At 39.4% G+C, this 115343-nt stretch carries 125 protein-coding genes, 1 other RNA gene, 1 pseudogene and 1 other annotated feature (2 of these 128 only partly in view); of the genes and pseudogenes, 40 read left to right on the top strand and 87 right to left on the bottom strand.

Features of this window, described 5'->3' with window-relative positions; all coding sequences use genetic code 11:
* The 5 genes in view from I585_RS20525 to istA are tightly spaced (at most 54 nt apart) and all read right to left on the bottom strand, a layout consistent with a single transcriptional unit that may run on beyond the window.
* Nucleotides 1-435, bottom strand: partial view of a hypothetical protein gene (locus I585_RS20525; protein ID WP_244266026.1) — the 5' portion only. It extends 354 nt beyond the left edge of the window; only the first 435 of its 789 coding nucleotides appear in the window; its start codon is at nt 433-435; the stop codon falls past the left edge of the window.
* A 2-nt stretch (nt 436-437) separates the two neighbouring features.
* Complete coding sequence (locus I585_RS20520; RefSeq protein ID WP_010740106.1) at nt 438-1487, bottom strand: hypothetical protein; 1050 nt, start codon at nt 1485-1487, stop codon at nt 438-440.
* Nucleotides 1484-2188, bottom strand: coding sequence for a phage distal tail protein domain-containing protein (locus tag I585_RS20515; RefSeq protein WP_010740107.1), 705 nt, complete (start codon nt 2186-2188; stop codon nt 1484-1486). Before I585_RS20515 ends, I585_RS20520 begins: the two co-directional genes overlap by 4 nt.
* A gap of 54 nt (nt 2189-2242) precedes the next feature.
* Nucleotides 2243-3004 carry an IS21-like element helper ATPase IstB gene (gene istB, locus I585_RS20510; protein WP_003129321.1) on the bottom strand — a complete coding sequence of 254 codons (762 nt, stop codon included), beginning with the start codon at nt 3002-3004 and terminating at the stop codon, nt 2243-2245.
* A gap of 10 nt (nt 3005-3014) precedes the next feature.
* Nucleotides 3015-4241: an IS21 family transposase gene (gene istA / locus I585_RS20505; RefSeq protein ID WP_010741239.1), complete on the bottom strand. Its 1227-nt coding sequence runs from the start codon at nt 4239-4241 to the stop codon at nt 3015-3017.
* A 168-nt stretch (nt 4242-4409) separates the two neighbouring features.
* Here istA and I585_RS20500 point away from each other — a divergent pair.
* Nucleotides 4410-4814: pseudogene (locus I585_RS20500) on the top strand (type I restriction endonuclease); the annotation flags it as partial.
* 2 nt (nt 4815-4816) lie between these two features.
* Here I585_RS20500 and I585_RS20495 read toward each other — a convergent pair.
* Entirely contained in the window at nt 4817-5776 is a 960-nt protein-coding gene (locus tag I585_RS20495) for an IS30 family transposase (RefSeq protein ID WP_002330482.1), read from the bottom strand.
* Between the two features lie 209 nt (nt 5777-5985).
* Between I585_RS20495 and I585_RS20490 the strand changes: the two genes are divergently transcribed.
* The 3 genes from I585_RS20490 (at nt 5986) to I585_RS20480 (ending at nt 7947) form a co-directional block, all read left to right on the top strand.
* The gene (locus I585_RS20490; protein WP_010740111.1) at nt 5986-6597 is read left to right on the top strand and encodes a hypothetical protein; all 612 of its coding nucleotides are present in this window, start codon (nt 5986-5988) and stop codon (nt 6595-6597) included.
* Between the two features lies 1 nt (nt 6598).
* Complete coding sequence (locus I585_RS20485) at nt 6599-7657, top strand: DUF5067 domain-containing protein (protein ID WP_010740112.1); 1059 nt, start codon at nt 6599-6601, stop codon at nt 7655-7657.
* Nucleotides 7658-7746: 89 nt separating this feature from the next.
* Nucleotides 7747-7947 (top strand): hypothetical protein, encoded by a 201-nt coding sequence (locus I585_RS20480; RefSeq protein WP_010740113.1) that lies wholly within the window; start codon nt 7747-7749, stop codon nt 7945-7947.
* A gap of 2 nt (nt 7948-7949) precedes the next feature.
* On the opposite strand, the gene I585_RS20475 is transcribed toward I585_RS20480, so the two are convergent.
* A complete protein-coding gene (locus I585_RS20475; RefSeq protein ID WP_010740114.1) occupies nt 7950-8591 on the bottom strand; it encodes a hypothetical protein in 642 nt (213 codons plus the stop codon).
* Between the two features lie 206 nt (nt 8592-8797).
* Between I585_RS20475 and I585_RS20470 the strand changes: the two genes are divergently transcribed.
* Together I585_RS20470 and I585_RS20465 are read left to right on the top strand one after the other, a co-directional pair.
* Complete coding sequence (locus tag I585_RS20470; protein ID WP_010740115.1) at nt 8798-9076, top strand: hypothetical protein; 279 nt, start codon at nt 8798-8800, stop codon at nt 9074-9076.
* Nucleotides 9076-10293 carry a tyrosine-type recombinase/integrase gene (locus I585_RS20465; protein WP_010740116.1) on the top strand — a complete coding sequence of 406 codons (1218 nt, stop codon included), beginning with the start codon at nt 9076-9078 and terminating at the stop codon, nt 10291-10293. The genes I585_RS20470 and I585_RS20465 overlap by 1 nt, the downstream gene beginning before the upstream one ends.
* 106 nt (nt 10294-10399) lie before the next feature.
* On the opposite strand, the gene I585_RS20460 is transcribed toward I585_RS20465, so the two are convergent.
* Both I585_RS20460 and gdhA read right to left on the bottom strand, forming a co-directional pair.
* Nucleotides 10400-11746, bottom strand: coding sequence for a glucose-6-phosphate isomerase (locus tag I585_RS20460; protein WP_010740117.1), 1347 nt, complete (start codon nt 11744-11746; stop codon nt 10400-10402).
* Nucleotides 11747-11831: 85 nt separating this feature from the next.
* Nucleotides 11832-13175 carry an NADP-specific glutamate dehydrogenase gene (gene gdhA / locus I585_RS20455; RefSeq protein ID WP_010740118.1) on the bottom strand — a complete coding sequence of 448 codons (1344 nt, stop codon included), beginning with the start codon at nt 13173-13175 and terminating at the stop codon, nt 11832-11834.
* Between the two features lie 162 nt (nt 13176-13337).
* Here gdhA and I585_RS20450 point away from each other — a divergent pair, with 162 nt between their 5' ends.
* Nucleotides 13338-14594 (top strand): BaiN/RdsA family NAD(P)/FAD-dependent oxidoreductase, encoded by a 1257-nt coding sequence (locus tag I585_RS20450; protein ID WP_010740119.1) that lies wholly within the window; start codon nt 13338-13340, stop codon nt 14592-14594.
* Here the strand turns inward: I585_RS20450 and ybaK are convergent.
* The gene (gene ybaK, locus I585_RS20445; protein WP_010740120.1) at nt 14591-15076 is read right to left on the bottom strand and encodes a Cys-tRNA(Pro) deacylase; all 486 of its coding nucleotides are present in this window, start codon (nt 15074-15076) and stop codon (nt 14591-14593) included. The two genes, I585_RS20450 and ybaK, sit on opposite strands and share 4 nt — an antisense overlap.
* A gap of 131 nt (nt 15077-15207) precedes the next feature.
* Between ybaK and I585_RS20440 the strand changes: the two genes are divergently transcribed.
* Complete coding sequence (locus I585_RS20440) at nt 15208-16245, top strand: tagatose 1,6-diphosphate aldolase (protein ID WP_010740121.1); 1038 nt, start codon at nt 15208-15210, stop codon at nt 16243-16245.
* Between the two features lie 32 nt (nt 16246-16277).
* On the opposite strand, the gene aroD is transcribed toward I585_RS20440, so the two are convergent.
* Nucleotides 16278-17027 carry a type I 3-dehydroquinate dehydratase gene (gene aroD, locus I585_RS20435; RefSeq protein ID WP_010740122.1) on the bottom strand — a complete coding sequence of 250 codons (750 nt, stop codon included), beginning with the start codon at nt 17025-17027 and terminating at the stop codon, nt 16278-16280.
* A 22-nt stretch (nt 17028-17049) separates the two neighbouring features.
* Nucleotides 17050-18219 (bottom strand): class I SAM-dependent rRNA methyltransferase, encoded by a 1170-nt coding sequence (locus I585_RS20430; protein ID WP_010740123.1) that lies wholly within the window; start codon nt 18217-18219, stop codon nt 17050-17052.
* A 177-nt stretch (nt 18220-18396) separates the two neighbouring features.
* On the opposite strand from I585_RS20430, the gene I585_RS20425 reads away from it, so the two are divergent.
* The 3 genes from I585_RS20425 to I585_RS20415 all read left to right on the top strand — a co-directional run bounded on the left by I585_RS20425 (nt 18397) and on the right by I585_RS20415 (nt 22863).
* Nucleotides 18397-20508 carry an LTA synthase family protein gene (locus tag I585_RS20425; protein WP_010740124.1) on the top strand — a complete coding sequence of 704 codons (2112 nt, stop codon included), beginning with the start codon at nt 18397-18399 and terminating at the stop codon, nt 20506-20508.
* A 124-nt stretch (nt 20509-20632) separates the two neighbouring features.
* Complete coding sequence (locus tag I585_RS20420; RefSeq protein ID WP_010740125.1) at nt 20633-21289, top strand: hypothetical protein; 657 nt, start codon at nt 20633-20635, stop codon at nt 21287-21289.
* A 134-nt stretch (nt 21290-21423) separates the two neighbouring features.
* Nucleotides 21424-22863 (top strand): NCS2 family permease, encoded by a 1440-nt coding sequence (locus I585_RS20415; protein WP_010740126.1) that lies wholly within the window; start codon nt 21424-21426, stop codon nt 22861-22863.
* Nucleotides 22864-22900: 37 nt separating this feature from the next.
* Here I585_RS20415 and I585_RS20410 read toward each other — a convergent pair whose 3' ends face one another.
* Both I585_RS20410 and I585_RS20405 read right to left on the bottom strand, forming a co-directional pair.
* Entirely contained in the window at nt 22901-24379 is a 1479-nt protein-coding gene (locus I585_RS20410; RefSeq protein WP_010740127.1) for a sensor histidine kinase, read from the bottom strand.
* Nucleotides 24376-25098 (bottom strand): response regulator transcription factor, encoded by a 723-nt coding sequence (locus I585_RS20405; protein WP_010740128.1) that lies wholly within the window; start codon nt 25096-25098, stop codon nt 24376-24378. Before I585_RS20405 ends, I585_RS20410 begins: the two co-directional genes overlap by 4 nt.
* A 209-nt stretch (nt 25099-25307) precedes the next feature.
* Here I585_RS20405 and ssrA point away from each other — a divergent pair.
* Nucleotides 25308-25676, top strand: a transfer-messenger RNA (tmRNA) gene (gene ssrA, locus I585_RS23050).
* Nucleotides 25677-25749: 73 nt separating this feature from the next.
* Here the strand turns inward: ssrA and I585_RS20400 are convergent.
* The 5 genes from I585_RS20400 to I585_RS20380 form a co-directional block, all read right to left on the bottom strand.
* Nucleotides 25750-25932 carry a hypothetical protein gene (locus I585_RS20400; RefSeq protein WP_010740129.1) on the bottom strand — a complete coding sequence of 61 codons (183 nt, stop codon included), beginning with the start codon at nt 25930-25932 and terminating at the stop codon, nt 25750-25752.
* A 173-nt stretch (nt 25933-26105) separates the two neighbouring features.
* Entirely contained in the window at nt 26106-26939 is an 834-nt protein-coding gene (locus I585_RS20395; protein ID WP_010740130.1) for an energy-coupling factor transporter transmembrane component T family protein, read from the bottom strand.
* On the bottom strand, nt 26926-28614 hold the full coding sequence (locus I585_RS20390; RefSeq protein WP_010740131.1) for an ABC transporter ATP-binding protein: 1689 nt from the start codon (nt 28612-28614) through the stop codon (nt 26926-26928). The genes I585_RS20395 and I585_RS20390 overlap by 14 nt, the downstream gene beginning before the upstream one ends.
* A 16-nt stretch (nt 28615-28630) precedes the next feature.
* Nucleotides 28631-29182, bottom strand: a complete 552-nt coding sequence (locus tag I585_RS20385; protein WP_010740132.1) for an ECF-type riboflavin transporter substrate-binding protein — start codon at nt 29180-29182, stop codon at nt 28631-28633.
* A 70-nt stretch (nt 29183-29252) separates the two neighbouring features.
* Nucleotides 29253-30092 (bottom strand): SAM hydrolase/SAM-dependent halogenase family protein, encoded by an 840-nt coding sequence (locus tag I585_RS20380; protein ID WP_010740133.1) that lies wholly within the window; start codon nt 30090-30092, stop codon nt 29253-29255.
* A 111-nt stretch (nt 30093-30203) separates the two neighbouring features.
* Nucleotides 30204-30450 (bottom strand) — a binding site (T-box leader).
* Between the two features lie 167 nt (nt 30451-30617).
* Between I585_RS20380 and I585_RS20375 the strand changes: the two genes are divergently transcribed.
* Both I585_RS20375 and I585_RS20370 read left to right on the top strand, forming a co-directional pair.
* Complete coding sequence (locus tag I585_RS20375) at nt 30618-31019, top strand: hypothetical protein (RefSeq protein ID WP_010740134.1); 402 nt, start codon at nt 30618-30620, stop codon at nt 31017-31019.
* Between the two features lie 27 nt (nt 31020-31046).
* Nucleotides 31047-31529 (top strand): hypothetical protein, encoded by a 483-nt coding sequence (locus I585_RS20370; protein WP_010740135.1) that lies wholly within the window; start codon nt 31047-31049, stop codon nt 31527-31529.
* Between the two features lie 71 nt (nt 31530-31600).
* Here I585_RS20370 and I585_RS20365 read toward each other — a convergent pair whose 3' ends face one another.
* From I585_RS20365 to ulaG, 7 genes are all read right to left on the bottom strand, one after another.
* Entirely contained in the window at nt 31601-32314 is a 714-nt protein-coding gene (locus I585_RS20365) for an L-ribulose-5-phosphate 4-epimerase (RefSeq protein ID WP_010740136.1), read from the bottom strand.
* On the bottom strand, nt 32304-33164 hold the full coding sequence (locus I585_RS20360) for an L-ribulose-5-phosphate 3-epimerase (protein ID WP_010740137.1): 861 nt from the start codon (nt 33162-33164) through the stop codon (nt 32304-32306). Before I585_RS20360 ends, I585_RS20365 begins: the two co-directional genes overlap by 11 nt.
* 1 nt (nt 33165) lies before the next feature.
* Complete coding sequence (locus tag I585_RS20355) at nt 33166-33807, bottom strand: 3-keto-L-gulonate-6-phosphate decarboxylase UlaD (RefSeq protein WP_010740138.1); 642 nt, start codon at nt 33805-33807, stop codon at nt 33166-33168.
* Nucleotides 33808-33821: 14 nt separating this feature from the next.
* A complete protein-coding gene (locus I585_RS20350) occupies nt 33822-34121 on the bottom strand; it encodes a PTS sugar transporter subunit IIB (protein ID WP_010740139.1) in 300 nt (99 codons plus the stop codon).
* 84 nt (nt 34122-34205) lie between these two features.
* On the bottom strand, nt 34206-35696 hold the full coding sequence (locus tag I585_RS20345; protein ID WP_010740140.1) for a PTS ascorbate transporter subunit IIC: 1491 nt from the start codon (nt 35694-35696) through the stop codon (nt 34206-34208).
* 12 nt (nt 35697-35708) lie between these two features.
* On the bottom strand, nt 35709-36167 hold the full coding sequence (locus I585_RS20340) for a PTS sugar transporter subunit IIA (protein WP_010740141.1): 459 nt from the start codon (nt 36165-36167) through the stop codon (nt 35709-35711).
* Between the two features lie 17 nt (nt 36168-36184).
* Entirely contained in the window at nt 36185-37252 is a 1068-nt protein-coding gene (gene ulaG / locus I585_RS20335; RefSeq protein ID WP_010740142.1) for an L-ascorbate 6-phosphate lactonase, read from the bottom strand.
* Between the two features lie 222 nt (nt 37253-37474).
* Between ulaG and I585_RS20330 the strand changes: the two genes are divergently transcribed.
* Nucleotides 37475-38239 carry a DeoR/GlpR family DNA-binding transcription regulator gene (locus I585_RS20330; protein WP_010740143.1) on the top strand — a complete coding sequence of 255 codons (765 nt, stop codon included), beginning with the start codon at nt 37475-37477 and terminating at the stop codon, nt 38237-38239.
* A gap of 71 nt (nt 38240-38310) precedes the next feature.
* Here the strand turns inward: I585_RS20330 and I585_RS20325 are convergent, their stop codons facing one another.
* From I585_RS20325 to I585_RS20285, 9 genes are all read right to left on the bottom strand, one after another.
* On the bottom strand, nt 38311-38949 hold the full coding sequence (locus tag I585_RS20325; protein WP_010740144.1) for a bifunctional 2-keto-4-hydroxyglutarate aldolase/2-keto-3-deoxy-6-phosphogluconate aldolase: 639 nt from the start codon (nt 38947-38949) through the stop codon (nt 38311-38313).
* Nucleotides 38950-38959: 10 nt separating this feature from the next.
* Complete coding sequence (gene hxlB / locus I585_RS20320) at nt 38960-39502, bottom strand: 6-phospho-3-hexuloisomerase (RefSeq protein WP_010740145.1); 543 nt, start codon at nt 39500-39502, stop codon at nt 38960-38962.
* Nucleotides 39499-40125 (bottom strand): orotidine 5'-phosphate decarboxylase / HUMPS family protein, encoded by a 627-nt coding sequence (locus I585_RS20315; RefSeq protein ID WP_010740146.1) that lies wholly within the window; start codon nt 40123-40125, stop codon nt 39499-39501. Before I585_RS20315 ends, hxlB begins: the two co-directional genes overlap by 4 nt.
* Nucleotides 40122-41084 carry a sugar kinase gene (locus I585_RS20310; RefSeq protein ID WP_010740147.1) on the bottom strand — a complete coding sequence of 321 codons (963 nt, stop codon included), beginning with the start codon at nt 41082-41084 and terminating at the stop codon, nt 40122-40124. The genes I585_RS20315 and I585_RS20310 overlap by 4 nt, the downstream gene beginning before the upstream one ends.
* Nucleotides 41085-41103: 19 nt before the next feature.
* Entirely contained in the window at nt 41104-42375 is a 1272-nt protein-coding gene (locus tag I585_RS20305; protein ID WP_010740148.1) for a hypothetical protein, read from the bottom strand.
* A gap of 13 nt (nt 42376-42388) precedes the next feature.
* Nucleotides 42389-42634 carry a hypothetical protein gene (locus tag I585_RS20300; RefSeq protein WP_010740149.1) on the bottom strand — a complete coding sequence of 82 codons (246 nt, stop codon included), beginning with the start codon at nt 42632-42634 and terminating at the stop codon, nt 42389-42391.
* Nucleotides 42634-43371 (bottom strand): sugar phosphate isomerase/epimerase family protein, encoded by a 738-nt coding sequence (locus tag I585_RS20295; RefSeq protein WP_010740150.1) that lies wholly within the window; start codon nt 43369-43371, stop codon nt 42634-42636. Before I585_RS20295 ends, I585_RS20300 begins: the two co-directional genes overlap by 1 nt.
* Nucleotides 43372-43555: 184 nt before the next feature.
* Nucleotides 43556-44542, bottom strand: coding sequence for a LacI family DNA-binding transcriptional regulator (locus I585_RS20290; RefSeq protein WP_010740151.1), 987 nt, complete (start codon nt 44540-44542; stop codon nt 43556-43558).
* A gap of 78 nt (nt 44543-44620) precedes the next feature.
* Nucleotides 44621-45142, bottom strand: a complete 522-nt coding sequence (locus tag I585_RS20285; protein WP_010740152.1) for an ATP-binding protein — start codon at nt 45140-45142, stop codon at nt 44621-44623.
* A gap of 131 nt (nt 45143-45273) precedes the next feature.
* On the opposite strand from I585_RS20285, the gene I585_RS20280 reads away from it, so the two are divergent.
* Nucleotides 45274-46062, top strand: coding sequence for a Cof-type HAD-IIB family hydrolase (locus tag I585_RS20280; RefSeq protein ID WP_010740153.1), 789 nt, complete (start codon nt 45274-45276; stop codon nt 46060-46062).
* Nucleotides 46063-46094: 32 nt separating this feature from the next.
* On the opposite strand, the gene I585_RS20275 is transcribed toward I585_RS20280, so the two are convergent.
* Nucleotides 46095-47420: a citrate/2-methylcitrate synthase gene (locus I585_RS20275; protein WP_371198710.1), complete on the bottom strand. Its 1326-nt coding sequence runs from the start codon at nt 47418-47420 to the stop codon at nt 46095-46097.
* Between the two features lie 187 nt (nt 47421-47607).
* Here I585_RS20275 and acnA point away from each other — a divergent pair, with 187 nt between their 5' ends.
* Both acnA and icd read left to right on the top strand, forming a co-directional pair.
* The gene (gene acnA, locus I585_RS20270; RefSeq protein WP_010740155.1) at nt 47608-50259 is read left to right on the top strand and encodes an aconitate hydratase AcnA; all 2652 of its coding nucleotides are present in this window, start codon (nt 47608-47610) and stop codon (nt 50257-50259) included.
* Complete coding sequence (icd, locus tag I585_RS20265; RefSeq protein ID WP_010740156.1) at nt 50259-51491, top strand: NADP-dependent isocitrate dehydrogenase; 1233 nt, start codon at nt 50259-50261, stop codon at nt 51489-51491. The genes acnA and icd overlap by 1 nt, the downstream gene beginning before the upstream one ends.
* 204 nt (nt 51492-51695) lie before the next feature.
* Here icd and I585_RS20260 read toward each other — a convergent pair whose 3' ends face one another.
* Nucleotides 51696-51923, bottom strand: a complete 228-nt coding sequence (locus tag I585_RS20260; RefSeq protein ID WP_010740157.1) for a hypothetical protein — start codon at nt 51921-51923, stop codon at nt 51696-51698.
* A gap of 117 nt (nt 51924-52040) precedes the next feature.
* The gene (locus I585_RS20255) at nt 52041-52517 is read right to left on the bottom strand and encodes a GAF domain-containing protein (RefSeq protein ID WP_010740158.1); all 477 of its coding nucleotides are present in this window, start codon (nt 52515-52517) and stop codon (nt 52041-52043) included.
* A gap of 345 nt (nt 52518-52862) precedes the next feature.
* Here I585_RS20255 and I585_RS20250 point away from each other — a divergent pair, with 345 nt between their 5' ends.
* Both I585_RS20250 and I585_RS20245 read left to right on the top strand, forming a co-directional pair.
* Nucleotides 52863-54272, top strand: a complete 1410-nt coding sequence (locus I585_RS20250) for a peptidoglycan DD-metalloendopeptidase family protein (RefSeq protein ID WP_010740159.1) — start codon at nt 52863-52865, stop codon at nt 54270-54272.
* 94 nt (nt 54273-54366) lie between these two features.
* Nucleotides 54367-55077 (top strand): DNA alkylation repair protein, encoded by a 711-nt coding sequence (locus I585_RS20245; protein WP_010740160.1) that lies wholly within the window; start codon nt 54367-54369, stop codon nt 55075-55077.
* 44 nt (nt 55078-55121) lie between these two features.
* Here I585_RS20245 and budA read toward each other — a convergent pair whose 3' ends face one another.
* From budA to I585_RS20225, 4 genes are all read right to left on the bottom strand, one after another.
* Nucleotides 55122-55835, bottom strand: a complete 714-nt coding sequence (gene budA, locus I585_RS20240; protein WP_010740161.1) for an acetolactate decarboxylase — start codon at nt 55833-55835, stop codon at nt 55122-55124.
* Between the two features lie 83 nt (nt 55836-55918).
* On the bottom strand, nt 55919-57571 hold the full coding sequence (gene alsS / locus I585_RS20235) for an acetolactate synthase AlsS (RefSeq protein WP_010740162.1): 1653 nt from the start codon (nt 57569-57571) through the stop codon (nt 55919-55921).
* A 141-nt stretch (nt 57572-57712) separates the two neighbouring features.
* Nucleotides 57713-58177, bottom strand: a complete 465-nt coding sequence (gene tsaA / locus I585_RS20230; protein ID WP_010740163.1) for a tRNA (N6-threonylcarbamoyladenosine(37)-N6)-methyltransferase TrmO — start codon at nt 58175-58177, stop codon at nt 57713-57715.
* Nucleotides 58178-58237: 60 nt separating this feature from the next.
* Nucleotides 58238-59062, bottom strand: coding sequence for a MerR family transcriptional regulator (locus I585_RS20225; protein WP_244266031.1), 825 nt, complete (start codon nt 59060-59062; stop codon nt 58238-58240).
* 178 nt (nt 59063-59240) lie between these two features.
* Here I585_RS20225 and I585_RS20220 point away from each other — a divergent pair, with 178 nt between their 5' ends.
* The 4 genes from I585_RS20220 (at nt 59241) to I585_RS20205 (ending at nt 62154) form a co-directional block, all read left to right on the top strand.
* Nucleotides 59241-60104, top strand: coding sequence for an SPL family radical SAM protein (locus I585_RS20220; protein WP_010740165.1), 864 nt, complete (start codon nt 59241-59243; stop codon nt 60102-60104).
* A gap of 79 nt (nt 60105-60183) precedes the next feature.
* Nucleotides 60184-60456 carry a hypothetical protein gene (locus tag I585_RS20215; protein ID WP_010740166.1) on the top strand — a complete coding sequence of 91 codons (273 nt, stop codon included), beginning with the start codon at nt 60184-60186 and terminating at the stop codon, nt 60454-60456.
* A 23-nt stretch (nt 60457-60479) separates the two neighbouring features.
* Entirely contained in the window at nt 60480-61406 is a 927-nt protein-coding gene (locus I585_RS20210; protein WP_010740167.1) for a LacI family DNA-binding transcriptional regulator, read from the top strand.
* A 301-nt stretch (nt 61407-61707) separates the two neighbouring features.
* Complete coding sequence (locus I585_RS20205) at nt 61708-62154, top strand: hypothetical protein (protein ID WP_010740168.1); 447 nt, start codon at nt 61708-61710, stop codon at nt 62152-62154.
* Nucleotides 62155-62225: 71 nt separating this feature from the next.
* On the opposite strand, the gene abc-f is transcribed toward I585_RS20205, so the two are convergent.
* The 6 genes from abc-f to I585_RS20175 all read right to left on the bottom strand — a co-directional run bounded on the left by abc-f (nt 62226) and on the right by I585_RS20175 (nt 68134).
* The gene (abc-f, locus tag I585_RS20200) at nt 62226-63722 is read right to left on the bottom strand and encodes a ribosomal protection-like ABC-F family protein (protein WP_010740169.1); all 1497 of its coding nucleotides are present in this window, start codon (nt 63720-63722) and stop codon (nt 62226-62228) included.
* A 394-nt stretch (nt 63723-64116) separates the two neighbouring features.
* Nucleotides 64117-65007: an AraC family transcriptional regulator gene (locus tag I585_RS20195; RefSeq protein ID WP_010740170.1), complete on the bottom strand. Its 891-nt coding sequence runs from the start codon at nt 65005-65007 to the stop codon at nt 64117-64119.
* A gap of 62 nt (nt 65008-65069) precedes the next feature.
* Entirely contained in the window at nt 65070-65570 is a 501-nt protein-coding gene (locus tag I585_RS20190) for a GyrI-like domain-containing protein (protein ID WP_010740171.1), read from the bottom strand.
* 131 nt (nt 65571-65701) lie between these two features.
* Nucleotides 65702-66178 (bottom strand): MarR family winged helix-turn-helix transcriptional regulator, encoded by a 477-nt coding sequence (locus I585_RS20185; protein ID WP_010740172.1) that lies wholly within the window; start codon nt 66176-66178, stop codon nt 65702-65704.
* Between the two features lie 74 nt (nt 66179-66252).
* Nucleotides 66253-66960, bottom strand: a complete 708-nt coding sequence (locus I585_RS20180; RefSeq protein WP_157776596.1) for a CPBP family intramembrane glutamic endopeptidase — start codon at nt 66958-66960, stop codon at nt 66253-66255.
* A gap of 106 nt (nt 66961-67066) precedes the next feature.
* On the bottom strand, nt 67067-68134 hold the full coding sequence (locus I585_RS20175; protein ID WP_111945264.1) for an alpha/beta fold hydrolase: 1068 nt from the start codon (nt 68132-68134) through the stop codon (nt 67067-67069).
* A gap of 190 nt (nt 68135-68324) precedes the next feature.
* On the opposite strand from I585_RS20175, the gene I585_RS20170 reads away from it, so the two are divergent.
* Nucleotides 68325-69299: a serine hydrolase domain-containing protein gene (locus I585_RS20170; RefSeq protein ID WP_010740175.1), complete on the top strand. Its 975-nt coding sequence runs from the start codon at nt 68325-68327 to the stop codon at nt 69297-69299.
* Nucleotides 69300-69340: 41 nt separating this feature from the next.
* Here I585_RS20170 and I585_RS20165 read toward each other — a convergent pair whose 3' ends face one another.
* The 11 genes from I585_RS20165 to I585_RS20115 all read right to left on the bottom strand — a co-directional run bounded on the left by I585_RS20165 (nt 69341) and on the right by I585_RS20115 (nt 79058).
* Nucleotides 69341-69880 carry a DUF1697 domain-containing protein gene (locus I585_RS20165; protein WP_010740176.1) on the bottom strand — a complete coding sequence of 180 codons (540 nt, stop codon included), beginning with the start codon at nt 69878-69880 and terminating at the stop codon, nt 69341-69343.
* Nucleotides 69881-69893: 13 nt separating this feature from the next.
* Complete coding sequence (locus tag I585_RS20160; protein ID WP_010740177.1) at nt 69894-70640, bottom strand: GNAT family N-acetyltransferase; 747 nt, start codon at nt 70638-70640, stop codon at nt 69894-69896.
* Nucleotides 70641-70770: 130 nt separating this feature from the next.
* On the bottom strand, nt 70771-71961 hold the full coding sequence (locus I585_RS20155) for an aminotransferase-like domain-containing protein (RefSeq protein WP_010740178.1): 1191 nt from the start codon (nt 71959-71961) through the stop codon (nt 70771-70773).
* Between the two features lie 131 nt (nt 71962-72092).
* Nucleotides 72093-72395 (bottom strand): DUF6506 family protein, encoded by a 303-nt coding sequence (locus I585_RS20150; RefSeq protein ID WP_010740180.1) that lies wholly within the window; start codon nt 72393-72395, stop codon nt 72093-72095.
* A 49-nt stretch (nt 72396-72444) separates the two neighbouring features.
* Nucleotides 72445-73353, bottom strand: coding sequence for a sensor histidine kinase (locus tag I585_RS20145; RefSeq protein WP_010740181.1), 909 nt, complete (start codon nt 73351-73353; stop codon nt 72445-72447).
* Nucleotides 73350-73526: a winged helix-turn-helix domain-containing protein gene (locus I585_RS20140; RefSeq protein ID WP_244266030.1), complete on the bottom strand. Its 177-nt coding sequence runs from the start codon at nt 73524-73526 to the stop codon at nt 73350-73352. Before I585_RS20140 ends, I585_RS20145 begins: the two co-directional genes overlap by 4 nt.
* A 70-nt stretch (nt 73527-73596) precedes the next feature.
* Nucleotides 73597-74589, bottom strand: a complete 993-nt coding sequence (locus I585_RS20135) for an IS30 family transposase (protein ID WP_010740092.1) — start codon at nt 74587-74589, stop codon at nt 73597-73599.
* 39 nt (nt 74590-74628) lie between these two features.
* Nucleotides 74629-75129 (bottom strand): response regulator transcription factor, encoded by a 501-nt coding sequence (locus I585_RS20130; protein WP_010740183.1) that lies wholly within the window; start codon nt 75127-75129, stop codon nt 74629-74631.
* Between the two features lie 82 nt (nt 75130-75211).
* A complete protein-coding gene (locus I585_RS20125) occupies nt 75212-75967 on the bottom strand; it encodes an ABC transporter ATP-binding protein (RefSeq protein WP_010740184.1) in 756 nt (251 codons plus the stop codon).
* 15 nt (nt 75968-75982) lie between these two features.
* Nucleotides 75983-78304 carry an ABC transporter permease gene (locus I585_RS20120; RefSeq protein WP_010740185.1) on the bottom strand — a complete coding sequence of 774 codons (2322 nt, stop codon included), beginning with the start codon at nt 78302-78304 and terminating at the stop codon, nt 75983-75985.
* Nucleotides 78305-78500: 196 nt separating this feature from the next.
* The gene (locus I585_RS20115; protein WP_010740186.1) at nt 78501-79058 is read right to left on the bottom strand and encodes a TetR/AcrR family transcriptional regulator; all 558 of its coding nucleotides are present in this window, start codon (nt 79056-79058) and stop codon (nt 78501-78503) included.
* A gap of 147 nt (nt 79059-79205) precedes the next feature.
* Here I585_RS20115 and I585_RS20110 point away from each other — a divergent pair, with 147 nt between their 5' ends.
* From I585_RS20110 to I585_RS20095, 4 genes are all read left to right on the top strand, one after another.
* Complete coding sequence (locus tag I585_RS20110; protein ID WP_010740187.1) at nt 79206-79949, top strand: ABC transporter ATP-binding protein; 744 nt, start codon at nt 79206-79208, stop codon at nt 79947-79949.
* Complete coding sequence (locus tag I585_RS20105) at nt 79936-81027, top strand: ABC transporter permease (protein WP_010740188.1); 1092 nt, start codon at nt 79936-79938, stop codon at nt 81025-81027. The genes I585_RS20110 and I585_RS20105 overlap by 14 nt, the downstream gene beginning before the upstream one ends.
* 124 nt (nt 81028-81151) lie before the next feature.
* Entirely contained in the window at nt 81152-81793 is a 642-nt protein-coding gene (locus I585_RS20100; RefSeq protein ID WP_010740189.1) for a DUF2178 domain-containing protein, read from the top strand.
* A gap of 3 nt (nt 81794-81796) precedes the next feature.
* A complete protein-coding gene (locus tag I585_RS20095) occupies nt 81797-82000 on the top strand; it encodes a helix-turn-helix transcriptional regulator (protein ID WP_010740190.1) in 204 nt (67 codons plus the stop codon).
* A 48-nt stretch (nt 82001-82048) separates the two neighbouring features.
* Here the strand turns inward: I585_RS20095 and I585_RS20090 are convergent, their stop codons facing one another.
* The 7 genes from I585_RS20090 to I585_RS20060 all read right to left on the bottom strand — a co-directional run bounded on the left by I585_RS20090 (nt 82049) and on the right by I585_RS20060 (nt 88960).
* Nucleotides 82049-82906 (bottom strand): GRP family sugar transporter, encoded by an 858-nt coding sequence (locus tag I585_RS20090; protein ID WP_010740191.1) that lies wholly within the window; start codon nt 82904-82906, stop codon nt 82049-82051.
* Nucleotides 82907-82979: 73 nt separating this feature from the next.
* Nucleotides 82980-83438 carry a PTS sugar transporter subunit IIA gene (locus tag I585_RS20085; protein WP_010740192.1) on the bottom strand — a complete coding sequence of 153 codons (459 nt, stop codon included), beginning with the start codon at nt 83436-83438 and terminating at the stop codon, nt 82980-82982.
* Between the two features lie 13 nt (nt 83439-83451).
* Complete coding sequence (locus tag I585_RS20080; protein WP_010740193.1) at nt 83452-84780, bottom strand: family 4 glycosyl hydrolase; 1329 nt, start codon at nt 84778-84780, stop codon at nt 83452-83454.
* A 14-nt stretch (nt 84781-84794) separates the two neighbouring features.
* A complete protein-coding gene (locus tag I585_RS20075) occupies nt 84795-86210 on the bottom strand; it encodes a PTS transporter subunit EIIC (RefSeq protein ID WP_010740194.1) in 1416 nt (471 codons plus the stop codon).
* A gap of 18 nt (nt 86211-86228) precedes the next feature.
* The gene (locus I585_RS20070; protein ID WP_010740195.1) at nt 86229-86993 is read right to left on the bottom strand and encodes a carbohydrate deacetylase; all 765 of its coding nucleotides are present in this window, start codon (nt 86991-86993) and stop codon (nt 86229-86231) included.
* Nucleotides 86994-87097: 104 nt separating this feature from the next.
* Complete coding sequence (locus I585_RS20065) at nt 87098-87919, bottom strand: PRD domain-containing protein (RefSeq protein ID WP_010740196.1); 822 nt, start codon at nt 87917-87919, stop codon at nt 87098-87100.
* 441 nt (nt 87920-88360) lie between these two features.
* Nucleotides 88361-88960, bottom strand: coding sequence for a PepSY domain-containing protein (locus I585_RS20060; protein ID WP_010740197.1), 600 nt, complete (start codon nt 88958-88960; stop codon nt 88361-88363).
* 247 nt (nt 88961-89207) lie between these two features.
* Here I585_RS20060 and I585_RS20055 point away from each other — a divergent pair, with 247 nt between their 5' ends.
* The 4 genes from I585_RS20055 (at nt 89208) to I585_RS23785 (ending at nt 92235) form a co-directional block, all read left to right on the top strand.
* A complete protein-coding gene (locus I585_RS20055) occupies nt 89208-90119 on the top strand; it encodes an ABC transporter ATP-binding protein (RefSeq protein WP_010740198.1) in 912 nt (303 codons plus the stop codon).
* A 1-nt stretch (nt 90120) separates the two neighbouring features.
* The gene (locus I585_RS20050) at nt 90121-90888 is read left to right on the top strand and encodes an ABC transporter permease (RefSeq protein WP_010740199.1); all 768 of its coding nucleotides are present in this window, start codon (nt 90121-90123) and stop codon (nt 90886-90888) included.
* A 9-nt stretch (nt 90889-90897) separates the two neighbouring features.
* Complete coding sequence (locus I585_RS20045) at nt 90898-91644, top strand: ABC transporter permease (protein ID WP_010740200.1); 747 nt, start codon at nt 90898-90900, stop codon at nt 91642-91644.
* A gap of 78 nt (nt 91645-91722) precedes the next feature.
* Entirely contained in the window at nt 91723-92235 is a 513-nt protein-coding gene (locus tag I585_RS23785; protein ID WP_010740201.1) for a helix-turn-helix domain-containing protein, read from the top strand.
* A gap of 129 nt (nt 92236-92364) precedes the next feature.
* Here the strand turns inward: I585_RS23785 and I585_RS20030 are convergent, their stop codons facing one another.
* Complete coding sequence (locus I585_RS20030; RefSeq protein ID WP_010740202.1) at nt 92365-92838, bottom strand: GNAT family N-acetyltransferase; 474 nt, start codon at nt 92836-92838, stop codon at nt 92365-92367.
* A gap of 22 nt (nt 92839-92860) precedes the next feature.
* Nucleotides 92861-93592, bottom strand: a complete 732-nt coding sequence (locus tag I585_RS20025; RefSeq protein WP_010740203.1) for a TraX family protein — start codon at nt 93590-93592, stop codon at nt 92861-92863.
* A gap of 175 nt (nt 93593-93767) precedes the next feature.
* On the opposite strand from I585_RS20025, the gene I585_RS20020 reads away from it, so the two are divergent.
* A complete protein-coding gene (locus I585_RS20020) occupies nt 93768-95243 on the top strand; it encodes an AcpB/EbpR/MafR family transcriptional regulator (RefSeq protein WP_010740204.1) in 1476 nt (491 codons plus the stop codon).
* Between the two features lie 45 nt (nt 95244-95288).
* On the opposite strand, the gene I585_RS20015 is transcribed toward I585_RS20020, so the two are convergent.
* Both I585_RS20015 and I585_RS20010 read right to left on the bottom strand, forming a co-directional pair.
* Entirely contained in the window at nt 95289-96350 is a 1062-nt protein-coding gene (locus I585_RS20015) for a BtrH N-terminal domain-containing protein (protein ID WP_010740205.1), read from the bottom strand.
* Nucleotides 96351-96416: 66 nt separating this feature from the next.
* Complete coding sequence (locus I585_RS20010; RefSeq protein ID WP_010740206.1) at nt 96417-97235, bottom strand: MerR family transcriptional regulator; 819 nt, start codon at nt 97233-97235, stop codon at nt 96417-96419.
* Nucleotides 97236-97396: 161 nt separating this feature from the next.
* On the opposite strand from I585_RS20010, the gene I585_RS20005 reads away from it, so the two are divergent.
* Nucleotides 97397-97774, top strand: a complete 378-nt coding sequence (locus I585_RS20005) for a hypothetical protein (protein ID WP_010740207.1) — start codon at nt 97397-97399, stop codon at nt 97772-97774.
* A gap of 24 nt (nt 97775-97798) precedes the next feature.
* Complete coding sequence (locus I585_RS20000; RefSeq protein WP_010740208.1) at nt 97799-98407, top strand: PadR family transcriptional regulator; 609 nt, start codon at nt 97799-97801, stop codon at nt 98405-98407.
* Between the two features lie 145 nt (nt 98408-98552).
* Here the strand turns inward: I585_RS20000 and I585_RS19995 are convergent, their stop codons facing one another.
* Complete coding sequence (locus tag I585_RS19995; RefSeq protein WP_010740209.1) at nt 98553-99242, bottom strand: GntR family transcriptional regulator; 690 nt, start codon at nt 99240-99242, stop codon at nt 98553-98555.
* Nucleotides 99243-99463: 221 nt separating this feature from the next.
* Between I585_RS19995 and I585_RS19990 the strand changes: the two genes are divergently transcribed.
* Nucleotides 99464-100687, top strand: a complete 1224-nt coding sequence (locus I585_RS19990; protein WP_010740210.1) for a cysteine desulfurase-like protein — start codon at nt 99464-99466, stop codon at nt 100685-100687.
* Between the two features lie 15 nt (nt 100688-100702).
* Nucleotides 100703-101443 carry a cyclase family protein gene (locus I585_RS19985; protein ID WP_010740211.1) on the top strand — a complete coding sequence of 247 codons (741 nt, stop codon included), beginning with the start codon at nt 100703-100705 and terminating at the stop codon, nt 101441-101443.
* A gap of 40 nt (nt 101444-101483) precedes the next feature.
* Here I585_RS19985 and I585_RS19980 read toward each other — a convergent pair whose 3' ends face one another.
* Together I585_RS19980 and I585_RS19975 are read right to left on the bottom strand one after the other, a co-directional pair.
* A complete protein-coding gene (locus tag I585_RS19980) occupies nt 101484-101948 on the bottom strand; it encodes a VOC family protein (RefSeq protein ID WP_010740212.1) in 465 nt (154 codons plus the stop codon).
* Nucleotides 101949-102048: 100 nt separating this feature from the next.
* Entirely contained in the window at nt 102049-102639 is a 591-nt protein-coding gene (locus I585_RS19975; RefSeq protein WP_010740213.1) for a DJ-1/PfpI family protein, read from the bottom strand.
* A 141-nt stretch (nt 102640-102780) separates the two neighbouring features.
* Here I585_RS19975 and I585_RS19970 point away from each other — a divergent pair, with 141 nt between their 5' ends.
* Nucleotides 102781-103197 (top strand): Lrp/AsnC family transcriptional regulator, encoded by a 417-nt coding sequence (locus tag I585_RS19970; protein WP_010740214.1) that lies wholly within the window; start codon nt 102781-102783, stop codon nt 103195-103197.
* A 46-nt stretch (nt 103198-103243) separates the two neighbouring features.
* Here the strand turns inward: I585_RS19970 and rsgA are convergent, their stop codons facing one another.
* From rsgA to I585_RS19945, 5 genes are all read right to left on the bottom strand, one after another.
* The gene (rsgA, locus tag I585_RS19965) at nt 103244-104584 is read right to left on the bottom strand and encodes a ribosome small subunit-dependent GTPase A (protein ID WP_010740215.1); all 1341 of its coding nucleotides are present in this window, start codon (nt 104582-104584) and stop codon (nt 103244-103246) included.
* A 701-nt stretch (nt 104585-105285) separates the two neighbouring features.
* Nucleotides 105286-105618, bottom strand: a complete 333-nt coding sequence (locus tag I585_RS19960) for a carboxymuconolactone decarboxylase family protein (protein ID WP_010740217.1) — start codon at nt 105616-105618, stop codon at nt 105286-105288.
* A 123-nt stretch (nt 105619-105741) separates the two neighbouring features.
* Nucleotides 105742-106122, bottom strand: coding sequence for a VOC family protein (locus I585_RS19955; protein WP_010740218.1), 381 nt, complete (start codon nt 106120-106122; stop codon nt 105742-105744).
* A 37-nt stretch (nt 106123-106159) separates the two neighbouring features.
* On the bottom strand, nt 106160-107107 hold the full coding sequence (locus tag I585_RS19950; RefSeq protein ID WP_010740219.1) for a LacI family DNA-binding transcriptional regulator: 948 nt from the start codon (nt 107105-107107) through the stop codon (nt 106160-106162).
* A 126-nt stretch (nt 107108-107233) separates the two neighbouring features.
* Complete coding sequence (locus tag I585_RS19945) at nt 107234-107602, bottom strand: DUF1694 domain-containing protein (RefSeq protein ID WP_010740220.1); 369 nt, start codon at nt 107600-107602, stop codon at nt 107234-107236.
* 96 nt (nt 107603-107698) lie between these two features.
* Between I585_RS19945 and I585_RS22775 the strand changes: the two genes are divergently transcribed.
* A complete protein-coding gene (locus tag I585_RS22775; RefSeq protein WP_010740221.1) occupies nt 107699-108502 on the top strand; it encodes a MerR family transcriptional regulator in 804 nt (267 codons plus the stop codon).
* Between the two features lie 31 nt (nt 108503-108533).
* Here the strand turns inward: I585_RS22775 and I585_RS19935 are convergent, their stop codons facing one another.
* The 9 genes from I585_RS19935 to I585_RS19895 all read right to left on the bottom strand — a co-directional run.
* Entirely contained in the window at nt 108534-109202 is a 669-nt protein-coding gene (locus I585_RS19935) for an MmcQ/YjbR family DNA-binding protein (RefSeq protein WP_010740222.1), read from the bottom strand.
* 127 nt (nt 109203-109329) lie between these two features.
* Entirely contained in the window at nt 109330-109938 is a 609-nt protein-coding gene (locus tag I585_RS19930; RefSeq protein ID WP_010740223.1) for a P-loop nucleotide/nucleoside kinase family protein, read from the bottom strand.
* A gap of 14 nt (nt 109939-109952) precedes the next feature.
* Nucleotides 109953-110684, bottom strand: coding sequence for a GntR family transcriptional regulator (locus I585_RS19925; RefSeq protein WP_010740224.1), 732 nt, complete (start codon nt 110682-110684; stop codon nt 109953-109955).
* A 22-nt stretch (nt 110685-110706) separates the two neighbouring features.
* Nucleotides 110707-111468 (bottom strand): SDR family NAD(P)-dependent oxidoreductase, encoded by a 762-nt coding sequence (locus tag I585_RS19920; protein ID WP_081631767.1) that lies wholly within the window; start codon nt 111466-111468, stop codon nt 110707-110709.
* A gap of 19 nt (nt 111469-111487) precedes the next feature.
* Complete coding sequence (locus I585_RS19915; protein ID WP_010740226.1) at nt 111488-111961, bottom strand: PTS sugar transporter subunit IIB; 474 nt, start codon at nt 111959-111961, stop codon at nt 111488-111490.
* Entirely contained in the window at nt 111933-112373 is a 441-nt protein-coding gene (locus tag I585_RS19910; RefSeq protein ID WP_010740227.1) for a PTS sugar transporter subunit IIA, read from the bottom strand. The genes I585_RS19915 and I585_RS19910 overlap by 29 nt, the downstream gene beginning before the upstream one ends.
* A 19-nt stretch (nt 112374-112392) precedes the next feature.
* Nucleotides 112393-114057, bottom strand: coding sequence for a PTS system mannose/fructose/sorbose family transporter subunit IID (locus I585_RS19905; protein ID WP_010740228.1), 1665 nt, complete (start codon nt 114055-114057; stop codon nt 112393-112395).
* 12 nt (nt 114058-114069) lie between these two features.
* Complete coding sequence (locus tag I585_RS19900) at nt 114070-115074, bottom strand: zinc-dependent alcohol dehydrogenase family protein (protein ID WP_010740229.1); 1005 nt, start codon at nt 115072-115074, stop codon at nt 114070-114072.
* Between the two features lie 11 nt (nt 115075-115085).
* On the bottom strand, nt 115086-115343 hold the 3' end of the coding sequence (locus I585_RS19895; protein ID WP_010740230.1) for a class II fructose-bisphosphate aldolase. The gene runs 591 nt beyond the window's last position; the window shows 258 of its 849 coding nt (coding positions 592-849); its start codon lies off the right edge, out of view — the gene reads right to left on this strand; its stop codon occupies nt 115086-115088.

Below are 115343 nucleotides of genomic sequence, written 5' to 3'. Positions count from 1 at the left end.
CGAACTAAAGCTGCAGAGTGAAAATGTGTAGACCTTATCACCCTGATTAAGATCACCATTTACCAGTGAGGATACCCACTCGAGGTTTACCTGATTGTTTGTCCAAGTATATAAATCTGTTGCTGGATCATTTTCAAGGTCCGGAACCACTTCTTGAGTCAAATCAATTCGTAAAACGATGTATCCACTCGAATTTGCGGGAACTGTTATTGTCTGAGTTTCCTTTAAATAAATAAATCGCCCTTGCACTAACGCGCAACCTGCGGCGACTGTAATCTTCAAACCACTTTTCGATAGTCTTAATTCTTGTTCATATCCTTTAATAACATAATTTCTTCGCTGAGCTAGTGAATGATACAGTTTTGCATCATTCGCAGCACTAACTTTCACATTGTCAAATTGAAATCCATCAACATTATCTGCCAAATCTATCACTCCTAATCTTCATCAAAATAATCACTCACCCTACTTCGAATATTCCCGAAGGTAAGTTTGATTGATTTACTACTGCTGCTTATTTTCCAAGCACTTAATACAGATTTATAAAGCTTGTTATTTACTGTCACATCGAAGAGCAATCCAGTTTGCAGATCTCCTATATCGAAATTCTTTGTATCCAGAATAATACTGACATTGATTTCATGACTATAAGCGTTTCCTTTTAGTTCTGAGTTTGCTACTTCTTCATAAGTTGGCTTGTCCTCTTGCTCGGTATCGTAAATTGATACGATACTAACCGTAGGCTTTACGATGCCAACATTCGTCTTGTCAGTTGTCAACTCATTTTGCTCATCTAAGTAATAGGTTGAAAGAATTCTTGGATTCTCTATGTCAGTCATCTTTTTGTCTACGATCAGTAACATATTTTCATTCCCGTTACCCGGTTTTTTGATGAAAACATTCCAATCATAAAACTCACTTGAATTATCCTTAATTTGTTTCGTTGTATCGATCCGTTTGATACTTGAAAAGATTTTACCCTCTCGAATATCTTCGAAGGTCCATTTAATGTTGTATTTTTTAAATGCGTTTCGTAGGTAGCTATTCAGTTTTCTCGATGTAACTTCAGTTGCCTGATAACTATGATTCGTATTGGTTACTGTATTCACAGATAAAATCTCAGAAAGGTTCTTTGTCGGATCACTCAAGAGATACTTTTCTATCAGTCGCTTGAAATGCTCCTCAAAACTCGGACCAGTAGTTTTACAAGTCGGGAAACTACTATCTCCAAGTGCTTGTGCTAAATCTCTACATCTTATTTTGATATCTTCTTGTGAATCAATTACACCGAAATATAGGACTCTTCCGCTCTCGATATCTTTTGCTAAGAGAAAATCGCCTTTCTCAATTTGTACATACTTATTCAAATCAAATTCACTTACCCAATTTGAAGAAATCTCATCAATTCCAAAATCAAAGTCCTCGCTAATATATTCTTCTTCGTACTTCGATAAGTCGAACCTATATAGATGTATGGACAGAATCAAAAAACATCACACTCCTCATAAACTTCTACAGAAACCTCAGCATTTGCAGTATGAAAAACGATAGATGAGTTTCCAATAGGCATGTGGACAAAATTTGTTTTTGTGTGATCCTGCTGTTGGTAAACAGAAGAAATATTCCCTTGAGAATCGTAAAGTAGTGCTGTTCGATCCTGAAAGAGACTCGATACTACTAGTGTTTGTCCTTCTTCTAAATTCAAAAAGAACCCATCGCTAGCGACGAGTTCTCCATCTTTAAATACTTCCCAATACGGATTTTTACATTCACCGGAAACCGTTACTTTTACAGGCGAACTACGATCTTTATTGCTGAAAAGATAAACTGAATCATTCGAAACATTAAAAGTTCCTGTCTTTTCATTTGCATTTTGAGTATACACGTAAGGAAAAGTGAATCCGTATATTTTCCCTCTCGTATATATTTTTTGATTACTTTGTTGAATTTCTGCTTTCTTTACTTCATACCAGGGGGTTAAATATTCAAGCGCTAAAGACTCTTTAAGCAACCTGCCAAATGAGCGTTCCGACTTAGTTAATTGTTTCAGTGCAACATTTCTGTATTTTTCTCCTGCGTCACTTGCATACTTTAATACAATAGGCGGATGCGAAAGGAATTTAACAAACTCAAGATAAATTTGATATGTTTGTTGGTGATCACGAAGACCGTAAATGATATCTGTCAAGGGCCATAATAAAATGTTGGTTTTGGGCCATTGAAATTGTAGGTAGTTTTCTCTTTATCGTTTCGTTTCTTTTCCTTTCGTTTCACTATAACTTTTCATTCGATAGGAAGGTCCTGTAATTTGAATAATTTTAGAATGATGGACCAATCGGTCCAATAAAGCATTAGTCAATTTCTTATTACCAAAAATTTCGGACCATTGAGACAGAGGAATATTCGTTGTAATAATCGTTGATTTTCTTTCGTATCGCATATTAATTAGTTGAAACAGTAAGTTAGATCCTTCTTTTGAGAAGGGGAGATACCCGACTTCATCAATAATTAATACAGAATAGCTCGCATATTTTTTGAGCATGGTATCACTTGTCCCACGTTTATGTGCCCGGATAAGTCGATTAACCAGTTCTGTACTAGTGATAAATAAACAGCTCTGCCCTCTATCAATACACTCTAAACCAATTGAAACGGCTAAATGAGTTTTTCCAACACCGCTATTTCCAATGAATAAAAGGTTGTCATACGTGTCTAAAAAGCGTAATGTCACTAAATCTTGAATTTCACTTTTTTTGATTTTGGGTTGAAAATCAAAGTTAAAATCATGAAGGCGTTTATGATAGGGAAACATTGCCCGTTTTAAAATTTTTCTTTGGGTCTCCTTTCTACGATAGCTAATTTCTTGATGTGTTAATTCAAATAAAGAATCAACTAGAGATTGTTCATTTTTAGCTACTTCATCTAAATGGGCAGGTAAAATTTCTTTGATACAGGTAAGATTTAAATCTGATAATTGATTTAATAACTGATGGTAATTTGACATATGAGCCTCCTTATAATTCATCGTAAGCATCTAAATTTTCTTCTACAAAGCGCTCCAACTCTTCGTCTTCTAAGTATTTGAAGACATCAGATCGAAGAATCTCAAGAGAGTCATCACGTTGATAATTTAAGGTTTTTTTGCTTAATGGGTGCGAGCGAATACATTGATGGCCATACCAAATGAATAGACTGTCCTTACGGACATCTAAAGTTACCTCTTTACCAATATATTTCACGGGAACAGAATACTTTGAGTTTTGATATTGGACCATGGATTCAATGGAAACTTTTCTAATTACGTGTTGGGTTCTAGAAACATATCTGACTAATTCTAAACGATTGAAAGGACGCAACACCGATTGTTCATCTATAAGAAGCTTAGAGGGATGATTATTCACTGCTTGAGAACGTTCATTATTTAAGTCATTCATAAACTCATAGACGATTCGTTTTAGCTCCTGCTCATTTTCAAACTCGTAGTTAAAGACCATTAAGCGGTTAACAGTACGAGCTAAAGCTTCAACTTTGCCTTTGGTTTGTGGACGAAAAGGGCGACAAGCAATCGGATTGAATCCAGCATCTTTAGCAAATTGACGAAATTTTTCGTTAAAAACGGTTTGACCAAATTGGCTTTTACTTCTATCAACAACTGTTTTCATATTGTCAAACCAAATTTCTTGAGGAACACCATTCCCGCAGTACTCAAACGCATTGACCAAACAATTGAAGACATTCGCTTGGGTTCGATCAAAGGTTACCTCTAAGTATTTCATGCGAGAATAGCCTAGAATATATAGAAAAAGATTGAAGTAAAAGACTTCACCATGTTTACTCACCATCTTAATATTTTCTTTCCAATCGACTTGAGCAGAAAGACCTGGCGTCGTTTCAATTCGAATGGTTGCCTTTTTTACACGCTTTTCTCGATAGTTCCGACAATATCGTTTGACGGTGGTATAGCCACCTTGATATCCTTTTTTCTTAATAAAATAATAAATTGAAGAAGCGGAACAGCTTAACTCCATTTTATCTTTAATAATTTCTTCAAAACCGCTTAATAAAAGAGGAGCAGAAGATTGTCTCTTTTTGATCTGTTCTACTTCCCCTTTAGTTCCAGCTTCATAGTAACGCTTGACTGTTCGGTAATCACAATTATATTGCTTGGCCATGGCTGCATAGTTAGGTTGAATATCGTTCATAATGTGTCGTAAGACTCCTTCTAAGACATCTTTTCGCATGAGTCACTCTCCTTGAATGGTTTCATGAAAAAGAATATCAGATTTTAAATCTAACCTACATTTTCGATGGCCCTTTTCCTACATTTTATCGTGGCCCTTTACAAAAAGAAGAACCGTGCGTTAATAAGCTTTTAATAGAGTTTCAGAAATTCTATGAATTATTCAGGTATTAAGTTCCTTCTTGGTGAAATTTATGATGGGATGAAAACAAAACAGATCATTGATAAATTTAAACCAATTATAAAAAAAGGACTCAATCAGTTTATCTCTGAAAAGGTAAATGATAAATTAAGCGCGGCATTAAAATCATCAGTATCAGTAGATGAATTAGACACTAAATCAGAATCAAATACTACAGAAATTGACGAACCTGAAGTTATTACAACACCTGAAGAACTAGAGTCATATACTATTGTCAAGGTGGTTTTAAAAGATGTAATTCCTCTTGATCGTTTATTCTATCGTGATAATCGCAGTTACTTCAATATTTTATTAGATGATAATATTCGCAAGTGGATTCTGAGAGTACGATTCAATACTAATGGTATGAAGATTGAATTAAATGATCTTAATTGTCAAATTAAGTTAGACAAATCATCAATACTTACGTAACTCAAAAATACTTCCAAAGGTGTTCGATAATCCAGTGATTTTCTAGGAATATTATTTCGTTTAGATGTGACAGATTGAATAAAAGATTCATCTACTGAATTGAAATCCATAGATTTCAATAAACCATCTCTACGTAACAATCCGTTAGAATTCTCGTTTAGGCCTCTTTGAGACGGCGTTCCTGGATCAGCGAAATAAATGGCAATATCATTGGCATTACTGATTTGTTTCCAATTTGAAAATTCCTTTCCACAATCAAAAGTGATGGATTTGAATAGATTTTTCGGTACAGATTCAAACCAATGATTTAATTTTTTTTCAATATCAATCGCTTGTCTACCACACGGTTTCAATGTGATGATAACTTTTGATAATCGTTCAACTAAGGTAATTACAGCACTTTTATGTTTCAGACCTACGATAGTGTCACCTTCAAGGTGACCAAACTCATTTGAGAATTGGCTATAATCTTTTTCACGTTCATGAATAGAGCGGCGGAAAGCTTGTTTTCCACGCCTTTCTTGATGTCCATTCGGTTTACGCTTGCCTTTCATCGGTAAGTCAGAAGGATTAAATAGCCCCTTTTTGAACATACGATAAATGGTACGAGCAGAACAACGAATAGGAAACGCTGCACGACCAACAATCACATCGGGTGTCCATCCTTGAACAACCTTTCTTTGAATATATTCTGATTGTTCCTCGGGTAAAACAAGCGGGCGTCTACCACAGTTTGATTTGTTTTTCTTATACTGTTGATAGTATTCTAAGGCTGATTTTCCTTGCTTGAAGAATAGGTATACTTTATGGATCGTTTGTCTTGAACGATTCAAGCAATGCGCAGTTTTCGCAACAGATTGATTTATTTTGAAATAAGACTCTATCATTACAAGTTCATCCGTTGTAAGATGGGTATAGGTCATTTGTACTCACTCCTTATAATTCTTTGGTCAGAACTATTTTGAGTGTAGCACAAATGGCTTTTTTAGTTGTCTAGCTTAATTTTACAATCGGCGTGATGAAAAACACTCCGTGTTTGAACTATCTCAACCGATGGATATTTATAATTACGCCAAAGAAATAATCACAATTGTAAATAGATTTAATCAGAAGTAGAAAAGAGTGGTTTTTTATGGTTGATTGGAAAGATTTAGGAAAAAGAACCTTCGATGCAACGAAAGATATCACTGAAAAGACAGTTGATTCATTTCAAGAATGGAAAGATGATGCCGATCGAGTAGCTAAGGCAGAAGGAAAAAAAGCATTAAAAAGAGCCAAGAGAGATATTGAAAGAGCCGAGAAAGTGCAGAAAAAGGAAATTAAAAGAGGTAGAAGCAAACCGGAACATGATTATTCTTCTACTGAGAAAACATTTGAACCTTTCTCTTCTAAAGGCGTAGTTGAAGAATCGACTTATAAAAAGATTAAAAGAGTAAAGATTTCGAAAATCACTCAAGAAGAACCTAATAGAATTTCTATAAAACAAGGTAGAAAAAAAATTGACTTTTTATTGGAAAAAATTGAATTCTCCGACAAAAAAAATTCAACTGGTGGCGCATTACTCGGTGCTGCAATTGCTGGAACTGCTGGAGCTTTGATTGGCGGATCAATGAAATCAAGTCGAGTCTACGCCAACTTGTACGTTCGTACACTAGATAAAAAAAGCGTTCTTCATGTCATAAGATTTACTGCAGATCAAAAAGAAGCTGCTCAACTATTAAGACTTCAGGTAACGGAGGATTAAAATGAAAAAACTAACGATCGCATTCTTTCTCTGCTCTACCCTGCTCTTCTCAGCATGTTCGAGTGATAAGAAAGCGGATACGACTGATTCGACTAGAACTAAACTTACAACAACTAGTAGCAATGAGAAGAAAAAAGAAGTTACTTTCAATGATGGAGTCTTGGAAACTAAAGATTACAAATTAAAAGTTGTTACTTCTGAAGTTATTCAGAGTCCATCAGTTCCTAGCCCGGGACTTTATGTAACTTTTGAACTGACTAATAAATCTAAGAAGAATATTTTCCCTTACCAAATTCTTCATGATATTTCATTTAAACAAAAAACAGATACTTCACTTGTTAATATGACCGCTGAATATCATAGTTCTGACGCATTCGGTGAGGATATCGAAACGGTCAATAAAATCAACAAGCGTAGTAATGATCAAAATAATGAATTGCTACCTGGTAAGAGTATCGAAGTATTCGAAGGCTATTCATTAGAGGATAATATTCACGAAGTTCAAATGTTGCCTGATTTTGATAACCGTAAACAAAGTGAGTTTAAACCCTATATTATCAAGCTAATCGGAAATACAGATTCCGATGCCGAAGGTTCATCATCCTCACCTACAAATCAGAGCGCATCACAAGAAGAAACGTATGAACAGTTGAAGCAACGAACACTAAAATCAACACCAACTGATCGCGTGAACTGGTCCAACAAAGAATGGGAAGCATTCGGAATGGCTTTAAGCGAGAACGGTTTAGCTATGGATGATAATGGCTATATCATCACTCAAGCCCAGAAAGATCAAATTGAGGCGGAGAGACAAAAATCGGAGCAAGTAACTGAATCCCAAGGTGGTCACGGAGCACCAAAGGTTGTCACATCAGAAGCACAAGCCGTTCAAATAGCTCAGAGTCAGTTCGGTGATAATAATGGAGCATGGACGTGGGGTTGCATGTATGAGGACGAACGTGGCTATTTTGTGAAAGCTACTGATCCCAACGATGGAACCATGACACACACTGCAAAGAGTGTCTTTGTGCACTATGATGGTTCTGTTACAGAAAATTAGTTCTACCCTCCCCACCTGGCGCCGCCGGTTCGATTCCGGCTTGGGGAATAAAAATAACCGTGCGAGCACGGTAGGAAAGGATTTTTTATATGTCAAAAGATAAGAAAAACACTCAACCAAATCATCCAAAAAGAGATGAGGTAATAATTCACAAACGATATGATGGTGATCGAATATCTGAATCTCGAAAAGAAAAACGTCTTTACGAGGATCACGGTACACCCAAAAGAAACACAATTAAATATGAAACGAAAGATAGTTCAAATGATGATTTCTTCAAGAAAAAGTAAATTTACTCCTCTACAAAAACATAGAATTTTAGTGATTTCTCTAAATCAATATAGGTTATAAATGTACCTTTTTTTAATTGTTCGGCTTCCTTGTACTTTTCTATTATTTCAGACTCCGACCAATCTTTTGGATTCTCAATATTTGATGTTAATTTTAGTGCAAAATAGTCAAACTGATTATCATCTGGTACCGAATCAGCTTTTCCGGATACAACGCAGTCTCCTGCGAAAGTAAATACAGAAATTCTGACAGTACCCTCTTGATGGAAGACATCTTTATAAATTGGTAATGGATCAAGTTCCCCAATACCCCTTTTTTTTCGTATGAAGTTCAAGTATTTATTCAACCATATCTGGATGAACGGTAAAACGAATGGTGTTATGATAATAGAAACAAGAAAAAATATAATGAATACTACTAAGACATTTCCGAATATGCTTTTGTTTTGGTACTTATTCAAAATCATCAATCCGAAGAAACAATTAAGAAGTGCTAGTGTACTGAGAATAATCTTGTTTTCTTCAATTCTGTTTTTATTTGGATGTATGATATTTAATTTATACAGACAATAATAAGCTAGATAACCAGGAATTGCAGTTCCGATAATCTTAATTATGATATCCATTAAGTCTTTAGCTTCCATATTTTATACCTCTGATTGGATTATTTTTAACTCATCCAATTATACCATAGAATTAGCCTTCGGGCTTTTCTTTTAACACTTAAAACGAACGTACATTCGTATTTCACGCTGTTTTATTCGATTTTCCGAGGAAACGTGTGAAAATAATCTATTTTTTGCAGGTGTTTTCGAATTGAATACAAAATATTTCGAAAGGAAATGATTTTATGCCACCATATGAATTGATAGAAAGACTAAAAAAAGAGGTGCCAGAAGGAAAGATATACCCTATCCTTACAAAGTTTAGTTACAGTGAGGAAGAATACCAAAAAGAATTGAAAAATCAACTAGATTTAAAAAAAGATATTGAGGCTGGAAATGTGATTTCACGCCCTGTTTATACCTGGCAAGAGAAAGAACTAAAAATGGATAAGTTTTATGAAAAAGGATGGTATAAACCAAAGTTCTATACTCTTCCAAAATCAATGTTCAGGAGTGAAGATTGATGGCTTCAATAAAATCATATAACTTGAAAAACGGTGCACTACGCTACGAGGTTTTTGTTTCAAACGGTGTTGACCCAGGCACCAAGCGTCAAAATAAAATTCATAAAAAAGGTTTCAAATCTTGGGATGAAGCAGATACTTTCGCTAAGATTACCGAGGGAGAAATCGCTAAAGGAAACTATAAAAAAGATGATGTAAAGCATTTGACCATTGAGCACTTTCTAAAGACGTGGATCACTGATTACAAATTAAGTGTAAAAGAAGGTACTAGAATTGTTCATCGTGACAATATTCGGATGTATATAAACCCTTATATTGGGAAGCATCGTTTAACTACTTACTCTCGTGCGGATCATCAGAAGTTCATTAATATGCTATTCACACTTAACGGAAAAGGTAGAAGTAAGAAAGGATTATCTTTTAATACAGTTAAATTAGTAAACGCCACCCTTTCGAATGCTTATAAAAAAGCGATACAACTCGGGTACGTGAGTGAAAACCCAACTGATTTCGTCGAATTTCCTTTACCGCCGAAAAAAGAGAAGATTCCTCCACACTACACCGCGAGAGAAGTGGATTTATTTTACGAAGCTGCTAAAAAAGAAAAAGAACCATTTTGGTATCCGTTCTTCTTGTTAATCTTTGATTGTGGATTAAGAAAAGCGGAAGTGATGGCATTAAGATGGTCAGATTTTAATTTCGAAAAGAATTTTGTTGATGTACAGCGAGAACGACTCTATCGTGCAGAAGTTAAAGAAAACAAAGATGCGATCATAATTGATGACACAAAGACTCCAGCTGGCGAACGTGATCAACCAATCACACAAAGAACAAAATTTGCTCTACTCGAATTCTATAAATATTTTTATGATCTTATAGGAGTTACACCCTTACAGAAAAATAATTCTGATTATGTGTTTATCTATACCTCTAGCAGCTCAAAAGGTAAAATAGTTCGAAATCGTTCAGTGAACGGCGCTTCTGTTCGAATAGCGCGTAAAGCGGGCTTAACTCCCATTAAGGTACACGATGGCCGTCACACTTATGCGATCCGCATGAGACAGGCCGGAGTTGATCTGGACGATATAAAAGACCTTCTTGGTCATAAAGACATCTCTACAACTCAAATTTATGCTTCTGTGACTCCTGAAGTGAAGGAACGATCAGTGAAAAAATTTGAGGAATATTTAGAAGAGCAAAAGAAAAAGCACTCGTAATTGAGTGCTTTTTCAAGTTCACTATCACCTTTTCTATCACCAAAAAAGGAATGATGCAAACATGTTTCTATCACCAGTTAGTTTTCAACTAGCCAGAAACATTGATTTATAGGCGATCATTCAATTCTTTTGCTAAATCTTCAAACCCTGGTTTTCCAAGTAGGGCAAACATGTTTTTCTTGTAAGCTTCTACACCTGGTTGGTTGAATGGGTTCACACCCAATAGATAACCAGAAACACCTACTGCGATTTCGAAGAAGTACATTGCATAACCTAGTGTATAAGCATCCATTGTTGGGATGTTCAATACGAAGTTAGGAACGCCGCCATCTGTATGGGCTAATAATGTTCCTTGGTAAGCTTTAGAGTTAACAAAGTCAACATCTTTACCTTCTAAATAGCCTAAGCCATCTAAGTCAGATTCTTGTGAAGGGATCGCCACCGATTTACGAGGTTTTTCCACTTTCACGATTGTTTCAAAGATATTGCGGCGGCCTTCTTGGATGTATTGTCCAAATGAATGCAAGTCAGTTGAGAAGTTTGCGCTTGATGGGTAAATACCTTTCAAGTCTTTTCCTTCTGATTCGCCGTATAATTGTTTCCACCATTCGTTGAAGTATTGCATACCAGGTTCATAGTTGACTAAGATTTCAGTCACTTTGCCTTTACGGTATAAAATATTACGAAGTGCTGCATATTGATAGGCTTCATTTTCATCTAAGTTCTCGCTTGAGTAAGCTTCACGAGCATCAGCCGCACCTTGCATTAACGCATCAATGTCTGCGCCGCTAGCTGCGATCGGTAATAAACCAACTGCTGTAAGCACTGAGAAACGTCCGCCGACATCATCAGGAATAACAAAAGTTTCCCAACCTGCTGCATCAGCTTCAACTTTAACTGCTCCACGAGCCTTATCAGTTGTTGCGTAGATACGTTTGTTTGCTTCTGCTTCACCATATTTTTTAATTAATAGTTCTTTGAAGACACGGAATGCGATTGCTGGTTCAGTCGTTGTTCCTGATTTAGAAATTACGTTTACTGAGAAATCACGGTCGCCGATCACTTCGATCAAATCAGCAATGTATGTTGAGCTGATTGAGTTTCCTGCAAAGAATACTTGTGGTGCTTTACGATCTTCTTTATCCAATACATTGAAGAAACTTTGATGTAAGAATTCGATTGCTGCACGGGCTCCAAGGTATGAACCGCCGATTCCGATAACTACTAATACTTCAGAATCAGATTTAATTTTTTCAGCTGCTTTTTTGATGCGCGCAAATTCGTCTTTGTCATAGTTTACTGGAAGATCAACCCAGCCTAGGAAGTCGCTTCCTGCGCCAGTACCTTCGCGTAATTCTTTGTGAGCTAGAGCTACTTCAGATTTGATGTAGTCCATTTCATGCTCGCTCACAAATGGTGCTACTTTCGAATAATCGAAATGAATGTGTGCCATTGTTTTTCCTCCTTGAAAGTCACTTCATACAATCTATACTTTACGTTTCTTTTAATTTTTTTTCAAGCTTAAACCTTTTAAAAAATTAAACTACTCCTTGAGCCAACATTGCTGCTGCAACTTTTGCAAAACCAGCGATATTTGCGCCAGCCGCATAATTATCTTTTTCAGCATATTTTTCAGCTGTATCACGGCACGTTTCATAGATATTTTTCATGATATCATCGAGTTTTTCATCGACTTCTTCTTTTGTCCATGCTAGACGTTGCGAGTTTTGCGCCATTTCTAACGCTGATACTGCTACGCCGCCTGCATTAGCCGCTTTACCAGGTCCGTACAACACACCTTTTTCATGATAGATCTTGACTGCTGCTATCGTACTTGGCATATTTGCCCCTTCAGCGACAATCTTCACACCATTTTTAACAAGAATCTCAGCTTTTTTGTCGTCGATCTCATTTTGCGTCGCACAAGGTAAAGCAATGTCAGCCGCTTGTTCAAGCTCCCAAACAGATCCTTCGTGGTACTCTGCTGTTGAGCGTTCCTTCGCATATTCTGTTAAACGGGCACGACGAACCTCTTTGATATCCTTCAAAAGTTCAACATCGATGCCATCTTTATCATAAATGTAGCCATTTGAATCAGAACAAGTAATCGCAGTCGCACCAAGCGCTTGGGCCTTTTCAATCGCGTAAATAGCAACATTTCCGCTGCCTGAAACAAGTACTTTTTTACCTTCAAAAGAATCTTTGCGATCTTCTAAAAGATGCTTAACAAAATAAACTGCGCCGTATCCAGTCGCTTCTGTCCGGCCAAGACTTCCGTTGAAGCCTAATGGTTTACCTGTCAATACGCCCATGTCATACTCACGCAAGCGTTTATATTGGCCAAATAAATAGCCGATTTCACGACCGCCAACACCGATGTCTCCTGCTGGTACATCTAAGTTCGGGCCGATATGTTTTGATAGTTCGGTCATAAAGCTTTGGCAGTAGCGCATAACTTCAGAATCAGATTTTCCTTTCGGATCAAAATCTGAACCGCCTTTACCGCCGCCGATAGGAAGACCGGTCAAACTGTTTTTGAAGATTTGTTCAAAGCCTAGAAATTTTAAAATACTTAGATTTACAGTTGGGTGGAAACGTAAGCCGCCCTTATATGGTCCAATTGCTGAATTAAATTGAACGCGATACCCGCGGTTGACTTGCCAGTTGCCTGCATCGTCTTGCCAAGGTACGCGAAACTGAATCATGCGTTCTGGTTCTAGGATCATTCCTAAAATATTTTTTTCAACATATTCTGGATGTTCCTCTAGAAAAGGAATCACCGTTGGTAAAAACTCATCTACCGCTTGTAAAAATTCTTCTTGATTCGGGTCTTTGTTCACCAGTTTTTCTTGGATCTGCTCTACGTATTGTTTTACTTCCATCAAATTCCTCCTCACAGTTAATACTCATAGTTTACATCATTTTCTAATAGAAGTGAAAAAAAATTCATGCTACACTGCAAGTTGAGTGCCAATTGTTCGTATTTCACGTATGATTATACAAGCTGTAAAAGTAAAAATTTAGATAAATGAGGGTTAATTGATATGAGTAAAAAATTTGATGTGATTGTTGTTGGAGGAGGACCCGCCGGTATGATGGCGGCCATAACGGCAGCGATGAATGGCACTAAAGTTGCCTTATTTGAGAAAAATAAACGCCCAGGAAAAAAATTATTGATGACTGGCGGCGGCCGCTGCAATGTGACCAATAATCGACCTGTCGATGACTTGATTTTCCACATTCCTGGCAACGGACGCTTTTTATATAGTACATTTTCGCAATTTGATAATCAAGATGTCATGAGTTTCTTTAGTGAACGCGGTGTCGCTCTTAAGGAAGAGGATCACGGCCGGATTTTTCCTGTTTCGGATAAATCGGCTACGATCGTAAATACATTGAAAGATGAATTAGAGCAATTGAACGTGTCGCTTCATTTCAAAGAACCCATCGAAAAAATCATTAGCGATGGCGAACGTATCCAAGGTGTTCGCACAGCAGAAGGCGACTATTCAGCCAAAAGTGTTATCTTGACCACCGGCGGTATCACTTACCCATCGACTGGATCACAAGGTGACGGCTACCGTTTCGCAAAAAGTGTCGGACATCATGTTACACCTCTATATCCAACCGAATCACCGATCTTCTTAACCGATGATTTTGTCGCAGAAAAAACATTGCAAGGACTCTCCCTGCAAGACGTGACACTATCCGTTATCGATGAGAAAAACAAGACCATCGCCAGTCATGAGATGGACCTGCTCTTTACGCACTTCGGAATTTCCGGTCCGGCTGCCTTGCGGTGCTCAAGCTTTGTGAATCAGCTATTGCGAACACAACAGACTGTAACGCTAAAGCTGGATTGCTTTCCTGATAAAACCGTTAATGACCTAATGGAGGAAGTAGCAGAACTTGCAAAAACATCTACAAAACAGTTGAAAAACGCGTTGGCCGGTTTCTTACCAGAACGCTTATTGCTCTTTTTCTTAGAGAAAGTCGGTATTAGCGAACAAACTTATGGTCAGACATCAAAAGAACAGCTGGAAGAATTTGTTTCCTATTGTAAGAATTGGTCGTTAACAGCTAACAAGACCTTTGGCTTGGAAAAATCATTCGTTACCGGCGGTGGCGTTGAACTCAAAGAGGTCAATCCAAAAGATTTAGCCAGCAAAAAAATCCCCGGCTTGTATTTTGCCGGGGAGGTTCTTGATGTTAATGGGTACACTGGCGGTTATAATATCACTACCGCGTTTTGTACAGGCTATGTGGCTGGTACACATGCTGCTTACAATGCCTTCGCTTAATGTGTCAGCTCAACAAATTGTCCTCGCGTCAGTTCCACAATGGCGTTGGGGGCAATTTCCATTTGCAGCCCTCTTCTGCCTGCTGATATCGCGATTTGATCAAAATTTTCCGCTGAAGCATCCACAAAGGTCGGAAATAATTTTTTCATGCCGATCGGTGAACAGCCGCCGCGAATATAACCTGTCGTTGCTTCTAAATCTCTTAAATGCAGCATCTCAACCTTTTTATTGCCGCTGGCTTTTGCGATCTTCTTCAAATCCAACTCATGATCACTTGGGATTACCGCCACGACTGGACCTGTTTTATTCCCTACTGCAACCAACGTTTTAAAAATTCGTGCCGGTGCTATTCCAACTTGTTCAGAAACATGTCCCGCTCCTAAGTCATCCTCATTCCACGAATACTCATGCTCTGTATAAGCGATTTTCTTTTGTTCGACTAAACGAATCGCATTGGTCTTTTGAATTTTCTTCTTAGCCAAGTCAATCCCCCACTTCATTCATTTTCTAAAGTCTAGCAAAAAAATCGGAAGGAAACAAACCGGTCGTTTTGTTTGGTCTTTTTCCTTAAATGTCCTACACTTGAACTTGTAGTAGAAAGGATGTTTTCATCATGAAAAGAATTTCCAGAGGAAAGTTTGAAAAGATGCAACAATTGTCAAATGATCATGGCGTCATTGCAGCCTTAGCAATCGATCAACGGGGCTCTATGAAAAAGATGATGCAAGCCGCTGTCGGCGAGGATAAATTCTCAATGGATCAAGTCTATGAATTCAAAGAACTTGTCTCACAAGAATTGACTAAGCGAGTCAGTGCGATTCTGCTAGATGAACAATACGGCTTCAAAGGAATGAAAGCCAAAGATCCCAATTGCGGATTGATCATGTCTTATGAAAAAACTGGCTATGATGCCAACACACCTGGTCGTTTACCAGAATTGCTGCCAGAAGAATCATTGGATCGCTTATTGGCTAAGGGCGCAGATGCAGCCAAGGTCTTGGTTTATTATGATCCCGATGAAGCGCAAGAAATTTTGGATGTCAAACATGCCTTCCTAGAACGTTTAGGAACAGAAGCGTTGGCTGCTGATATTCCTGTATTCGTTGAACCAATCGTTTATGACAATAAAATCACTGACGATCACTCCCCTGAGTTTGCAAAAATCAAACCACAAAAAGTGATCGACACAATCAAAGAATTTACCAAGGATAAATACCACATCGATGTACTGAAGGTTGAAGTTCCCGTATTATTCAACTATGTTGAAGGGTTCAATAAGGGCGACGATCCTGTAGTTTATACGCAAGAAGAAGCCGCAGCTTATTTCAAAGAAGCGGGTGAAGCTGCTACTCGTCCGTTTATTTATCTAAGTGCTGGTGTTCCTGCTGATACTTTCCGTGAAGAATTAAAATTTGCTGGTGAACACGGTGCAAATTATTGCGGAATTTTAGGTGGTCGTGCAACTTGGCGTGACGGTGTTCAAGTGTACGCCGATGGGGGCAAAGACGCGTTAATCAAATGGTTAGACACGCAAGGCCGTGAAAACGTTGAAGAATTAAATGACATTTTAGCGAAATATGCGAAACCATGGTACGAAATTTACGGTGGTTTAGATAACATTGAGGTTTTTGATATCGATGTAATGGCTTAAAAAAAGGATTCCCGAAAAGTCGGGAATCCTTTTTATCTTAATACATCAATCATCAAAGCTAATTTTTCTGCATCAATCTGGGCCTCAGGATAGGACTGGCCTTCTAGGCAACCATAAGCCATACAAGAACCATCCAACGAGCCGCTGACCTGTGAGAACTTCCCGATTCTTCCTAAGGAAACGGAAACAACTGGTAACGAAACAAACGTTTGCGCCTTCATCACGATGCCCATCTGACGCAAGACATCCGCTTCATTTTGCGGCTGCACGACGATTTTCGCAATATCTGCTCCCCAATGCTCCATCAAGTTCAATCGAAAGAGAATCACAGCATCCTCCGGCGTTTCTTCAAAATTGTAATAGCTCAAAATCACTCGTACATCTAAAGCCTGCATCCATTTGATGAAGGTCGTTGATAGTTGGTCAATGATCGTGACTTCTACATCAGCTACATCAATTGCTCGTGATGAGACGGCGAATTCATTGATATGCCGGTATTGGTTTAGCGAAATCTCGATCTGTCCACCTGCCTCCGAGGTCCTCAGGCTGAAAATTAATGGAATATTTCGAATCTCATCCCGCAAGGCTAATAGAGTCGAATTTAACTTGTCATCATCTAAGACATCTTCATAATAATCCGCACGCCACTCGATCACTTCAGCAATTTTTTTGGCTTCATTTGCCTGCTCAATGATCTCATCGAAAGTCTTTCCAACAATCGGCACGCAGATTTTAGGTTTTCCTGCATCAAATCGTACCTCTCTTACCTGAACATCCATCATACGCATCCCATCCCATTTTCTTCTATTTTTTTATCGTATAAAACAAAACTTTCAAATAATTACTTTCTTCAAAATTACTGGCTGGAAAATCTGCTGGCAAACGGTAACTTTCGGCTAATTGAAAGCTCACCTCTTTTTTCTTCAAAGCTTCTTCAATCGACTGTTTGAATTTTTTGATTGGTAGATTCGCCGCGTTGGTTGAAGCGATAATCATTCCTTCATCAGAAAGAATCTCTACACTGTCTTCAATCAATCGCCCGTAATCCTTCGCCACTGAAAAAGTTTTTTTCTTATTTCGGGCAAAGCTTGGCGGGTCCAAAATGATCAAGTCATACGTTAGATTCTTCCTCGCAGCGTAACGAAAATAATCAAATGTATCCATTACGATAATTCTTTGCTGCTCTAATGACAAACCATTTACTTCAAATTGTTCTTGCGTTTTAGGCAGACTGCGCTGAGCCAAATCCACGCTAGTAGTTTCTAAAGCACCGCCATAAGCCGCAGCAACTGAAAAGGCACCGGTATAACTAAACATATTCAATACTTTTTGTCCGGCCGCAAGCCCCTCTGTTAAGCGTCCGCGAACTTCCTTTTGATCTAAAAAAACACCTGTCATATAACCTTCATCTAAGTATACGGCATATGAAACGCCATTTTCCAGTATAATTAACGGCTCTTGCGGTTTTTCTCCGGCTAGCCAGCGGCTTTCTTTCAGCTCGCTTTTAAAACGGATTTTTTCAACGACACCTTTAGCCGTTGGGAAAACGTTCAACAAACTATCCACGATCAGCTTTTGAAAGTGATAAATTGTCTGATTATACCAAGAGATAACCAAATAATCGGCATAATAATCAACCGTCACGCCGCCGAATCCATCGCCTTCTCCATTGAATAAACGAAAGGCGGTCGTCGTTTCATCTGCAAAAAAAGCTTGGCGCTGTTCAATCGCCTGCTGGAATTTCTCCATTATAAAGGCTTGATCGATCGGACGCTGTGTTTGATCCAACACCCAGCCGAATCCTTTATTTTGTTTTCCTAAATAACCTGCAGCAATATAATTATTTTTATTATCAACAAAGGTAACCCATTCTAGTGGGATTTTTTTAATTGGTTGTCGCAGATCTTCTTCCTGAATCAACGGATTCCCTTGTCGAATTCGTTTGATTCCATAATTAGTTAATTCTATTTTCACTCTTATCCCTACTTTCTTCTATAGTATATCAAAAAAAATTAGTATTTTTCGCTTATAAAGTTTTCTTTAAACCTGAATGCTCCAGTTTTGATAAGAATTGACTGGGGTGATGTAAGCGAGTAAAATGTTAACAAGTGAACATTCCGCATTTTTTCTGCGGCAGAAAGGAAGTTACTATTGAAAAAACTAAAAGCTCCTGCATTTTTAAATAAACGTCTCGGCTTTTATGCGTTACTTACATTCTTATTATGGGCGAAAAGTATCTTTGCATACTTATTTGAATTTAACTTAGGGATCGAAAGTTTGACACAGTATTTCATCCTATTTATTAATCCAATCGCATCGACGATGTTTCTATTGTCGATTGCTTTATATGTGCGGCGGTCGAAAGCCTCTTATCTTACGATGATGATCATTTATGCACTGGCAAGTTTCCTACTCTTTGCCAATGTCGTCTACTATCGTGAATTTACTGACTTTATTACCGTCAATACTTTCCTAGGTGCCGGCAAAGTAGCCAGCGGTTTAGGAGAAAGCGCGGTTCGTCTCTTCCGTCCATACGATGTTTTATATTTGATTGATATCGTGATCCTGCCTCTTCTTTTATGGCGCAAACGCATTAAAGAAGAAGAACGTCCGGTACGCGCTCGGATGGCTTTCGCCATGACTGCTCTTTCGGTCATGATTTTCTCAGGAAATCTTTTCTTAGCAGAAGCCGATCGTCCAGAATTATTGACGCGTACTTTTTCACGCGACTATTTGATCAAATACCTTGGTGTGAATGCTTTTACTGTTTATGACGGTATTCAAACATACAAAACGAACCAAGTCCGTGCGGAAGCAAGTCCGAATGATTTAAAAGAAGTCGAATCTTATGTAAAAGAACATTATGCTGCACCAAACAGTGACTACTACGGTATCGCTAAAGGGCGCAACGTCATCACGATCCATTTAGAAAGTCTGCAGCAATTTGTGATTGACTACAAACTGAAGGATGAGAATGGACAAGAACATGAAGTCACACCGTTCTTGAACAGCATTTTCCATAGCAACAGTACCTTCAGTTTCGATAATTTCTTCCACCAAGTAAAGGCCGGGAAAACTTCCGATGCTGAAACCTTGATGGAAAACTCATTGTTTGGTTTGAATCAAGGATCATTGTTCTCGCAATTAGGCGGGAAGAATACATTCCAAGCAGCTCCAGACATTTTGAAACAAACAGCCGGTTACACAAGTGCGTCTTTCCACGGAAACTCCGGCAGCTTCTGGAACCGTACTGAAACTTACAAAAATCTTGGATACGATTATTTCTTCGATTCCTCTTACTATGATGTGAACGATGAAAACTCATTCCAATATGGCTTGCACGACAAACCGTTCTTCCAGCAATCTGTGAAATATTTGGAACGTCTGCAACAGCCTTTCTATTCGAAATTTATCGCGGTATCTAACCACTATCCATATAGTGAGTTCAAGAACGACGAAGCTGGCTTCCCAATGGCCAACACAAGTGATGAAACTATCAACGGCTATTTCGCGACAGCGAACTATCTAGATAAAGCAGTGGAAGAATTCTTTAACTACCTGAAGGCTTCAGGTTTGTACGACAATTCGATCATCGTTATGTACGGTGACCACTACGGAATCTCGAACTCAAGAAACTCTGACTTAGCACCATTACTTGGCAAATCAAAAGAAACATGGTCAAACTTTGATAATGCTCAAATGCAGCGTGTACCGTATATGGTTCATGTTCCAGGTCAAGACAAAGGCGGAATCAACCACACTTATGGTGGCGAAGTTGACGCATTGCCTACCCTGCTGCATCTTTTAGGTACTGACACAAGCAAATATATTCAATTAGGCCAAGATCTATTATCTAAAGACAATGATCAAATCGTTGCCTTCCGTGATGGTGATTATGTAACGCCAGAATATACCTATTACAGTGGCAGCTTATATAGCAACAGCAATGGCATGCCGATCACTGAACCAAGTGAAACCTTGCAACATCAAGCCGAAACTTGGAAAGAAGCTGTTTCTAAGCAGTTAAGCACCTCGGATAATATCAATAACGGGGATCTGCTTCGTTTCTACTCAGCAAGCGGGTTGAAACCAATCGATGCGTCACAATTCGATTACAAAAATGGGCTTAATAAGATGGAGAAAATCGAGAATAAATTGGGCGATAAATCTACCAGCCTATTCGATCAAAACGGCAAAAAATCTACACAAGAGTTATATAAAACAGAGACCTACAAGCAATATCAAGAACAAGGTCAACAATAAATTTACATCTAACACCTGTCACGAAATTGTGATGGGTGTTTTTTTGTTTGCTCTTATTTCTTCCGATAGAATTCATACTTCTTTCAAATTAGGATTTTATACTTATTATAAGAGGTGGGAATCTATGGAACTTATTTCAACAACACTTTCATCAATCAAACGACATCGAATACAATTCTCGATTTCTTGGGTGATCTGCTTGGTTGCTCTATTTATCTTAACGAGTTTAGGTATGCTAAAACTCGTTTTGCATCAATTAGATTCCTCCAACCAAATTCAATTATTTACCAATAAAGAAGTCACACAGCTGCAGCAATATTTTTCTGATCGACTGTTTATAAGTGCTATTGGTCTTTTCGCTTTGCTGCTCCTATTCTTTGGGGTCAAAATCCATTGGCAGAAAAAAAGTGCTTCTTCTGTGAAACAGTTGATCTACTCAACAGGATTAGAATTGTTTTTAGTTTTATTGTTTGCTTCAACTTGCCTGATTTTATTATTTACACTGTTCGAGCCGATATATGAATCCATCTTACAATCCTTTTATCATCAAGGGTTGAATCAATTTAAAGAATTGCCGAATTTTGTTTTAAGCAATGGTACGAGCGGCATTGCCTACTCGATTCGTTCTTCGTTGTCCTTTGAGCTATCCTCGACAACCTTGCTTGATTTATTTTTTTGCTCTTTACTCAAAGCTGTTTCATATGTAATTTTATGCTTATGTTTGTCAATTCTCTGTTTTCGTTTACTTAATTTCATATCCAGAAGAAAGAATGCTCGTTAAACACGAACATTCTTCTTTTTATTTGTTCTTTCGTTAAACTTATTCTTGAAAGTCGATTGATCCTTCATTATACTTAGAAAGTATTCGGTTTTTACCGATATAATGAACTTATTTCTAAGGAGCGTTTATTTATAATGGAGAAATTCTTTAAATTGAAGGAACAAGGTACCAACATTTCCACTGAAGTAATGGCAGGAATTACAACATTCTTTGCAATGAGCTATATTTTATTCGTTAATCCAACTATTTTGTCAGCTTCAGGGATGCCCTTTCAAGCGGTTTTCTTAGCAACGATCATCGCCTCTGTCATCGGGACACTAGTCATGGGATTATTCGCCAACGTTCCTTATGCGCAAGCACCTGGGATGGGATTGAATGCCTTCTTCACTTATACTGTTGTATTTGGTTTAGGTTATTCTTGGCAGCAAGCTTTAGCAATGGTCTTCATTTGCGGAATTATCAATATCTTGATTACTGTTACAAAAATTCGTAAATTGATCATTCACGCAATTCCAGAAAGTATGCAGCATGCAATCGGCGGCGGGATCGGAATCTTCGTTGCCTATGTTGGGATCAAGAATGCTGGATTACTATCTTTCAGCGCGGATTCATCTGCGATCACCAGCAGTGTTGTCGAAGGCGGCAAAGCAACCAATGTCTCCATCAACAGCGGAATTGTTCCGGCATTAGCTAATTTCAATAATGCCCCAATCCTGTTAGCCATCATTGGTTTAGTTATTACAACTATTTTAGTTGTTAAGAATGTTCGCGGTGCGATCTTGATCGGTATCGTCGTTACCACATTATTAGGTATTCCTATGGGTGTCGTCCAACTTGGCGCAATTGATTGGCATGCTAATTCATTAGGCAGCTCGATTCAAGAACTTGGTACAACATTCGGCGCTGCTTTCGGTTCTGAAGGAATGGGCTCGCTATTCTCTGACTCTTCAAAATTACCGCAGGTCTTAATGACTATCTTGGCTTTCAGCTTATCTGATACCTTCGATACGATCGGAACCTTCATTGGTACTGGCCGCAGAACAGGCATCTTCTCTAAAGAAGATGAAAATGCTCTAGATAATGATTCTCGTGGATTTAAAACAAAAATGGACAAGGCATTATTCGCAGATGCGATCGCTACTTCGATCGGTGCGATTTTTGGAACTTCTAATACTACGACATATGTGGAATCAGCTGCCGGCATCGGGGCTGGCGGTCGAACTGGATTGACTTCTGTTGTCGTAGCGATTTTATTCGCATTAAGCAGTCTATTCTCACCACTAATCGCTGTTGTCCCTGCACAAGCTACTGCACCTGCATTGATCTTAGTCGGTGTTATGATGTTAGCCTCTTTTGCGGATATCAACTGGTTAGATTTAGAAGAAGCAGTCCCTGCATTCTTTGCTAGTGTCTTTATGGGACTATGCTACAGTATCTCTTACGGGATTGCAGCTGGCTTCATCTTCTATACAATTGTTAAAGTTATCAAAGGAAAAACCAAAGACGTTTCACCAATTCTTTGGATCGTTGATATTCTATTCATTTTGAACTTTATCATCTTAGCTATTCTGTAATTTATTCAAAACAAAGAAGCGTAAAACCGTCATGGTTTTACGCTTCTTTATTTTCTTCTGGCTCGATTACTTCAGGTTTGTCGGGAAACCTGACAGTAAAAGTTGTTCCCTTTTCTAATTCACTCGCGACTTCGATCGTCCCGTGATGCAAACGCACCAATTCTTCTACGATCGACAGCCCTAAACCTGACTCGCCATATTTTGTATTCTTTCGTGATGGATCAGCTTTGTAATAGCGATCCCAAATATTCTTTACTTGATCCTCTGACATACCAATCCCCGTATCAGAGATCGTGATCTCTGTAGCCTGTTCAAGCTTATTGATGGCAACAGTAATCGTTCCATCTTTAGTAAATTGGATCGCATTTTGAATCAAGTTCACCATGACTTGAACAAAACGATCATAATCGGCATATACATTGATCGGTTCATTTGTCTGCAGGACTAACTGATCCCCCGAAGCTTCTGCTTTTGCCTCTAATTGTGATAACAATGTTGAAACAGTCTCAGTTGCATTGAATTCTTGTAAAACGATACTAATCTGATTGGTTCGAATTTTTTCATAATCCAAATTCTCATTAACTAAACGGATCAAACGCGATGTCTCATTTTGCATGAGCTTAATCGCCTTTTCCTTTTGACTTTCCGGAATCGCATTGTATTGTAATCCTTCTAACAATCCATTGATCGTCGTTAGTGGCGTACGCATCTCATGGGAGGCATCTGCCATAAACTGTTTTCGTCGTTCTTCTTGTCGTTCGATTTCCTCATGAGACTCTTTTAGCGAAACGGTCATTCGATTGAAATCATCCGCCAGATCATCAAACTCATCGCGATTACGATTTGGTACGACAACGTCAAAATTCCCTGTCGCAACTTCCTTAGTAGCCGAACGCATTCGATTGATTCGCTTCACCTGCTGCGTAGCAAAGAAATAGCTGACGATGATCGCGATGATCGAAGCGATGATAAAGGCCTTAAATAAATCGGTCACGATCGAATTGACACTGGTTTCTACATTCATCGCTGGTTGACTGACCAGTAAGACACCAAAGAAAACACCATCCGTGAAAAAAGGAACCATCGCGTAAGAAGTCGTTTGATTCTGCCCCATCACATTTTTTGAACTAGTCTCTTTTTGCTGCTGCCCCGCCTTCAGCGACTTCCATTGGGCATCACTGACCAAATGTTGATTTACTTTCCCTGAATGCTCTGGATATTGCACGCTTCTATCTTTATCAATGAAAACAAACGAGACATCCTGCTGATTCAAGCTCGACTCAGTCACTCCGATAGCAAACTGAAAAATTTCATTGCTCGACATGCCTTCAAACCGAATATCTCTGCTCAAAGAGATATTATTCTTCTCCATTGACTGCGCATAGCCGAGCAGCTCTTTGTAGTTATTATCCTCAAGTGTCTTGCGTGTAAATTGCGTAAAAGACAATCCCAGCGTCAGTAAAATCAGCAAAATCAAGCCGCCAAACGCCAATAATTGTTGATACAGGTATTTCATCGACCGACCTCGGTGTCGTCAAACTTGTAGCCTACGCCCCAAACAGTTTGGATAACTTGTGCACCGACTTTCTCGATTTTTTGACGCAGCTTTTTAATGTGGGCATCTACTGTTCGTTCATCACCGAAATATTGATAGTCCCAAACTAATTCTAATAGTTGTTCACGCGTAAATACTTGGCGCGGTTTTTTCGCCATAGTGTACAATAAATCAAACTCTTTTGGCGTTAAGCCTTCAATCGGCTTGCTATCCAAATAAGCTTCTCGTGTCTTCAAATTCATCTTGAAATGCTCAGTTTGAATATCAAAGTTTTCGCTGCTGGTTTCCGCTTCTTTTTGCGGTTCAGAAACTAACTCGCTGCGACGATGCAACGCCTTGATCCGTGCAATCAAGGTTAGCGGTGAAAATGGTTTTGTTACATAGTCGTCTGCACCCATTTCCAACCCGATCACTTGATCACTTTCAGAATCTCTTGCTGTCAGCATAATGATCGGTACAGTTCTTGAAACCTTTCGAATCTCACGACCAACTTCCATCCCATCCATGCTAGGCAGATTCAAATCAAGCGTGATCATATCCCATTTATCGGGCTCCGCTTTAAAGGCATCTAAGCCTTCTTTTCCATCGTATTTAAATTCCGCCTCCCAGCCTTCATTCAAAAAAAACATCTGCATCATTTCAGAAACGGATTCGTTGTCTTCAATCATTAAAATATTCATACTTTAACCCCCTGGTATCATCTGATTCTCATTCTAAGTATACTCTATTTCATTTTTTTCAACCATTACCTTACCCGTATCTTCACTAACAATTTGTTTTTTCTTCAATTTTTCTTACTCAGAGTGACAAATTCTTCATTATTCATTTACTTCTTTGCTTTTTTTATAACGTAATGTTATACTTTTTTCTGCAGCAAATTATTTATCAAGGGGCTGTTACGGATTCGACAGGCATGGTTCGAGCCTGAATTGCGCTTCGTAGGTTACGTCTACGTAAAAACGTTACAGTTAATATAACTGCTAAAAACAACAATAACACTTACGCTTTAGCTGCCTAAAAACAGTTAGCGTAGATCCTCTTGGTATCGCCCATGTGCTCAAGTAAGGGTCTCAAAATTAGTGGGATACGTTTTAACTTTCCGTCTGTAAGTTAAAAAAGAGATTATCAGACTAGCAAAATCAGAGGCCTGTCGTTCGGCAGCTGATCACGCGAAACCTTAAATTGAGTCGACTATGAGCGTAGATTTTTGGGTAATCGGAGTGTTTGGACAGGGGTTCGATTCCCCTCAGCTCCATTACAGCAACACAAACAAAAAGCCAAAACGTTGTTCTCACAGCGTTTTGGCTTTTTGTTTTAAGTTATACTTTCTATTAATCCAAGGCTTCCTGCTCTTGATCAACAAAGACAAATTTTAAACTATCAGGGTAGACGTAAACGATCAGGCGCTCTTTGCGGATGTCGGTTGTTGGGTAGACTTGTTCCGTAGTGACATTATCAGAATATAATTCCTTTAGTACAATTTCCAAGCCAGCGTTAATAAACGGATTCAGCATTCAACTCGCTCCCTTTCAGTAGCCCTCCCCTCCATTATACGGATTAATTCCAATAGATAGATTCTTTTTTCAAAATTCGTTCATTTTATTAACAAAACGGACTATCATTTTTTATAAATACTAAATTGAAAAAGAAGCCTTCTGCACAAAACAGAAAGCTTCCTTTTTAATGTCTATCGGAAAGGATTATAGAAACGGCCGCCATTGACGACTAATAAGCAAATTCCTGCTGAACACAAAATAATTACCACTAATAAAGCAATGTAGTCATTTCGTTTTAATGGTTTAGCAAGCAGCCAGGTTCGACTCTTTTTCTTACCAAAACGCCGCAGCTCCATTGCTGAAGAGATCGTCTCGATCCGTTCTAAGCTGGAAAAAATCAAGGGGATCGCAATCGTTAGATTTCCTCGCACGCGCTTCATTAATGAGGCCTTCTTAGACAGTTCGGTTCCCCGAGCTTGCTGTGCTTTGGAAATCGTCCGAAAATCTTCTTGAATGTCTGGAATGTAGCGCAGCGCCAACGAGAAGGCATAAGCGATCTTATAAGACCCGCCAACTCGATGGATGCTTGATGCCAGCTCACTTGGATTTGTAGTCAAAATGAAAATCAATCCAGGTGGGATCGTTACAAAATATTTGATCAGCAAGTTGAATTCATAAAAAAGCTGTTCCTGTGTAATCGTATATCGGCCAATTCCTTCAAAGATCACGTGACGTGTACCATAGATCGTAACACCATATTCAGGTGCAAATAAATAGACGGTCAATAGATTCAAAATTGAGAAGAATGCAATAAACTTCACCACAAACGAAATCTCGTGATAACTGATTTGCGCTGTGCGGAAAAGAATAATTGAAAAGACCGCCAATCCTAGCAAGAAACGCGTATCATAAGAAATCATTCCCACAACCGAAATTAATAAAAAGCATAGCAGCTTGGTAAATCCGCTAAGTTGGTGAATCACGGTTTTTTTCGGCAGATAACCGATTAAATTAGAGCCCTCCATAAGGTGCCTCCTCATGTTGGATAAATGCCGACACAAAGCCAGTAGCATCCGTTAAATGATTATTTTTAGCCAATCGATACAGACTCGTTTCACGCAGACTCGCTGACGCAACTAAATCAGCTGTAGACAAGACCGTTGCCGGTGCTTCATCCGCAATGATTTTTCCTTCTTTTAAAACTAGCGTCCGGCGTGTATGTTCTAGCATCAAATGCATATCATGGGTGATCATTAAGATCGTAATCCCGCGCTGATTCAGCTTACGCAAAAACAGCATCATTTCATTGTAATGATAATAGTCTTGTCCAGCAGTCGGCTCATCCAGAATCAGCAGCTCTGGTTCAAGTACCAATATTGCCGCAATCGCTACTCGCCGTTTTTGTCCATGACTCAACGCCGAAATCGGCCAATTACGAAATTCATAAAGACCACAGACCTTCAGGGTTTCAAATACTTTCTCTTGGATCACTGCGGGATCAACACCCCGGTTTTCCAAACCTAAAGCAACCTCTTCAAAAATCATATTCTTAGACAGCATTTGATTGCTGTTTTGTAAAACGTAACCGATTTTATCTGCTCGTTCTTTAATACTTTCATTCGCAATCGATTGGTTTTTCCAAAGCAGATCCCCCGTTTGTAATGGATAGAATCCCGTGATCAGATTAGACAATGTTGATTTGCCGGCACCATTATGCCCAACCAAGCTGACCATCTCGCCTTCATAAAGAGTAAGATCAATATCCTTAATGACCAGTTCATTTCCAAAACCAAATGAAAGATTACTCAACGTTAATAGCGGCTGCTCCTTTTCAGGAATCGGCTTGAACGCTCCTCGCGACTTCGCTAAAGCAGCGGAAATTTCCGGCGAAACCAATTGATCCACCTGTGTCAAATCGGAAAAATCTAACAGTGAGATCCCTGCCCGTTTTAAAGCGCTGATGTAAAGAGGTTCGCGAATCCCATACTCAGCCAGCAAGTCACTTTGCAGTAACTTGGTAGGTGTCATATCAGCAATGATCGCTCCTTCATTCATCAAGATGACGCGATCAATGGGAGCGGCCAGCACCTCCTCCAAGCGATGTTCAATGATAATTGTTGTAAATTTTTGCAACTGATACAATTGGTCGATCATTTGGATTGCCTCATAACCTGTCTGGGGATCAAGATTGGCCAATGGTTCATCGAACAGTAAGATCGGTGTTTCATCAATCAAAACGCCAGCCATCGTCACCCGTTGCTTTTGTCCGCCAGAAAGATCCTGCGGACGTTTTTCTAATTGTGCCGATAAATTCGTCTTTTCCGACCAGTAATTTACTGCTGCTCGCATCTCCGCCTGTTCTACCATCTCATTTTCCAATGAAAAGGCGATGTCTTCTGCCACTGTCAAGCCGACGAATTGACTATCTGTGTCCTGCAGCACCGTACCAACATCTAGTGAAAGATCATAAATCGAAGATTCACTAAAAACCTTACCGTTGATGGTCAGATCCCCGGTAAAGCTTCCTTGCTCGTTTTGCGGAATGATCCCATTCAGGCACTTTCCTAGTGTTGATTTACCTGAACCGCTGGGACCCATGATCAAAATCTTCTCTCCCTGATTGATGGACAGATTAATATTCTTCAATGTGGGTTCGGCTTGGCTATCATATTGAAATGTAAAATCATGAAACTCGATCATTTTATATCCTCACGTTCTAAGCTTCTTTATTCAAACTGCCTTTTTTCGTTTTTGTTTGCGCATAAGCTTTTAGCAAAATAAATCCAATGACTCCCGTTACAATTGAATTCGTAATTCCAGCAACAACACCTTGAGTAAAGACTTTGCTAGGGGCCTCTGCATAGATCAGAATATCCCCGATCGGTGCGATGATCACCCATGTCACTAAATTAGCGATCGTTTCTCCCACTAAGAAGGTCACTGTTTCCTTTTTACCAAAGATACCTTGCTCGATTGGGATACGTTTTGCTAATAATCCGAAGAAAACACCTAAAATTCCAGAAGCAATGATCCATGACCACCAAGCGCCATAAGTCGTTAAATCTCCAAGCGCATGACCGATGAAACCAGCGAGACCTGCAACAATCGGTCCATAGACAACGCCTAACAGCGCTAGAAATGGATAGGCTGTCGCAATATCAGTATTCGGAATTCCTGTGGGGATAGTGACAAATCGTTTTAGAATGAAAAAGACCGCTGCACCGATCCCAATTGCTACAATGTGTTTTACCGTAAATTTTTTACTCATACTTACTACTCCTTTTTCATTTTTTGATGTACTTGTACCATTCAATAAACCTTCAATAAGTGCTCTAACTCTAAATTTTCGTCAGTTCAATCGTCCAATCATTGCCAGTTCCGATTTTATAGACGGACGAGAATGAATCTAAATTGATACCCAAACCAACATTTAGCAATGAATTGATATAAAGAACTGCCTCTTTCGGCAGTACTTGAGCAAATGAACGTCCGAAGACAACTTCGTCTTGATATCGAACCACACCTTGATAGTATATTTTTACTAGCAGGCTTTGTCCATATTCAATCTGCCAATTTTTGAAAAAGTCCACCGGAATGTTCGTCCACAATGATCCAAAACGGATATCTGTGATATCAATGGTCCCGGTAATCTTATTTTCATGTTGACTTGGGGCAATTAATGGGAATGTGACTAATTCACTCGTTGGAATAACTGAACCTAATTCAGCGAAGGCAACTTTCCCACTGGCTAAACGCGCACCATTATAAACATACACATCTCGTCCATGAAATGTGTGGCTCTCTGATGATCCTGGCAAACGTTGGGTTTCTTCATCAATTTGACGGACTTCTTTGATGCCTACATATTGTGCCAAGTACGTTAATGTGCCATTGTCTGGTGTAATTACATATTGACCATCTTTTAATTCTGCCACCACACTGCGGCGTGTCGAACCGACCCCAGGATCAACGACCGAAACAAAAACTGTGCCTGCCGGCCAATAAGTAACCGCCTGTAATAATCGATAACTTGCGTCGTGGATGTTATAAGGTTCAATTTCATGGGTTAAATTATTGATATTTAATGTTGGTTCGACTTGGTAAGCCACCCCATACATTGCGTTAACTGCTCCATCTTGTAAACCAAAATCCGTTTGAACTACTAAAAATCCTGCCATAAATCTTCCACCTTCCAATTGTTCTTTGAGCTAGTCCTGTAAGCTGCATTGTGCATTAGAGTCGTCACTCTTACTCATGAGCAAACAAAAAATGCCCTTAGCAAAAAAATTGCTAAGGGCATTGGACATGCGTTACCACCTTTAAATGTAAAATCCTCACAGATTTCACCTCAATCAGTACCCAAAAAAACTTTTTTTGGAGACCGTGCCTTGTTAACGGGGGCATCCGTATTTCCTTAAACCTTCGGGAAATCCGCTCAAAAGCCATTTTCAAGTAATTGATTCGCATTCCCTCACACCAAACAGGAACTCTCTTTAGCAAAAATGATTACTTTACTTTCTTTTTCATCGCGTTTTATTGATTGCTAATAAAATAGCAAAGAAAGTTTCACTTGTCAATGAAAAACAGAAAAACAGTCACTCCATTAAACATAAAAAACTGTACACTGATCAAAATGAATTTGCTAATCTTTCCAAATTTTTCATTCTTCTGATAAACTATCTTTCAAGAAACGAGGGATAAAAATGAACAACGAAATAAGCTTATTTTTTCATCATATTGGTAAACCCGTACCTCTAGAACAAATCAAAGATCATCCGGATACCAAATACAGCCCGCTTTTTGATATGTATTCTTTAGATATGAAAAATGATCTGTCATTGCCTATTGAGCTCCACGCTTTTGGTCCTGCGTCTACTCTTGATCCATTGATCCAAAAGGAGTCTCATGTGGCGTTCAAAGTCAATAATATCGACAAAGCATTGATTGATAAAAAGATTTTGATGCCTTTGTATCAACCCTTTGCTGATTATCGCTGTGCCATGATTTTAGTCAACGAACAGCCTATCGAACTGATTGAAACGACTCTCTCAGAAAGCGAGATTTGGGGTGATGGCATTTACAAAGACAGTATACTTTATAACTAATTATTTTAATACTCAGGAGATGTCTTAATGGATACTTTAATGTTGGTTTTGGCTTGTTTGGGAAATTGGCTGCTTTTTTCGTTTCCGCTTTTTCAAGGTTGTTTGGAAATGAAGGAGCAAGCAAATACAATTGAGATTCTGATCGAGGAAAACGCGGAGTATAAGAAAATCTCCCCCTGGTACTGGTTGCTGCCATTCCGAAAACTCTCTCTAGAAAAAAAGCGGGCTTTGACAATTATGCGCAATGCCAGTTTAAATCAACATCAAATGAAACAGATGCTGCTCTTTTTTGATCGGGCAACTGCTTGGCTTTTTGTCTCACTAGCCGGACTGCTAGGTGGTATTGCTGCTACGAATACACTCCTTGAAAAGCTTTTTCCTCACGAACCCATCTGGGTATTATGTATAGTAATCATGATTATCATAGGAATAAGTGCCTTCAATGTCTTCTATCGTTTAAGTAAAAAAAGAGAACAACGTCTAATCACTAAAATATTCATGGGCAAATAAAGCGGCTGAATTAACTGATCGCTTTATTTACCCATGTTATGAATGTTCTTCACTAATAAAGAATTCCGATTTTATCCTTGCCCATAGTACGCCTGTGCTCCATGTTTACGATAGTAATGCTTATCCAACAAATATTGTGGAATCTCACAAATGTTTGGATTGATCTGCTCATTTTCCTTCGCCATCAGACAGATTTCATCTAAGATCAAACTATTTTCTACTGCCTTCATAGGCGTATCTCCCCAAGTAAAGGGACCGTGACCATAAACTAAGACACCTGGAACTTCGTTGGCGTTTAAATTTTTTTCTCGAAATGTCTCAACAATTACATGCCCCGTGTTCACTTCATAAGCCTCTTTAACTTCTTTCTCAGTCAGCTGACGTGTACATGGAATTTTACCGTAGAATGCATCGGCATGGGTTGTTCCGTAAGCCGGCAAATCACGACCTGCCTGCGCCCACATCACTGAGTTGGTTGAATGCGTGTGAACAATGGCAGAAACATGATCAAAAGCTTGGTAAAGCACCACGTGTGTTGGCAAATCTGAGGAAGGATTCAGACTATCTTCAGCGAGGACCTGTCCTGCTAAATCCGTCACCACCATTTGATCCGCTTGCATTTTATCGTATTTTATACCGCTTGGCTTGATTACGATTACACCCAGCTCACGATTGATCTCACTGACATTGCCCCACGTCAATTTAACTAAACCGTATTGAGGCAGCTCCAAATTCGCTTCAAAAACTCGCTGTTTCATTGCTGCAATTATTTCTTCACGCGACATCATAACCCGCCTCCTTCAATTTTGGATAAAGATATTTTTTGGCCTGCTGGATTTCAAATTGAAAATCTTGACTCTGTTCACTCCACATTTCAATCAAAAAGGTGCCGTCGTAATCCAGTCGTTTTAAATTCTTCAACAATCCCAGGAAATCAACACACCCAGCACCAAAAGGAACATCGCGAAACTGACCAGAAAATTCTTCTGTTACTGGATAGGTATCCTTTAAATGGATCGAAGTGATACAATCGATTCCTTTTTCTAATTCTCGGGCGGGATCATTCTCTGGCCAGGCGGAAAGATTGCCTAAATCTGGATAAACTTGGAGATAAGGCGAATGAATCTGTTCTTTAATCTCCAAAAATTTTGAAATCGAGTTCATAAACGGATCATCCATGATCTCAACAGATAAGATCACCCCATATTTCGATGCCTCTTTTACACTCTCCTTCATCCCTTCAATGAAGTCTTCCCTAGAACTCATTGACTTTTTTTCATAATAGACATCGTAGCCTGCTACCTGAATCACTTTGATACTCAGTTTATGAGCTAATTGAATGGCTTTCTTCATGATTTCTTTCGCTATTTTTTGTTTTTGGGGATCGGAAGAACCAAAGGGAAAACGCCGATGCCCACTGAGACAGATAGAATTAATTCGTACACCTGTCTCAAACATCTCACTTCTTAATTGAAAAATTTTTTCTTCAGACCAATCCAAACGGGCCAACCGTTCATCGGTCTCATCGATCGACATTTCAATAAAATCAAAGCCCATCTCTTTGACTAAAGAAAAACGTTCTTTCCATGTAATATTTTTGGGTAATGCTTTTTCATAAATTCCGACTTGCGCCATGTTATTGCCCCCAAATACGAATAATCTCATTCTTGAAGTCTTGCGCAGCTTCAACTGGGTCCGCAGCAGCTGTAATTCCTCGACCAGTAATAAACGTGTATACATCAATACCTTCAAACAATTTCAAGGTGTCCACACTCAAGCCGCCGGTAACTGAAACATTGAAGCCCATTTCAATCAGCTTTTTAACTTTTAATAAGTCCTTCTCGCCCCATGTTTCACCAGCAATCAACGCATCGCGGCTTTGGTGATAAATCGCCTGTTTGATTCCTATTTCACGCCAAGCTGCAGCCTGTTCAAATGTCCAATCTCCATATAACTCTACTTGCAATTCTTCCACTTCTTTTTTAGCTGCTTCCATCGTGGGGATCGTCGCACAGCAGATGACCGTCATATAGTCTGCACCAGCCTCAGCAACATTTTTTGCCACTGTTCCACCAGCATCGGCACATTTTGTATCCGCCACTAATGTTTTTTCTGGAAACATCCCGCGAATACAGCGAATCGCCTTTTGACCTTCCTGCAAACACAGAATCGTCCCTACTTCAATAATATCCACCACAGCACCAACCTTAAAAACATCAGCTAACGCATGCTCTAAGTCATTATGGTCTAATGCAATTTGTAAGTTCGGTCTACTCATTTTGAATTCCTCTTTTACTTAGTTTTTTGATATAATGCTGATTCCGCGAATTTTTCGCCGATTTCCTTGGCCGACATTACGTTTTTGATCCCAATTACAGTCACGCCTTTTTTCTCTGCCTGCGTAAACATATTTAGAAAATTGACCGGCGTAAAAACAACATCATATTGAGTAGCCGAACTTTTCCCTTCTGAAATCGCACAATGGTGAATTTTGGTAATTGGCACGCTTAATTCCTTCATCGCTTTTTCTACACTTCTCATCATCATTAAGCTTGTTCCTGATCCATTCGCACAAGATACTAAAATTCTCATTATTATTTCCTCCTGCTTTTTATATTTTTCGATAAATTTTTGATTCTATTTAAAAACATTCACAGTCCATAAAGAAGTAATTACTTAATTTTGTTCCTGATATTTTTCTGCGTACTGTTCATAATCATCAACGATCATGAAGTAGCCATCTGGATTTTTACGGTATTGTAGCTGTGGAATGACCAATAGTCCGATAACCACAACAGCAATTCCCACATAACCTAGGACCTTCATAATGACTGCAAATATTGGCCACGCTGTCGCCCAGTCGAACATACCGATGTAGCCGCCATATTTGGACATTCCAATCCAAGTCGCGAATAATGCTGATCCGCCGACCTGAATGATCCCCGAAAGAAACGGAAATAGACAGGCGGCTTTGAACCCGCCGCGGTTATTCGCAAAGACAGCAATTACCGCATTGTCAAAGAATAATGGAATGAATCCAGCAATTACGATCGTTGTGGATTTTAACAAAATCAACAGGCCGATCATCAAGAACTGTCCTAAAGCACCAAACAGGAAACCGATCGTTACAGCATTTGGCGAACCAAATCCAAACGTAGCAGCAACGTCAATTCCAGGTACTGCGCCAGGCAAGATCGTGTTTGAAATTCCTTGGAATGACTGGGTCAATTCGTCTACGAAAGTCCGAACGCCTAGTTGTAAAATTGCTAAGTAGACAGCAAAGTTTAACGATGTCGTCATAATGTAGAATAGGAAACTTTGGCCTTCCTGCATAAATTCCGCTTGGATCAAGTAATCCTTACCTAGCACCAATAGAATGATTCCGAAGAAGAACAACATCAATAAAGAAGTAGCAACCATATTTTCATTAAAAATCGACAAGAAGCCTGGCAGTTCAATATCTTCTAGCTTTTTATCCATTTTTTCTGACTTGTGTTTCTTCTCATCGCGTTTTCGCATCCATTCGGCTAATTTCGCGAAAATGAAAATCCCAAACATTTGCTGATGCGCTACTGCAAAACCAGCACCTTCTGTTAATTCCTGCGTAATTCCCACCGTTAAGTTCGAAGCAACTGCCCAATAACAGCCTAAAATTAAACCCATGAAAATTAGTACCTGAATTCGACCTAAATCAGGGAAACAGAACAATAGAATCCAAAAAGCCGTCGCAGATTGTTGAATCTGTACATTCCCTGTTGTGAACACTGAACGTAATTTCGTGTATTTTTGGAAACGAACCAATAAAATATTCATCACAAAAGCGATCAATAGTAAGATCATGACATCGCCAAACGTCCGCCCAAAGGTTTCCATCAATCCAGCATCCACCGCATTTTGTCCAAAGTACGGATCAGTAACCATTGCGTTCAAGTTGAACCGTTCTTTCAATCCCACTAAAATAGGGCGAAAATTATTTACTAATCCACCTGAACCCACAGTTAAAATAAAGTAGCCGACAGTTGCCTTTAAAAATCCAGCGACACACTCATAAAGCGGCCGTTTCAATAGGATGTACCCTAGCAATACGATAAACCCGATTAGATAAGCCGGCTGTGTCAAAATATTCGTTGCAAAATATGTCCAAATACTTAACAAAAAATCACCCATTACTTTTTCCTCCTATAAGTCGTACTTTTGCATCACAGCTTGATAATCCTCGATCGACTTCGTAGCGACCAGATCTTCTACCAATCCATCCGTCATCAGTAATTCAGACAAATTTTGAATATTTTCCATATGTGCCTCTGCATCTTTAGCCGCTAAGGTGAAAAACAAAACAGCGGATTTTTCTTCCTCTTCACTTTCAAATTGAATCGGTTGTTTCATTTTAGTAAATGAGATAGCCGTTCCAAAAACCCCTTTGCTGTCTTCTGAAGAATGGGGCATTGCCACTTGAGGGACAATTACGATATAGGGACCATGTTCCTCCACACAGCGAATAATTTCTGCTGCGTAAGTCTCATCAACAAGATTCTTATTAATCAACAATTGGCAGCTTTCAAAAATCGCCTCCCGCCAATCGGTAATTTCTTTTGAAGAATAGTTGATTAACTCATTATCAAAAAAATAGTTAAGCATGTTGCTGCTCCTTTCTTCTATAAGAATGATGGAAATGGGGTATCGTTCTCTACTGAAAATGCATCCTCAAAACCGCGATAGAAATTAAACTCAAGATCATCTTTGTTTGTCGGATAAGTAAACTTCCCGCCAACTTGCCAAATATAAGGTTTAAACTCATACTTCAAGCGATCCTTTTTGAATTTCCAAATTTCAGTGATTTCCTTTGGATCTGCCATAAAGTTCGCCCAGATATCATAATGGACCGGGATCACTACCTTCGCGTTCAGCGACTCTGCCATCCGCAACATATCAACAGAAGTAACCTTATCTGTGATTCCTCGCGGGTTTTCCCCATAGGCTCCTAGACAAACATCAATTTTGTGCTCATTGCCATGTTTAGCAAACATATTGGAATAATGTGAATCGCCAGCATGATAAAGGCTACCGCCAGTTGTTTCAAATAAATAGTTCACCGCGATTTGATCCATGTCTTGTGGTAATTTATCTTTTAATGTTACTTCTGGATCCTCACAAGTTACTAAAGCTGTTCGGTCGAAGGCTTCTAAAGCAACCACGTTGATGTCCTTAATTTTGACTTCATCACCCGGTTTCACGACAATCGTCTTTTCTTCAGGAATCCCCCATTTAAGCCATGTATTGACCACTTCTTTTGGTCCCACAAATTTTGCCTCTGGACAATTTTGGTGAACCGCCGCCGCCGTGTTGATATCTAAGTGATCTGAATGAATATGTGTCACCACTAAAGCATCAACATTTTTTACTTCGAAAGGATCGATCACAAATGGCTGCGTTCTTAAATTAGGCTGCATTTTTTGTACCCCGCTCATACGCATCATTTGATGGCCTTTTTTCATCATGCCGTTTCCATGAGTCCGTTTGCCAGTTCCGCACCATAAATCGCATAAAATATTGGTTCCTTCATGACTTTTCAGCCAAATGCCTGTACAGCCTAACCACCACATCGCGAAGGTTCCTTCCTTAACAGCTTCAGATTCAATCTCTTCATTCAAATACGTCCCCCATTCAGGGAATGTATCTAATACCCAGCTTTCCTTCGTTACTTCATTGACGCTTTTACTCATTATGATTGCTCCTCACATATATTTGATATGACTTACAATTAAATCTTAAAGCGTATTCAAGATTATGAAAACCCTTTTATATGACTTTCTATTGTTTATATGATTTTCTATCCAATTTTAATGATTTTCTTAGTATAATGTAAGCGGTTAAGGAATTTTAAACGAACATCTAGTTATGTAAAATCATTTAATTGAACAGATTGTCATTTAGGAGGTATAGCAATGAAGAACTCGCTCATTAATATTGATAAACGTCAAAAGGATATTTTAGACTTACTGCAACAAGAGGAACAAATGACGACACTCGAGTTGGCAGAATCATTAGGGGTATCCATTAGTACGGTACGAAGAGATTTAAATTTGTTAGAGGAAAAAAATGATATCATTCGAAATTACGGTTATTGTTCCTACAATTATGATAACAAGACTGACTTCGACCAATCGGGACCTGAAAGAATTAAACAAGCGATCGCCAGAGAAGCCAGTAAATACGTCAGTGATTATGACACAGTATTCATTAACTCAAGTTCAACCGCATTAAAAACACTGGATTTTATCAATTCCAATCACCTGACGATCGTCACAAACAATGTAAAGGTCAACTACTCCCCTCACAAGGATAACTGCAACTATATTTTGACTGGAGGAGAGATGCGTTTTCCGAAAGAAGCACTCGTTGGAGATATTGCATTGAATACGATCTCCTCTATGAATGCAGATGTTTGTGTGATCGGCTGCAGCGGAGTTAGTGTTGAAAATGGCGTTACGACTAAAATTTTGAATGAGTCGACAATTAACGAGATGATGATCAATAAAACGCTCAAGTGTAAAATTCTAGTTGCTGATCACCGAAAAATTGGCTTGACTTCGAAATTTAAAATAGCAGATATCTCTGTTTTCGATTACCTGATTACCGATCAATTTTGCTCAGACAAGGTTCTTAACGAAATCAAAAATGCCGGGGTGAAAGTCATCCAAATTGATTAAAAAAAGTGAGAACTTGATTCCAACATAGAATCGGGTTCTCACTTCTTTACTTTCAGCTTGATTGTCTCTGATTAATTATTCTGCCATACTTTTACATATTCTCTTGCTGTTTGTGTAACCAAATCAAAATCTTCGTGTGCTACACCCTTGAATAAATTTCCGCCTACACCTGCGGCAATGGCGCCTGCCTGTTTCCATTCTGTCAAATTATCTAAGTTGATCCCGCCAGTTGGCATAATATTGACTTGCGGCAATGGCGCTTTCGCAGCTTTGATCATTTGCGGTGTAAAATTATTGGCAGGGAACAATTTAACGATATCAGCGCCGCTTTTCATTGCCTGCTGCATTTCTGTAATTGTCATACATCCTGGTATATAAGGAACCTGATATAAATTACAAAGTTCTGCCGTCTTTTGATCGAAACAGGGACTGACAATGAACTCCGACCCAGCTATTATTGCCAAACGGGCTGTGACTGAATCCAATACTGTCCCAGCACCGATGATCACACTCACATCCTGCTTATATTCTTTTCTTAAATCAGCAATCACTTGGTCTGCATTTGGTACAGAAAAGGTCACTTCAATGCCTTTGATCCCGCCGGCAATCACAGCCTTTGATGCCTCATACGCATGTTTACTAGATTTTTCTCTAACAACGGCAACTATTCCAGCATTTTCTAACCGAATTAATGTATCGATTTTCTTCATCCTTTTTCACCTACTCCACATTTACGTGCTCATGAAGAGCATCTTCATTTGATGTTTGATCTCGTTGCGCAAGTTTCAAAGTTAGTGCATCTAAGGTAATATGCACGGTTTGATCAAATAAGCTTGATAACAGTTGTACGGATTTTATTCCTGCTCCAGTTTTAGTTGCACCCGGCACAACAATTACTTGGTCCGCCAATTTAGCCAACGGTGATTGTTTATCACTAGTCAATGCGATAATATCCAGACCAAGTTTTTTTGCCGCCTCAGTGTCAGCAACAATCCCTTTCGTCGTTCCCGAACCGGAAATCGCGACCCATGTATCACCCTTTTGGATTGAAGGAGTGATTGTTTCCCCCATAACATAATCAGTGTAACCAATGTGCATCAAACGCATCGCAAATCCCTTCGCTTGAAACCCGCTGCGGCCCGCACCAATCACAAAGATTCGTTTATCTTTTTGGAACAGAGGCAGAGCTTGATCTAGTTCCTGCTCATCTACCAGTCCCATTACTTGATTAATTTCTTGCATAATCGTTTCGATTGTTTTCATTTGTGTACAGCCCCCATAAATTCATTTACTGCTTGTAAAGGATTTTCTGCTTTCGCAATTTTTGATCCTACGATGACCACTTCAATAATTCCTTGTTCTGCCAAAAGCTGCGCCTGTCTCAGATCGATCCCGCCCGCAATCGCTAAACGTTTAATTTCGGGATGTTTTTGACGAAAAGATTCCACACTTGCAGCTGCATCGAAATGATCTTTGCGATCTACAGAATGATGCAACGCATAGATTGCATCTGGGAATAGCTTGATCTGCTCAATTTTTTCATCCGAGACTTCCAGAAGATCAATCATCATTGTTTTGTTTTCTTTTTGTGCGACATCATAGCAGGCTTGCAAGGTATCTACCGAAGCTGCGCCCATTGCGGTGACGATATCTCCCCCGTAACGAAAAGCTTGGCTAAACTCATAGGCACCTTCGTCGATCGTTTTGCTGTCAACTAGTAGGCTAGTCTGCGGTAAGACCTCTCTCAATTTTTCAATTGCTAAGTTACCATAGTCCTTAACCAAGGACGTACCCATTTCTAAAATATCGGTTTTTCCATCCAATTGTTTGGCTAGAGCAATCGCATCCTCTAACGAAACCCGATCAATTGCTGTCTGTAATTTCATGCTTCCACTTCCTGTTTTTGTAAAAATTCTTCTAGTTCTTGCGGAGTTGGATACCCATCGTTATCACCAGGTGATTGAACTGCTAGCGCGCCGATCGCATTTGCTCGAATTACTGCTTCTTTTAACGATTTTTCTTCTATTAAAGCAGTGATTAATCCAACTGCAAAGCCATCGCCAGCACCAACAGTGTCCACGACTTCTGCTACTTTAAAGCCCGGCACAGTGAAACTAGAACCGTCTTTTTGTTTTACATACGCACCTTCTGTTCCTAACTTAACAATAACTGTTTGGGTCGCCTCACCATTAGTCAAATAAAAATCCGCAATCCCTTCAGGTTCACGACTGCCCATTAAAATTTCACCTTCGTTGATTCCCGGCAATACGATCTCAGCATGAGAAGCTAGATCGTTAATTGTCTCTACCATTTCCTCTTGACTCGCCCAAAGCTGCGGGCGCAAGTTTGGATCGAACGTCGTACGGATATGATTTTTCTCTAATAAGCTAATCAAGTAACGGAAAGCGGCCTGAGCTGTTGGGGAAATAGCTGGGAAGATCCCTGACAAATGAACCATTTTCACTTCTGAAAAATCAATTTCATCTAGAATAGACTGATCAAAATGTGTCGCAGCTGAACCCTTGCGGAAGTAGAAAATACTTGGATCGCCTTGACTAACCCGATCCTTCAATTGAAAAGCGGTCCAAAAATCCGCCGTTTCCGAAATGTAATCTGTTCCTATTTTATTTTCATGTAAGCGATCGATAATAAATTCACCAAAAGGATCTTTCCCAACTTGAGTAATATACTCACTGGAGTGCCCTAAACGTGAGACACCAACAGCCACATTAACCTCAGCACCTGCCAAAAATTTTTGAAAATGTAAAGCATCTTTTAAAGACTTATCCACTTCTTCTGATCCAAACAACGCAATTGGTTCACCAATAGTTAAAAATTCACTCATGTTCATTTCCTCTTTTCTTTTAAAGTAATATATAGGCAACGATTAGATTCAAAACAGTAGCGGCCCACGCCCATGGCAGACCAGTTATTAGGAACGTTTTTGTATCCAGTCCCGCATATTGCACAGACCACAAATTCCACGACTGCGTGATACAAGCGGATACACCCATCATGGATGGCACAACGAGCAAACCGTATAGGAAATACTGATCAAACATTCCAGTTCCGACTAAGATCGCCGCGGTCGCAGCGCCTGCGCCATACAGCATCAATGGACCACGGAAGTATGACAATGGTGCGATGATGGCAACGATGATAATTAGAACCAGTTTGCTGCTTGGGATGATTTCTTGGAAGACACTAGTAAAGCCCGACATCGCATGAACGGCTGCTGATTGGAACATCGTCAAGACGAACAACATGATCAGTAAGCCAGCGATATCGCTAATCGCATGTTTAGCGGTTTCATTCATCATAGTGACAAACTTGCTGTACCGCTTCATATTTCCAGTTGCCGCAAAAGCGATAATAGTTGATAGTAAGAGCGCTGGGACAGCATCCCATTTGGCAAAAATACTCAAGGCCACGGGCATGACTGGCAAGATATACGTCCAAACTGGAACTTCTACTACCTCTTCTTTTGTGTCGCTCTCGACAATTTCTGGTTTTCCATTACGAATTTTCTTCGCATTAAATAGAATGAAGAGAATCAGAATCACCATCTGTACGCCCATGGCGACAAAACCAAAGCGTTGGTAATGAGGTCCCCACTCCACTTTTGGAAAGAACACTTGAAATTGAACGAACAATACATTATTGACGTACATTGCCGCTCCTATCGCGATTGTAAAAATGGATACGGCGATATTTTTTGGTACGCCGATCGAAAACATGATTGGAAACAGAATGACACCTACAGCGATGGCAGAACCAACACCATATGAACTCGTGAAAATTAAAGCGATTACAAGAGCGATTAAAATCGTCGCTAGAACCGGACTCTTCTTTCCGACCTTTTCTGTTCGTCGGCTGATACTTCCGGCAATTCCCGTATCAACCAAGACTCGGCCGAACCAAGACCCGAAAATAATATATGCGGCGGTCTTTCCATAATTCAATACGGGTTCAGTAAATATCTCTTTTACTGCTGTGTTGAATGGAACCATTCCGATGATCGTCCACAAGATTGCCATTACGAAGAATCCGACTGTTAAGTTTCCGCCCTTCATGGCATACAGAACAAAGATGATAAAGGTTACGGCCAAGAGTATTCCTGTTATTGCGCTACCCATGTTTGTTCGCCTCCTAGTATTTGTTTAACTCGCTTAAAATACGTTGATATTTTGAAATTGGTTTCGCATGATCTTCAACAAAGAAATCATTTTCCAAGTGATTGAACTTTTGGATCAAATAATAGCCAGTTAGATATGCTGCTAATGCTTCTTTTGCGGCACTCTCCATATTTTCTTTATCGATTTCGGGACGATGAATCGTTTCCATAAAATGATAAGCAAATTTTTCTGGATCGATTTTTGTTTGTTGTTCAGTCATTAGATTTCAGCCTCCAATAATTTTTTAGCTTCTAGAATTTCAGTATTTGCTGTTGTCGGATATTCAATTGCCACTGGCACGTCTTGCGGAAGAAGCTGCAAAACTTTGCGCCAGTTAATTTCGCCATGATCGAGTCCGGCTGCTACTGGTTTTTTATCTTCATACCGAACGTCTTTCACGTGAATATAATGAACATAATCTTTTAATAATTCAGCCGCCTCTAGTTCGTCTTCGCCAACAAAACGCCAATTACCAAGGTCGTAAACATAACCAATATTCACACCGGCCTTTTTAATCGCCTTCATATAAGAATCAATCGCTTTGATCGTCCCAGATGTTTGAGTCTGGTCGTTTTCGATGGAAATCTCTACTTCCTTATCAAGAAGCGCTTTCAATTCTTCTTCGTGAAGATCGCCATTAAAATCGCCTGTATTCCATTTGATATGTTTAACACCCATTTGTTGTGCTTCTGTTAAATACTGTCCCAACTTAGGATTGATCTTTCCATCGACATAAACTTCATCTGGAACACTGTAAAACAACTTCATCTGTAAGCGTTCTGCCTCGGATTTAATAACAGGTATCTCTTCATCAATATTTTGGAAATACTCTCTTCTTATTTCTACTTGAGTAAAACCTAAATCGGCTATTTCTTGTAATAGCTCTCCTTGCAATTCTCCATTTGCTACTCTATCCGCATATACTAAAAAGTTAAGCACTAGTCTTCCATTCTTCATAAAATCGCGTCCTTTCAATTGGTTAACCGGTTTCTATACACATATGGTAAACCGGTTTCTATAATTTGTCAACGCTTTCATTATTAAAAAACATCTTATTGTCTGTCAAAATAAAAAGCCTCGCTTGGAAATCGGTTTCCAAACGGGCTTAATCACTATAAAATATTTTAAAAAAATAACTACATTAAACAGATTTACGCCATTGAACAGTCGATGGTACAATATTTTCTTGAATCGGGTTTGCTTCTGAAGTCATCAGCTTCAATAATTGTTCAGCCGCAACTTTTCCAATTTTTTTTGAGGGCTGCTCAATACTAGTAATCCCCGGTCCGACTAATTCAGTCAAATTCCAATCATCAAAACCTGTCACTCCAATTTCATTAGGTATCTCAATTTTCTCATGAATCAACCACGTCAAAACATCCATTAACATTCGACCATTTGACGCGAATAGTAACGTTCGTTTGTGTTCGGCACGAATTTCCTCCAAAATATCATTAAGCTGATTGTCTTGATCAATTTCTACCAATCGACAATCTTTTCTCGCTTCTCTCACGACCTTCTCTGCCGTTGTATATCTTAATCCACGAGTACTGACATCTTTGATCGGTTCACTGACGACTACTACTTGTTCATACCCTTTTTCAAGCGCCTTCTCTAGAACCGTTTTTGTTGAAGCGACATTGTTCGTCAATACGGAAGACCAGCGTTCAGGTTCTGTTTGACGATCGACCAACAAAAGCGGAATATTGCGTTCTGAAATAAACTCATAGTTTTCTGATTGTCGTGATGAAGGCTGCAAAATAATACCCTCGACACTTTGATCTAGTAGTTTTTCCAGTAGATCTTTTTCTTGCATAATCGAGTTAGCGGCATCCATGATGATCATTTGATAACCACTTTGTTCTAACACCTGTCCAATCCCTTTTAGCAGCAATGAAGAATACATGTTGGAAATATCCGCAACCACCACGCCAATCAAGTAACTGTGCTTTGATTTCAAAGCTTGTGCCTGTTTACTGGGACGATAATTCAATCGCTCGATTACTTCTGCAATCTTGGCTTTCGTTTCTTTAGACATGTTGCCATAATTATTGTTTAAAAATCGTGAGATTGTTGTTTTTGAAACGCCCGCTTCTTCAGCAACCTCTTTGATTGTAATTTTTTTCATATTTTCTTCTCCAACTATCTTTTTTATTATTGTAGCGAACTTTATGACGTTTTGAAAGTAACTCAGCAGCACGATCTTTTAGCCCAAGACTCTACTCAATTCAACTTCATATTTATCCTTAATCAAAAGATAATGGCAATGATATTTTTTACACATCTCAAAATTTTTAACGTTCTCATCAATCATCGATCCTTCTGAGAGATCTGAGTCGTCAATTCTTTGTTCTATGGCATTCGCAAATTTCTTAATCTCTTGAAAATTTTCCCGAATATATTCCTTGGTCATAATCAGACAGCAATAGTGAATATGCTCCAAATATTTTTGACTAAAAGATAACTGCCAATCGAAGGGCACGTAGACGCCCTCAATAATCAAATTTTGCTGGTTCTCAATCGCTGTTTTAATAATCTCTTTTACAATCCCCCACAAATATGGCGTCAACATATCATCATCTGAAGGTGTTAAGCTCGTTTGACCGCTCCTGATCAGCCCCATTTTTAAATGATCAATCGACAAATAAGGGTATTGATATTTTTCTAGCAGTCTTTGAGCCAACACCGTTTTTCCCGTGTGAGATGCTCCAGTAAGTATTATGATCATTCTTTTCATCCTTTCAGTTGAATCTACTACTTATTGTCTCATATCACAGACATATAATTACAAAATAGTGGTGATGTTTCGGACATTTTCTTTTATAATTGGTGTAATCGAATTCACTTAGGGGTGTTAAAATGGAAAATTACCGCGTGGCTTTTTTTGATATTGATGGCACTTTGGCTGATAATCAACTACCGCACCATTTATCATTTGCTGAACGGGTGCCTGATTCAGCAAAACGAGCTTTACGAAAACTAAAAGAAAATAATATCGAGCCTGTTATTGCATCGGGGCGCCATTATCAAACCTTAACAGGATTAGCAGAAATTTTGGGTGTAAACAGTATTATTTCATCTAATGGTAACTGCGTACACTATCATGGACAGATGATTCATCAGAATATTATTCCGCCTACTATGCTGAAAAAACTAGTTGACCATTTGCATGAACAAAAGATTGAATTTTTAATTGAAACATCGCAAACAATCTATTGTTTCGAGAGTAATAAATATCATGGAGATCATCCCGCGGATAAAACCTTTTTGAAGACAGGTGAGCCATTACCTAAAAATGTTCTTCAACTGATTGTCCCTTGGAATGAAGCAACTGATTTCAAATTAGGAACGGATTCTCCCTTAATCGCGGAAAAAGTGGCCCCTGTTGCAGCGAATATCCATTTGAAAACAGGAACAAAGGCAGAGGGAATTCATAGAATTTGTGATGAAATGGCCATCACCGCTGAACAGGCGTTAGCTTTTGGTGATGAAGAAAATGATTTTACAATGTTTGATGCAGTGGGGTTTCCAGTAGCGATGGGCAATGCCTCGCCTGCTTTAAAAGAAAAAGCCGCTTATGTAACGGCGTCTGTCTCTGATGACGGGATCTGGAAAGCCTGTATTGAGCTAGGCTTAATCTCTGAATAGAAAAAATCCGTCAGAAAATCTGACGGATTTTTTTAACGTTCATTAATATCTTGATATTCACGATCTTCGGAAACTTCCATATAAGCCGGTCGAATAATTTTTTGTACATTAATCAGCTCTTCGATGCGGTGGGCTGACCAACCAACAATTCGAGCAATCGCAAACATCGGCGTATAAAGTTCTTGCGGCAAATCCAGCATATTATAAACGAATCCACTAAAGAAATCGATGTTTGCACTGACTCCTTTGTAAACCTTGCGTCTTTCTGAAATAATCTCTGGTGCTAACCGTTCAACTTTACGATATAAATTGAACTCCGCCGAAGCTTCAGAACCTTTTTCAGCTGCCAATTTCTCCACATAACGTTTAAATATTTCAGCTCGCGGATCAGATTCAGCATAAACCGCATGTCCCATTCCATAAATCAATCCCTGTTTATCAAATGCTTCCTTGTTTAATATTTGCTCTAGATAATTTCTTATCTCGTTCTCATCTTCACAATCGTTGACGGTCGCCTTCAAGTCTTCCATCATTTGCGTCACTTTGATATTAGCGCCTCCATGCTTGGGACCCTTTAAAGAACCCAACGCCGCTGCGATTGTCGAATAAGTATCTGTACCACTGGAAGTAACCACTCGGGTTGTAAAGGTCGAATTGTTACCTCCGCCATGTTCCATATGTAAAACTAGTGCCATATCAAGTGTTTGTGCTTCTTGGAAGGTGTATTTTTTGTCTGGGCGTAGCATCGTCAAAATTGCTTCCGCAGTACTTAAGTTTTCATCCGGGCGATGAATGTACATGCTATCCCCTTTAGTATAGTGATTATACGCGTGATACGAATAAACAGCGATCATAGGGAACGTCGCAATTAGTGATAAACTTTGATCTAAAACATTCTCAATACTGATGTCATCTGTTTTTCTATCATAACATCCTAATGTCAGGACACTTCGAGACATCATATTCATGATATTATGTGATGGCGCCTTCATAATAACATCACGTACAAAGTTAGTTGGAAGTGTTCGTCTTTTGCCTATTAAAGCCCTGAATTCTGCCAATTCTTCTGTACTGGGTAACGAGCCAAATAATAACAAGTAGCTAACCTCTTCGAACCCTAAACGTTCCTCTGATACAAATCCATTCACTAACTCATTAATATCGATTCCGCGATATCGTAATTCTCCATATTTAGAGACGATTTTATCGCCATCCATGATTTGCGGATGAATCGTAGAAATATTGGTTAAACCAGCCAAAACACCTTTGCCGTCAAGGTCGCGCAACCCTTTTTTAACATTGTGTTTCCTATATAAAGAAGCCTCTAAAAAGTCCTCTTTTCGGCATACCTCAGCCATTTGGTTCAAATCTAACATCATTGTGTCCTCCTAACTTCAATTAATTTACAATCGGGTTAAGAAACATTATAACACCATTGGCGTAAAATGAAATACTTTTAATAATTTCATTTACTTTCTTTTTTTTTATTCGTATAATATAGCCATCTGATTTTTAAACGATAACGTATTTAGGAGGGATTTTGTATTGGACTGGAAAAAAGAGCTTTTCGTCAATGACGAACATTATACATACTTTGATCTTTCATCAATTGTCAATACGTACCAGAAAAAAATCGCTGAGTATCCATACAGCATCCGAGTATTATTAGAAAGTTTAGCTCGTCATCAGGAGATTACTGATTTAGAGAATTTAATTGCATTTGATGCGAAACAACCATCAGGGGTTGTTCCCTTTCGTCCGTCACGAGTAGTCTTACAAGATTTTACAGGCGTTCCAGCAGTGGTAGATCTTGCCGCAATGCGCGATGCTGTTGTAAATCTGGGCGGCGACCCAAGAGTCATCAACCCTGAAATTCCCGTTACATTAGTCGTGGACCATTCTGTCCAAGTCGATTGTGCTGGTACTGAGGAAAGTCTTGCCTATAATACAGAAAAAGAATTTGAACGCAATCATGAACGCTATCAATTTCTAAAATGGGCGCAACAAGCCTTTGACAACTTTGAGGTCGTTCCTCCCGAAACAGGGATTATTCACCAAGTCAATCTTGAATATTTATCAGATGTCATTTTAAAGAACGATGACAATTTGCTTTTCCCTGATTCTTTAGAAGGAACTGATTCCCATACAACCATGATCAATGGATTAGGCGTTCTTGGTTGGGGCGTTGGCGGAATTGAAGCAGAGGCGGCAATTTTAGGTGAGGCTTCCTATTTCCCAACACCAGAAGTTATCGGTGTAGAACTGACCGGGACACTAAGTTTAGGTGCAACAGCTACAGACCTAGCACTCTATTTAACTGAACTTTTACGTAATGAAAAAGTTGTTGGGAAATTCGTTGAATATTTTGGGGCTGGGTATAAAAGTCTGAGCCTCTCCGATCGGGCAACAATTGCCAATATGGCTCCTGAATACGGAGCGACTTGCGGATTCTGTCCAATTGATGAAGAAACATTAAGTTATCTTCGCTTGACCGGTCGCTCTGAAAAACAGGTTAAATTGGTCGAAGTCTATGCAAAACAAAATAATCTCTTTTATGATGGTTCAGAGACGCCGGCGTATACACGAGTAATCAAATTGGATTTATCAACTGTTCATTCATCAGTTGCTGGTCCTAAACGACCGCAAGACCGGATTCTATTAGCTGATGTCTCAGAAAATTTCCAGACATCCCTGACTAATCCAAGTGGACCAAAGGGATTTGGTTTATCCGCCGATGAGATTGATCGTATAGAAACCATTAGTGGAACAGACAATTCGATTGAAACTGGGGATTTAGCTCTGGCTGCGATCACCAGCTGTACAAATACTAGTAATCCTTCTGTAATGGTTGCGGCAGGCTTATTGGCGAAAAAAGCTGTGAATTTAGGGTTAAAGGTTCCTTCGACTATTAAAACATCCCTAGCGCCCGGATCAAAAATCGTCACGCAATATTTGGAAAAGGGAAATTTATTAGAACCTTTAGCTGCGTTAGGTTTTGATATCGTTGGTTATGGATGTACAACCTGTATTGGTAATTCTGGCCCTTTAGCTGCGGAGATCGAAACAACCTTAAAAGAAAGCGAACTAGTTGTTTCTGCTGTACTATCGGGAAATCGAAACTTTGAAGGGCGTATCCACCCATTAATCAAAGCGAATTATTTAGCTTCACCGCCACTAGTAATTGCTTATGCTCTTGCCGGCTCGATCAAAAAAGATCTGACAAAAGAAGCACTCGCGACGATTGATGGAAAAGAAATCTATTTACAAGATTTATGGCCTTCACAAGAAGAAGTAAACGCCTATATCAATGATTTCTTGAATCCAGAGGACTTCCGAGAAGCCTACAGTAACGTTTATCAATCGAATGAACGCTGGAACAAAATCGAAACCTCTGAAGGTGACTGCTATGACTGGGATGATGCGTCGACCTATATCGCTAACCCGCCTTTCTTCAAAGACCTTGGAAAAACTGCTAATGATTCCAATGGCCTAACAAACTTGCAAGTTCTTGCCAAATTTGGGGATTCAGTTACTACCGATCATATTTCTCCAGCTGGTAATATTGGGCTTCAATCCCCAGCAGGTAAATATTTGAAAGATCATGGTTTAACTTATAAGGATTTTAATTCATTCGGCTCTAGACGTGGTAATCATGAAGTTATGATGCGCGGAACATTTGGAAATATTCGAATTCAGAATCAATTGACCCCAGAAATAACCGGTGGCTATACAAAGTTGTCCACTACTGGTGAAGAATTACCAATTTACGATGCGGCAATGTACTATCAAAAGGAACAAATTGGTACCGTGATTCTTGCAGGGAAAGATTATGGGATGGGCTCTTCCCGTGATTGGGCTGCCAAAGGTACGAATCTTCTAGGTGTTAAAGCCGTATTGGCGGAAAGCTATGAACGGATTCATCGCAGCAATTTAGTTATGATGGGCGTTATTCCTTTTGAATACCTGCCTGGCGAAACAGCACAATCCCTTGGCTTAACTGGTAAGGAAAGCTATAGCTTTGACTTCCCTGCTGAACCATCAATTAACCAAATCATTGACGTAACGGCTATCGGTGAAGATGAGCTTCATTTCAAAGTGAAATTACGCTTTGATTCTGAAGCAGATATCGCATATTGGAAGAACCAAGGAATTTTACCGCTAGTTATTAATAAAAAAATGCAAAAGGAGCAAGCCTAATGACAAACACGCTAAATCCTGTTATTCCTTGTATTGAGGGCGACGGCATTGGTCCTGAGATATGGCAAGCAACACAAAAAGTTGTTGATGCCGCAGTCTCTTCTGCTTATCAAGAAAATCGTAAAATTGAATGGCTGGAAATTCTTGCTGGCGAAAAGGCCTTCAATCAGACGGGAACTTGGCTTCCAGATGAAACGCTAGAAGCTATTAAAGAACACAAAATAGCAATCAAAGGTCCTTTAACGACTCCAATTGGAGAAGGGTTTCGTTCATTGAACGTTACTTTACGTCAAGAATTGGATTTATATGCTTGTGTTCGTCCTGTTCGCTACTTTCAAGGTGTTCCCTCACCGCTAAAGGAACCGGAAAAAACCGACATGACGATCTTTCGCGAAAATACGGAGGATGTTTATGCTGGTATTGAATTTGCTAAAGACTCAAAAGAAGTGAAACAGCTTTTGGATTTTTTAACCGCCCAATTATCCGTCACAAAAGTTCGTTTTCCGGAAACAAGCGCGTTGGGAATCAAACCGATTTCGCAGGAAGGAAGCGAACGTTTGATTGCAGCTGCTATGGATTATGCGATCGATCAAGGTAAAAAACGTGTAACCATAATTCATAAAGGAAATATCATGAAATTCACTGAAGGCGGCTTTAAGAATTGGGGCTATGATTCTATTGAAAAGAATTATCCTCAAGCTTTCACTATGAATCAATATAAGAATATTGCGGCCGAATCGGGTGCTGAGAAAGCCGTGGACGCTTTAGAAGAAGCTAAAAAAGCCAATAAAATCATTGTTGACGATGTCATCGCTGATAATTTCTTACAGCAGATCCTGCTATACCCGGAAAAGTATCAAGTTGTCGCTACAACAAATCTTAACGGTGATTACATTTCTGACGCTTTAGCTGCACAAGTCGGCGGCATTGGTATCTCGCCTGGTGCGAATATCAATTATAAAACTGGGCATGCGATTTTTGAAGCAACTCACGGAACGGCTCCGGATATTGCTGGTAACGGTTGGGCGAACCCTTGCTCATTACTTCTTTCCGCCACCATGATGCTAGATCATCTCGAATGGTATGAGGCCAGCAAAAAGATAACAAAAGCGATCGAGTCAGCTCTTCAAAACAAGCAAATGACTCATGACTTTGCTCAAATGTTGGGTATCGCGGAATTATCTACTGCTGATTTTGCCGATTGCTTAATCGATACAATTAAAAAGGCTTAGTAAAACAACAAAGCTCCGATGAAAGATCTATTCTTCATCGGAGCTTTATTAATGATCAAATCAGTCGACTCTTTTTCTTGATAAATTATAAGAAAAATGATTGTGTTATTTAATAAATACTCGTCATTTTTATCCATAATCTCGTACAAAAAAATCACTCAGAAACCTTAAAAAAGTTTCTGAGTGATTTTTTTAATCGGCCTGTTAACTAAAGAAACACTCTTTAGAAACAATCCCTGCGATTTCACTATATTTAATTAGTACTTGACCATTTACTTGGTCAATCTTATCTGCATCCAATCCGTAAAAGCGCTCAACATTCACGATGCAGCCATTACTTTCTTTACGGATGATCTCTCCAATGATCGGCCGAGCAAAATCAGTTTTACGGCATTCATAGCTCTCTCCTATAATAATCGCTTCTTTATTCATTCAACCACCTCATTAATGTTTTATACTACACTTATATAGTAGCATTAAGCGGAGTAAAAAACCACATTAAGAGTGTTATTTGTTAATTAACCATCTTTTTAAGCAATAATCATAAATTTAGTTTATATTTTCCAGCAATAACGCTACATATTGCTCTAAGTAAAATTGATCCATTTGATCATACATACCAATTTCTGAACTATCTAGGTCTAACACACCCACTAATTGGTCTCCCTTCTTCATTGGTACAACAATTTCTGAACGCGCTGCAGAATCACAAGCAATATAATTTTTATGTTCCAAAACATTTTCTACGATTATGGTTTGATTTTTTTCGGCTGACTCACCGCATACCCCTTTTCCCATCGCAATATGAACACACGAGACATTTCCTTGAAACGGTCCTAAAATCAGTTCATCGTTCTTGAACAAATAGTATCCCGCGAAGACTGTCTCCTGTAATGTTTGATTCAGCAAAGCCGATGAATTTGCCAAATTTGCGATTAGATCTGTTTCTCCCTCGAGCAATGCTTTTTGCTGTAAAAGTAATAATTTATACGCTTCCTCTTTTGCTTCTTGATTTTTCCAACTCATAAAAATTCCTCCTACTTTGACTTTCCCTTATCGAAAATAAATTACTTAAGTATACCATTTGTTTTAATTCTAATTATCTAAACATGAATGATAACTTTTGGTTTATTTTACCCTAACCCTAGGAATAACTCCATTGATTAAAATATTGCTATTTCACTACAAAACCAACTCTTAGATTCAATAAAACGCTTGCTTGTCAAGTGAATTACCACTTATTTTTACCAGTTAAATATTTCATTATCATTACAATCAATACGGTTAGATAAAAATTCAAATACTTTAAACTTTTTATTCATATCTTCTTATATAATTGAATCCGAAAGATGAAAAAAGTGAGGGAATCCATTGATTAAGTTGAAAAGATATACGGCACTAACTTTATGTGCCTTGACATTAACCACTACCCCATTAAGTGCATTGGCAGATGAATACGATCAAAAAATTGCCGATCAAGATAAAAAGATCTCTGACTTGCAGCAAACGGAGCAATCTGCAGAAGATCAAAAAGCAGCAGTTGAGCAACAAGTTGCCGCTGTTGAAAAAGAAGTAAATGATGTCTTGAAAGAAAAAACCAATGAAGAAAAGAAACTGAGCGACTTGACCGCTAAAATTGGTATCCTTCAAGAAAAAATTCAAAAACGCGACGAACAAATCAGAAATCAGGCACGTGATGTACAAACGAAGCACGATTCTGCTTCTGTTGTTGATGCTGTAATCAATTCTAAATCTGTTGGTGAAGCCGTGAAGAAAACAATGGCCGTATCAACGATTTTAACAGCTAACAAAAATATCATGGAGCAACAAACAAAAGACAAGACTGAACTTGAAAAGCTTGAAAAAGAAGCGGAACAACGCTTGCAAGTAATCAATGAAAAGACTGCCGAATTAAAAGCAAAACAAGACCAATTAGTACAAACCAAATTGGATCAGCAAGTAAAACTCAATGAGATCCAAGCAAGTATCGCGACTGAAAAAGATCAAAAAGAAAAATACGAGACCCAAAAAGAAGAAGCTGAAAAGAAACGCCAAGCAGCGTTGAAGGCTTTAGAAGAGCAACGTAAAAAAGAAGAAGAAGCTCGTGAAAAAGCACAAGCTGAAGCTGAAAAACAAGCCAAAAAAGCAGCTGAAGAAGCTCAAAAAGCTGCCGAAGAAGCTGAGAAACAAGCAGCGGCTGCTGAAACTGCTAAACAAAAACAAGAAGCTGAAATTGCTCAGCTGGAAGCACAGCAACAAGAACAACAGGCGAAGCAACAGCAAGAGCAAGCTCAAACTGTTACGGATACTGGTGCTGCACAAGTCACAACTAATCCAACAGCTCCTGTAACAAATGAGTCAAAACCTGCTGCAAACAGCAGTGGCTGGTCTTCACCTTTATCGATCGGCTTAGTAGTCACTAGCCCATTTGGTCCTCGTCAAGATCCGACTGGAGCATCTGGCACACAACACGACGGTATCGATTTCGCGGGCTCTGCTGGTACTCCAATCATGGCTTCTAAAGGCGGAACAGTTGTTGAAGCAGGATTCCACGGGTCAGCAGGTAATCATGTTATTATTCAACACTCTGACGGTTATTATTCATACTACATGCACATGGTATCTGCACCAAGTGTTAGTGTTGGTTCAGAAGTCGGTGCAGGTCAAGTTTTAGGCGGTATGGGAACAACTGGTAACTCAACTGGTGTTCATTTGCACTTTGGTGTATCTACTGCTTTATGGTCAGGTTTTGTTAACCCTGCCCCACTATTAGGTGTTTAAACAAACGATTTAAAAAAAGTGTAGAACAATAATCAGAATATATCTGATCATTGTTCTACACTTTTTTATTTTATTAATAGAAAGGAAGCAGCTAATGACTATTGAAGAAATTGTAACTCTTTTGAAAAAATTCTCTTCTGAAAAATTTAAGAAGAATATCATTAAGTTAGGAATTCCTGCTGAACACACGATTGGCGTCCCGACTTCTGATTTGCGAAAGCTGGCCAAAAAAATCCCTAAAGAAAAAGATTTTCTAATCGAGCTGTGGCAAACAGACTATCATGAATGCAAGATATTAACTGTTTTAGCACTCAATCCTAAAGACTGTACAACTGAAGATATCAACTTTTTTATGGATGGAATCATTTCCTGGGATCTCTGCGATCTTTTCTGTAAAAATATTTTGATCAAGCAAGCAGATTTCGACCGCTTTATTCAGGGGTGGATCGATTCAAAAGACTTATTTTATAAGCGTGCAGCATTTTCCTTAATCGCCAGTACATCAACACATGCTTCCCTATCCATTACAGAAATCAAAAACTATCTGGACTTGATCGCGATACATTCAGATGATGATCGTTTATTAGTAAAGAAAGCCGCTTCCTGGTCTCTGAGAGAGTTAGGTAAAACGAATGATGAAGCAAAAGATTTAGCGATTAGGACTGCAGAAGAAATGCAAAAGCAGGATTCAAAAGCAAAACAATGGATCGCTAAAGATGCCCTAAAGGAACTGATACTTTTAGTGCAGGCGCCTGGACGTTCACGTCTGATCTCTTCAAAATCAAAAATGGGAAAAGAAGTTTAAAAAGCTACCACACCTAGGAAATTTTCTTAGATGTGGTAGCTTTTCTATTCGGCTTCTTCAATATCTTTTGTGATATCGTCTAGCTTTATTTCATTTTTTAAATAATCCGCATTTTCTGTTGGAAAATGTTGGCGAAACTCGGCTAGTTCCATTAAATCAATCTTTCCATCCGTTAACTCAAAATCTAGGACATGTCCGCCGAATTTACGATCGTCACTAATAAAATGCAAGTGGAATCCTGCTGCCGCTGCGCCTTGGAATAAGTTAGGCGTAAAGAATCCCACGATCGTACCTGCAATATCATCTGCTTCAAACTCAGGTTGATGCCGCGCAATTTCAACGAAGCGTGGATAAGGTTTTTCTTGCTTAGGCGCAACACGCACATGCATGTGTTTGAATGTGCCCTCTATTTTAACAGCCGCAAATAAATTGTGGCTGACTTTTTCTAAAATCGCCGCTTTCACTGTATCATCAGAACTATTAGCTAAAGAGAACTGTTCGTCTGATTCAAAGTTAGTTACTGCCGCATAGGGTGTCAACTCATCACCAGTTAATTGATTGATCTTTCCCGTTTCATCTGCATGATAAATCACACCATCTAAGAAAATGATCTCTCCGTTTGAGCCTTCTAAGGTGCCTAAACCAAAATCACCATAATTTGATAAGGTCCCGATTTTTTCAGTACCATCCATTAAATCCTGCATCAATCCGCCAAGTGTTCCGTGTTGGTAGATATAACTTTTTGTCTTCACTGTCATAAGTAGTCCCTCCTGCTTCAGATTACTGTATCCATCCCTCTCAATGGAAGAATATATGTTCATTCTGCTAATAAGCAGTCCTCTTAATAAAATTGGTCCGGCAAAATCGTTTTGCCTAGTTCTTTGTTATCAGAGTAATCGATCGGAATATCGATGATCACAGGACCATCGGTAGCTAATCCTTCTTGGATTGCTGCTTCTAATTCTGTTTGTGATGTCGCACGTAGTCCTTTTGCTCCGAACGCTTCTGCATATTTTACAAAATCAACCGGCCCAAAATGGACGCCTGATGAACGATCGTATTTCATTTCTTCTTGGAACTCCACCATATTATAGCTGCCGTCATTCCAAATCAGATGAATGATTTTTTGCTTCAAACGGACCGCTGTTTCAAGCTCTTGAGCAGAAAATAGGAATCCGCCATCTCCCGAAACAGAAAATATTTGTGTGTTTGGACGTACCAAAGCTGATGAGATTGCCCATGGTAATGCGACGCCCAATGTTTGCATTCCGTTGCTGAATAATAAATGACGAGGTTCATAACTGCGGAAATGACGAGCCATCCAAATATAGTGACTTCCGACGTCCACCGTTACGGTCATTTCATCTGTTACATTTTTTTGTAAAGTATCGATCACTTCTAATGGATGCACGCGACCTTCAACCGTTTCACTCTTCAACTTACCGTTCGTTAATTTTTCTTGCAAAGTTGAAAGATAATGATCGGCATCAGCAGATACTTGATACGTATCGATTGAGTCACTCAATTTTTCGATCGTTTTCGCAATGCTGCCAATCAATTCTGCTTCTGGTTGCATGTATTGGTCAATTTCCATTGGTACTTCATCTATGACCACAATACGCGCATCTTTTTCTGCATTCCAGTTTCGTGCTTCATATTCAATTGGGTCGTAACCGACTGCTAATACCAAATCACTGCGTTTCAACAGCATGTCACCAGGCTGATTACGGAACAGCCCGACACGGCCGAAGAAATGATCTTCTAAGTCGCGGGAAATAATTCCAGCACCTTGGAAGGTTTCGACCACTGGCAATCCAGTTTTTTCAACTAATTTTCGGATTGCGGCGGTTTCTTTTTTACCAGATGCGCGCATTCCAACTAATAGTGTCGGTAATTTTGCTTCATGGATTCGTTTCACTAAATCCGAAATATCTTCCTCTGATGCTGTTCCTAAAATCGGTGCAGACAAAGGCTTGATAGCTTCTCCTTTGACCTCACCATCCGTTACATCTTGAGGAATCGACAAGAAGCTGGCACCTTTTTTTGCAGTCTTAGCGATGCGATATGCGTTCGCTATATTTTCTGATAATGTTTCTGAATCTTGAATTTCTGAACTATATTTTGTAATAGGTGCAAACAGTGCTGCGTTATCCATGCTTTGATGGGTTAATTTTGAAAGATCCGAACGTTTCACCTGTCCAGCCAGTGCTAAAACAGGATCACCTTCCGCTGTAGCAGTAACTAAACCTGTTGCTAAATTACTTGCTCCAGGACCGCTAGTCGCGATGACAACACCTGGTTCTCCGGTCAGACGTCCAATCGCCTGTGCCATAAATGCTGCATTTTGTTCATGACGGGCTAAGATTAATTGTGGTCCATGATCTTCCAATGTATCAAAGACTCCATCGATTTTGGCACCGGGAATCCCAAAGATGAATGGGACGTTATGATTTTCTAAACTAGTAACAATAATTTCTGAACCTTTCTTGCTCACTGTATTACATCTCCTTAAAATCTGTATCATTTACATTTGATAATATAGCACCAATGCATTTATTTATCAACAATGAAACACCACGATTAATTGTTTTATCAAAATTCAAAAAAAGAAGCCTCATTTCTGAGACTTCCCTTTTTACTCTGGAAAATTGAATTCTGCTCCCCAATCGAAACTACCTGAACTCTCAAAACTTTGCGGCCAATGCGCGCACCAATCTGGCCCCTTAAAGGTTTCTAATACATCTGAACTTGCTGTATACGGTTTAATATCCAGAATCGGACTATCATCTTCGGCATCAAGATATTCCAGATAGACTTTATTTCCTTGTATCTTAATAATTTTTGCGGCTGATAAAGCAATGGGATTGGGTCTGACAGGACCTCTTGTTGCAAATGTCCCTAATTCTTCTGGACCGTTCGTGTATGGCTTGCTGACTGTAGTTCCTCTAAGCTCAGGAATGTCCAGATGATGAAACCAATACAAGACATAAAGATGACTAAAATCTTCTAAACCAATTAATCCGTCCTGATATTCGGGAAGAACTTCTAAATAAGTCCCTTCCTTTGATTGCTTCACTTTACCGATTTCTTTAATTTCCATCATAATTCCCCCAATTTTTTTATTGAGTCGCGACCTCTAATTAGAAGATAAATCCTCACGCTACGTGAGAGTCAAGGGGATTAATGGAATTTGAAGTTCAGTCAGATATTCTTCTGGGTTGTCCGTATGCTCCGGCCCCACATGACAAAATTGTCGGGTGGCTTTTACCATTTCAAATTCAGGGTGTTCATCCAACCATTTGGCAAATGACTGATAAGCCTCCGGAAGCTGATGATAATTCCCTTCCACATACATAATTGCTGCCTGTTCAAGTTCAGGCAGCCGCCTCCTCTGCAAAGGCTCTTCAACTTCTTTATCTGAAATAATTGCGACCTCTACATCTACGCCCTCTTCCAAATATTCTTTATCATGAAAAATCGTTAAATTTTGATCAGCTTCTGGCGGAAATGCAATCTGCTGATTTTCCAATACTTCCATGAAGTCTTCCCAAAGCAGCCCTTCATGATAGAAGCTTTTTATTTTTTTGCGCAAGCTGATCACTGAAAATGCTGGGATTTTTTTGATCGTCACTTGATATTTGTCCTGATGCTGCATTCGCTGGATCATTTGATGAATTTGCTGCTGACGATATTTATCCCGCTGGATTTCTTTTTCAATTTCGCGATCTTTTTTCAATAATGCCGCAGTAAAAATTTTCGGATCTTCTTGAACTAAGCTCTTTATTTCTTTTAACGAAAACTTCAACTCCCGCAACAGAACTATCTGGGCCAAAACCTCTAATTGTTTCACTGAGTAGTACCGATAGCCAGATTCCTCATCAACCAATTGAGGATGAAGCAAGTCGATCTCATCATAATGGCGCAACGTACGAATTGACACCTGTCCAAGTTGGGAAAACTCACCAATTTTCAGCAATAAAAACACCTCCACTGCCTATTATACCGATACTTTTGATTGTTATCAGCAAAAATTTATGAGATAATAAACACGAACATTTGTTCTTTACTTTGGTAGTTTTTTCCCTTTGTAAAAAAATTAAGAGAGAACTGTACTTACTACTTACGCTAAAAAATCTATTTTAGTACGAATAAGGAGATGGGCCATGCATTATAAAGAATATAAGACGATTTTGTCAGCAAAAAATGGATTGAATCTTTTCCGCGGTTGCACACACGGCTGCATTTATTGTGATAGCCGCAGTGATTGCTATCAGATCAATCATACCTTCGAAGATATCGAGGTAAAGGCAAATGCCTTGGAGATTTTCGAGCAGGAACTGCAAAGACGGCGAAGACCTTGTATGATCGGCACGGGGGCGATGACCGATCCTTATATTCAGGCGGAACCGCGGTTAAAAATCACCCAAGGTGCGTTAGAGCTGATCGAAAAATATGAATTTGGAGTGGCGATTCAGACAAAATCCGCGCGAATCTTACGTGATTTGGAACTACTGAAGTCGATCAATCAAAAAACCAAAGCCGTTGTTGAAATGACATTGACAACTTACGATGAAGACTTATGCAAAATCTTAGAACCCTACGTCTCTACTACTAAGGAACGTTTTGACACATTAATGAAATTTAAAGATGCCGGGGTGCCAACTGTGGTTTGGTTATCTCCTATCTTGCCATTCATCAATGACAGCGAAGAAAACTTACGAGGTATTTTAGATTATTGTATCCAAGCTGGTGTTAAGGGAATTCTTTGTTTCGGCTTTGGCGTGACAATGCGGGCCGGTAATCGTGAACATTACTATCAGCAGCTCGATAAACATTTTCCTGGCCTGAAGAAAAAATACCAGTATAGCTTTGGCGATAATTATGTCTGCAACAGTCCCCGTAACGATGAATTAATGTCAATTTTTGTCGAGACCTGTCAAAAACATGGTATCCTTTGGAGGACGGAAGAAGTATTTCGCTATATGCATGAGTTTGAAGATAAACGTGAACAACTCTCCCTGTTTTAAAAAATAAAATAAAACGCTTGCTATGAAACTCGTTTCATAAACTATACTTCCCTTGTAGAGAAAAAAGGAGGAATATTTTATGAATACTTATGTGAAAGTTCAGCAAGCCGATACACAAGAACATTTTCAAGTTTCCCTGCATTTTTCTGATGATCAATTGAGACTCGTGAGAAGCCGTGGGTTTAGACGCCCGATTATCCAAAAGCTTCAACTGTCTGAAATAAAAAATCTATTCATTAATGATCTATTGGGTTGCCCCGTCGTCAGCTTCTTTTATCAAGATCGTCGTTATACTTTTTATCAGTTTGGTCCCGCCGTCATTGAATATTTAAAAGAGCATTTAGTCGCTTAAGAATTTTAGAAGAGGTGTTTCTCATGGCAAATATCCGCGACATCGCAAAAATCACTGGTTACTCCGTTTCAACAATTTCTCGCGTCATCAACAATCATCCATACGTCGATGATGAAAAGCGCGCGAAGGTTTTGGAGGTAATGGCTGAGTTAAACTATGTTCCCAATCGTTCTGCTCAAAATTTGAGCTATGGTAAGACGAAAAATATCGGAGTAATCATTCCGTTTGTTAACCATGCTTATTATGATCAAATGTTAAGCGGAATCATGAACGCTGCTTTTGAGCATGGTTATCGAATCAGTCTCTTGCCGACGAATTATGATCAGAAATTGGAAAAAAGTTACTTAGCGGAATTTGCGACTCGCTCATTTGATGGATTGATCGTTACGACCAAATCAAATCCTGTGGAGACCTTTCTTGATTATCAAAAATACGGACCCATAGTTTTTGGCGAGGAAATTCCAGACGCGGATGTTAGCTGTGTCTATATTAATTTGAAGCAATCTTTAAGAGAAGCCTCTGCCTATTTAAAGAAAAAGGGTGTTAAAAACCTGGGAATGACTCTAGGCAGAAGTAAGAATATTAGCCACAACTCAAAAGTCACGCTTAAGATCGTGAGAGAGTTTTTTCCCGATTTTGATGAAGAGAACATTATTTGGGATTGTTTTACTTATTCTAATGATGGACTACCCGCTGCGAACTTTTTCAAAAAAAGACATGTTGATGGAATACTTACGATTGGTGATGAGATCGCAGCGGCTATTTTGCAGCTGTATACCGACATTGATCGTCCACTGGTCATTGGACGAGAGAATTTATTGATCAGCCAAGTGATGCAGTTTCCTACAATTGATCATCACCTAGCGGAGTGTGGAAGGCGTGCCTTTGAAGTTCTTATTGAAAATAGAAAAACGAAGATTTGTATTCCGCATAATTTTATTATTAGATAATCCCACAACCAGCTGAGCTAATTTTTCAGCTGGTTTTTGTATGAACATTTTTAACCCAAATTTTTGGATTTTCGTAAACTTTTTGTATGGAAAGGAAACTGTACATCGGATTAATAAGCGCTTATACTTAGAGTATGGAAAGTTAGCTTTCCTCACGTACGATACGACCATTCGAAATATATCAAACAAAATACTACCTTTCAAAAAAATCAATCGATTTTTCGGATACTCCGGCCTACAAATTTACTCACTCTCTCTCCACTCGCATCGAGCATATTCTCATTTATGAGGAGGAAAAAACATGAAAAAATCAACACTTTATACAGGCCTATTTTATGTTTTGATTGGTGTTATCAGTTTATTGATTGCGATAACTACAGAGTTTCGGCTCGAGGGATTACTATGGGGCATCGCTGGAGCAGGAATCTGTCCGGGCTTTGTGATGATTCGGAACTATTTCTATTGGACAAAACCTGAGCATAAAAATGATTATGATAACCGTTTAAAGAATGAGGAAATCAATTTAAAGGATGAACGAAAGATTATGTTGCGTGATAAAAGCGGACGAATGGCCTATATAGCTATGTTGGGCTTACAGTGTGGATTAGTGCTCTGCTTTTCAATTTTAAGTATCCTTGGTTATTTCAATCCTTTCTCTAAATATGCATGTGTCGGTTTAGGTCTATTAGTTATCATTCAATATATTTTAGGAGTAGTTGTCTATCGCCGTTTAAGTAAAAATTTGTGAATAGTAGAATTGTATGACCAATCACCGAATAATAAAACCGCCTGTTGAAGTGAATCTCCAACAGGCGATTTTTATAGACGAACAATTTTATCACTGACCTTTTTAACAAAATAATCATCATGTTCAATCAAAATCATCGTGGGCTTAAATTGAAGCAAAAGCTCCAAAATTTGTTTTTGATTGAACACATCTAGATAATTCAAGGGTTCATCCCAAATGTAAAGATTTGCCCTTTGTGACAATGATTTTGCTAGTTCAACTTTTTTTCGCTGCCCCATACTCATGTCTTGGATTCGATTGGCAAACACACGCCGTTCCATTCCCAATTTTCTCAAATTATTCAAGAAGTGCGAATACTCTAATCCCTCTTTTTCAGCAAAGTCTTCTAAGGTTCCTTGGTTATTCTCATAATTCTGACGAACACGGCTGATTTTAAGCCCGCTAGCTCGTTGAATACTCCCTTCTACCTTACCTGAGAATTCACCCAATAAAGCTTGCAGCAAAGATGTTTTTCCACTGCCGTTTTTACCAATGATCGTCAAACACTCACCACGCAATAACTCAAAATTCTTGTCTTTAAATAAACATTTATCTGAGTAAAAGAGTCCCAGCTCTTCAACTTGCAAGATTCGGCGATGATAGCTTTCTTCATAGTTGATCCTTAATGCATCCGCAGACTCAATATTTTTTAACAATTTTTCCTTTTCGCTGATTTGCCCCTCCACGCGTTGAACAATTGCTTTAGAGCGTTTCATCATACGAGCTGCATCTGCACCAATCGCCCCTGGACTAACTCTGCGATATTCGGTATCAATGAATCCTTTCGATTTATTTGTCTTATCTTTTTCTCGTGAAGCGGACCACTCCGCTTTTTCTTGAGCTGTTTTTTGCAGTCGCTGAATCTCTTTTTTTAGTTTACTGTTCTGAGCTTGTTCGAAAGCATCCCGTTGTGCCTTCTGTTCTTCATAGGTTGAAAAATTTCCTTGATAAAGGATCAATTGATTTTTTTCAATCGCTAAGATATGATCGACTGTTTGATCCAAAAACGTTCGATCATGACTGACCACTATATATCCTTGCTTTTTTTTCTTGAGGTATTCAGCCACTTGCTGCCGACCTTTCATATCTAAGTGATTGGTCGGCTCATCAATCAGTGGAAAGGAATGCTCATCAAGAAATAATAGTGCTAAAAGAACTTTGGTTTGTTCCCCGCCCGATAACGTATGAAAAGGTCGCCAGAGTATATCCAGATCACAATTCAACAAGGTTAATTCCCGTTCCATTTTCCAAATTTCCAGCTCTTCTGTTTCAGATAATGCATAATAGGTTAATTCGCTTGGATCATAAATTTTTTGGGGAAAATAGCTCATCTCTAGCTGGTGATTGATTTGACCTTGATAGGGCAGTTCGCCTCGCAATAACTTCAATAATGTTGTTTTACCGCGACCATTCCTCCCAACTAAACCAAGCTTCCAATCACTAGCGATATTTAATTGAGCGTTGTCGAAAAGCAATGTTCCTAATTGATCGTAGCCAAAAGTTAAATGTTCGATTTTTATATTTGTCATAATAAACACCTCGCTTTGACTTCAAATGAAGCCAAAAAAGACCCAGTTATCTCCGAAAAACTGGGTCACAGAGCTATTTTTAGACAATAAGACTGTACATAAAATAAGCCTTTTTGCATAAAAAGAATCCCAATGATCATCCACCAATTTTTCGAAAATCTGCACACTGCTCCCTTAGTCTCCAGAGGCACAGTCTTAATGCAGCTTTCCTACTTCACTGATAGATAATACATACGGGATCCCTCACTTTCTTTCTTCTAGTTTTACGATATCATGAAAACGCTCTATCGTCAAAAGTCGTTAAATTTATTTTGTTACTATTCAAAGCATCCTTGCATATTGTCTTTCAGACAAAAAAGCAGGAATGTTTGGTCATTCCTGCTTACTCTATCCCTTATTTCTCGATCGGCAACCAAATCTCCAAACAGGCTTTGCCCTCCAGCGACACATAGGTTTCCAATTCTGGTCCGTCGACTTTTTGATAATCTGTTTGCGGCAGCCAGGTGTTGAAGATTTGCTGCTGTAATTGATAATATGCGTTAGACACGTTTTCTGTCTTGCGATAATCGTAGGGTTCACTAACAAAAACAGCGTAGGTTTGTTTCGGAATCTTTACTGTTAAATAATCTGTTGAGACGTTTGGATTTAAAACAAATCCGGTAAAGTAATTAAGCTGTTCAGAGTCAGGTATTACTGGATTCGCAATAGCAAAATAAGGTTCGCGCTTTAATCCAAAAAAGTTTTTCTTGGTAGCGTCACTTTCGGCAAATGCTCGTAATTGTTGATCTACAAAAAAACTTTCCCAATGTTTTCCCGTATTTTTGAACAGATCGTCCTCCAATTGAAACGCAGCCATCTTTCCTACAACTGTGAAACTTGGCAATTGTTTAATGTGATAGTTCAATGTCTTTCCGCCGTTAATTTGTATATCTAACCGAATCGGCGGGAAAAAATTAATCGCAGCATGAATCTCTTTTGCTTGACTAGGAGCAATTCCGTGAAATTTCGAAAATGCTCTGTTAAAGGCCGAGCGATTCGCGTATCCGCACAAGGCAGATACTTCATCAATTGAATTTCCCTTTCGCAATAGTTCAACAGCCTCTGAAAGACGACGATTGCGGACATAATTTGAAAAAGAAAACCCCGTTAAATAAGTGAAAAAGCGATGAAACGTATACTCTGAAAGTAAAGCCTGCTTTGCTAATTGTTCTAATGATATATCTTCAAATAAGTGGGTTTCAATATGAGCCAAAATGGCCGAGAAACGCTCTAAATCTTTTGACATTCCACTCCTCCTATAGACTTTCTTTATTAAGAATAGCATATTGGAGAGGAGTTACGCTGCCTTTATCCTCTTTTTCTTACGGGTATCCAAATCTCGATATCATCACCTTGTCCATAGACCTCTAAATCCGGTCCGCCTGAAATCATGTCACCTGTTGCGTACCCATCATTCAACAATTCGTACTCTTCTGACTCCGGTGCCCACTTGGTTACGATAGCGAATTGAGTCTTACCCGATGTTTCTCTCGTACACGGAAAAACCGCCCAAGTATTCGCTGGAACCTCTACTTCAATTAAACCTTCCGGCGTATCATTTGTCGTTGCCACAGCAATATAATAGTCAAATTTTTTCGCATCTGCTTTGTCAGTATTATAAAAACTGGCACCAATCAAACCAAATGGTTCATGATTGATCATTGGCAGCAGATCATTTTGTTTATTTGAAGATAAGATCTCATTCCAAAATGCGGGGCAATCTTTCATCCCCTGACGATTTTCATTCGTGGATTCCTTTTTGAACCCTACCAATTTAAAATTTTCTAATTCAACAATTCGATGTTCCATAATTTATTCCTCCTTATTTTTACTAACTATAGCAAACTCGCTTCAATATCCTTTTACCCTTTTCAAAGCAAAAAAAGAGAAGAAAAAAACACAACTATCAGAACTGCCGATAATTGTGTTTGTTAATAAATTTATAGTTCTCTTCCTGCTGCTTCAAACCCATCCTGCTGTTCTCCATCAAACTGATAAAGTTTCTTCAGTAATCCCCATAGCTGCTCCAGCTCATCAATCGAAAAAGCTTGAAAAGAGGTTTGTAAGAACTCCCAGCCTTGCTCATTCGCTTCTTCGAAAACTTTTTTTCCACTTTCAGTAATGACAATGTTTACTGATCGTGCATCCGTTTTACTTTTTTCTGATTTTAAATAGCCCTTTTTCTTCAAGTTGTTGATTATTTGAGCGGTGCTTTGTTTTGTTGCACCCAATTTCAAAGCAATCGCATTTAACGTAACTTCGCCTTCTGGAATATGAACGATCGCAATCAATGCCATCACCTGTCTTGACGTTAGTTCCTTCATCGTCTCATCGCCTATAGCCTGAAGCTTATTCGTTACCGAAAATAAAGTGGCATAAGTTTGAGAAATCAAGAACAATCGATTTTTGTTGTCCACACTCTCACTCCTCGCATTCTATGTTATGAATGGTTTAATCATACCACATTGAGTTTACGTTGCAGAAAATTCAATCATCCTTTCGGGGCGGTCATAGTTTTTTCTCCAGCATTCTTTTTCAAAACGTAATTGGTTGCCATAAAAAATGTACAACAAATGATCAACAATATCGTCGAATTCACCAAATTGTTATAGCTTGGTGGATAGACATTTGTAAATGAATTGAAGCCCGCATGCAGCAATATACATAAAGCAATGCTTCCATATTTATTCCAAAGAAAACTCAACAGGAAGGCGAAGCTAAAAACCATCACCATATATCCACCAAAACGAATAGTATCTTGTCCAGAACCTTTTACCAGCCACAAGGGCAAATGCCAAAAAGTCCAAATAAACGCTACGAGACAAGTAGCAATAAAACTAGAGAATTTTCTCTGTAACTGAGGGAGCAAATAGCCTCGCCAACCGGCTTCTTCCAACCCGCCACCGAAAAAGATCATTACCGGTAATTGGAACAACGCTGTATAAATCGGCGCCTGCTGTTGCGTCGCTCCAACTAAAACAGGGAAAAAACACACGCCCCAAGCCAAACCAATCATACTCACATAAGCAAAAATCGGCTGCTTCAAATTGAAAATATTCTTAATATATCTACGGAAATCCACGTTGTTCAAACTCCGCTTGTTAACGACACAAGCGCCTATCAAAGGACCCGCCGCTCCGAGACTATAGAGAGGTAAAGCAACTGGTGAGAACAATTGGATACTCGTGAATTGCGTCAAAATGCCACTACCAACCAGCAGATCCATGAAACTGAAAAGGTAATTGTCAAATAACTAACTATTCCGTTCCTTCTATCCATATTATTTTATCTCCTTCGAAATGAATCTATTGGTTTTCTACTTGATCCTTGATCTCCTTGACCGCATTGTAAAAGGCTTCATTCTCTTCATAGTTGGGGCTATGTGCAGAATTTTCAAAAGTATAAAAATTCTTATTTGGCGCTTTTACTTTATTGAAGTATTCTTTGGCTAACTGATAGGAAACTTGATAATCATATTTCCCATGCAGTCCGTAAACTGGGATCTTCAGTTCTGGTACTGACTCTAGCAAATTATCATTTGAAAAATCTTCGTTATCTAATTGCTCATTAGATAACGGCATGCCTTTGAACGCGTTAATTTTCTCACTGAACGTATACCCTTTGAAAAATAGCAATTGTTTGATCATTGTCGCTAAGGACGGCCCTTCATGTCGAATCCCGACACCATATTTTTCCAAAAGTAAATTATATGCTGGTGCTTCAGGATCAAACGTTGCTAGTTTTTTTAATGATTTCTGATCATCAATTTTTTTAGCGTGATTCCGTAGATAGTCATAAGCCAGCTTTTGTCCGCGTTTTTGATGAACAGGTTGACCAATTCCCAAATAAGCTTTGTATAGTTCGGGACTATTTTGAACTGTCTTAATCCCCAAATAGGCTCCCCATGAATGCCCCATTAAATAAATCTTGTCTTGATTAAATCGCTGCCGCAAATAATTCGTTACCTCGATCGTATCCTCGACTAATTGACTCTTAGTCATAGTTTTGGGGCTTAATTCTTTCGTATTAGACATCCCCGTTCCCCGCTGATCCCAATAACAAACGACAAATTCTTTTTCCAATCGATCCTGCGTTTCCCATGCTTCCGACATCGCAAACTCAGGACTGCCTGGCCCACCATGTAAAAAAAGCAGCACCGGTTTAGTTCGATCCTCACCGCGAATAAACATTCCTTGTTCCATCCCACCAATCTCAACAAATTTCTTTTCACTAATACTTCCTTTTATCGTATTCCCTTGTTGATTTTTCAGACTCGTTAATTTCCCAGGGCTATTGAAGAACACCAATAAAAAGACCGCCGCCACTACTAAAACCAGCAAACCCAAAACAGCCAATACAATTTTTTTCACCATCATCTTTACTCCTTATTTTAATTAGTCATTATAATTACTATTTTAGAATAGCATTACTTTCAGTGGAATAAATCAGACTTAAGTCGGAACAATGCTACTCTCTAAAAAAAGTTTTAAAATTACACTTGATTATGATTTTTAATGCATTTACTCTAAGTATAGAAGGCGCCTTCGGAAATGGAGGAAAACGATGAATGACGAAAAATTTGCGACAATTCAACAAAAAATCGAACTAGATTACGAGAATATCACAGGAGTCATTGTGCAAAAAAAGGATCAGCTGCTCTACGAAAAATATTTTAATGAGTGTAACGAAACGAGTAAAATTCATGTCTATTCCATAGCTAAAAGCATTCTTTCACTACTATTTGGAATCGCACAGAAACAAGGAATGATTAATGAGCTAGATCGGCCGATCCTAGATTATTTCCCTGAATATCGACCGAAAGATTCGAATATCGGGACGATTACTCTGGAGAATTTACTGACAATGACGACCCCTTACAAGTACAAAAATGGGCCGCTCACTTATATCAAATACTTTATGAGTAAAGATTGGACCAAGTTCACTTTAAAACAACTTGGCGGCAAACATCCTATCGGTCAGTTCAATTACACCCCTTTGATCGGACCGGATCTCTTATCTGCGATCCTTGCCCGTTCAACTAAAAAAAGTGTCTTGGAATTTGCTCGTGAAGAATTGTTTGAACCACTTGGCATCAACGTCGAAAAAGCGATCCAATTGAAATCTGCCAAGGAACAAATGGCATTTAATCAATCGACCACCTCGAATGGTTGGGTAGAGGATAATACGGGGCTGAATGCAGGCGGATGGGGGCTGACTCTTTCGACCCGCGATCTGACAAGACTTGGTCAACTGATCCTTAATCAAGGAAACTGGAAGAATCAACAAATTATTCCAGAAAGCTGGCTGCAAAGTATGCAGAGTAAACACAGTCATTGGGCGCAAGAACAGCTCGATTATGGCTATTTGTGGTGGGTTGTTGATCCTTCAAAACCTATTATTGCCGCAATGGGCGATGGTGGAAATATTCTTTATATCGATCACGAAAAGGAACTTGTAGTTGCGATTACCGCCCTCTTTAAAGAAAATGTCTATGATCGAATCGACTTTATTCAGCAAGAGATTTTGCCGTTACTATAAACAAAAAAATCGAGCAGTTTATCGGCTGCTTGATTTTTCTTTTATTGGCTCATTTGTAATAGCTTCTTTACCGTGTTTGAATTACGAATCGTTACTTGATTATTGACGGACGAGCTGGCAATTTTCGCCCAGCGAGCTTTATTGAAGGTTTTTCGTGGTGCCGACCAAAAAATTACCTCGTCATGAGAGGCGATTTGCTCATATTCCGGTTTTATTTCCCCAACCGCGGCAAACACTTCTGCTGTAGTCATTGGAGGGATCATAAAAATTGCATAGTGAATTGTTTCTTTTTCATGACCCCACCACTCTGGCGCATGCGTCAACGTTTCAGCCAATTCATCGACAGCGACGATCGTCACAGGAATAGTCAAATCAAATCCATCGATTATCAAGGCTTCGCATAGTTTGATCAATTCAATTTTCTCCAAGTTATCACTAGAAAAAATGACATTCCCGCTATTGATATACGTGGAAACCTCTGAAAAACCTTTTTTCTCAAAGGCCTCTTTTAGCAACGGCATCGCAATTTTATTTCTGCCGCTGATGTTGATTCCTCTCAGAAATGCGATATATTTCCTCAAACCTCTTACCTCACTAACCCGCCAATAATTTTTTCAAAACATTTTTATTAAGCATATGCACCGTCAGAAATTTTCCTTGATGATAAACGGCCCAATTATTAAAGATTCCTGGAAGATTCTTGGCCTTTTCCAGACTATCCACCGGAATCAACGTCAACGGAATGTTTTCTTCCTCGCAATATTCCTGTACCTCTTTTAATCCATTAGGAATAAACGGACACTGCTGTCCATAGAAAATCGTCAACTCTTGATTATCAATCGTCTGCTTCCGCGCGTTCTCAGAAAAAGCAGGAACTGTTCCATCAAAAGATAACGCCATAAGTTCAAAACCACCTGCGATTTCATCAACTACCTCAAAGCCGTTTTTTTCAACGAATTTCTTATCGGTCAAGAATGGTGTTTTCTTTTTTGAACTGATAACACAAACGCCGGACTTATTTTGCCGCTTTGCATCCTCGATACAATAATTCAGTAAATTTTTCCCGTGACCTTGACCTTTATGACTGCCAGAGACCCACATACAATAAATATACAAATAATTCTCACCAACAACAGGCACCCAAGCATTTTCCAATGGCGCATATTCAATAAAAACTTTCCCATTTGCATCCAACTTGCGAAAAACATGTCCTTCTGGCAAGCGCTCACTGATCCATGCTCTTTTCGTATCTACACCGATCTGATGCTTTTTGCCTGAAATCGCGCAGCATAGATGTTCAGTTACCACATTTTCGGCTGTTACATTCACATATTCGACCATCAAACTCCTCCTTTTATCTATTACTTCAAGTATAGCATTCGAACATCTGCAAACTCTTTCATTTTTTTAATTTATCTCAAATAGAAACAGAGGACTTAAAAAAGTCCTCTGCTAAAAATGGTTAACTAAGCTATTTCTGCATGGCTAACTCCTCTGCAATCAAGCCACCTAAAATTTTCATCCCGGCTTCAATTCGTGCTTCATCCATACACGAAAAATTCAATCGCAGTGTATTGAGTTTGGGATTCTCCGCGTAAAAGGATTCCCCGCTGACGAAAGCAACCTTTCGATCCAAGCTCTTCTCCAATAATTCTGTCGTGTTAATCTCCTCGGGCAATTCTAACCAAATAAATAAACCACCCTCGGGATAGGTGTATTGTGTATTTTTAGGAAAATACGTTTCAATTGCTGAAATTGCCGCATCCCGTCGGAGTCGATAGGTTTTGACTAATTTGGCAATATGATCATCTATACTGTTGGCTTGAAGAAATTGAAAGATCTGCATTTGAGCAAATGTGTTGGATTGAAGGTCAGTGCTTTGTTTAATCAAAACCAGCTTTTCAATCACTGCTGCATCGGCAGAAATCCAACCAATTCGAAGACCTGGACATAAAACCTTCGAAAAACTGCCGGTTCTGATCACATTTTCGGCCTTGGGAAAGCTAAACATTGGCGGAGTAAGCTCGCCGGAATATCTCGGCTCCTCATAAGGAGCATCTTCAATGATCGCTACATCATAACGGTTGGCTATTTCCAAAACTTGCTGCTTTCGCTCTAACGACCAAGTTTTCCCTGATGGATTCTGAAAAGTTGGAATCACATAGATTAATTTCACATCAGCTGTGGTTGCTAAAAGATTTTCCAAGTCACTAACAATCATTCCTTCTTGATCCGTTTGAACTTCTAAAATTTTTCCTTCAAATGTTTTGAAGACATTTAACGCGGATAAATAGGTGGGGCTTTCACACAAAATGACATCTGATTTATTGATAAGCAGTTTTCCGACTAAATCCAAGGCTTGTTGAGAACCGTGAGTAATCAAAATGTTTTCGGCTGTTAATTGCGTTCCGATTCGATTATTTTCTCGTTGGGCAATCCATTCTCTAAGGGGAAACACTCCTTCGGTCGTCGAATATTGTAATGCTTGTTCTCCCTGATTCTTCAAAACAGCCGTGCTGGCAGCGGCCATCTCTTCGATTGGAAAAAGTTCGGCTGCTGGCAATCCGCCGGCAAAAGAAATAATTTCTGGGCGATTTGTGACTTTCAATAATTCACGAATCTCTGAAGCAGTTAAGTTTTCCATTCGATCGGCATACCTCATATTTAATCTTCCTTTAAGTTTTTTCTCATTTTATCGTAATTTTCAAAAGTTGTATAGTCTCGCGAAAAATACTGCAAAAAAGACAGAAGCTCCATAAACCGCCTCTGCCTTTCATACTTCTTCAAGAAAACTTATAAGTACATACTGTCTCCAGATTGATTTCCTAACCCTGGATGCTTATCGAACCGTACAACGCCAACAACGGCCTTATCGCCAACCGCTTCAACGATTTTAGCCGTACCGACATGACCAAAACCACCGCAAAGTTCAATTGCTTGCACACCGTCCTCAACTAACTCTCGTGAAACTGCGACTGCTTCAGCATAATCTACCACTCCTACCGTGGTCAACTCAACCGCCGGTGTAGTTACTACTGAACGATCCTTTTTAACATCCGCACCTTCTGCTACAAAAATGAATGCTGCTTTTAACATATGAAGCCTCCTTTTATTTTTAACCAGTAATTGCCAGGTTAATATTTTTTTACATTGAAATCACAAATTTCTTTGTATACTTTTCATCGTCAAGCAATTCAATTATAAAATCATGTTTATCGATGATCGTCTTAACGATCGCCAGACCTAAACCGCTGCCTAGAAAATTTCGTTCTGTTTCGTTCTCGCTAACAAAAGGTTCAAAAAGCTGTTCGCGATCCTTCTGAGGAATCATCGTACCATTATCAGCAAAAATAATTTTCACAGTCGAGTCTTCCTCTACAATCGAAATCGCTAATTCAGTTTTTGTCGGATTGTGTTTGCAGGCATTAATCAGCAGATTATTGAACACGCGCCGAAACTCGGTTTTGTCTAATGTACGAATAAGCGGTTCATCTGGTAAATCCAAAAGCAGTTCCAGCTGCTGATCCTCAATCAAATCATAATTATCTGCTACAGCTTCCTTCAGTAAATAGTTAACGGCACAGGCCTGCTTATTGAGGCTAAATTCCGCTGAGTTTAGTTTGGTATATTGAAACATCAAGTCCAATAGATCATTGGCCGATACTGATTTTCGATAAATGATCCCTGAAACCTCTTTGATTTCAGTTGGCTCAACGACTTCTTCATTCAATGCCTTGGAAAATCCTGTAATACTTGTTAGCGGAGTTTTCAAATCATGGGCGATATTAGCAAATAACGTACTCTGCTCTTTGGCAAGACGTTGGCTTTCATTGCCGATTTTTTTATTCAAACTGCGATAAAATAAGAAAGAAAATCCCACCACTGCAAGAATTTGAAAGACTCCACTGAGAATCTGAAGCGGTATCTGATAGTTAATACCTAAAACTAATTCTTCCAATTGATTGAAAAACTCCTCAATCAAGCCGCCAACAATAGAAAGGCCTAGAAAATACAGGATGAATGATCGTAAAATTGCGTTTCTAAGTTGTTTCATGATGAGGCCTCCAAACGATACCCCAATCCTCTGATGGTCTTGATTCGTTCAGCCCCTATTTTTTCCCGCAGCTTGCTCATCATGACACGGACATTGTTGTCACCAATTAAAGGATCTTGCCAGCCGTATTCATAAATCTGTTCCTTAGTAAACACTCGTCCAGGCTGCTCCATCATTAATTTAAGAACACGAAACTCAACTGCCGTTAATTCAATCGCTTGTTCTTTTACATAAGAGGAATTATCAAATTAAGTGCAACACTTTATCATAAAAGACTTCATATGGTGTTTTCCAGCCTAAACATTTTCTAGGTCTAAGATTCATTTTGTCAACGAATTGCTCTATAAACTCGTCTGTATAGTCTCCTATATCTTTTCTCTTAGGCAAGTACTCACGAATCAATCCATTTGTATTCTCGTTTGTTCCTCTTTGCCATGGCGAGTAAGGATCAGAAAAATAGAACTCAACCGAATGTTTTTTAGTAATGTCTGAATGTAATGCAAATTCAGAACCTCTATCGGAAGTAATGCTTTTCAAGTTCATTGGATTTAACGAGACTAGTAAACTGTCCAAAGACGAGTAAATAGCTGCTGCTGATTTATTCATAGTTCTTCCCGCCAATAAAAAACGCGATTTGCGATCTACTAAAGTCACTAGGCAATTCTTTCCCTTTTTTCCATGCACAGTGTCTATTTCCCAATGTCCTAATTCAGAGCGCAATTCAGCTTCAGATGGACGTTCATGTATTGCATGAGAAATAGGAAGATGCCCACGAGTTTCTTCAAAATCTTTGGTTTTTCGTTGCTTTCCCTGATGACGCAATTTGCGAATAGCACCTTTACTATCACGGGAAAGAGTGCTATTAAACAGTCCGTGATAAATAGCTCGGTAAATGGTATTGTAGCTCACCTGAACGTTGATATCTTCGTGTTTTAGACGATGCACTATTTGTTCCGGAGACCATTGACGTATCAGAAATAAAGGTTCGATGATTTTTCTTAGAGACGGATTAGCTAACAATCTTTTCCTACCGCAGCGACTACGATTCTTCTTATAACTATTTTGAGAGAAGTGAGGAGAATAGTATCTTCTCTCAGTATGCCGTCGTAACTCTCTTGAAATAGTGGACGGACTTCGTTTCAACAGTATTGCAGTGCGGCGGACTGAAAAGCCCATACCGTTATAAAGGTAGATTAGTTCTCTTTCCTTAATTGATAAATGTCTGTATGTTCCCATGATCGCTCCTCCTTCGTCTCTGAAAAATCCTTGTTTTAATTATATTAGAAAGACTAGGGAAACACATCGTGTTGCACTTGTATTGTAAAATAAAGAAGCGATACAAGCGTTCGTATCTAGTGCCAGATTTCCGACGTTCAATCGTGCAATTTGAGCTTCCTTGGAAACACCTAAAGCATGATATCTTCGCAATAAAGCATTCACTCGTGCGATCGCTTCGTGAGGATCAAAGGGTTTCGTCAAATAATCATCCGCTCCAATCTCCAAACCAAAAATTCGATCTGAGGCTTCGACTCGTGCGGAAATTACTAGGATAGGCAAATTGCTGTTTTTTCTCACTGTCCGAATTAATTCAAAACCATCGATTTCCGGCATCATGATATCGACTATCAACAGATCGATCTTTTTTTCCGTCATGATCGCTAGTGCTTCACGTCCGTTGGCAGCTTCGTAATGGTTGATCTGCTCATTTCTTAAATACATCTTCAACAGTTTGATGATTTCCTTTTCATCGTCTACATGTAAAATATTGTACGTCATCAGCCATCCTGCCCCTTTATAAAATCGTCATTTCCTACTAATAATTTTACCATAGTTGACTAACAGCAGATGTGTCCCTTTTCTAAGTTTCAACGGCTAAGACTTTTTCATTGATCTTTTCGATTCGACTTTCTAAATTCTGACCTGAATACTTTCCTAAAAAAAGATTTTCTTCAATTTGTCCATCTTCCATGAAGAAGACTTGTTCACTTTGAGCCGCAACCTTTGCATCATGGGTAACGATAACAATCGTTGTCCCTTCTTCATTTATCTTCAATAAAATGTCCATGATTTCTTGAGCGGCCTTGGAATTCAAAGCGCCTGTAGGTTCATCGCCAAAAATAATACTCGGTTGGCTCATCAACGCTCTGCAAATCCCCGCCCGCTGCAACTGTCCGCCGGAGACTTGGGTAATCTTGCGATCTTTCAATTCTTTAATTCCGACACTTTCCATCAAGTTTTCAGCATGCTTGGTTAATTTATCCGTCATCTTTTTATCACTCAAGCTCGGCAAAATGATATTGTCGATCAGCGAAAGATTTTTTAACAAGGTCGGTTGCTGGAAAACAAAGCCCATTTGTTCACGGCGAATATCTGCCAATTGTTTTTCTGTCATTTGAACCAGCGGCTGTTGATTAAACACGACCGTTCCCGAATCGATTCTGTCCATTCCGCTGATCGCATAAAGCAACGTCGATTTGCCTGAACCAGAGGGACCCATGATCGAGACAAATTGTCCTTTCTGTACTTGAATGCTGACTTGATTTAACACTGATACCTTTTCTGTTCCTTCACCAAAGCTTTTGACAATATCTGTTCCATTAATTAGTGTATTCATTCTCTTTCCCATCCTTTAGTCTTTAAGATTTTCGGCGATTTCGATTTTTCCTGCCTGTGCGGTAACCGCTTTGGTCGCTAAAACAGTAACGACCAGCATCAAGAGTGGACAGCCTAGATAGATCAATAAGCTTCCAGTCAGCTGAACATTAACTCCGCCCAATGCGGAAGCAACTAGACCAGACATTGCTTTTCCGACTGTCATGGATAACAATGTGCCGATCGTTAATCCAAGAACCAAGACAGTTAAACTGCGCGATAAATATTGCTGATTAATTCTTTGATTGGTAAAACCGATTGCTTTTAATGCAGCGATCTCTTTTTTATGCTTTGCTAATAGTAATTTCATGAATAAAGATGTGATTAATGCTGTAATCACTAACGCGACGACTAGAGCACCAACTGAAATCAACCGCAGAGATTGAATTGTTGATCCAAACGTTTGATCACGATATTCCCGCGCATTATTCATTTTTGCGAAAGGCAAATCCTTCTTATATTGCGTCATTTTTTGCGTTACTTTGGCTGAATCTTTCAATCTAATATAAATATCGGTCCAAATATTCGTTGCTTTTTCGTCTTTGAATGTCGCCTTGGCCGTTTTCCCACCATTAAAAAGATTGGCATAAATACCGCAGACAGTGAAAGTTTCTTCTTGACCATCACGGATCAAAATCATTGAATCCCCAACCTTTTTACGATATTCCTCCGCATTTATTGTTGATAAAGCAAGCTCATTCGCTTTTTTGGGGGCGTTGCCTTTCAAATAGTCCACCGGAAATTTTTGATGATTGCCTAATTCGACTGACAAAACATTATCAGTCGTCCCTGCATCCTTAACATCGAAATTCTTGGTAACAATCTTACTAAAGTCTGCAACATCTGGATCTTGTTCTAAATAATTTTCAATTTTCTGCTCAAACTTCGCGTTATTAGTCGATTGGTATAAGCTGGTTCCGATGTCCACCTTACGGCTGAACCCCATATTCTCAACAAAGGCATCCGAGGAAGTCGTATGATAGACGAGCGCTGGAACAATCATGATGAAGGTCGATATGATGAAAACCAGCAGCATTGTCAAATAAATCTTTTTACGATTAAAAATATCAATGATCCCCAAGCATGTATCGACTGAGAAAAAAGTTAATTTTCGCAGATTGAAGCGGGTCTTCGTATTGACCTTTTCATTTGAACCACTAAAACGAATGGCTTCAACTGCCGAAACCTTTTTGAAGCGATTGAGCAAACTGTAGACATAAACGATTATCAACAGCATGACTGCCGCGACTCCGATGATTGCCAGTACCCAACTCAATCCTTCATTATTACTTTCACCCATGAAAAGCTTGATGTTTTTCAATAGTAAATAACTCATCGGCAAAGAGATCAAATAACCTAGTAAGCTACCAACAACCGAAATCGCTGCATATTTTGCTAAATAAATCTTCTTAATATCTCTTATCTGCAACCCAATCGCCTTCATCACACCGATTTCCCGGTAATCCTCTTCAATTTTCGCTAGTAGCGTAAAACGGATACACATAAAAGTCATCAACACAACCAGCAAGCTGATCAGTAGCAGGATTCCGATCATGATACCATCAGACATCGCATTTCCTAATTTGAATAACCGATGCGAACCACTTGGCCCGTTGACCTCCAAGCCTGCCTTTTTATAAGCTGATTCAAATTGATTGAGTTTACTAGGATCTTTTAATCGGAATTCAATAATATATTCCAAGCGGCCTTTTGAAAAAAGTTCATCATAATCTTTTTGGTGCAGTAAAAGCCGCTTTGAACCGGCCATTTGTGAGTTCATTGTGCCATCTCGCAGAAAGCCAGTCACAGTAAATGTCTTCCCAGCAATTTTCGCTTTATCGCCAATCTTGGCGAACCCTTGCTTTTTGAATGCGACCGGCACATAAAGCTCGCCTGGTTGCGGCTGAATCGGTTGATTGTCCATGTCTACAAAGTAATCAAGGTTTTTATTCTGAACAGCAAGCCCGTTATCCTCTACACTGTCCGCAAAACTATGCTCACCGATTTCAATATCTGAACCACTCAGATTTAGAAACTCAGAGGCTTCATAAGCCGCCACATTTCCATTATCCTTCACAAATTTAGCTAACCTGCTCTCATTCAGCTCTCCCGTGTGCATTTGCATGTAGTGTGGAGATTGCGTTTTTTCCATCAAGGTATCAATTGATCCGGCTAAATTCACACTCAAAATCATTGCCAGTGCTACCAGCATCGCAGCCACCGTGATGAAGATTGTTGTCGTTGCCGTAATCAGCTTGCTGTCCCGCACATCATTTCTTATAATTTTTCGATACATCATTTGTCACTCCTACCCTCATTAATAAGTTCTATCTCTACTATAGAGAAGGAGTCTTTCTGGAACGTACACGAAATATTAACCTAGCATTAAAATAGTGAGTAAGATGAAAAACGGACCTTATTTCTTTAAAAACCTGACTATCAATTCATAAAAAAAGACTTCAAAGAGAATCTTGAACCATCTCCTTGAAGTTTTTCTATTTTCTAAAATCAAATGTAATTAACCGATCCATGATCTGCACTAGTTCTTCTATCGACTCTTTTTGCCCACGATTGATCCAGTCTTGCAGTACGCCGAACAGTGCGTTGCTCAGAAATATTAACGCATAATGTTCTTCGATATCATTTTCCAGCTCCAAATCCATTTGAGGGAAAATATTCGTACGCGCATTTTCTCGCATCATCCGCTTAATGTAGTTTTGAACTTCTATCGAGCCATTCTCTGAAATCAAAGCGGCGATGAGCTTGCCGTCATTTCGCAAATACGTCAGCATATTAAAAAATAGCTTCTTTTTACTATTCTCATTATCCGCCTGAACAAATTGATTGGCCTGATCGCGAAACTCTTTCAGATTCACTTCAATCAAGTCATATTTATCTACATAATGCAGATAAAAGCCGCTTCGGCTGATCTCCGCCTCTTCACAAATTGTCGTCACAGTAATCTGTTCAAATTTTTTAGTTTGAAGCAGACGTGTCATCGCTGACAGAATACTTTTTCGTGTTCGATAATAACGCAGATCATTCTCTTTCATTGCCAGTCCCTCCAAAAATAGTGAGCATTATTTTTCATTCTGTCCATTACAAGTTTTCTTTACTTGCATCACAGAGTCGTCGTTTTATAATCCATATAGTACAAAATGATAGACACGATGTCTAATAAATAGTAGGAGGGAATTATTTTGAAGACAGAAATAAATACCGTAGCGGAAATTTCTCACGCCTATAAAGCTTTTGAGAAGCGCGAGGTTTTGAAGGATGTCACTCTTCAAATCGAAGCCGGAAAAATCCTTGGCCTAATCGGACCGAGCGGTGCTGGAAAATCCACTACCATAAAATGCTTACTGGGCATGGAAACGCTGGATCAAGGAGATACCAGTATTTTCCAAACAAAAATGCCTAATCGGAAAATCCTAAACAGAATTGGCTACATGGGACAAAGCGATGCTCTATATGATGACTTAACCGCAAAGGAAAATTTATTATTCTTTGGGCAATTGATGGGGATGTCTAAAAATGAATTGAATCAGGCAATCACTAAAAATATGGATCTAGTTAATTTATCTGAATTTTTAAACCAACGAGTAGCTACTTTTTCTGGCGGTATGAAACGCAGACTTTCCTTAGCTACCACGCTATTATCCAATCCCGATCTAATTGTTTTAGATGAACCGACAGTAGGCATTGATCCCAGCTTGCGAGTCGCCATCTGGGCGCAGCTGCGTTCTTTAGCCAACCAAGATAAAGCCATCGTTGTCACTACCCACGTAATGGATGAAGCAGAAAAATGCGACTATGTCGGCTTGATCATTGATGGAGAACTTTTTGCATTTGGCAGCCCAGCGGATCTAAAACAGAAATTTGAAGCAGACTCAATTGAGGAAGTTTTCTTAAAAGCGGAGGGTGACACAAATGAGGCGTTTTAATGCAATTTTGACCAGAGTCTTGAAAGAACTGATTCGCGATAAAAGAACCTTAGCCTTAATGCTGATCGCACCGATAATCGTTTTATCATTAATGAATGTCGTCTTCGATTCGAACTCAGAAACCCATGTAAAAATTGGGGTCGATGACACTGTTCCCACCTCTTTAGTGAACAGTTTTCCTTCTGATAAAGTTAAAACAAAAAAATATTCCGATGATGCGACCATTCATGAGACGATGAAAAAACACAATCTAGATGCCTTTATCACAATCGATGGGTCTACCATTAAAGTAGCTTACGAAAATGAGGACCCCAGTAATACCGCGCAAATCAAAGGGATGATTCAAACTATTTTAACGGCTAGTAAAATGAAGGAAATTAGTAAAGATTTGCAAGAACTAGCTGTTAAAACACATACACCAATCAACGTCCAGAACTTTAAAATTGAAGACTCCTATGTATATGGCAGTGCAGACAGTACTTTCTTTGACAAAATATTTCCAATACTAATTGGCTTTTTCGTCTTCTTCTTTGTTTTCTTGATTTCAGGAATTGCTTTATTAAGGGAACGGACTAGCGGGACTTTGGAACGTTTATTGGCGACACCAGTAAAACGCAGCGAGATCGTCTTTGGCTATCTAGTAGGATATGGGCTTTTTGCGATTATTCAAACCTTTGTGATCGTCTTCTTCTCGATTTATGTACTGAATCTCCAAATCGAGGGAAATCTGATTTGGGTACTCGCGACAAATATCCTTATTGCCTTGACCGCACTTTCTATGGGGATCTTCGTTTCCACCTTCGCCAGTTCAGAGTTTCAAATGGTTCAATTTATTCCGTTAATCGTTATTCCGCAAGTTTTCTTTTCTGGACTGATTCCGCTGGATACGATGGCTGACTGGGTACGATACCTGTCTTATATCTTCCCTCTGAGCTATGCCGGAAATGCTTTAACAGCTGTCATGATCAAAGGACAAGGCTGGGAAAACATCTGGCCAAATTTGGCAATTTTAGTATTATTCATCGCCGGGTTCACCTTGCTAAATATTACCGGTCTGAAAAAATATCGGAAGGTGTAATAGCGGTCAATAACTCGTCCAATCAAAAAAGTGATTTATTTATCTCTTTTACTATTGCTTTTCTTTTTAATTGTGATATATTTATCTCATCAAGAGACAAATATGTATCATTGGAGGAGTTAAAATGAAAAAGGGAAAAATAAAAAATTTGGTTGTTTCGGGGATTATTTGTGTCATTGTTTTAGTGTTGGCCACCGTTCATTCGGTCTTATACAACGATAGCCGTCTAGTAAAACCAACTGTGGTTTCCGAATATGTATTCAGTGTGAAGGATTTGCCGATGTGGATTGCCATGATTCTTGTATTTATCTATGTGCTGTATTTAGTAGTCACGTTTTTCAAGGTCATTTTGAAAAATGAAACACTTGAAAAGAATCGTACTAGAAAGATTCACCCAATGTTAGGGATTTTAGGATTTGCTGGATTTCTAGGTTTTCTTGGTTTTTGGACGTACAGTGAATTCGGGATCATTTATCCCTTCTTTGCTTTTGTCTTCTTCGGCTTTTTTGGTTTCTTTTTTGAAGGCAAATTATCCGATACATTAAAAGATGAATTGTATGAAGAAAATGAAAAGAGAGCGGAACTGAAGGCTTATAAAATCGGTTTTCTATTATTGTTTCTATCTATTTGGCTGATTGCCCGCGGGATGTTGTCTTGGAATCTTGAATGGTGTGCTATCTTTATGTTAAGCTCAATGTCGCTGATCTATGGAGTCGTATTATTTCTCAGTAAATATTTTTTATATCGATTTGAAACAGAGGCCTAACAAATGAATGTAAAATTCGAATGTCACTTAAAAAAATATCGTACGCTGAAGGGCTTGACCCAAGAACAACTAGCCGAGTTAGTCGGCGTACGGCGGGAAACGATCATGCGCTTAGAAAAGGCGCAATACAACCCGTCACTAAAACTAGCACTGGATATTTCAAAAGTTGTCGATACACCAGTCACCGAGTTGTTTATTTTCGAATAAAACAGTGTCCAGTAAAAGATTCATTTCTTTTGCTGGACACTGTTTTTACTATTTAACTGAACCAATCAAAAAGATTCCCAATGTAATTAGTGCGGCACCTAAACTGATCACTTTTAGTTCTTTTCTTGTTTTTCGAACTTTTAAAATGAACAATCCGGCGTAAATTGAGATTAAGACTGCTAATTGTGAAAAAGTAAAGCTTTTGGCTACACCGATGATCGGCATCGTGAAGAATAGACTTATATTAGCGATACTCCACGCAATGCCCGTTCCAAAGTTTTTACGAATTTGATTTCCATCGATCGCATTTCTTTTCGTAATCGAAAACAAGATCGAAGATAGCCACATTCCGATTGCTTGCGGAAACAACACCTCTGCCCCGCTGGTTTTAAACGCTTGTGGTAAGGTGACGTAAAAGGTTAAGGCCATTGAGGATATCAGTAGACAGAAAACTGCTCTGCTTTTTATAGCAGATGATTGTTGCTGCATCCCTTCCTTTTCTAAATAAGCTGTCAAAATGATCCCTACAACAATAAAAAAAATTCCCATTATTCCTATGATAGCAATCGACCAACTCGACCATTCGCCAAAAAATAATGCGGCAATAAAAGTCGTTCCAATTAATTGGGTTCCATTAGAAATCGGCATAGCCTCAGATACTGGCAAAAATTGAAAAGAGTGGAACTGCAAGTATTGTCCAAACGACCAAAAACAGCCTGAAAGAAAGGCGGCAGCAAAACCATGCCAATTATAAGAAGGCTGAACAATAAATGTAAAGAACATTCCCATCAAAAAGGCAATCGTCGTAGTTCCTAAAAGCTGATTGATTGGTTTTGCATTTGTTAATTTTGCAATAATCGGCATAAATCCCCAGCCTATTGCAGGTAATAAATATAAAAAGGTCATTCTTTTCTCCTAAATATTCTAATAATTTGTTCAAGAAAAGACTGAGGAAAAATACTCAGTCTTTTCTTTTAAGCTAAAATTTGAATAGTTCATCTTGAACAGTGACCTCTTGGTTTTTCATTAACAGTTGGCCTTTAATTTTCTCAGGAAAAACTACGATAATCGTATCTTCCTTTTTTGAACTGGTTAATTGCGAAAGATCCATGACGGCAAGCAAAGTCCCTGCCTTTACTTTTTGACCTTGTACTACCTGTATTGAAAAAGGGTCCCCCTTAAGCTCTACCGTGTCTAATCCCATATGAACTAATATTTTTTCTCCGGTTCTAGTTTCAATTGTAATAGCATGCAGTGTAGGAAAAATGCTCTCAACAATTCCCTCAATTGGAGCATAGACCTTGCCATCATGTTGACCAATCGCATAGCCCTCGCCCATCATTTTTGAGGAGAAAACCTCGTCTTTCACTGCCTCTAAAGGTAGAACGTGACCATTCGCAACAGATTTCAAAACTTTCTTTGTTTTAAAAAAGAGCATCTTCTCATCACCTCTAAACTAATTCTGGCCAGTATTCTTTGTTGGCCTCGATCATTTCATCTAAAACCTTTTTCGCAACGCGCGCATTTGGCACGGTTTGATTCAGTGTAAATGCCTGCAAAGCTTTTTGATAAGAGCCTTCAAAATAGGCATCGACTAGTAATTTTTCAGCCGCCACTTGGGCCTCCATCAATCCTTTGTGGAAATCACTGATCGGTTCTCTCAAAGAAATAGGTTCAACCCCAGTTGCTCCCACATAGGCCGGTACTTCGACGACCGCGTCTGATTGTAAATTAGGAATAGCACCTTGATTCGGCACGATCAGCATAAAGCGGCGGCGTTCATCATTTAGTAAAGACGTGGCCATATCGACGATGTATTGACCATGTTCGCCAAAATTGAAGTTTAAAATATCTTTTGTCGCTCCACCACGAATCTTCTCTGCCATTTCTCTCGTATTTTTTTCTCTGCCTTCCATCACCATGTTGGCACGCGTATAGTTTTTATCGGAATGCTCCACTACCATATCCGAGTACAAATAATACTCCAAATAATTGTTCGGAATATTTTGCGGGAAGTTTTTCGTGATTACAGACATCATACTGAATGCTTCCTGCCAAGTTTTATCTCCGGCATTAAAATCAGCGACTTGCATTTCTTGAGTCGTCAGCTTTTCAATAATTTCAGGCATCACATCTCGTTTCAATTCTTTATCATAGATTGACGTGTACCAGCCGAAATGATTCAGACCATAATACGTCGGAATCCAATTTTTCCGATCATAACCATAATTGATCGCAATCGTCTCTTCAATTGAAATTGTCATATCACAGGCATTGATCATTTTTGCCTTAGGATATTGTCTGCGCACGGCCTCCGAAACGATTGATTCAGGATTCGTATAGTTGAGAATCCAAGCATCCGGTGCATATTTTTGAACATATCCAACGATCTCCAGCAACCCGCTCATTGACCTCATCCCATATGCGAAGCCGCCCAGACCGCAAGTTTCTTGCCCGACTAAGCCGTGACTCAATGGAATTTTTTCATCCTTTTCACGCATCTTCATTCCACCAACTCGGATTTGCGAAAAGATGAAATCACAACCTGTAAAAGCTGTTCCCGGATCTTCAGTTGAAGAGATCACGACGTCCTTAAAGCCTTCCTTTTCCAGCATATATTGAATAATCAAATACATATCGGCATTTCTTTGGGCATCAATATCATACAAGCGAATCTCCGATATTGGTAAACGATCTGCGTTGTTTAGAACTGCTTGAATAATTCCTGGTGTGTAGGTACTTCCTCCGCCGGCAATTGTGATAATTTGTTTTTTCATCATAGTCTGCGTCCTTCCTATTGCTCCAATAATTTATTAAATTCTGCCATTACGTAGGTCACTTCTAACCCGATAATGACTTGGTAATTTTTTTCAGTCGGTTTGATTACACCGCTGACTCCTAATTGTTTGATTCGTTGTTCATCAACGACTGCTGGATTTTCAACTTCAACCCTCAGACGTGTATTGCAGCTGAATGCATCGGTAACATTTTCTTTGCCACCAAAAGCCTGCAGCATTTTTTTCGCCATGTATTCATAGTTTTTGCTAGCTAAATCTAACTCTTGCTCTTCCTCAACCGCCTCAGTTCCGAATTCTGTCGCCACTTCTCTTCCTAAAGTTTGAATATTGCGTTTCTTAATCAAGTAGTAAAAAGTAAAGTAGTATAGTGCGAAGAAGACAAGGCCGATCGGGATGATCAAAATGGCATTCGTCGCTATTCTAAAATTGATCAAATAATCGACGATGCAGGCCCCGAAAGTAAAGCCTATCCGAATGTTTAGCAAATAGCAGACAATTCCGGCTAACCCAGCAAATGCGGCATGTATCACGTATAGCATCGGCGAAAGGAACATAAAACTAAATTCCACAGGTTCAGTAATATTTGAAATGAATGATGTTGCCGCCCCACTGCCCATGATCCCTTTGACCATAGCTTTATTTTCTTTGAAAGTAGCTCGATAAATTGCTAGACAGATTGCTGGTACGCCGAACATCATGACCACGAAGAACCCAGATAAGAATAGTCCTGCTTGAGGATCACCGTTGATAAAACGAGTCATTTCACCCCGGAATACTTCTCCACTCGGTGCGGTATAGCTGCCCAAGTCGTAGTAAACATACGTATTCAACACATGGTGAAGACCAAATGGAATCAGCAGACGATTAAGGAACATGAAAATCCCGACGCCCAAAGCACCCATATTGACTAACAATCTGGCAAAACTATCAATCCCCGCTTGAGCAAACGGCCATAAGAAACCAAACACCACTGACGTAATCGTTTGTAAAATCATGACCATCGTCAATGGAAATTTCTCACCGGCAAAGTAAGAAAAGACCATTGGCAATTTCTGTTCTTTGAAGCGATTGTAGGTCCAAGCCGCAATCAGCCCAGAAATGATTCCGCCGAAGATTCCCATATTGACAGCCGGATTCATAATCTCCAACCCTTTTTTCAACGTAGCGATCGCCAGAAATCCTGTAAGTGCTGGGATTCCCTTATCTTTCGTTTTAGCAAAACCAATCGTTACCCCAATCGCGAACAGGATATCCAGATTACCAAAGACCGCATTTCCAGCGGCGCCAATTACTGGAATGTTTAACATATCATCGGCTGAGAGACGCATGATCAACCCTGCCAACGGCATCGCGGCTACTGGAAGCAGCATGGCTCTACCTAACTTTTGAATATTTGCTTTGAAATTTGACATTTTTTACTCCTCCTTAGGCTATATATCTTTGTACGTGACCAACTCAATCAACCGATCTTCTTTAACTTGCTGCGCAAATTCCGAATGAATCAAAAATTCAACCTGATTGATTCTCGGATAAACAAAACTCGACCCTTGCAGTAAGGCCTGATCAAGGTACGCCGTATGACACATAATTTCAATCGATTTTTCTTCCCGTAAAAGCTGCAATAAACGCTCTAAATATTGATCAATGGAACAATTGATTTGCCGCTTCTCGATAACAGTTTCCCCAACATCATCGAAGTACGGTTCAAAATAATCTACATGTCGAACTTCTGCTTTTTTCTCAAAATTTCCACGAACCGGCAAATCATATTTTTTGGCCAATGCAATGACCACTTCCTGATTCATTCCAAATGTATGTGTATGATGATGACTGTCTAAGTGCGTTGGAATAATTCCCGCTCGATACACCTTCTGAATCTGCGTATTCCATTCTTGATAAAGCTGATCTCCATCAACCTCAAAAGGTTGCGTATAAAATGATAAGTGCTTAAAGTTGTCACCATCCATCAGACTAGCTACATTTTTCAGCAGCGGCTTGCCGCACGTTAACGTCAAATGAACGCCAACACCTAGATTTGGCAGCTCTCTTTTTAGTTTCACCGCGTGATCAAATCCTGGCATATTCGCCATTAACGTTGTTGAGGTTAAGATTCCTCGTTGGTAGGCATCCGCAATCCCGTAATTCACACCGTGACTGTAGCCGAAATCATCTGAATTGAAAATTACTTTTCCCATTTTTTTCTTCCTTTCTTTTTATACTAAAAATAGACGCAACCTAATGAGCACAGATTAATTTCTGTGGTTCAAAAGGTTGCGCCTACCTAATAGTTACGCCCTACTTATTGAATTCTTGCCAAGTGAATAGCCAAATAAATAACCTCATTTTCTTGAACAGCCAGATCAAACGTTTCTTCAATCATTTTTTTGATGGCGATTGCTGTTTGATAGGGTTTGCTATCCTTAAATGTGCTAGTGAAAAACCCGATATTCTCGGTAGGAGACTCTTCTTGATAAATCAAACGTTTTACTAAAAACTTGATATGGATCATCATCCGATGATAGGTTAGTGAGTCCTTATCGAACCGATAACCATAATTTTTTTCCAAGTCCTGTAAAATTACTTTAGTCATTTCCAAGATCTTCAAACTGTTCAAACTGTTCCGCTCACCCAACTCTGCATTGATAATATGCATCGTGATGAAGCCGACCTCATTGGCGCCTAATTCTGTATCGTAGCGTTGATTGATCAAGGAGACGACTTCATTGGCTGTGGTATATTCATCAGGATATAATAGCTTCATTTCTGGTAACATAATCGCTGTGACTTGGCTGTCTTCCTTTTTTCGTTGAATCGCGAAGTAGATATGATCCGTCAGCGCAATATAAATATTCGAATCTAAAGGTGAAGCAATTCTTTTCGAAATAAATTGAATGATCTCTTCCGAAAACTCAAGAAATTCGATCGGAATTTGAGCTGCCATCTCACTAAACATCTTAGTTTTTTCCTTGGAATCCAAGGTGAAAAATTTATCTGCAAGAGTCGGGTCAAACATCTGATTGACGACAGCAGAAAAACCGATTCCTTTGCCCATCGCAATTTTTTCTATTCCTTCATCATCAATTAATACCACATTATGATTGATCTTTTTAACAACCTTCATAGTTGCACCGATCCTCTCTCTATAAATGCTCCCGAATTTTTAATTTAAGCAACAAAAAAACGACCCAAGGAAAGTGTCTTTCCTAGGTCGTGCCTAATTTAATAGTTACACCCCATCTGTTTACACGCTCAATATAGCAAATAAAAAAAGCGCTGTCAACGATTTTTCGAAGTCTCTTTTTTTATTTCTTTATTTTCCCAATAACAATTCCTAAGCTTCGAAAAAGCTGCTCATTTCTGAAATCACTAGATCGAAGAATTAATATTGAACTCTTTTTATAACAGATGACCATTGTAAATCTAAATTTTTATACTATTCAATACTAAAAAAAAGAATCCCGCTTATCATAAAACATCAACAAAATAACGAAGCTCATAGTTCTATACTGACTATGAGCTTCATAAAATTCAGATAAAAATTATCTAGTTAAACAGTTTTTGATTAGTCATCTGTTTCAGATTCTAATACGTCACCCGATTTCGCATCAACCTTAACTTCGGTTTCTTTGTGACCATCTATTACTTTGACTTCCCAATATGTTTTCCCCATGTCTTTGTCCAAGCTCCAATCAGTAGCTTTTCCTTTGCCGACATGTTTTACGGCGATATCAGAAACTTTTTCAACACTCAAAAGATTGTCTAAATCCAGTTTATCTTCTTTTCTTTTCACGCCATCTTTATCTTCTGTATCTAGGTTCTCTTCACGTTCCTTGGAAACCTCTTTTGTATCTGCATCTACTCGTACTTCGTATTCCTTGTTATCGTCGACACCTTCGATTTTATACAAATACTTGCCGAAAGATGTTTCTAAATCAACGGATGTAATATCGCTATCCGGATATGCCTCCTGATATGCCTTGATCGCATCATCTACACTAACTTTAAAATTCGTATTCGCTTCGCTGCTTGTTTGGCTATTGCTCGTTTGACTTGCTTTTTGTGTGCTGGAGCTTGAACTTGCCGAATCATCTGAATCTGTCCCACAGCCAGCTAAACCTCCCAATAATGCAACAGATAAACCTAAAATAACTATTTTCTTCACGATTATTCTCCTCTTCTCTCATTTATGTCTCTTATTTTATAATCTTTCTTTTAAAAATTAAATACATCTGGCGACCTATTATAACTACTTTATCATCCCAAATAATTTATGCAATATAAAAGATCAGGTTTTAATTATTTAATTTATGTGTAATCTCACAACCAATCATTCAACCCAATTCGACGATACGTCGATTGTAGTTTTCCAATTTCGTGTTTAAACTGATGAAAAATCAATGGAGGAAGCTATGCATCCAGCAATCAGTGTAAACAATCTTACCAAAAAATATAAAGAAAAATCCGTCGTTGACGCACTCAGTTTTGACATAGAAAAGGGCAGCATTATGGGGTTGCTTGGACCAAACGGCGCCGGCAAAACAACGACTTTAAAAATGTTGACTCATCTGATCAATAAAACTACCGGCGAAATTTTGATTAATAATCTTTCTTTAGAGGCGCATCCAAAACAGGCCCTCCAAATGGTCGGCGCCTCGTTAGACACCCCAGCTTTTTATAATGAGTTCACTGCGCTAGAAAATTTGAGTTACATCGCCAAGTTGCATGAAAACATCAGCACCCAGAAAATCACACAATTACTTGAGCTGGTTGGACTTTCCGCAGAAACAACAAAAAAGGTTCGACATTATTCACTTGGGATGAAACAACGCCTGGCTTTAGCAAGAGCATTGATTCATGAGCCCAAAATCGTCATTCTTGATGAGCCCGCTAATGGACTTGATCCACAAGGAATGCGGAAACTTTATCAATTGATTCGATCATTAGCACTGGAAAAACAGGTGACGTTTATTATCTCTTCTCATCAGCTTTCCGATATGGAGGAATTATGTACGGATGTGATGATCTTGAACAAAGGGAAAGCTATTTTACACGGGAAAACCAAAGAGCTAATCCAATCGACGAATGATTCGATCATTCTTTCTTTGGAAGATTCTCAAAAAGCATTCAATTGGCTGCAAGCCTCTCCACAAATTGATCTCATAGATCAACATGAATCAGATTTCCATATTCAACTCAAAGACATTTCCTTTGATACTTTTTTGAAGCAACTGGCTGCCAGTGGTTTAGTGATTCAGAGATTGAGTATTAAGCAAAAAAGTTTAGAGGATCTTTTTGTAGAATTGACGGAGGGCTGGGATTGAGATGGCTATTATGACTCGTTTAGAAATAAAACGACTGCTGCAGCAAAAATTAATTTATTTTTTTCTCGGACTATTTATTTTTGCGGTCATTGCTTATTCTGGTCTGCTCACTTCTGCGGCCTTGCGAGAGTTGGTGGATGCGGATGACCGAATTTTAGGCGGTCATTATTTCCCCGAATTTATGCTGCGGTTTTATTCCACGAATGTCGGTGCCCTTTTTATGGCGATGATCACGGCCCTATTTATCTGCGAAGATCGTCAGGCTGGACTCTTGATTCAACCGCTGCTGCACGGCCGAACAAAAAAGGAAGTACTTACTGCCAAAATAAACATGCTTTGCTTGTTTTCGCTAGTGATGGTAATAATTATTGGATTGATTGTCTACACGACTTCGTATTTCCGTTGGGGGGATCAAATTTTCTCTGCACCTATATTCTCTCAAACATTAATCAAATATGCTTTAGCCGCCTTTTCCTTTATCCCGTTAGAGTTGTTTTTGATTTTACTTGCTGTTTTTGCCAGACATACGGTCATAGTACTTGGTGAAACCTTTTTGCTCTTGATGTTTTTCGTTTTTCTCAACCATAGCTTTCCGAAAGCTGCTTGTTTTTTCCCGCTGTACTATCCTTACGAATGGATTATCCAACAAGAATTTCAAGCATTGACTTGGGTGGAAATTTATCCTGGTTTATTGATTTTTTTATTCTACTCTCTTTTGATTTATTTTTTCATTATTCATTGCTCTAACAAAATAAACTTTGATAGATAGGAGCCGCAAATGACACGCTTATTAAAATTTCAACTTGCTAAAGCCTTTCGACAAAAAGCTTTTTTTCTTTATCTGCTTGCTTACACGATCATCATCTTGTCCGAAGGTTTAGCTTTTAAACAAAATCCGCAAAATGATTTTGCTCAGGCCTATGCTGGCGGAAAGTTTTTGATTTACACATTGCAGCTGCAATCTGCTTTAATTGGTCCGCTGTTTTTTCTTTTGTTAGCAGCCTTCGCTATCAACTTGGAGCGAACAACAGGAACTTTTCATTTGCCCTTGATCAATGGTCTATCAAAAAAACAGCTTCTCCACAGTAAATTCCTCTATTTAATAATTTTGATGATTAGCAGCATTTCATTCTTAACTCTGTTTGCGTTTTTAGTCAGTGGTCTGCTAAATGGTTTTGGTTTTGTGTTCAATGGATTAACGCAATCACTTTTCACTATTTTTCTGACACTTATCTCATTGTTAACTACTTGTATTGGAGCGGTACTGTTATGTCTCTATACCAAGAATGTTGCGATTACAATGAGCATTGGTTTATTGATTCTGCTGGTCGATAATTTATTGAACCAGTTTATGGCAGGTTTCGTTTCAAATTTTTCTTTTTTATTTTATAATTACGCTTTTTCACTTTATAATGGCCGACAGCTTCTTGCTAGGGATATTCCGTTGGGGCTCGGGCTGAGTATTTTTTATGCTGCGCTCTTTTACTATTTGGCTATGCGAAAAATTAAAAAAATGGAATTTTAAGGAAAAATCATGCTTAAGTTGGACTAAAAAGCCCTTTCACTTCGTTAAACTAGAGAAAAGCCTTGAGGAGAAGTGTCTATGTTGGAAAATTCGATGGGAAATTATATAAAAGAATTACGAGTCGCTAAGGGATTGACGCAAAAAGAATTAGCAGAACAAATCTTTGTTACGAATAGTGCGGTCTCAAAATGGGAACGTGGACTCGGCTGTCCGGAAATCAATACCTTGCCGTTACTAGCAACTGCCTTGGAAACAACAGTAGAAGAACTTTTGCAAGGAAGTGCTCTTTCTTTTGATGAGCCTCTGGTGGAAAAAACAATTGAAAAAGAAAAAAATTCCCCTTTGCCGCAAACAGACCTGAAAGCACAAAGAGGAAAAGTTTTCTTTTTTACCTCTTCCATTCTATCGACCGCTTTCTTTTTAATGATTATTTTGATTAATGTGATCTTAAATCTTGATTCCGGTTTAAGCGGTGTACTGGATATCATTCAACCATTAACAGTCGCTTGGATCGGAGCAACAAGTATTATCGGTTTTATTCCATGGTTGTTTTTCTATTTGATGGATCGGTATCGGATGGTCCTGGATTAATTTTACGAGAAAGAGCGCTCGAACATGAGCCTCTTTTTTTAATGCTTTAAAAAAACCGTCATCTGCTTTTATGAACAGTTGACGGGGTGCCGCATTATTTTAGAATTTTATAGTATAAATCAACCTGAACTATAACTTGCAAATCATGATATATTCTTCTTGATTTTCATCGATAATCTCAAAGCCGACTTGCGAATACATTTTCAAAGCGTAATTATCCTTTTGAACAGCCAATGAAGTCTGGGCATACCCCGACTCTTTCAATTTTTCTATCATCGCCCGCATGAGAGCCGTGCCAATCCCGAATCCACGATATTCTGGCTGTAAGGAAATGGCGAATTCAGGTGTGTGATCATCAATTGAACCGAAGCCCTCAATATTTCTGACCCAAACAGCACCAACTACTTGGCTTTCGCTCTCGGCACATAAACAATAGTCTTCCTTATATCTGCCAAAATCTTGGATATAAATACTTATGCTGGGTTCATCCAATACTGATCTCGGAATAAGATTATTGGGGTCGCGTTGAAAGATTGCGTGATATAAAAATTCCTTTAGTAACGGATATTCTGAACTCTTTAGCTCTCGAATAAAATACTCCATGTGCTCCTCCTATTGATTTGACTTAATGAATCACCATTCGAATCAAAGCTAAAATAGTCAAATGTATTGGATAAAATCCGTAAAATCCCCATTTCACCCATTGCGGTGAATACCCTCTCTCACCATTATAAGCATGTAGCAAAGGAATCACCATCAGCGTACCTAAACCAGTGAATACTTCATAAAGCGGAAAGCGCTGCGGATCTGATAAATTCATCATTCCCAATATCAACACTAAGAAAGCCGTCGTATAAACGACCGGCAACCAAATTCCCCTTGATTCATTCTTCCATTTATAGAACCCAAAAATTAATAATACTCCGATCAGAGACCAGTCAGATGCCATCGTCACTATTGAAAAGAAGATGACTAATAAATTCTGCAAAAAGGGAGATTTCACTTGCTCGTAAGCCATCAGTAGCAATAAACCCATCAGTAACGTGAAGAAAATATTATTGACCAGCTCAATCGGACTAAACGAATGGTTGCCGCCAAACAACATATGAAAAGGATAGATCGATACTAACCAAAATATGGCCATCCGTTCAGCGTACTTCCTGCGATTACGCGTATAGTGAAATCCTTCGACCAAAAGATACGCCATGATTGGAAAAGTCAGTTTGCCGATAAATTCTGTAAAAAAATAAAACGCATGTGACTGTTCGTAAATATCAAAACCACTACCAATGTGATTCAGCAGCATGGCAATTATTGCGATCACTTTTAATTTGAAACCATCAATTGATTTGTTCATATCCTACCTCCACCAAAAAAATTATTACGTTAAGTATGCCATAGATTCGCTACTAATTACCTTACTTTGGAGAAAGTTGTGGAAAATACTTTGACTATTAATAATGTTTATTATTTTCAGTTAACATTTTTTCCTATATACTTAGAGGTATCTATCGATTGAAAGAAGGTTTAACATGAGACATGCCCTATCTTCTACTAAAAATCGTCAAATTGAATTAATTGAACTTCTTAGAACCGCAAATAATTATGTGTCTGTAAAGAAAATAGCCCAAAAAATTGAGGCCGTCCCTAAAACAATCATAAGCGATTGTCAAGAAATCGAAGACCAGTGGAGCGACATCGTTCAAATCGAGAAAAACGGCTCTGGGGACTTGCATCTAACAGAAAAAGATAATCATACCGTACATGAGATTTTCTCAGATATACTTAAAGAATCACCGACATTTCAGCTATTGGAAATCCTTTTTTTTCAACCAGGGAAACTGCGGACTGATTTGGAAAAGGAACTCTTTCTAAGTTCCTCCAGTTTGTATCGCCGGATCGTCAAATTGAACGAAGGGCTGGAGATGCGCGGCCTGCAGGTTGATCGAAACAATCTCACTCTGGTCGGTGCGGATGAACGACAGGTGCGGTTATTTATGGCTGATTATTTTTTGGAAGTTTACGATATTTACGAATGGCCATTTCAATTGGATCAAAAAAAGGTATTGGCAACGATTAATCATTTGAATGATCACCTCGAGTTAAAACTGAATTTTTTACAAAAAACAGAGTTTGCTTTTTTACTAGCAGTTAGTTTGATTCGTCAAGATCAAGGCTTTTTCAGTACTAAAAAGCAAAATGCTTTAGCCGCCGAAAATGTAAAAAGCTATGTATTGCCAATTCAGGAACTAATGGCACCTATTTCACTACCGGTTACTGAGGAAAGACAAAATGATTTAATCCAAACGATTTTTTGGTTTGATTTTGGCTGGGATAACGCGGAGGAAGAGGCCCGAATCGAACGCTTATGTAATCAAACGCTTACTTTGATGACGGATGCTTTGGGAATCGGTATTTCTGATTTAGGCCGCAAAAATTGTATTGCTCTGCTAAAGGCGGTCTATGTTTCATATAAAGTTTATCCTTACGAAAAACACATCGCCTATAATCGTGACTTGTACAATAGTTTAACTGTTCAAAGAGATTTTGCCGTTTTTACTAAAGTATTGGAGAAAACCTTACGGGACCAAGAGGCAAAAACCCGTTTTCCTTGGTATTCCATGTATTTCCACCCGATCCTATTCAAGCTGTTTATTTATTGGGACGATCTGCCAGAACAATTAGATGCTTTGCGCAAACCCGTCGCAACCGAGGTTTGCAGCGATTTAGGTGCCAAGCATGCACAGTTTTTGGCGTATTATCTTAAAAAGAATTACCACGATAAGGTGTTGCTGGATGTCCAAGCAGATAAAATCTATGCCGAAGTCGCTCCGGAATCCCTTGTTTCCGATCTCTATGTTACTAATTTTTCTACACCCGAAATTCCTGAGGAACGACTATTTGTTGTGGAGGATGTCCCTTCTGCCAAAAACTTGTCTGCTCTAGGCAGGAAAATAGAAGAATACCGAATGGTGACCTTGATCAAACAACTTTCTTATTTAAATTAGCTGCGTAAAAGCGAATCGTACCTTTTCTAGGTCGATCCGCTTTTTTTATTTGTGCGTCAAGTTTAAATCAACTAAACATTCTAATCGTTCCAGCAGTTTTCTTTCGTTTGTCCCTAACACTGCGATTTGTTCACTCAACGGTTTCAACAGTTCTGGATCACCGGTTTTTCCTAATTTCCATAACTCTCCAGCAAGTAAATCCCATTTTTCAGCTAACTTAATAAAATCATTGCCGATAGCTGTAAACTCTTTGTCAGTTAAAATGTGAGCAGCCTCTATTAAAAACTCTCCGTACATCTTCCGAAAAATCCCGCCGCCGGTTCCGCCATCTTTACTAATCTGAAAGTAATTGGTAATCCCCGCTGTCTTCAATTTTTTTTGATCGAGGGTACGCCACTTTACAATTTCTTGTGAAAATTTGGTGATACCATTGATACCAAGCAGCTTTGCGGGCGGATTCAGCATACTCTCACAAGTTTCCCTAATCGCTTCAGTGAGGGTCTCCGAATTCGGCGCTTCATAAGTTGTCATATCGAAGGTCAAGTATTTATTATTCGCCGGAAAGGGCCGGAACTTACTGCTGCGTGCCTGCGCCATTTCTTGATAACTTACTAAATGATACTCACTGGCGATCGGACCTTTGGGTGTTCGTATCGGAAAGTCCGAATGATCGCGATCGCTCACATAAAAAACTTCTTGTTCCTCATCATACCCAAATAGAACTACCGCGTGCCCGCCAAAATGACTGGACGGATTCATTCCTAAGTATTTCATAAAAGGCATATCCGCATAAATCAGAACCGGATGATCTTGCTGAAGCAACTTTTTCGTTTTTGTAAAACTGACTTCATAATTTTTGGGCTGATGGCAATTGATCTGGATCATTAATCGTTCAGCTAGCTTTTGCTCAAACTCGATTGGCTTCGTTCTGCCGAATACCATGGGCGAGTTAGCTAAATTGATATAAGTAAAGGCCAACCCAGAACCGATTCCAAATAGCATCGCTTCCGATAATGGACAGTGGTAATAGTCAAAAACCTGTTTCAAAGCATTGGTTATACAGTGTTCTCCACCCGCGGGTTTAAAGTCTTCAATAATATGTCGCATAGCATATGCTCCTTTCAACAAAAAGGCAGTCAGCTATAGAGTTGACTGCCTTTTGTTTTGATGTGTCTAATTTGATTTGGCTACAACAAATCCTGATTCGGTTACCCAATTATCTGGATTGGGATCTTCCCCTGGCGAGACGTGACCAATATTGATCATCGGTCCAACAATTTTGTATTCGTTGGCTTCAAGCCATTCGGCAATCGTTTGGGTGATTTTCGGCATTTGATCAAAGCTGCCGCTGAATGTTACTGAGGCCATCGTAAAGGCCGGCGCTTTTTTGAATTCTGCCGTTTCACTGTTAGGATACTCGCCTATCACACTAGTTTGAACTTCTACATCAGCGTCCTTGTCGACGTACTCTACATCATGAAACAGGGTCATATTCAATGGCGGCTGCTTCATCTTGGCTCCGGTTTCTGCCATGCCTTGCTGCAGTTTTTGCCACAATTCTCCCTCCAAAGTATAGTCTGAAAGTATTCCGCGAACACTAAGGACGTTTCTTTCAGGGATTTCTTTTACGACTACATTATATTTCGTCATGTCATTTCCTTCTTTCATATTTTGTTTGAGAAGGGAGACCATCCGCTGTTTTTTCAGCAGCTCATCTAAATCCTCCTGCAGTTTCTCCTCTTGGAGCGTGTAATGCTTTTCTAGAAAATCTAAATCATTCGTATCAATGATTTCTTTGATCGTTTTCAATGGCAGCCCAGTTTGTTGGAGCAGCTTGATCTGATTCAACGTAGCTAATTGTCCTGCCGAGTAATACCGATAATTGGTTTGGTCATCCTTTTTTTCTGGCTTTAAAAGTCCTAAAGCGGCATAGTGATCCAATGTTCGAACGGTGGTGTTTGATAGTTTTGAGAATTCTCCAATTTTAAACATATGCGTGTGCTCCTTTTTTCTTCGTTTCGCTAGCTTACTTATAGTATAGAGTCACACGTAACGTGGGAGTCAATCAAAAATAAAAAAAATTTTTGAAAAGACTTGTACGTTACTTTTAGTAATGTTACTATTAGCAATATAGAAACGAGGAGGAATTTGAAATGACACTTTTTTCAATTATTGGAGCGATCATTTTTAGTTTGATGGCAGTATTGACACTTTTAGTTACACTTGGTTTTCCGTTAGGCGAGTTTACCATGGGAGGAAAATATAAAGTCCTGCCTGTTCACATGCGTTTTATGACCGGCAGTGCGTTCATTTTTCAAATAATTGCTGCCATCAGTGTCCTCTATGTTGGAGAGGTCATTTCCTTGAATATTCCCTACTCTCTCGCCCGCGGTGTTTGTATTTTCTTTGCTTTTTATCTTCTATTAAATACGGGGATGAATCTGATGTCCTTTAGCAAGAAAGAAAAATACGTGATGACACCTTTGGCATTGATTGGATCAATCTGCTTTTTCGTAACAGCATTTTTATAATAAAAGATTACTGAGGAGTGAAAAATGGATATTATCATTTTAGGTTTTTTAATGATTAAAGGCTCAACCATTTATGAGTTGCGGCAGATGATCAAAAATTCTCTTTCGACTGTTAGCAGCGACAGCACTGGCAGTATTCAAGCGGCTTTAAAGAAATTGTTGAACAAAAAGATGATCACTTTCACAGAGCAAATCGAAGGTGGTATCAACAAAAAAGTTTATTATATTACGGACGTGGGGAAAGAACACTTTCAGCAGGCTATTGCACAACCAATGCTGTATAAAGAAAAAAATATGGAGTTAAGCAAATTCTTCTTTATGGGCTTTACTGATAAAGCTAAAAGAGATGATATGTTAGCGGATTATATTCACGTTTTGGAAGATGAACTTACTTCATTAGAAAAAATCAACACCTCAACCAGCCCCCGCTATCAATTTGATGATGCTGGTCTGCAGGATTTGAAAAAACGCGGCGGCGCTGCTGAATACATGACTTTGGAAAACGTCAATGAGATCGCCCATTTTCAATACGCCACACTAGATCTAGGAATCGAAAAAGCTCGATTTGAGATCGAATGGTTCAAGAAATTCAGAGAACGATTAAATTTGGAGGTCACTGCAGATAAACGCTAACACCATTGCCATTTCTGTTAAGGGCGTCAAAAAAGCATTCAAAGAAGATGAAACTCTATCGAAGAAAAGTGAAGTAATCATTGATCGCAAAAAAATAAAGTTGAGAAAAAGAACTTCCATTCTTTTCCCCAACTTTATTTGGTATTTATTGCCATTCAAAGAAGACTTCATACATTCCTTTAATATCTTTTTCGATCAAGGCTTTTGCCTGATCAGCAAAGCCTAACTTGATAGCATTAAAGATCGCTCGATGGTTTCTGGCTGATTTCACGAGAATTGGTTGCAGCTGCTCCTTGCCGATTTCCCCAATCAAGCAATGCCGATAGTGGCGCAAACGCAGCTCCATCGTTTCATACATCCGAGAAATGTGCGGATTTTGGGCCGCTTCAATCAGCAGATTATGAAATTCATGATCACAATCCGCGTATTGCCAACTGCCGTCTTCCAGATCAACTTGCTCGTATTCCACGGTCAGCTCTTCTAAACGTTTCAATTGCACTTGATTGATTGTGCTAGTTGCTAAAAATACCGCATGACCTTCCACCGCGATTCGCGCCTCACACAGCATCACACTTTCAGTTTTACTCATACTGGCAACAGTATACAGTTTCCCATTTTTTTCTACTAAAAATTCATCCAGTAATTGGTCTAAAGCTTTGCGGACAGGCGTCCGACTGACTGCCAACTCATTCGCGATTCGGCTTTCATTTAATTTCTGATTAGGTAATAGATGGAGATGAATAATTTCTTCTTGGAGAAACAAATAGATCAAATCGGTGATTGAGAAAAACGGATGGTCCTTTTTGATTTTTTCAAATTTTTCAATAGCGATCATGGCTGTTCTCCTATCCGTTAGCATAATACATTAGTATAAGTCACTTTTCTCGGTTTTGCAATCGTTTTCACGAAGGGCTTTTTACCTGCTGTAAGACTTCTTCTGTATTATTTTAAAACCTAAAATCTACAGTGGACGAATCTTTGTACTTATTTAGACGCCCGTCCCTGCTTTTTATTACACTATAGATGAACCATAAAACTTACTGGAAGGTGATATTGATGGAAAAAACATTCCCAATTGAACAAGTCAGAGAGCTTTTCCCTGCTTTGCAACGAACACATAATGGTCAAACGGTGGCCTATTTTGATGGTCCCGGCGGCTCGCAATTTTTAGAGAGTGCGATTGGCGTCATTAGCGACTACATGCGCAGCGGCGCAGCTAATCTTCATGGTAATTTTCCTACGAGTCACGAAACGGAAACGCTGATTCAGCAAGCCAAAGAAGACATTGCGGTCTTGTTCAATGCCGATGCTTCTGAGATTGCTTTTGGTCCGAATGCGACAACGATGATGTTTCATACTAGTCGAGCTTTAGCCAATCAATGGCAAGCAGGCGATGAGATTATTTTAACTGAACTCGAGCACCATTCCAACATTGATTCTTGGCGCAGAGCGGCGGAAGATCATGGAGTGATTGTAAAGTATATTCCGTTAAATACAGAAACTTTAGAATTAGAATTGGACAAATTGGATGAACTGATCAGTTCGAAAACTAAATTGATCGCTGTCGGCCACGCCTCAAACTGTGTCGGAACCATCACGGATATCAAACTCGTCTCCGCGAAAGCTAGAGAAGTTGGTGCTTTAGTCGCTGTCGATTCTGTGCATAGTATTCCTCATATGTATGTTGATATGCAGGAATTGGGCATCGATATGCTCTTCTCTTCTGCTTACAAATTCTTTGCCTCACACGTCGGTATGGCGGTTATTCGCAAAGAATTATTTGACAGTCTTGATATTTATAAAGTAGTTCCTGCTCCTGGCGGTGTACCTGATCGGTTAGAAATTGGTACGCAAAATCATGAAGGCATCCCGGCGGTATCGGAGGCTATCCATTTTATTGCCAGTTTAGGTGAAGGAAAAACATTGAAGGAACAATTAATCAGCGGATATCATGCCATTGAAGTCTATGAAAATATGTTGGCAGAACGAATTCGTAAAGGTTTGGCGGATGTTCCGGGGATTAAACTTTATCAAAGCGACAAAGAGAAAACTCCGACGATCGCCTTCCGTGCGGACGGGATCACGCCAATCGAATTTTGCACAAGAATGTGTAATGAGCACAGTGTCTTCATCGCCGAAGGTCATTTTTATGCGTTAACTTTAGTCGAGCGTTTAGGGATCGACCAAACAGGCGGGTTCATTCGCGCAGGTATCGCTCCTTACAATACAGTCGAAGAGGTAGATCGGTTCTTAAATGGTGTCAGACAAATCATGGCTTAGAAAGGTGGAAAAAAGATGAGCAACAAATTATGGGAATTGTTAGATGAAATGAAGTCACCTGCATACGAATGGGTCGATCTGAGTCATCCAGTCAATGAGGATACACCCCACTATGCCGGGTACAACACCCTTGAAATGACGGAAGTTTTTACCTATGATGAACATACCGTTTGTGCCAGCGAATACAAAATGGTTAGTCAATATGGTACGCACATCGACCCTCCTTCTCACTTTGTCAATGGCGGACGAACCTTGGATCAAATCACATTGAAAGAAATGCTGCTGCCTCTTTGTGTTGTCGATCTAACAGAAAAAGTCGCGAACGATGTCGACTATGCGATTACTGTTGCTGATTTAACTGCGTGGGAAGAAAAAAACGGTCAATTCCCTGACAATAGTTTCGTAGCTGTTCGAACGGATTGGTCAAAACGAACGGGTGAAGATTTCTTCGCTCCCGATGAATCAGGTCAGCCGCATTATCCTGGCTGGTCGCTTGAGGCACTCAAATTTTTGAGTGAAAAACGGACGATTACGGCGGTTGGACACGAGACTCCTGACACTGATCCTGCCATCGCTAATTTGATCGTTCCATGGCAAGGTGAACGCTATTTGTTAGAACAAGATAAATATCAAATCGAAATGCTTTGCAACCTCGATCAGCTGCCGCCGACTGGTGCGATCATCAGCTGCAGCTTCCCAAATGTGTCAGATGCTCCGGGATATACGGCGAGATGTATTGCCATTTATCAAAAATAAAAACGAACAGCGACCTGAAATGGGCCGCTGTTTTTTTCGTTCATTTCAACATCCGCTCTACCATCTTCGGTGACATAAATGTTTTTTCGGCTAATTGCTCTACAGTAAAACCTGTTCCATGCAGCCGTTTCATCATAACCTTCATATCCTCGCCAATCTCGATAATGTGCTTATCCGGATCATACAGACGGACAACCTTTTGGCCCCAAGGCATTTCCAGATCTTCTCCAACGCGTTCCACGTCTAGGGTCGAAATCCTCTTTAGAAAGCCATCAAAGTCTTCCTCTTCAAAATACATCTCAGCATCATTGCCATGGTAACGAAAAAAATCACTGGTACAATTAGTGAATGTCGACCACGAACTTTCCGTTTGTAAAGCTAATCCGCCAGTTAATGTTGCATTTTCTCCTAAATCAGCGATCACTCGAACACCGATCACTTCAGTGTAGAATCGTTTTGCGATCTCGATATCCTTTACTACTAACATCGGTCCTCTAAACTTCATTTACCTTCCTCCTAATGACTTATTTCATATTAATTTTATCACGAGGGAAGTTTCAAATGCTCGCCAATTTTGCCCAATAATGCGAGTTTCTAGTGCTAGTTCAGCTGGAAAACCCCATTCTTCGTTTAACTTCCACAGTATTTTCTGAACTGGTTACCTTCTCTAAAAGTCGAAAGGCAACATCTAGGGAGGTTTCGGGTGAAGAAGAAGTGATAATATTTTGATCCTCGACAATGCGTTGATCAGACTTCACGTTGACACCGAACGCTCTCATTTGCTCTTGTCGCGGATTATTTTCAAAGCGGTAGGTTGTTCCTGAACGATCGTGCAGTACACCGCTTTTAGCGACCGCAAGCGCCGCGACACAAATAGCGGCAATCGGTTTGTTTTGCTGATCAAAATTTCGAATCACTGCTAAAAATTCTTCGCTATATGCGTCCTCATAAAAGTTGGCTTCTTCAAAGCCGCCAGGAATCGCTAACGCATCAAACTCAGTCAAATCAATCTCCTTTAGCTGACGCATAGGAACACACGAATAGCCCCACGTACAATCTAAAACAGGATGCAGACCAACCGAAACCAATTCCGTTGAACGATCCCCTTCGTACAGATTCCAACCAAAAATATCGGTAAACACGCTCGCTTCATAGGATTCAAAACCATTGGCTAAAAGTAATAAGATTTTTTTCATTTGTATTCCTCCCTTTCGTTTCATTTATGATAAGGTATAATTACTTCAATCGACAGACAGGTTTTAAAGTCTTTTGACAATTTCACTTTAACAATTAAAGAATTTTTGTTTTTTCACTTCAAAAAGGAAGGATGCTGCATTATGGATGAAACAGATAGAAAAATACTGAATCTTTTAAAAGAAAACGCTCGAGCACCCTACAGTGAGATCGCTCAACAAGTAGCCCTCAGTTCTCCCGCCGTTAAGGAACGAATCACTAAAATGGAAGATTTGGGAATCATTGAAAAATACACGATCAACATCAACTATCAAAAAATTGGTAAAAACATCACGGCGTTTATCCTATTTGAAACGATCAATTGCAAAGCTTTTCGTGAATTTTGCTCAGAACAAAAGATGGTCTTAAAGTATTATCGCATCGCCGGACACTATAGTTACTTGGTTAAGGTTGTTGCCGAAAATATGGCGCTGCTAGAGGACTTCATCGATGAGTCGATGCACTTTGGAACCCCATCAACCCACATTGTTTTCTCCTCTGCGGCAAATGATTCATTGTAGAAGCAATAGAAAAACCGCTCAGAAAACTACTTCTGAGCGGTTTTTCTTATCCAAGTTTAAATGGCGGGTGTTTCAAGGCCTTCCCTGCCAAACTAATCAAGCGCTGCTGATTATCGTCAGCGGCTACACGATTAGTTTTTAATGTGCCGCAAGCTCGGCAGCGATGAATGATCGCCCATTCGCCATCTGATTTTGACCAAATGCTGATTGGGTCCATTCTTCCCTTGCACATCGAAGAACGGTCTCCCGGACGATTATCGACATGGAGACTAACTAGACAGTGAGGGCAATGATTTCGATGCTGACTACCGGCACTTTCCGGATTCGCTGGCATGCCGCAATCCTGGCAAATAAAACTATCTGTACAGGCCGTTGCTTGATACGTATTTTTTAATTGGCGGGCAAATTTACTAATGTCCTTTAGCCAAACTTCCTTTTCACGTAGATAAGCCGTTCTATCGCTAGTGTATTTCGCTTCCGCGTGAAGCTTCAGATAGCTTTCCCAACGCTCTGGTGAAAGCTCTTCTTGTCGTAATGCTTCCTTGATTCCACAGCCGGGTTCGCTTTGATGACGGCAATCAGAAAATTTGCAGTTGCCAAAATGGGCCTCTACATCCGCAAAACTTTCTTCCAAGCCGTGACGAACATCCCACATTCCAACTTCGCGCATGCCGGGAGTATCGATCAGCTTTGTACCGTTATCCAACTCAAATAGTTGTCGGTGACTAGTGGTATGACGACCACGTCCATCTTTCTCGCGAATCGTGCGGGTTTCCATCACTTTTTTGTCTAATAGGCGATTGATCAGCGTAGATTTTCCAACACCTGATGATCCAACTAAAACAATCGTTTTCTCCGGTTGCAGGTACCGATTTAATTCGGACATGCCTTCACCAGTTTGTGCACTGATTGCATGAACCTCTGTTCCTAAGGCAATTTTTTGTGCTGCCTTAAGTTGGTCTGAATATTCTTCCGCTTGATCTGTTTTCGTTAATAAGACAATTGGAACTGCTCCGGATTGCCAAGCAAGTGTCAAATAACGTTCCAAACGGCGTAAGTTAAAGTCGTGATTCAACGATTGCAAAATAAAAATATAATCAAAATTCGCAGCAATCATTTGCTCTTTCCCTTTGTATGAATCTAACCGTGACAAGGCTGAACTACGCGGTAAAGTTCTTAAAATGATGCTTTGGTCGCTTCCCTGCCAATTGATAACAACATGATCGCCTGTGGTTGGATAAATTTCTTGTTGGCTCTCATAGTTGCCGCGTTTTACTCTGGCCAAACCTTTTCCTTTTTCACTTGTTACCTCAAATAAATCTTTATAAACAGCCGTTACTTGAGCGATTGTTTCAGCTGGGTGATTTCCGATATTTTTTGTATTCATAAAATTGTTTTTCTCCTATTGTCATTGATTTTTCTCCTTTACTTTGTAAAATAATTATTTCCGATAGCATGCAAAGCGCTCCTTCTTCTTTTCAAAGTATTCATTTTTCTTTCTTGAAAAATGAGTCTGATTTTCAGGACGTATACCATTCAACTATGTCTCTCATCCTTATTTTTTGGGGAAAGTTCAGATTGACTCTCCCGCTATAAGCTCTGGGAAAAGTTGAACTGGCATCCTTCTTCTTTTTAATGTATTCATTTTCTCTCTTGAAAATGAGTCTGATTTTCAGGCCGTATACCATTCAACTATGTTTCTCATCCTTATTTTTTAGAGAAAGTTCAGATTGACTCTCCCGCTATAAGCTCTGGGAAAAGTTGAACTGGCATCCTTCTTCTTTTTAAAGTATTCATTTTTCTTACTAATTTTTTTATACAGGATACCTGCCGCGAAAATAAATACTTCACCTAAAGGATAAAAAACGACAAAAAAGACGATAGTCATACTATCGTCTTGAGAATACACTCATCCCATTGATTCGACAGATACCACTTCTAAAAGCACACCAAATAAAACTCGCTTTATTCGGTTATTCAGCTTATTAGTTAGATACCTGTGACACTCACAAAACATGCTCCATTCGTTAATAGGTGGTTGATTTATTTTCACCATCAGTATAGCAAATGCCAGTAACGCAAATCAACCTAATTCTGATCATAGCCCAATTCATCCAACAATCTCAGAATTTTTCTGGCAAAAGGATACAGCACAGATCCACCGCCTATGACCGTCAGTTTCACGACTTCGATTACTTCTGCACGAGTAATCTCGGCTTTTTGACATTCTTCTAAATGATAAAGAATACATTCCTCGCATCTTGACATGATTGAGATAGTCAAGCCGATCAACTCTTTTTGGCGCTTATCAAGGACATTTGCTTGATAGGTTTCATTGTCTAATTCCCCAAACTTCTTAAAAAAATCGTCCTCTTGCGTCAAGCGCTGATTATATAATTTCCGTTCGTTACTTTGTTCCATTTATACACTCCCCTTCACCATTTTCACTCTTTGAATAATACAGAGACTTTTTGGTCTTTTCAAAGAAAATTTTACCGTACGCAAAAAGCAGTCGAATACGCGACTGCTTTTAAATAGATTCGTTTAGTCCGTCGTTAGCTCGATCAGGTTTCCTTCTGGATCCTGAATAACTGCTTCGTAATAGCCATCGCCGGTTGTTCTTGGCCCATTCAATAATGGGAAACCGTCAGCTAAGAAGCGCTCAACATAGCTATCAACATCCGCCTTTGTTCCAACTGAAATTGCCAAATGCGTATAACCTAAGCTGTCCGCTACGCGATTCGATAAGTGCTGTTTAGAGGTCAACTCCAAGCGGCTGCCTGAATCAAAGCTGACAAAATAAGATTTGAAGCCGGTTTTCTTGTTGTGATAAAGCTCCGTACTGCTGACATTAAAATAGTTTTTGTAAAAAGCCTTCATTTTCTCCAGATCCTTGGTCCAAATTGCTACATGTTCGATATGCATCGTTTTATTCCCTTCTTAATCCAAATTTTTAGTAAAGCTATCGTTTAATAATACGTGGTTCCTTCGCCACGTTTATCATCCCTTGGTCCGATAAAATATAGTCGATCACCGCCGGCCCGATTTCCGTTGGCAGAAAATCAATGGTCGAAAAATTTAACAGCCTGCTATATGGCTGATTGCCTTCGCCAATTATCTGATAATCCTTTTTATGTGTGAACCCGATTTCCTCTAGCCCGCTAATGATGCCGGCGGCGGTATCATCCGCATTCGCGTAAATCACTTCAGGCAGCTGCAGTTCTTTAAAGGTTTCTTTGGCCCAACAATACCCGTTGTCATAACTTTCAATCCCGGTAAAGAAATTTTGGCCTTCAATCACCTCACCAAAATATTTTTGGTAGCAGTCAGCTTTATCTCGCGCGCTGGTGCTTTGTGCAAGGTCTCTTTTATTTGTGAAAATGACTTTACTGACACCTTGTTCAGCTAACTCGCAAAATAATTGATCGTAGGCCTTTTTGCGATCAGGAAAAATCATGGGAATTTTAGGATCGGCGACTTTTTCTGTCGAGACGATTCGCCCTTTTGATTTGAGTTTGGTCCAATTGTCCAAATTACTGGCGCGTGAAGTCAGCACCAGACCGTCGATCATTCTTTTTTCCAGTAACGAATAGTATTCGCTCTCGGTCTTCTCATCGTAATAGGTAGGTAAAAGCAAGACCTGATAGCCCTTCTCTCTCGCATGAAACAGCAAGCTATTGACTAAACGATCATAGCAGGAGCTATTATAGGGCAACGTTACACCTAACGTATAGTTTTTTCCGTTGCTCAGTTTCACGGCGTTGCCGTTAACTACATAGCCAGTTTCCTCAATCGCGGCCTGAACCTTTGCTCGGATATCCTCTGAAACATACTGATGATTGTTGATCACTCGCGAGACAGTCGTTTTGGATACGCCGGTCATTTTCGCAATGTCTCGAATATTTGCCAAATGGACCACCACCTTTTTATCATCTATCAAGAATATACCCTATGGGACGCGTCCCATGTCAATAACATTTTCACATTCAACAAAAAAACAGCCGAAAGTTCGACTGTTCAGTTTACAAAAAATCGTTTATTCCGCTGAATCTTCTTCAAAGATTACAGCCAAATGTTCTCTATTTTCGATGTTTTTCAGCATTGATAAGCGATACCCATCGTTAACCACAATCGTAAAATGTCGATTATGCCGCTGGGACAGCAGCATTAATTTCGTTATCATGGGAAGCTTTAAGTTGCCATTAATAATCAACTTGCCCTTGCGTTTCAACAGCTCTTTCAACCGTTTCATAGAGGTCTCCACATTGGTATGCAGTTCCTTGAAGGTCAGAAAATACGCCACTTTCTCACGTTTGCTGCCAAGCAGAACATTCTCCTCGATCAAACGATTATTGGCTTTCAATTGCCGCTGATTGATATAATGAATGATTTTCTTGATGTTCATTTTTCTCCCTCCATTTGCTCCGCTTTGAAATAAGCAGGAAAATATGCTATAAAACAGTTATAAACTATCCCTTAAAGGGAAGGTCAAGGAGAAAAGATGGATACGACAGAATTAATCACAATCGGCAAACTATCTAAACTAACCGGAATTCACGTAAAAGCCCTGCGATATTATGATCGGATCGGTATTTTGATTCCCGCCTACATAAATCCAGAGAACAGCTACCGCTACTATACGCGAGAACACATTTATTTAGTGGATATGATCAAGCTTTGTGCCGAGATCAATATTCCCCTTAAAGATATCAAAGAATTTTTAGGGATTGACGGCACTTCAATCGACATTGATAGTGTGTTAGACACCGGAATTAAATTGGTCAGAAACAAGGTGGACGAGTTTGAAAAAAAGCTAACTTTTTTAGAGGAAATGAAAAAGGAGGTACGGCGAAACGAAACACTCCATAAACAAAAAGACGGTCTATCACTCACGATCGAATCAACCGATTATTGGTTGGAGCCCTTCAACGGAAAAATCGGCAGCAATGACTACTACCTTGCATTTAACCAACTGTTGAAGCAAATTACTCAAAAAGGTCTAGAGGCGGTTTATGAAGGAGGTCTCGCCATGGTAATTAAAAATCCGCGGCCCGAAACGTTTCTCTTCATTACTTTAGAACCAAATCCGCAAAATGCACAGCATAAAAATATCTTGCGACTGCCAAAGACACGTTATCTAACAAAAGTAACCGCTGAAGCAGATATTCAGAAAGTCTACCTATCATCTGCGAAACAACTAGAAAATCAGCCGGAAGCTGTCCTCTTCGAACTAGAAATGTATGCTAGTCAAACGTCCAAAGCGGGCCCCTTATATGAAGTACGAATCCCAATAGAAAAACAGTAGCTGATCGGCTCAGCTACTGTTTTTTTTCTCTTTATTTCACTGCCAATAGATAGCTTTCATCAATCAATTTCTTCAGCTCGTCAAAAGAAACTGAATCATCCAAGCAAATCGTGAACCAGTGTTTCTTATTCATATGGTAGCCAGGAAAATATTTTACGCCATCCACTAAGGCTGCAACCTTTTGCGGATCATTCCTCAAATCTAAGACTTCAATCAGGTCGTCGGAGGGAAGCCCCAACTTATTTTTTTGAACGGTCAATAGAGCGCCGTACCACTTGCCGCTATCTGTTCTTCTGAAAATGGCATTACTCGGCGTTTTCGGCCATAGAAATTCCAGCTCGTTCTGGTAAGTCTCTCGCACATAGTCAATCACTCGTTTGGTCTGTTCATTTTTGAAAATGTCCGCATCAAAACATTGATTGGCGATTTCTCGCAGGACGGCCTGATATTCCGTCTTCACGGAACCAACAAAAGAACCCGCCGCTGACGTTCGATGCAGCACGTATTCTTCGGCGCTGGCAAGTTCAACCAATTTAGTCTCGATTGTACGAGTATCTTCGATCGTGACCGTTAATTGGAATTCCCCCTCCAAAATCGTCGTCTCATATGTATAATGCGCCGCGTTTTTTTCAAACCCATAAGCAAGTAATTTTGTTCTATTTAATTTTTTACGCTTGAAAAAAAGCTCCTCCCTGCTCATAAAAGGTTCCACTCCCATCCCATTCATTTTTTCCATTATACACATTTCTGATCGAAACATCGCCCTTTAAATGAGGACGCAAAAAAAGAGTGGCTTTTTTCTCCACTCTTTTCTTTCATTCGACCGATTACCATTCTAGCAGCTTTTCGAGCTCTATTAATAATTGGTCATAATCAACTAGAGAAAAATCAGTCACATCGACTTCTATCAATTCTCCCAATGAAAATTCTCCATATCCGCGCGTTGTGCAGCGTTTGATGAACTCCTGATAGTCGACGAGATTATCTGCTGATTTATGATTGATCGTTACGTTTTCTTTGTGATAACGCAATAATATATGCCCCAAATGTCTCGAATGATCCAAATCCCGCAGCTTTTGACGTTCATAAAGAACATCTAGCTCTGCTATCAATCGGATCGTAATCACTTGATATCCAGATTGATCTGTTAAACGCCTCAATTTTTCCTTTTGTTTCCCGCTAAAAGGATAATCAGAAATCAAACTGATCGATTGCTGGAATTTTTCGGACATGATCTGATAGTACTCTTCCCAGCTTTTTTGAATCAAAGTTTCTTTTTCAGCCAAATTATTAAAGCCGTATTGATCCCAATTTTTTTCTTTTAGTTCATCTGGCGAAAGAAATTGAATGCTTGGGAATTTTTCCAAAATCAAATTGGCCAAATAGGATTTGCCCGTTCCGGGATATCCTGCTAATAAAATCAAGGTTTTCTTCAAGGCTGTTCATCCCTTTATATCGTTAGTTCTATTTCCAGATGGTACTTATCGGCTAGATAGTAGCTATCTACATATTCTCGCGGGATATCTTTTACATCGTAAGAAATTCTTTTGATATGAAGCAAGGGCGTTCCTGCTTCTACCTTCAGGAGATCCGCAAGGGCTCCCGCGGCAACAATTGAAAAGATCTGCTGACTGGCGTAAGACCACTGAATATTGTAGGTTTTATCAAGAAAGACTCGAAGCGACTCTTCTGAAAAATTGCGATTCAGCATTTCGGGTACATAGTCTTTTTCAAAGTAATTAATCTCTAAATAGTACGGTTCTGTATCACCATAGCGCACCCGATTCAAGCAAATCACTTCCGTATCTGGTTTTAGCTTCAGCGCTTCTGATACATCTATTGGTGCCCGAATTACACCGAATTCGATGACCTTTTTCTTGGCAATAACATCTTCTAGTCGTTTCTTTCTTGTATATTTCGCAACATTTTGGGGAGAATGTTTAGGATGTGTAGAAATGACGACTGTACCAAGACCACGCTGCTTCTTTACAAAGCCGTCATTGGCAAGCATTTCCATTGAGCGCCTGGCCGTTGCTCGACTTACTTGGTAGGTCTTCATCAATTCACTTTCAGAAGGAATACACTCTCCGATAGCATAGGTACCATTGATAATTTTCTGGAACAAGCGGTCGTACAGTTGATAATACAATTGCTCTCTGCCGCTAAAATCCAACGAAGTCATTCTACAACATCCTCCTACTCTTTTAATCCATCCATTCTCCGCCAACCAGATTGATCGATTGACCGGTTAGATAACTGGCCTTTTCTGTCAATAAGAATACCGCCGCATTTATAACGTCTTTCATCTCTACCAAACGATGCATCGGGATATTCCCTTTGAAATAATCCATGACTTCTTCCGGATCGATGTTTCGTTTTCTAGCGTACTCATGTTTCAGTTTTTCCCACATCTCGGTATAAACGATTCCCGGGCAAATTGAATTGACTCGAATATTTTGATCGGCAAACTCTTTGGCGATCGATTGCGTCAGTCCTTGTACCCCAAATTTGCTCGCGCAATAAATGGTCTGCCATGAACTGGCCTTTTTCCCTGATAAGGAAGACATATTAAGTATTTCGCCCCCGCCATGTTCGAGCATACGTTCTATAGCGATCTGACAACACAGAAAAGTTGCCTTCAAGTTGACGTCCATTGTCAGATCCCATAACTCCTCGGTACTCTCCAAAAAAGGTACCATCTTAGAAACACCGGCTGAGTTAACTAATGTGGTCAATGGACCATATTTTTCTTCGACACTTTGTATGCCTTTTTTGATTTCTGCTTTTGAAGTCACATCGATTTTATAATAAGCTGCGGCATCCCCAGCTTCTGCGACCAAATGGTTTCCTTTTTCCTCATCTAAATCAAAGATTGCTACTTTTGCTCCACGTGTGACAAAATCTTTTGCCATTGCGGCACCCATACCACTGCTGCCGCCTGTGATAACAATGACCTTTCCATCCATTTTTTCCATGTATTTGCTCCTACTTCAGATATTTATCTACACTGACTGGTTTGTCTTGCGGCATCACTTGAATGAATACGTTAACCTTTTTCTCAAGCAACGCGTTGAATTGTTCGTTTTCTTCCGCGCTCGTGGAAATATTTTTGTATAAAACGCTGCGCTCCGGCCGCGTCCCCATACCACCAACATCCACTTCCTCGATTTGAATCCCATTATCAACTAGATAATTTAACGCTTCTGGTCCCTTCACCAACAGAATCGTCGGCTCATCCAAGCCTTGGCTGAAGAATTGAACCCCTTCTTCTTTCGTAAAGATACCGATCGCGATCTCTTCGGGAATCGCCATTTCTAACACTTCAATCATATACTCATCATTGGCCGTTCCATCATCAACGATCACCACCTGATTGGCTCCTTTGTTTTTGATCCAAGCAGTCATAACTTGTCCATGGATCAAACGGTCATCAATTCTTGTTAATACTAAGTTTTGCACGCTGCTTCCGCTCCCCTCTGCCGAATACCTTGCTTTGAATTCCCACACAATCTTCTGTTGTCGCTTTTTCCACCAAAGAATCTAATGTATCCTCTGCGGTTTTTCCCAGTGTCAATGACAATAACATCGGCATGTTCATCCCAGAGACGAGTCCAATTTTAAACTCTTTCGATAGATAAGCAGCACTTTGAAACGGTGTGCCGCCAGCAATATCTGAAAGAATCAAGAACCCCTGCTCTTTTTCTGAATAGGATGAAAGGGTGTCCGCCAATTTTTCACGATAACTCTCAGGAGCCTCGCCGGGAATCAAAGGCACTGCTTTGACTCCGAAGGTATCTCCCGCAATCATTTTTAAACTGCTCAATAAACCTTCACAAAACTCGCCATGACTGATAATGACCACATTAACCATTTACCCACCTCATTTATTTTTAGCTCACATATCCTAAAATCCCCAGATAATAAGCCAGAATTCCAACTACAAAAATTGCGATAATGATATACAACGTATTGATTTTCTTCTTCAGCATCCACCATACTAATAACGTCAAGCCTAATGGGATCAAGCCTGGTGCCAATGAATCCAACACATCTTGAATCTTAGTGGTACCTTGCCCAACCTTAATCGCCAGTGGAGTGTTGACTGTTACGCGGCTTGCCGCCATTGCACCGACAACCATCAAACCGACGATACTAAACGAGTTGATGATTTTATCAATCGTGCCATTTTTCAAAATTTTCAATAAAGAGGTCTTTCCTTGCTTATATCCTGTCATAAACATAAAGTAACCGCAACCAAAAATTAGTGCTTCAAACACAACGAAGGACAAGATCGGACCTAAGTAGCTTCCTTCTAATGCCAGTGAACAACCAATCCCAAAAAGAATAGGGAACAAGATTCCTTGCATAACCGTATCACCGATCCCAGCGACCGGTCCCATCAACCCTGTTCGAACCGCATTGATATCTTTTGCCTCAACATCTTCACCGTTCGCTCGCGCCTCTTCCATTGAGCAAGCGATCCCGTTGATGATTGGTCCAATAGTAAATACTTCTGAGTTGTAAAAGACCATATATTTCTTTAACTCTTCCGCCTGTTTCTCGTTCGTATCATACAATTCGCGAATCGGGGTGATCATCAGGTTTGCTGCACCTAAGGCTTGTAACCGCTCATAGTTGTAGCAAGATTCTGTACTCGTTGTCCATAACCACGTTTTCACCAAAGTGCTCTTAGAAAGCTTCTTAGTATATTCGGGAGCAACAGCCGGAGTATTTCCACGGTCATTTACCTGAGCGGCTTCCACTGAATCAATTTTCTTGTTTACAGATAAGCGTTTTACTTTTTTCTTCTCGACTTTGTCTTCTGATTTATTATTACTGTTCAAATACATTACTAAAGCGATAATTGCTGAAAAGATCGAAATCGCGGTCATCCCCAAACCTGAATAAACGGTCAAAAAGAAACCAGCGAAAAACCAAGGAATCAACTTTTTCTTACCTAAATAATTCAACAACATAGCGATCCCTAGCGCGGGCATGATTCCGCCCACAACTTCCAGTGCGCTGATCACATGTTTGGGTACCATATCAATCAGTTGCTGTGCCCAGCCGCTGCCAGAATAGACAAGTAAGAACGCAGGAATCCCGTATAAGATAAATGCCATACACGCAGACGGAACAAAGTTCATTAGCCGTACGCCCCGCAAATTGCCCTGATCCAATAATTTATCGGCGCGATGAATCCAGGCTGCATTGACTGTCATGTAAATTTGATTCAAAAGCAGTCCCAGCATACTAAAAGGAATCGCAAATGTCACAGCCATTTTTGCATCTGCCCCAGACAAAATCGTCATCGCCGTTCCAAACACCCCTGCGACAATCGTATTACTCGGCATAGTTCCGCCCGCAGATATCCAACCTAGGTAAATCAATTGAATATTCGCACCAGCCATCATCCCTAACATTGGATCGCCCATAAACACACCAACCAATGTTCCGGTCGTTAGTGGATAGACTAAACATTTTGTTACAGGACCAAAAAACCACCACTGACCCATCGTTGCTAAGATTGCAACCAAAACTGCTGATATTACCATTATATTTCCTCCCTAATGTTCTTTGCTTAAATAAACCATCACTTTCCCTTTTCGTGAATACTCTAACGCACGTAGTTCACTGCCGATTTCCTCCAAGCTTAATTCCGCGCTGATGATACTTTTTGTATCCAGCAGCCCGCTTTCTAAAAGTTTGACGGCTCTTTCAGAAGTATGCGGATTTAAAAATGACGTATAGATGCTTAGTTCCTTGGTGTACGCCTCAAATTGATTGAAGGAGACTGGCTCCTCGGGATCACCCAAACCGAATAGCAAAACCTTGCCATTTTTTCCCGCAATCTTGATCGCCTGTTCCATAGTTTGTTTCAATCCGATACATTCGACAACATAATCAATGTTTAGCTCTTTCGAAAGAGCTTCGATCTCCTGATCGGTCACAGCCAACGACGCTCCTAGTTTCAAAGCCAGTTCTCGTTTTTCCGCTTCCCGTTCAACCACTATGATTTCACCAGCACCACTGTACTTGATCAGTTGCAGCATCAGTGAACCGATCGCCCCCATGCCGTACATGACGACAGTTTTTCCGCTTTGGATCTGAATCAGATCCAAGCCGTGGATCGCGCAGGATAACGGTTCTGTAAAAGCCGCTGTCTCTAAATCAAGCGAGTCAGCGATCGGATAAACATTTTGCTCTGGCGGATAAACATATTCTGAAAAACCTTTAGCCACGCCATGACGTTCTATACAAAAGTTTGGAAAGCCCTGTTGGCACCAGCTGCATTTTCCGCAGCCGTAGCTGGGATCGCAGGCCACGCGATCACCAGGTTTGAAATACTTGCACTCCGGGCCGACGGCGGTCACTATCCCTGAACACTCATGACCTAAAATGATCGGCGGAACAACCACGCTTGCACCATTTTTTCCTTGAAACTTATGGACGTCCGTTCCGCATAAGCCGCACCAAGCGACACGGATCTTTACTTGATCCTCAACAGGTTCATTCTCTGGAATATCTCTCACTTCATAAGTGTAATCGCCTACATAATATCCTGCTTTCATTTTTCTTCCTTTCACTCACTCATATTTTTGAATAAGTTGATTTTCCGAGCCACAATCGCTTCAATCGTTTCTAGACAAGGAACCACATTATCCCGATTTGAAACGTTTTCCTTATGTGTCTCGTAGCATTCCTTTGATTTTCGATTCCAACCAACTAATAGTTCTGTACCGACATTGAACTTGCGAATCCCCAGCTCGATGACTCTTTTCACATCGTCATCCTTCACACCAGTCCCGCCATGAATGACTAAAGGAATGTCAACGGCTTC

Origin of the sequence: Enterococcus malodoratus ATCC 43197, assembly GCF_000407185.1 — a bacterium.
Classification (GTDB): domain Bacteria; phylum Bacillota; class Bacilli; order Lactobacillales; family Enterococcaceae; genus Enterococcus_A; species Enterococcus_A malodoratus.
The sequence above is the reverse complement of the archived record's forward strand: the minus strand, read 5'-3'. Positions and strand labels throughout refer to the sequence as shown.

Excerpts from the sequence above, each read along its gene's own strand:
- istB (WP_003129321.1), bottom strand. The coding sequence starts at position 3,004 with ATGTCAAATTACCATCAGTTATTAAATCAATTATCAGATTTAAATCTT.
- istA (WP_010741239.1), bottom strand. The coding sequence starts at position 4,241 with ATGCGAAAAGATGTCTTAGAAGGAGTCTTACGACACATTATGAACGAT.
- I585_RS20495 (WP_002330482.1), bottom strand. The coding sequence starts at position 5,776 with ATGACCTATACCCATCTTACAACGGATGAACTTGTAATGATAGAGTCT.
- I585_RS20490 (WP_010740111.1), top strand. The coding sequence starts at position 5,986 with ATGGTTGATTGGAAAGATTTAGGAAAAAGAACCTTCGATGCAACGAAA.
- I585_RS20485 (WP_010740112.1), top strand. The coding sequence starts at position 6,599 with ATGAAAAAACTAACGATCGCATTCTTTCTCTGCTCTACCCTGCTCTTC.
- I585_RS20480 (WP_010740113.1), top strand. The coding sequence starts at position 7,747 with ATGTCAAAAGATAAGAAAAACACTCAACCAAATCATCCAAAAAGAGAT.
- I585_RS20475 (WP_010740114.1), bottom strand. The coding sequence starts at position 8,591 with ATGGAAGCTAAAGACTTAATGGATATCATAATTAAGATTATCGGAACT.
- I585_RS20470 (WP_010740115.1), top strand. The coding sequence starts at position 8,798 with ATGCCACCATATGAATTGATAGAAAGACTAAAAAAAGAGGTGCCAGAA.
- I585_RS20465 (WP_010740116.1), top strand. The coding sequence starts at position 9,076 with ATGGCTTCAATAAAATCATATAACTTGAAAAACGGTGCACTACGCTAC.
- I585_RS20460 (WP_010740117.1), bottom strand. The coding sequence starts at position 11,746 with ATGGCACACATTCATTTCGATTATTCGAAAGTAGCACCATTTGTGAGC.
- gdhA (WP_010740118.1), bottom strand. The coding sequence starts at position 13,175 with ATGGAAGTAAAACAATACGTAGAGCAGATCCAAGAAAAACTGGTGAAC.
- I585_RS20450 (WP_010740119.1), top strand. The coding sequence starts at position 13,338 with ATGAGTAAAAAATTTGATGTGATTGTTGTTGGAGGAGGACCCGCCGGT.
- I585_RS20440 (WP_010740121.1), top strand. The coding sequence starts at position 15,208 with ATGAAAAGAATTTCCAGAGGAAAGTTTGAAAAGATGCAACAATTGTCA.
- aroD (WP_010740122.1), bottom strand. The coding sequence starts at position 17,027 with ATGATGGATGTTCAGGTAAGAGAGGTACGATTTGATGCAGGAAAACCT.
- I585_RS20420 (WP_010740125.1), top strand. The coding sequence starts at position 20,633 with ATGGAACTTATTTCAACAACACTTTCATCAATCAAACGACATCGAATA.
- I585_RS20415 (WP_010740126.1), top strand. The coding sequence starts at position 21,424 with ATGGAGAAATTCTTTAAATTGAAGGAACAAGGTACCAACATTTCCACT.
- I585_RS20410 (WP_010740127.1), bottom strand. The coding sequence starts at position 24,379 with ATGAAATACCTGTATCAACAATTATTGGCGTTTGGCGGCTTGATTTTG.
- I585_RS20405 (WP_010740128.1), bottom strand. The coding sequence starts at position 25,098 with ATGAATATTTTAATGATTGAAGACAACGAATCCGTTTCTGAAATGATG.
- I585_RS20400 (WP_010740129.1), bottom strand. The coding sequence starts at position 25,932 with ATGCTGAATCCGTTTATTAACGCTGGCTTGGAAATTGTACTAAAGGAA.
- I585_RS20395 (WP_010740130.1), bottom strand. The coding sequence starts at position 26,939 with ATGGAGGGCTCTAATTTAATCGGTTATCTGCCGAAAAAAACCGTGATT.
- I585_RS20390 (WP_010740131.1), bottom strand. The coding sequence starts at position 28,614 with ATGATCGAGTTTCATGATTTTACATTTCAATATGATAGCCAAGCCGAA.
- I585_RS20385 (WP_010740132.1), bottom strand. The coding sequence starts at position 29,182 with ATGAGTAAAAAATTTACGGTAAAACACATTGTAGCAATTGGGATCGGT.
- I585_RS20380 (WP_010740133.1), bottom strand. The coding sequence starts at position 30,092 with ATGGCAGGATTTTTAGTAGTTCAAACGGATTTTGGTTTACAAGATGGA.
- I585_RS20375 (WP_010740134.1), top strand. The coding sequence starts at position 30,618 with ATGAACAACGAAATAAGCTTATTTTTTCATCATATTGGTAAACCCGTA.
- I585_RS20370 (WP_010740135.1), top strand. The coding sequence starts at position 31,047 with ATGGATACTTTAATGTTGGTTTTGGCTTGTTTGGGAAATTGGCTGCTT.
- I585_RS20365 (WP_010740136.1), bottom strand. The coding sequence starts at position 32,314 with ATGTCGCGTGAAGAAATAATTGCAGCAATGAAACAGCGAGTTTTTGAA.
- I585_RS20360 (WP_010740137.1), bottom strand. The coding sequence starts at position 33,164 with ATGGCGCAAGTCGGAATTTATGAAAAAGCATTACCCAAAAATATTACA.
- I585_RS20355 (WP_010740138.1), bottom strand. The coding sequence starts at position 33,807 with ATGAGTAGACCGAACTTACAAATTGCATTAGACCATAATGACTTAGAG.
- I585_RS20350 (WP_010740139.1), bottom strand. The coding sequence starts at position 34,121 with ATGAGAATTTTAGTATCTTGTGCGAATGGATCAGGAACAAGCTTAATG.
- I585_RS20345 (WP_010740140.1), bottom strand. The coding sequence starts at position 35,696 with ATGGGTGATTTTTTGTTAAGTATTTGGACATATTTTGCAACGAATATT.
- I585_RS20340 (WP_010740141.1), bottom strand. The coding sequence starts at position 36,167 with ATGCTTAACTATTTTTTTGATAATGAGTTAATCAACTATTCTTCAAAA.
- ulaG (WP_010740142.1), bottom strand. The coding sequence starts at position 37,252 with ATGAGTAAAAGCGTCAATGAAGTAACGAAGGAAAGCTGGGTATTAGAT.
- I585_RS20330 (WP_010740143.1), top strand. The coding sequence starts at position 37,475 with ATGAAGAACTCGCTCATTAATATTGATAAACGTCAAAAGGATATTTTA.
- I585_RS20325 (WP_010740144.1), bottom strand. The coding sequence starts at position 38,949 with ATGAAGAAAATCGATACATTAATTCGGTTAGAAAATGCTGGAATAGTT.
- hxlB (WP_010740145.1), bottom strand. The coding sequence starts at position 39,502 with ATGAAAACAATCGAAACGATTATGCAAGAAATTAATCAAGTAATGGGA.
- I585_RS20315 (WP_010740146.1), bottom strand. The coding sequence starts at position 40,125 with ATGAAATTACAGACAGCAATTGATCGGGTTTCGTTAGAGGATGCGATT.
- I585_RS20310 (WP_010740147.1), bottom strand. The coding sequence starts at position 41,084 with ATGAGTGAATTTTTAACTATTGGTGAACCAATTGCGTTGTTTGGATCA.
- I585_RS20305 (WP_010740148.1), bottom strand. The coding sequence starts at position 42,375 with ATGGGTAGCGCAATAACAGGAATACTCTTGGCCGTAACCTTTATCATC.
- I585_RS20300 (WP_010740149.1), bottom strand. The coding sequence starts at position 42,634 with ATGACTGAACAACAAACAAAAATCGATCCAGAAAAATTTGCTTATCAT.
- I585_RS20295 (WP_010740150.1), bottom strand. The coding sequence starts at position 43,371 with ATGAAGAATGGAAGACTAGTGCTTAACTTTTTAGTATATGCGGATAGA.
- I585_RS20290 (WP_010740151.1), bottom strand. The coding sequence starts at position 44,542 with ATGAAAAAAATTACAATCAAAGAGGTTGCTGAAGAAGCGGGCGTTTCA.
- I585_RS20285 (WP_010740152.1), bottom strand. The coding sequence starts at position 45,142 with ATGATCATAATACTTACTGGAGCATCTCACACGGGAAAAACGGTGTTG.
- I585_RS20280 (WP_010740153.1), top strand. The coding sequence starts at position 45,274 with ATGGAAAATTACCGCGTGGCTTTTTTTGATATTGATGGCACTTTGGCT.
- I585_RS20275 (WP_371198710.1), bottom strand. The coding sequence starts at position 47,420 with ATGGCTGAGGTATGCCGAAAAGAGGACTTTTTAGAGGCTTCTTTATAT.
- icd (WP_010740156.1), top strand. The coding sequence starts at position 50,259 with ATGACAAACACGCTAAATCCTGTTATTCCTTGTATTGAGGGCGACGGC.
- I585_RS20260 (WP_010740157.1), bottom strand. The coding sequence starts at position 51,923 with ATGAATAAAGAAGCGATTATTATAGGAGAGAGCTATGAATGCCGTAAA.
- I585_RS20255 (WP_010740158.1), bottom strand. The coding sequence starts at position 52,517 with ATGAGTTGGAAAAATCAAGAAGCAAAAGAGGAAGCGTATAAATTATTA.
- I585_RS20245 (WP_010740160.1), top strand. The coding sequence starts at position 54,367 with ATGACTATTGAAGAAATTGTAACTCTTTTGAAAAAATTCTCTTCTGAA.
- budA (WP_010740161.1), bottom strand. The coding sequence starts at position 55,835 with ATGACAGTGAAGACAAAAAGTTATATCTACCAACACGGAACACTTGGC.
- tsaA (WP_010740163.1), bottom strand. The coding sequence starts at position 58,177 with ATGGAAATTAAAGAAATCGGTAAAGTGAAGCAATCAAAGGAAGGGACT.
- I585_RS20220 (WP_010740165.1), top strand. The coding sequence starts at position 59,241 with ATGCATTATAAAGAATATAAGACGATTTTGTCAGCAAAAAATGGATTG.
- I585_RS20215 (WP_010740166.1), top strand. The coding sequence starts at position 60,184 with ATGAATACTTATGTGAAAGTTCAGCAAGCCGATACACAAGAACATTTT.
- I585_RS20210 (WP_010740167.1), top strand. The coding sequence starts at position 60,480 with ATGGCAAATATCCGCGACATCGCAAAAATCACTGGTTACTCCGTTTCA.
- I585_RS20205 (WP_010740168.1), top strand. The coding sequence starts at position 61,708 with ATGAAAAAATCAACACTTTATACAGGCCTATTTTATGTTTTGATTGGT.
- abc-f (WP_010740169.1), bottom strand. The coding sequence starts at position 63,722 with ATGACAAATATAAAAATCGAACATTTAACTTTTGGCTACGATCAATTA.
- I585_RS20195 (WP_010740170.1), bottom strand. The coding sequence starts at position 65,007 with ATGTCAAAAGATTTAGAGCGTTTCTCGGCCATTTTGGCTCATATTGAA.
- I585_RS20190 (WP_010740171.1), bottom strand. The coding sequence starts at position 65,570 with ATGGAACATCGAATTGTTGAATTAGAAAATTTTAAATTGGTAGGGTTC.
- I585_RS20175 (WP_111945264.1), bottom strand. The coding sequence starts at position 68,134 with ATGGTGAAAAAAATTGTATTGGCTGTTTTGGGTTTGCTGGTTTTAGTA.
- I585_RS20170 (WP_010740175.1), top strand. The coding sequence starts at position 68,325 with ATGAATGACGAAAAATTTGCGACAATTCAACAAAAAATCGAACTAGAT.
- I585_RS20160 (WP_010740177.1), bottom strand. The coding sequence starts at position 70,640 with ATGGTCGAATATGTGAATGTAACAGCCGAAAATGTGGTAACTGAACAT.
- I585_RS20155 (WP_010740178.1), bottom strand. The coding sequence starts at position 71,961 with ATGAGGTATGCCGATCGAATGGAAAACTTAACTGCTTCAGAGATTCGT.
- I585_RS20150 (WP_010740180.1), bottom strand. The coding sequence starts at position 72,395 with ATGTTAAAAGCAGCATTCATTTTTGTAGCAGAAGGTGCGGATGTTAAA.
- I585_RS20145 (WP_010740181.1), bottom strand. The coding sequence starts at position 73,353 with ATGAAACAACTTAGAAACGCAATTTTACGATCATTCATCCTGTATTTT.
- I585_RS20140 (WP_244266030.1), bottom strand. The coding sequence starts at position 73,526 with ATGGAGCAGCCTGGACGAGTGTTTACTAAGGAACAGATTTATGAATAC.
- I585_RS20135 (WP_010740092.1), bottom strand. The coding sequence starts at position 74,589 with ATGGGAACATACAGACATTTATCAATTAAGGAAAGAGAACTAATCTAC.
- I585_RS20130 (WP_010740183.1), bottom strand. The coding sequence starts at position 75,129 with ATGACGTACAATATTTTACATGTAGACGATGAAAAGGAAATCATCAAA.
- I585_RS20125 (WP_010740184.1), bottom strand. The coding sequence starts at position 75,967 with ATGAATACACTAATTAATGGAACAGATATTGTCAAAAGCTTTGGTGAA.
- I585_RS20120 (WP_010740185.1), bottom strand. The coding sequence starts at position 78,304 with ATGATGTATCGAAAAATTATAAGAAATGATGTGCGGGACAGCAAGCTG.
- I585_RS20115 (WP_010740186.1), bottom strand. The coding sequence starts at position 79,058 with ATGAAAGAGAATGATCTGCGTTATTATCGAACACGAAAAAGTATTCTG.
- I585_RS20105 (WP_010740188.1), top strand. The coding sequence starts at position 79,936 with ATGAGGCGTTTTAATGCAATTTTGACCAGAGTCTTGAAAGAACTGATT.
- I585_RS20100 (WP_010740189.1), top strand. The coding sequence starts at position 81,152 with ATGAAAAAGGGAAAAATAAAAAATTTGGTTGTTTCGGGGATTATTTGT.
- I585_RS20095 (WP_010740190.1), top strand. The coding sequence starts at position 81,797 with ATGAATGTAAAATTCGAATGTCACTTAAAAAAATATCGTACGCTGAAG.
- I585_RS20090 (WP_010740191.1), bottom strand. The coding sequence starts at position 82,906 with ATGACCTTTTTATATTTATTACCTGCAATAGGCTGGGGATTTATGCCG.
- I585_RS20085 (WP_010740192.1), bottom strand. The coding sequence starts at position 83,438 with ATGCTCTTTTTTAAAACAAAGAAAGTTTTGAAATCTGTTGCGAATGGT.
- I585_RS20080 (WP_010740193.1), bottom strand. The coding sequence starts at position 84,780 with ATGATGAAAAAACAAATTATCACAATTGCCGGCGGAGGAAGTACCTAC.
- I585_RS20075 (WP_010740194.1), bottom strand. The coding sequence starts at position 86,210 with ATGTCAAATTTCAAAGCAAATATTCAAAAGTTAGGTAGAGCCATGCTG.
- I585_RS20070 (WP_010740195.1), bottom strand. The coding sequence starts at position 86,993 with ATGGGAAAAGTAATTTTCAATTCAGATGATTTCGGCTACAGTCACGGT.
- I585_RS20065 (WP_010740196.1), bottom strand. The coding sequence starts at position 87,919 with ATGAAGGTTGTTAAAAAGATCAATCATAATGTGGTATTAATTGATGAT.
- I585_RS20055 (WP_010740198.1), top strand. The coding sequence starts at position 89,208 with ATGCATCCAGCAATCAGTGTAAACAATCTTACCAAAAAATATAAAGAA.
- I585_RS20050 (WP_010740199.1), top strand. The coding sequence starts at position 90,121 with ATGGCTATTATGACTCGTTTAGAAATAAAACGACTGCTGCAGCAAAAA.
- I585_RS20045 (WP_010740200.1), top strand. The coding sequence starts at position 90,898 with ATGACACGCTTATTAAAATTTCAACTTGCTAAAGCCTTTCGACAAAAA.
- I585_RS23785 (WP_010740201.1), top strand. The coding sequence starts at position 91,723 with ATGTTGGAAAATTCGATGGGAAATTATATAAAAGAATTACGAGTCGCT.
- I585_RS20030 (WP_010740202.1), bottom strand. The coding sequence starts at position 92,838 with ATGGAGTATTTTATTCGAGAGCTAAAGAGTTCAGAATATCCGTTACTA.
- I585_RS20025 (WP_010740203.1), bottom strand. The coding sequence starts at position 93,592 with ATGAACAAATCAATTGATGGTTTCAAATTAAAAGTGATCGCAATAATT.
- I585_RS20020 (WP_010740204.1), top strand. The coding sequence starts at position 93,768 with ATGAGACATGCCCTATCTTCTACTAAAAATCGTCAAATTGAATTAATT.
- I585_RS20015 (WP_010740205.1), bottom strand. The coding sequence starts at position 96,350 with ATGCGACATATTATTGAAGACTTTAAACCCGCGGGTGGAGAACACTGT.
- I585_RS20010 (WP_010740206.1), bottom strand. The coding sequence starts at position 97,235 with ATGTTTAAAATTGGAGAATTCTCAAAACTATCAAACACCACCGTTCGA.
- I585_RS20005 (WP_010740207.1), top strand. The coding sequence starts at position 97,397 with ATGACACTTTTTTCAATTATTGGAGCGATCATTTTTAGTTTGATGGCA.
- I585_RS20000 (WP_010740208.1), top strand. The coding sequence starts at position 97,799 with ATGGATATTATCATTTTAGGTTTTTTAATGATTAAAGGCTCAACCATT.
- I585_RS19995 (WP_010740209.1), bottom strand. The coding sequence starts at position 99,242 with ATGATCGCTATTGAAAAATTTGAAAAAATCAAAAAGGACCATCCGTTT.
- I585_RS19990 (WP_010740210.1), top strand. The coding sequence starts at position 99,464 with ATGGAAAAAACATTCCCAATTGAACAAGTCAGAGAGCTTTTCCCTGCT.
- I585_RS19985 (WP_010740211.1), top strand. The coding sequence starts at position 100,703 with ATGAGCAACAAATTATGGGAATTGTTAGATGAAATGAAGTCACCTGCA.
- I585_RS19980 (WP_010740212.1), bottom strand. The coding sequence starts at position 101,948 with ATGAAGTTTAGAGGACCGATGTTAGTAGTAAAGGATATCGAGATCGCA.
- I585_RS19975 (WP_010740213.1), bottom strand. The coding sequence starts at position 102,639 with ATGAAAAAAATCTTATTACTTTTAGCCAATGGTTTTGAATCCTATGAA.
- I585_RS19970 (WP_010740214.1), top strand. The coding sequence starts at position 102,781 with ATGGATGAAACAGATAGAAAAATACTGAATCTTTTAAAAGAAAACGCT.
- rsgA (WP_010740215.1), bottom strand. The coding sequence starts at position 104,584 with ATGAATACAAAAAATATCGGAAATCACCCAGCTGAAACAATCGCTCAA.
- I585_RS19960 (WP_010740217.1), bottom strand. The coding sequence starts at position 105,618 with ATGGAACAAAGTAACGAACGGAAATTATATAATCAGCGCTTGACGCAA.
- I585_RS19955 (WP_010740218.1), bottom strand. The coding sequence starts at position 106,122 with ATGCATATCGAACATGTAGCAATTTGGACCAAGGATCTGGAGAAAATG.
- I585_RS19945 (WP_010740220.1), bottom strand. The coding sequence starts at position 107,602 with ATGAACATCAAGAAAATCATTCATTATATCAATCAGCGGCAATTGAAA.
- I585_RS22775 (WP_010740221.1), top strand. The coding sequence starts at position 107,699 with ATGGATACGACAGAATTAATCACAATCGGCAAACTATCTAAACTAACC.
- I585_RS19935 (WP_010740222.1), bottom strand. The coding sequence starts at position 109,202 with ATGAGCAGGGAGGAGCTTTTTTTCAAGCGTAAAAAATTAAATAGAACA.
- I585_RS19925 (WP_010740224.1), bottom strand. The coding sequence starts at position 110,684 with ATGACTTCGTTGGATTTTAGCGGCAGAGAGCAATTGTATTATCAACTG.
- I585_RS19920 (WP_081631767.1), bottom strand. The coding sequence starts at position 111,468 with ATGGATGGAAAGGTCATTGTTATCACAGGCGGCAGCAGTGGTATGGGT.
- I585_RS19910 (WP_010740227.1), bottom strand. The coding sequence starts at position 112,373 with ATGGTTAATGTGGTCATTATCAGTCATGGCGAGTTTTGTGAAGGTTTA.
- I585_RS19905 (WP_010740228.1), bottom strand. The coding sequence starts at position 114,057 with ATGGTAATATCAGCAGTTTTGGTTGCAATCTTAGCAACGATGGGTCAG.
- I585_RS19900 (WP_010740229.1), bottom strand. The coding sequence starts at position 115,074 with ATGAAAGCAGGATATTATGTAGGCGATTACACTTATGAAGTGAGAGAT.